Source organism: Nonomuraea sp. NPDC050383 (assembly GCF_044459125.1).
Taxonomy (GTDB): Bacteria; Actinomycetota; Actinomycetes; order Streptosporangiales; family Streptosporangiaceae; genus Nonomuraea.
In genome coordinates, this window is record NZ_JBITIP010000009.1 from 166,687 (window position 1) to 280,179 (window position 113,493).

Consider the following 113,493-nt stretch of genomic DNA (forward strand, 5'->3'; position numbering starts at 1 on the left):
GCTGCCGCGCATCCTCGGCATACTGGACGAGCTGGAAGTGCCGGCCACCTTCTTCGTGCCGGGATGGGTGGCCGAGCACCGTCCGGCGCTGGCACAGTCGATCGCCGAACGCGGGCACGAGGTGGCGCACCACTCCTACAGCCACCGGCCGCCCACCTCGATGACGCCGGAGGAGGAACGCGCCGACTTCGAACGCGGCATGGAGGTCTTCGCCGACCAGGGCATCGAGATCGCCGGGCACCGGGCCGCGCTGTGGGAGGCCACCTGGCAGACCGCCGAGCTGGTCGCCGAGTACGGCCTGCGCTACGACTCCTCGCTCATGGGCGACGACCGTCCCTACCGCGTCCCCACGATGTCGGGTGACGTGGTGGAGCTGCCCGTCCACTGGTCGCTCGACGACTGGGAGCAGTACGCATTTCTGCCCGCGCCGCACGTCGGCTCGGTCATCGAGTCGCCGCAGAAGGTGCTGGAGCTGTGGCGGGCGGAGCTCGACGGGATGCGCCACTACCGGTGCCTGTTCAACCTCTGCGTGCACCCGTTCCTGTCGGGCCGGCCGGGCCGGGCGATGGCTCTGCGCCGGCTCATCGAGTACGCGCTGGAATGCGGCGACGTGCGCTTCGCCCGATGCCGTGACGTGGCCGCCGCCGCGCTGACCGACCCGGATCTGCCGGTCCGCCGGTCACAGGCCCCCGTCGTGGACCCCGACGTCTATCCCCTCTGAGGCTGTCACGCGCCACTCATTCCATCGCGTCGATGGTCAGGGCGAGGAACAGGTCCACGAGGTCCTCGATGCGGCCGACGTCCCTGCCGGTCAGCTCGGTGACGCGGGCCAGCCGGTTGCGCAAGGTGTTGACGTGGACGTGGAGGGCGGCGGCCGTGGCCGCCCACTGCCCGTCATGGTCGAGGAACGCCCGCAGCGTCGGCTCCAGGTCGCTGCGGCGTTGCGCGTCGTACGCGCGGACCGGGGCGAGCAGGTCGTGCGCGGAGGCGCTCAGCGTGGCCGGATCCACCAGGCCGAGCAGCAGCCGGTGCGTGCCCAGCTCGCTGAATCTCCGCACGGCCGGGCCGCCGGACGTGCGGCGCAGCACCCGGCAGGCCTCGCGCGACTGGAGCAACGTCCGCCGCAGGTCGCCCGCATACGCGGCGACGCTGCCGAGACCGGCCACGGGACGCCGCCCGGGAAATCTCTGCGCCGTGCTCTCGACCAGGCGTTCTGCCAGGACGGGCAGCTCGTCTTCGGGCTGCCGCCAGGTGAGCAGGGCCACCACGTCGTTCGTGCCGCCGGCGACGACGGCGGGAACGCCCTGGGCCGCGAAGAACTCGCCGACCACTTCGGCCAGGCCGTGCTCGGTGGCGGCGTCGTCGGCGAAGGCCAGCGTGCAGACCGCCAGCGCGCCTGTGGGGTCCACCCCGAAGGCTCGCAACCGGCTCGCCACCTCCGGCGCCCGGTGCCCGCCGGACAGCACCATCTCCAGCAACTCGCCGGCGAAGCGCATCTCGATCGCCTGTACCGCCTGCTGCCTGGCCACCTCCAGACTGAGGAACCTGGCGGCCTGCTCCAGCGCGTCGCGCTCGGCGGCGGACAGCTCGGCCAGCGGCCGCAGGCAGATGAGCGCCGCATCGGCATCGCCGAGCGCGCCTACGGGGAACAGCGCGGCGTGCCCGCCGCCCAGGTCCAGCTCCAGCGCGGGCGGGCGGCGGGCGAGCCCCGCCGCCACGATCTGCAACTGCGCGGTGTCCAGGTCGGTGCCGGACGCCGCCAGCGGCCGGCCCATCCGGTCCACCACCGCCAGCGGCAGATCATGGTCGCGAGTGAGCACGCGCAGCACTCCCGACGCGCCCGCGCCGCGGGAGATGGCCGTGGCCAGCGCGTCGCCCCGGCGCACCATGCCGATCACTTCCTGCTGACGCTGGTCGGCGTACGTCGCGGAGACCGCCTGGGAGATCGCGGTGAACGGGACCGCCTGCGAGATCTCCAGCAGAGGCAGGTCCGCTGCCCGGCACGCGGCTATGAGCCCAGGCGGGGTGCGCGGCTGCTGGGCACGCAGCCCGAACACGATCCCGGCCGCCTTGGCGCGCTTGACGTTCGCCACGAATTCACCCGGGCTCACCTGTCCGTCCCACAGGCCGTTGGTCAGCACCAGCTCCTTTTCCCGGATGTACGGGGACGGGTCAGGCAGCTCGGTGTTGTGCACCCATGTCACCGGATTCTGCAGGGCACCGGGCGGGCCGGGCTCCAAGATCCGCAGCTCCAGCGCCGCATTGCCGACGAGTCCTTCGAGGGTGAGCATCCTGTGAATATAGACAGTGATCTTGGATATTGCTAGAGATTCGTCCACTACTCCTCTGTGTTGAGTGAGTGGTTGTGTGGGGCTAGTCACACAAGGAGAAGCCCATGACGACCATCGATCAATCAGAGGCGGTCCGCTTCGACGCCCACGGCATCGAGCCGATCCCCGCGGCGGCACGCGACTCGACCCCGTGGCAACAGTTCTGGATCTGGTCGGGGGCCAACATCGCCCCGATCAACTGGGTGCTCGGCGCTCTCGGGATCAGCCTGGGCCTCACCCTGCTGGAGACCGTGGCCGTGATCGCCCTCGGCAACCTCGTCGGCTGTGCCGTGTTCGGCCTGTTCAACGTGATGGGGCACCGGACCGGCGTGAACCAGATGGTGTTGGGGCGAGCGGTCTTCGGCCGGCGCGGAGCGATCATCCCGGGGCTGGTCCAGGGCCTGCTGGCGATGGGCTGGGTCGGGGTCAACACCTGGGTCGTGCTCGACCTGGTGATGGCGATCCTGGCCCAGATGGGCGTGCACGGCGGGACCACATTGAAGTACCTGGTGGCCGGTCTCATCATGGTGGTGCAGCTCGGCCTGGCGCTCTTCGGCTTCTACGCCATCCGCACCTTCGAGAAGTACACCGTCCCCGCGACCGTCCTGCTCATGGCGGTCATGACCGTGCTCGCGGTGGCACAGGTCCATCCCCAGTGGGGGGCCGGCACCGCGGCGGCGGGCGGTTCCAAGCTCACCGCCGTGACTCAACTCCTCACCGCGATCGGCATCGGCTGGGGGATCAGCTGGCTGCCCTACTCCGCCGACTACAGCAGGTTCATCCGGGTCGGTGTGTCCGACCGTAAGGTGTTCTGGTCCACGGCCCTCGGCATGTACGTGCCGACCGTGTGGCTGGCAGCGCTCGGCGCCTACCTGGCCGGCGGAGGTGGCGGCGCCGATCCGTCCAGCCTGGTGACGAGCGCCTTCGGGGTGATGGCCATCCCTGTACTTCTGCTGATCATGCATGGCCCGGTGGCCACCAACATCCTCAATCTCTACTCGTGCTCGCTGGCGGCGCTGTCGGTCGGCATCAGGATCGCCCGGTGGAAGATCACTCTCATCGCTGGCCTCGTCGCATCGGTGGTGTTGGCCGTGTTCGTCCAGGCCGACAGCTTCGCCCACGCCTTCGATCAGTGGATGGCGTCGATCCTGGTCTGGATCAGCCCGTGGGCGAGCATCGTGCTCATCGACTTCTTCGTGCTGCGCAGGGGCCGGGTGGACGTGCCCGCGCTCTACGACGGCGAGCCGTCTGAATCCTCGCTCAGCGGCTCCTCGCCGTCGTTGTACGGGTTGGTCAACCGGAACGCTCTGATCAGCCTGGGCATCGGTCTGGTCGCGGCGTGGAGCTGGCAGTACGGCCTGACCCCTGCCACGCAGGGCCCCATAGCACTGGCCACGAACGGCACGGACTTCTCATGGCTGTCGGGCAGCCTGGTGGCGGGCGGGCTCTACTGGCTCCTGAGCACCCGGACGGCCCGTGCTTCCGCCACCGGCCAGGCCACGGGGCGGGCCGCCGGGCAGGTCACCGGGCGGGCCACCGGCCAGACCACCGGGCGGGCCGCCGGGCGTACGCCGCAGAGGGCCCGAAAGCGAATCGGCTGACCCACCACGCAGGTTGGGCCGGTCATCGGCCTGGCCCTACAGGTGCCTATCTGGTTCTGCACCTTCCTCGCCCTGCCCGGCATCTGCGCTTCACGCTGACCGGGCAGCTGGCATGGGGCGGAGATGGGCGCGTGAGTTCGAGCAAGCCGAGACGGTCACCGGCCAGGGGATGGTCCTCGGCGAGTGGGAGCGGGCGGCACGGTCACGCAAGCGGGTGGCGGGGCCGGCCAGAACGGGGGCGGATGTCCTGGCTCGGGCGGGAGCGGGTGTCCTGGCTCGGTCGGGAGCAGGTGCCCTCGCCCGGGCGGGAGCAGGTGTCCTGGCCCGGACAGGAACAGGCGTTCTGGCCCGCTCGGGAACAGGTGTCCTGGCCCGGGTGGCGGTCAGATGTCTCGGTGGCGTAGGAGCCAAGTGCCCGCCAGCACGGGTAAGAGTGCGTATGCCGCGAGAACGGCGACCGCCGCGGCGGGAGAAAGACTCGCGCCGTACACGGAGCTCTTGAAGGGCACCCCGCTGATCTCCCGAGGCAGGGCGCTGATCATCACGGAGCCGAGCCAGTCCTTCCACGGGGAGGGAAGCTTGCCGACGATGATCGGGACGACGTACACGAGTCCCACGAGGACGGCCACGGCCCCGGCCGTTGACCGCGTCAACGCCCCCAGACCGAGACCGAGCAGGGCGAACACGCAGACGGTGAGGCCCGTCGCGAACAGCGTAGGAAGTCTGTCGACGAATGGTGTCAGGTAGGCGCCGGAGAAGCGGTCGCCGATCAGCCGGCGCGCCAGGAAGTACGTGGTGAATACCGTCACGCTGCCGGTCAGCAGGCCGAGGGCGCCCACGACGGCGGCCTTCGCCGCGAGCACGGGCCAGCGCTTCGGTGTGACGGTGAGACTGGTCCTGATCATGCCGGTCGCGTATTCGGAAGTGATGGCCAGCACGCCGAGGATGCCCATGCAGAGCTGCGGCACGATGATCGTGACCTCCTCAAGCTCCGCGATCGAGGCCGTCGCGCGCTTGGCGGGAGCGGCGTCGTCGTACATGCCGGCCGCCATCCAGGCGATCGCGACGCCTAGCAGGATGGAGCCGAGGCTGAGCACCAGCAGGAGTCCGGTGGAGCGGACCGAGCGGAGCTTCAGCCATTCGGAGCTGAGCACGTTCATGGGACATGTCTCCGGGAGCGTTCGCGTGGTGATGGTTGAGGGGACCGGTGCCGGCTGAGGCGTGACGGCTCGTCATGCATCCCGCCTGCCGAGCATGTGCAGGCCCGCCCCGAGCGCCACCGCGGCATAGGCGAGCAGAGCCAGCAGGGCGGCCCAGGGCGGCAGGATCCCGTCGCCCAGCCGGCTGGAGAGCCGCTCGCCGGTGAGCTGCGGCGTCAGGTTGGGCAGCATGAAGGCGGCGATCCTGGTATTCCAGGGGGCTGGTAGGTAATTGGCGATGCCTGGCAGCACGAACAGCAGCGAGACCACCGACACCAGCGCCCCGGCGGTGGAGCGGATGGCGGCGCCGAGACCGAGCCCCACGATCGCCAGCACGGTCACCGACAGCACGGAGGCCAGCAGCGTCGGCACGTCCGCGGCGAGCGAGGACTCGTTGAAGCCCAGCCGCCGGTCGCCCGCTATCACCCTGCTCGCCGCGTACGTGGTCATGATGATCGCGCTCGCCGCCGCGAACGTCACGACCGTGACCACCGCCGCCTTGGCGAACAGCAGGACACCTCGTCTGGGTACGACTGTGAGGCTCGTACGGATCATGCCGGTGGCGTGCTCCGCCGTGATGGCGAGCACCCCGATGACGGCGAGGCTGATCTGCACCAGGGGAAGGAACCCCTCCTCCGGGGCCGCCGCCCGAAGGGAGCCGCGCTCGTCCGCCAGGCCGCTCACGTAGACGCTCCACACCACGCCGAGCAGCACCATGAGGCCGGCCACCCCGAGCGCGTAGGAGGTGGAGGCGACGGAGCGGAGCTTCAGCCACTCCGAGGAGACGACGGATCTCATCGCGCGGCTCCGAACTGCACACTGCCGGCCGTGAGCGCGAGGTAGGCGTCTTCGAGCGTCGGATGACGGGTGGTGAGCTCCTGGACCGTGGCCTCGGCGATCAGCTTGCCACGGCCCACGATGACGATGCGGTCCGCCGTCAACGCCATCTCGCTCATCAGATGGCTGGACAGCAGGACGGTGCGGCCCTCCGCGGCAAGCGAGCGCATGAGATCGCGGATCCAGCGCACACCGTCGGGATCGAGGCCGTTGACCGGTTCGTCGAACATCAGGACGCGTGGGTCGCCCAGGAGCGCCGTCGCGATCCCGAGCCGCTGCTTCATGCCCAGGGAGAACCCGCGCACACGTTGGCGGGCCACACCGGCCAGGCCGACCAGGTCGAGGACCTCGGCCACCCGCTGTTCACCTATGTCGTTGGTGCGGGCCAGGCAGAGCAGATGATGGTAGGCGGTGCGGCCGCCGTGCACCGCACCGGCGTCCAGCAGCGCGCCCACCTGCGTCATCGGCCTGTGCAAGGTCGCGTAGGGCCGGCCGTTGACCAGGGCCTCGCCCGAGGTGGGGGCGTCCAGGCCGAGAATCAGACGCATCGTCGTCGACTTCCCGGCTCCGTTGGGCCCGAGGAAGCCGGTCACATGGCCGGGCTCGACGGTGAAGGACAGGTCGTCCACCGCGAGCGTGCCACCGTAGCGCTTGGTCAGGTGGTTGAGTTGGATCACGTCGTCGAGGATGGGGTACGGCGGGTCGCCGGCACATCGGACCACGGTCCGAACCTTGATGTCAGACCCTGGGTTGACGTGCGGACCCCGGCACGTTGGCTACCTTCTAGGCGTGCACGAGCCGAACCCCCTCTTCGCCAGGCGCCTCAGCCGAGGCCAGCTGGTCATGCTCGACCTGCTGGCCGGGGTCTGCTTCTCGCTCCTGTTCCTGACGGCGCCGCCGCCGGTCTTCGACGTGCCCTGGTGGGGCTGGCTCAGCGTCTCGTTCGGCCTCGGGCTGCCGCTCGCCCTGCGGCGCGTGTGGCCCGTGCCGGTCTTCTGCCTCGTGCTGGCGGTGTCCGTCGCCGCCGTGGTGCTGGGATTGGTGAGCATCGCCTACGTCGCGCCCGCTTACGCGCTGTACATCGTGGCGCTCACCGACGACCGGGGAGCGCCGGCGCCCACCATGGCGATCGCCGTGCTGACCTTGATCACGCTGGTGGGGCTGGTCGCGATGGGGGGAGCTCCACATCCCAGCGGGCCCCTCTGGGTGACGCGTCTCGACGTGCCGCTGCTCGGCATCGCGGCCCTGGGAGGCTCCTGGACGGTCGGGCGTGCCGTGCGGGAGCGCAGAATCTACGCGGCGCGCGACGCCGAGCGCCTTGCCGAACAGAAGGTGACGGAGGAACGGCTGCGGATCGCACGAGAGCTGCACGACGTGGTCACGCACAGTGTGGGACTGATCGCGGTGAAGGCGGGCGTGGCCAACCATGTCATGCGAACCAAGCCGGAAGAGGCACACGACGCCTTGCGGGTGATCGAGACGGTCAGCCGCAGCGCGATGGTCGAGATGCGGCATCTCCTGGGGATTCTCCGTTCCAACGATGATGTGGACATGGGGCCCCTCCCCGGGCTTGCCGGGATTCGGGGGCTGGCGGAACGCGCCCGCCTCGCGGGGGTGGAGGTCGAGCTGGACATGCGCATCACGCCCGCGCAGGAGTCCGATGTCGCGGCGGGGAGCGGCCCTTGGGGATCCATGAGGGAGCACCCGGCCCCGGGAGGCAGGCATCCGGCGTCAGGGGGACGAGATCCGGCGCCAGGGGAAGGGCGCCCGGCGTCTCGGCTGGTACACGTAGAAGAGGATCCGGTACGCGTGGGAGCGGAAGAGAGCCGGGCAGGCGCAGAAGAGGAGAGGCCGGACCGGGCTCGGAAGGACGCGGCTGAGGCGCCTGGCGGGTCGAGGGCCAAGGGTTCCGAGGCCAAGGGTTCCGCACCGGACGGGCGGCAGGAGCGGTGGGAGGAGGCCGGCAGCCGTGGCCGGGGTTCCGTGGAGAGGTGGCTGCCCGAAGGGGTGGAGTTGTCGGCGTATCGCATCGTGCAGGAGGCGCTCACCAATGTCGCCAAGCACTCGGGGCCGGCACGTTGCTGGGTGTCTGTGGTCGCCGACTCCAGCAAGGTACGGATCGAGGTGACGAACGACGGCGCCGCAGGACGTGGGCCCGGGAGTAGACCTGGCGGTTGGGGGCTGGTCCGCGGTGAGGTGGCGATGGAAGGTGCCGGGCACGGACTGATCGGGATGCGGGAGCGCGTGATGATGTTCGGCGGGGCCTTCGAAGCCGGGGCGCTTCCCGGTGGAGGATTCCGCGTGCTGGCGACATTGCCCTACGGGAGTGCTGCGTGATCCGGGTCGTCGTGGCCGATGATCAGGCATTGCTCAGGGGGAGTTTCCGGGTGCTGGTCGATTCGGAGCCGGATCTGACCGTGGTCGGGGAGGCCGCCACGGGGGCCGAGGCGGTGGCTGTCACGCTGGAGCAGCGTCCCGACGTGGTGCTGATGGATGTTCGCATGCCGGAGATGGACGGCATCGAGGCCACCAGGCGCATCGGTGACGCTTCCCGCATTTTGATCGTGACCATGTTCGATCTCGATGCGTACGTGTACGACGCGCTTCGGGCAGGAGCCAGCGGGTTCCTGCTCAAGGACACGCCGCCGGCGGACCTGGTGGCGGCCATCCGGGTGGTGGCCGGGGGCGAGGCGTTGCTGGCGCCGTCCGTGACGCGCCGCCTGATCGATGAGTTCACCCGGACTCCGGTCTCGGCGCGGCCCAAGGGGCTGGACGGCCTGACCGAGCGGGAGCGGGACGTCCTCGTGCTCATCGCCCGGGGGCTTTCCAATGCTGAGATCGCCGGTCATCTGCACGTGACCCTGGCGACGGTCAAGACCCACATCACGCGCCTCCTGGCCAAACTGAGGGCCCGGGACCGTGCTCAGCTCGTCATCGCGGCGTACGAGAGCGGGCTGGTGGGGTCGGTGGGCTGACAGCCAGGGGGACGATCTGACACGACATCAGGCCGGGGCAGCGAGGCCATGCGGGCATTCTCGCGTGGGTGGTGGGTGGTGGGTCGTGGGTCGTGGGTCGTGGAGGCGGGACGGCATCAGGAGGCGGCCCTGCGATCTGGCGGCCGCGCCGGCCCTGTGTACCGGTCCGGGCCGGAACGCTCGCCTACGGGCAAGGGCCTGCTGGGGAGTCAGCTGATCAGGCGGAGGGCTTGCTGTATGGCCGACAGGCGGTGGGGGGAGGCCAGGCCCGCGTGGTACAGGTGGAACTCCGATGCTCCCGCCTTGGCGTAGGCCCGGAGGAGGTCCGCCTGGGCCTCCGGGTCGGCCGGGCGTGGGGGGAGGCCGAGGACGTAGGCCCCGACGCGCTGGCCGGGGCGGCACAGTTCGACGAGACGGGCGAGGCGGGCCGTGTCCGTGGCCGGGTCGCCCCAGCAGTTGGCCACCAGCACGTCCGCTCCCGGCTCACCCTCGGGGAGGGCGGCGAAGGCGGCCGTGGCCCACGGGTCCGGGTTGGCGTGGATGGTGATCGGGACGTCCGGGGCCGTGTCCCGGGCCGCCGCGACGAGAGTGCGCCGGAGCGAGGCCGACAGGTCGACGCGCACGGCCCGCACCTCGTCCGCCAGGGTCCCGAGGGCCTCCTCCACGCAGGTGAAGGTGGGGGTGCTCGCGGTCGACGTCTGGGGGGCACGCGTTCCGGGGGCGGGGGAGTGGTCGACGGCGGCCACGTGGTCGCGTGTGTCTGCCGGGTAGCGGTCGATGGCGGCCACGTGGTCGCGTGTGCCTGCCGGGTAGCGGTCGATGGCGGCCTTCACATGGTCGCGTGTGCCGGCCGGGTAGCGGTCGGCGCAGGCGCGGCAGAAGCAGAGCGACAGCAGGTCGCTGTCCACCGGGTCCCAGTCGGCCCCCGCGGTCTTCTCGTGGATGCTCTGGTGGCCGAACCCCATCGGCCCGCACGACTCCAGGATCAGCGCGTCCGGCCGTCCCACCGTGAGGATCTCCCGGACCAGCCGCTCGCAGTAGTCCACGACGTCGTCGAAGGCCGGGCAGAGCGCGTGCGGGTACGGGTCGCCGAAGGCGTTGCGCACCACCAGGTCGGGGTGCTCACGACCGAGGACGGAGTTGTGCGTGAGGACGGTCCAGGCGTGGACCTTCAGACCCGCGGCGCGTAGGGCGTCGCCGGCCTGGAGGTAGGCGTCGGGTGTCGTCCACGACGGTGACTTCGGCACCAGGCGGCCCCACGCGGAGGGCCGTACGGGCAGGTAGAACGCGGCGTGCGGCACGTCGAGGACGCGGTGGGCCGGGTGATACGGCGTGGCGGCGCGGGTGGCGTGGTAGCTGGCGGCCAGCGCGACGGCCTCGACGCCCAGCGCGGCCAGCCGCTCCGGCGCCGCCGGGTCACCGACGATGTCCCAGGGGTAGGCGTAGGCGACGTTCATCAGGAGCTGCTCCTGGTGGCCGAGGTGGGTTTCCGGCAAGGGGAGTCTGCGGGGTGGGTGTTCGGGGGGACGTCGTCCGTGTGGCGGGGGCGGGCGTTCATGGGGCGACCCCACCGGGCGGGAGGAGCTTGCCGGCAAAGGCGTTCACCAGGATGCTTTCCTCGTGGTGAAGGCAGGCTCGAAGCGCCTCATGTACCCCTGGTCGTCGCGGAAGGTGATCCCGCACTTCAGGTACTGCTCGTGCATCACGGCCAGGGCGTCGCGGTCGAGCTCGACGCCCAGGCCGGGGCCGGAAGGCACGGGGACCGCCCCGTCGGTGAAGCGCAGGCTGCCGGGCGCGACCACGTCCTGGCCGTCCTGCCACGGCGTGTGCGTGTCGCAGGCGTAGGTGAGGTTCGGGGTGGCGGCGGCCAGGTGGGTCATGGCGGCCAGGCTGATGCCGAGGTGGGAGTTGGAGTGCATGGACAGCTCCAGCCCGAACGTGCCGCACAGCGCGGCGATCTGCGAGGAGCGCACCAGCCCGCCCCAGTAGTGGTGGTCGAGGAGGAGCACCTTGACGGCGCCCTGCGCGATGGCGGGCGGCAGGTGCTCCGGGGTGACGACGCACATGTTGGTGGCCAGCGGCATGGGCACCTCGGGAGCGACCGCCGCCATGCCGGAGATGTCCGGAGTGGGGTCCTCCAGGTACTGGAGCTTGCCCTCCAGGGCGCGGCCGACGCGGATGGAGGTCTCCACGGTCCAGGCGGTGTTCGGGTCGAGGCGGAGCGGCAGGTCGGGGAAGGCCGCATGCAGCGCCTCGATGGCCGCCACCTCCTCCTCGGGCGGCATGACGCCGCCCTTGAGCTTGATGGAGGTGAAGCCGTACTCCTTGATGAGCAGCGCCGCCTGCGCGACGATCCCGGCCGGGTCGAGCGCCTCGCCGAAGCGGTCGGGCTCGGCGCCGGGGTGGCCGGCCCACTTGTAGAACAGGTAGGCGCTGTACGGTACGGCGTCGCGCACACGCCCGCCGAGCAGGTCCACGACGGGCACCCCGGCAGCCTTGCCGCGGATGTCCAGGCAGGCCACCTCGAACGCCGCGAACACCCGGTCGACGCTCTTCTCCTTGGTGGAGACCCCGGTCAGCCCGTGCAGGTCGCTGACCACGTCGCCGACGACGGAGGCGATCCGGGCGTACATCTCGTGGGCGGCGTGCACGTCCAGCCCGACGATCGCCTCGGCGCACTCACGTACCTTGGTGAGGTGAGCGAGGTCTCCGTACGTCTCTCCCAGCCCGCTCAGGCCCTCGTCGGTGACGACCTCGACGACGGTCCGCAGGGCCCACGGCTCGTGGACGCCGGCGGCGTTGAGGAGGGGCGGGTCGCGGAACGCGACGGGCGTGACCTGGACATCCCGGATGAGCATAAATGCCGCCGTCCATATATGTGAACAACTGCCAGATTTGTGGACAGGTGCCGCAACTGTAAGAATCGACCTCAGAGAGTGTCAAGACTGCGAAGGGCCAATCCATGATTCACGGATACGATCCCAGGACCGGTGAGACCGTGGGCGCCGCGCTGCCGGAGACCGACGCCGCCGGAGTCGACATGATCGTCTCCGCTGCGGCGGCCGCCGGCCAGGCGTGGCGCGCCACTCCGGCGGAGGGGCGGGCGCTCGTGCTGGAGGCCGTCGCCGACGCGCTGGCCGCCCACGTGGACGAGCTGTGGCGGATCGCCGACCAGGAGACCGCCCTCGGCGAGGTACGGCTGCGCGGCGAGGTGGCCCGCACGGCCGGCCAGTTCCGGCTGTTCGCCCAGGTCGTCAGGGACGGCGGCCATCTCGACGCGATCATCGACCACGCCGACCCGTCGGCCGCCCCGCCCCGGCCGGACGTGCGCCGCGTCAAGCGCGCGCTGCCCGGGGTCGTCGCCGTGTTCTCGGCCAGCAACTTCCCCTTCGCCTTCTCCGTCGCGGGCGGCGACACCGCCTCGGCGCTGGCCGCCGGCTGCCCGGTCGTGGTCAAGGCCCACCCCGGCCACCCCGGCACCTCCGAGCGCGTCGCCGCCATCGTGCGCGACGCCCTGCCGGACCCCGGCCTGCTCGGCCTGGTGCAGGGCATGCAGGCCGGCAAGGACCTCGTCCAGCACCCCCTCGTCGTGGCGGCCGGGTTCACCGGCTCCGTCGCGGGCGGCAAGGCCATCCAGGCGCTCATCGACGAGCGCGAGGTCCCGATCCCGTTCTTCGGCGAGCTGGGCAGCGTCAACCCCGTCGTCGTGCTGCCGTCGGCCCCCGCCGCCGAGGTCGCGACCGGCTTCGCCGCCTCCCTCACGCTCGGCGTGGGACAGTTCTGCACCAACCCCGGCCTGATGTTCGTCCCGGACGACGACGAGCTGCGCAAGGCGCTGGCCGCCGCCGTCGAGGGCACCACCGGCGGGCCGATGCTGGCCGAGCGCATCCGTGACGGCTACCTGGGCGGCCTGGAGCGGCTCGGCGCGCTGACCCTGCTGGCCGAGGGCAAGCCGGGGGAGGGCAGCTGGGCGGTCACGCCGAAGGTGTTCACCACGGACCTGGAGTCGTTCGCCGATGGCCTGCCGCACATCGCGGACGAGTGCTTCGGCCCCGCCTCGATCGTCATCACCTACCGGGACGCCGCGGACCTGCGGCCGGTGCTGGAGCGGCTGGAGGGCTCGCTGACGGCCACCATCCACTCCACCCGCCCGGGCGAGGCCGGCGAGGTGGCCGAGGTGCTGTCGCGCAAGGCCGGCCGGCTCATCTGGAACGGCTGGCCCACCGGGGTGGCCGTGTGCTGGGCGATGCATCACGGCGGCCCCTGGCCCTCCACCACCGTGTCCGCGCACACCTCGGTCGGCGCGACGGCCATCGACCGGTGGCTCGCCCCCACCGCGTACCAGGACTGGCCGGCGGAGCTGCTGCCCGACGAGCTGAAGGACGGCAACCCGCTCGGCATCCCGCGCCGCGTCGACGGCACTCTCACCGTCTGACCTCTTCCGAAGGCGCCGTGTGACCTGTCCCGAAGGCGCCGTCTGACCTGTTCCGAACGGCTCCCGCCGTGGCCGGCCTCCTGGGGCGCGGCCACGGCGGGCGTCTGTGTCACCAGGCGTCAGGAGGCGGGTACGGCCCCGGTGGCGACGGCCTCGCGGAACCAGTGGGCGCTGTCCTTCCACGTCCGCTCCAGCGTCTCCCGGTCCACGTACACGATGCCGAACCGCTTGGCGTACCCCCGGGCCCACTCGAAGTTGTCCATCAGCGACCACACGAAGTAGCCCCGCACGTCCGCCCCGGCGTCGATGGCGTCGGCGACGGCCGTCAGGTGACGGCGCAGGTAGTCGACGCGCCGCTCGTCCCGGACACGGCCGTCGGCGTCGAGGACGTCGGCGAACGCCGCCCCGTTCTCGGTGATCATCAACGGCAGCGCCGGGTACTCGTCGCGCAGCCGTAGCAGCAGCTCGGTCAGGCCCGTCTCGTCGATGTTCCAGCCCATCTCGGTGTACGGTCCCGGCTGCTGGACGAACTCGACGTCCTCGCAGGCGATCCACGGCGAGGCGGAGCCGTCGGCGTGCCCGTCGGCCGTCTCCCTGGGCGTGGTCCCGTCCCACTGGCGTACCAGCACGGGGTTGTAGTAGTTGACCCCCAGCAGGTCCAGCGGCTGGCAGGCGGTGGCCTCGTCGCCGTCGCGGACGAACGCCCAGTCGGTGACGGAGGACGTGGCCTCGATGAGGTCGCGCGGGTAGGCGCCGTCGAGCATCGGCCCGAGGAAGGCGCCGTTGGCCAGCGCGTCGGCGCGCCGCACCGCGCCGGCGTCGCGCTCGGAGACTCCCCGTACGTGGTGCAGGTTGAGCGTGACGGCGACCTGCGCCGCCGGGTCGGCGGTGGCGCGCAGGGCCTGGACGGCGAGCCCGTGCCCGAGGTTGAGGTGGTGGACGGCGGCCAGCGCCGCCGCCGGGTCGGTACGGCCCGGCGCGTGCACGCCGGAGGCGTAGCCGAGGTAGGCCGAGCACCACGGCTCGTTGAGCGTGATCCAGGTGTGGACCCGGTCGCCGAGGGTCTCGCCCATCCGGCGGGCGTACTCGGCGAACCGCAGCGCGGTGTCGCGGTGCGGCCAGCCGCCGGCGTCCTCCAGCTCCTGCGGCAGGTCCCAGTGGTAGAGGGTGGCGACCGGGGCGATGTCGCGCGCCAGCAGCCCGTCCACGAGCCTGGAGTAGAAGTCGAGGCCGGGCTGGTTGAGCCGGTCGCCGCCGCCGGGCAGCACCCGGGGCCAGGAGATGGAGAACCGGTAGGCGCCGACGCCCAGCTCGGCGAGGATGTCGAGGTCCTCCTCCAGCCGGTGGTAGTGGTCGCAGGCCACGTCGCCGGTGTCGCCGCCGTCCACGAGGCCGGGGGTGTGGGAGAAGGTGTCCCAGATCGACGGTCCGCGGCCGTCCTCGGCGGCGGCGCCCTCCACCTGGTAGGCGGCGGTGGCCGTGCCCCACAGGAAGCTCTCGGGGAAGGCCCGGGCGGGGGTGGTCGTCATGGAGGGATTCACTCCTTGGAGTCGGGGGAGTCGAGGACGATCTGGAGCTCGCCGGCCGCGGCGTCGGCGGAGGCTCGGGCGCCCGAGGGGACGGACAGGTGCCACGGAGCTGGGGCGCCTTCCAGGCGGGCCGCGTGGAGGCGGTCACCGCTGCGCGACACCTCGAACACCGCCCCGACGCCGCCCTCCGTGGTCGGGACCGTGACCGTGCGGCGCTCGCCGTCGGCCAGCCCGTGGACGTTCAGCGTGACGCCGTCGGCGTAGTCGTAGTCGGGCCGGTCCGAGCGGGCGCCCGTCGGCACGACGGCCCCGGGACGCACCAGCAGCGGCAGGCTGTCGAACCCGTGCCGCTCGGTCCGCCAGCCGGGCCCTTCCACGGTGGTGCCGTCCAGCAGCCTGGTCCAGGTGCCGGCCGGGACGTAGTAGGATACCTCGCCCTCGGCGGAGAACACCGGGGCGACGAGCAGGTCGGGACCGAGCATGTACTGGGCGTCGAGGTAGTCGCATGCCCGGTCGTCCGGGAACTCCAGCTGCATGGCCCGCATCACCGGCATGCCCTCGCGGGAGGCCTGGACCGCCGCGCCGTACAGGTAGGGCATGAGGCGGTGCTTCAGCTCGGTGAAGGAGCGCAGCACGTCGACCGACTCCTCGTCGAACAGCCACGGCACCCGGTAGGAGCCGCTGCCGTGCAGCCGGCTGTGCGAGGACAGCAGGCCGAAGGCGATCCACCGCTTGAAGACCGCAGGGTCGGGCCGTCCCTCGAAGCCGCCGATGTCGTGGCTCCAGAAACCGAACCCGGCCATGCCCAGCGACAGGCCGCCGCGCAGGCTCTCGGCCATCGCCTCGAACGTCGACTCGCAGTCGCCGCCCCAGTGGACGGGCAGCCGCTGGCCGCCGACGGTCGCCGAGCGGGCGAACAGCACGGCCTCGGCCGCCCCGTTGCGCTCGGCCAGCACGTCGTGGACGGTCTGGTTGTAGATGAGGCTGTAGTAGTTGTGCATCCGCTCGGGGTCGGAGCCGTCGGCCCAGGCCACGTCCGTGGGCACGCGCTCGCCGAAGTCGGTCTTGAACGCGTCCGCCCCCATGTCGAGCAGCGCGCGCAGCTTGCCGGCGAACCACTCGCGGGCACCGGGGGCGGTGAAGTCCACCAGCGCCCGCCCCGCCTGCCAGTGGTCGTCCTGCCACACCCGGCCGTCGGGGCGGCGCAGCAGGTAACCGCCCTTCCTCCCCTCCTCGAACAGCGCCGACGCCTGCCCGATGTACGGGTTGAGCCACAGGCTGATCTTCAGGCCGCGCTCCTTGAGCCGGCGCAGCATGCCCTCCGGGTCGGGGAAGACGTCCGGGTCCCAGACGAAGTCGCACCAGCGGTACTGCCGCATCCAGAAGCAGTCGAAGTGGAACACGCTCAGCGGCAGGTTCCGCTCGGCCATGCCGTCGACGAACGACGAGACGGTGGTCTCGTCGTAGTCGGTGGTGAACGAGGTGGACAGCCACAGGCCGAACGACCAGGCCGGGGGGAGCGCCGGGCGGCCGGTGAGCGCGGTGTAGCGGCGCAGGATGTCGGCCGGGGTGGGGCCGTGGATGACGAGGTACTCCAGGTCGTGGCCCTCGACGCTGAACTGCACGCGCGAGACGGTCTCGGAGCCGACCTCGAAGGAGACCCGGCCGGGGTGGTTGACGAAGACGCCGTAGCCGCGGTTGCTCAGGTAGAACGGGATGTTCTTGTAGGCGATCTCGCTGCTGGTGCCGCCGTCCTCGTTCCAGACGTCGACGGCCTGCCCGTTGCGCGTGAGCGCCCCGAACCGCTCGCCGAGCCCGTAGACCAGCTCGCCGGCGCTGAGGCGGAGCTGCTCGACCATGAAGTGCCGGTCGTCCGGGTCGGTCATGACGCCGAGGCACTTGGCGCCGCTGCGCGTGAGCTCGCGCCCGCCCGCGGTGAAGGTCATGTCCCACGGGGTGTCGCGGCGCAGCCGGACCTCCAGGGAGCCGCTGGCCAGGCTCGCCTCGTCGCCGTCGACGCTGACGCGCACCGGAGGGGCGTCCGGGTCCTCGCGTACGTCGAAGGCGGGCGCGTCCGGGACCGAGCCGGCGAAGTGCACCACGCGGACGCGGATCACCTCCGCCATCGGCGACGACACGTCCACCGTCAGGACGGGGCCGTCGATGGTGTTGCCGCGGCGGGTGATGGGCCGCGTGGGGGCCAGCACCCGCAGCGCGGCGGCGTCCGCCGTCACGTCGTGGGCCGCGGTGGCGTACTCGCCACGCACCCCGGGACGCATCCGCCAGTAGCCGTCTTTGAACTTCATGCCCTTCCGTTCCGTGAGGGGGGCTTGGGTGAGGGTGGGGTCGGGCCGGCGTCAGCCCTTCAGGCCGCCGGCCACGAGGTCGAGGCGCCAGAAGCGCTGGAGGAAGAGGAACAGCGCGATGATCGGCACGATGGACAGCAGCGAGCCGGTGATCACCAGGCTGTACAGGGCGGGCTGCGAGGCGCCGCGGTTGAGCAGCGAGTAGAGCCCGACGGTGAGCGGGAACCGGTTGTCGTCGGCCAGCATGATGTACGGCAGCAGGAAGTTGTTCCAGATGCCGATGAACTGGAGCAGGAAGACGGTGACCAGCCCCGGCGTCATGATCGGCATCGCGACCGACCACAGCAGCCGGAACTCGCTGGACCCGTCGACCCGGCCCGCCTCCAGGATCTCGTCGGGCACCGCGGTGGCCGCGTAGATCCGGCACAGGTAGATGCTGTACGGGCTGATCACGCTGGGCAGGATGACCGACCAGTACGAGCCGACCATGTTGACCTCCGACAGCAGCAGGTACTGCGGGATGGCCAGGGTGATCTGGGGGACCAGCACGCCCGCCAGCAGGGCGCCGAAGATGAGCCGCTGCCCGGCGAAGCGGTACTTGGCCAGCGCGTAGCCGGCCGCGGCGGACACCACGACCGTCAGGAACGCCCCGCCGCCGGCGTAGATGAGGCTGTTGAGCATCCACAGCCAGAACCGGCCGTCGCCGTAGTCGCTGAGGGCGGACACGTTGCCGGTGAAGCCGCCGTTGAAGCTGGGCCAGCCGGAGAAGGTGGTGAACAGCTCCTCGGGACCCTTGGTGGCCGCGAACAGCACCCACAGCAGCGGCAGGACGGCGTACAGCCCGCCGAGCAGCAGCAGGAACGTGGGCAGGATCTTCGCGCGGGCGCCCCGCCCCGCGGGCGCGGTGGCGCTCCCTCGCCCGCTCATCGGCCGCTCCCCGCGCCACGGAGCCGGAAGACGGCGAGCGCGGCCAGCGACAGCAGCACGGTCGCCCCGGCCAGCAGCACCGAGCTGGCGGCTCCCAGGTAGATGTCGTTGTCGACGAACGCCTGCTGGTAGATGCGCATCAGCGGCACCCAGTCCTGTGTGATGGTGTTGGTCATGGGCCGCAGCGTGGCGGGCTCGCTGAAGACCTGGAGCATGCCGATCAGGGTGAAGACCGAGGTCATGATCAGCGAGGGGCGCAGCAGCGGCACCTTGATCCGCAGGGCGATCTGCCACTCGGCGGCGCCGTCGAGGCGGGCGGCCTCGTACAGCTCCTTGGGGATGGCCCGCAGGGTGGTGTAGAGGACCACCATGTTGAAGCCGACCGAGCCCCAGACGGCGATGTTGGCGATCGAGAAGAAGATCGACACGTCGCCGAAGAAGTCCGGGACCGGCAGGCCGGCGGCCTTCAGCGCGGCGTGGATCGGGCTGACCGCCGGAAGGTACATGAACCCCCACAGCAGGCTGGCGATCACGCCTGGCACCGCGTACGGCAGGAAGATCGTGATCCGCGAGGCGCGCTTGCCCCCGACCCTCGGGGCGTCGAGCAGCAGGGCGAACAGCAGGGCCAGGCCCATCGTGGCCGGCACCATGATCAGGCCGTAGCCGAGCATGTGCTGCAGCGCCGAGCCCAGCGCGGAGTCCCGGACCGCGTCCAGGTAGTTCTCCAGGCCGGTGAACACCTCGGTACGGATGCCGAGGCCGGCGCCCCGCACCCGCATGGCGTGCAGGCTCAGCCAGACCGCGTACCCGATCGGCACCAGGATGAAGACGACGAACAGGAGGACGGCGGGGGCCGTCATCAGGTAGGGGGCGGCGAGCGGCCCGCGCCGGCGGCCGGCGCGGGGGCGTGGGGTGGTGTCGTTGACTGTGCTCATGGGTCGTCTCAGCCGCCGACGACCTGGTAGCCCTGCTTCTTCAGGTCCGCGACGCTCTGCTGCTGCACCTGCGTGGCCACGGCCGCGAAGTCGGACTTGCCGCGCACCGCCTTGGGCATCAGGTTCTCGAACGCGCCGTAGGTGACGTTGGTGTTCGGGCCCCAGCTGCTGAACCCGCGCGCGGTCTTCGCGATCTCGGCGGCCGACTTGTAGTAGTCCGCCTGCTCGCTCATGAAGTCCGGGGCGACGTCGAGCATGCTCTGCCCGGCGAGGGCCGAGGGGTAGAGGCCGATCTCGATGAGCACCTTCAGCGCCTCGGGGTCGCTGCTGATCCACCGGGCGAACTTCGCGGCCTGCGGCTTCTGCTTGGAGGTGGCGCTGATCGCGGTGGACGACCCGCCCCAGAACCCGGTGACCTGCTCACCCGCGCTCCACTGCGGCAGCGGCGCCATCCGCCACTTGCCCTTGCTGGAGGGGGCGACGCCGGCGAGGACGCCCGCGCCCCACACCGCGCTCGGCCAGGCGATGATGGTGCCGTCGTTCATCTGGCTGTTCCACTGCGGGGTGTACATCGGGTCGCCGAGGATCGCGCCGGAGTTGACGAGCTGCCCCCAGAAGCCGAGCATCTTCTGGGTCGCGGGGTCGTTCACGGCGACCTTCCAGGAGCCGTTCTCGTTGGCCCACCAGTTGGCGCCGGCCTGCTGGGCGAAGCCGGCCAGCCAGCCGGCGTCGCCGGGCGAGAACGTGGTGAGGTAGCGCTTGGGGTCCTTCGAGCGGACCGTCTCAGCGAGCGCGCCGAACTCCTCCCACGTCGTGGGCACCTTCAGGCCCATCTTCTCGAAGATGTCGGCCCGGTAGAACAGCATCATGGGGCCGACGTCCTGGGGCACGGCGTAGGTGGCGCCGCCGAAGGAGGTCAGGTCCCAGGTGCCCTGCGGGAAGGAGGACTTGATGGGCGCGATCGCGCTGGTCAGGTCCTGCAGGGCGTTGTTGGTGATGAGCGTCGGCAGCGACTGGTACTCCGCCTGCAGGACGTCGGGGGCGTTGCCGGCCTTGACCGCGGTGAGGAACTTGGCGATCAGCTCGTCGCTGGCGGCCTGGCCGCTGAGCTTGACCTGCTGGGTGGGGTTCTTGCTGTTCCAGAGATCGACGACCTTCTGGATGTTCTCGGCCCAGCTCCAGAAGACGATCGTGGCCGGGGCGTTCTCGTCGCCGGCGATCGGGGACGGGGCGGCCTGGTCACCTTCCCCGGACGTCGAGTCGTCGGCGCCGCAGGCGGACAGGAGCAGGGCCGCGGCGGAGGCGGCGGACGCTGTGAGGAAGGTTCTTCTGCGCATGGGGTTCTCCTAGGTGGGGATTCGAGGGCCGCGAGAAAGTCGGAGGAGTCAGGCGAGGGGGCGCAGCGCGACCACGGCGCGCGGGGCGAGCGTCACCGTGCCGTCGGCGCGGGACCCGGTCAGCAGGTCCTCGGCGGGCTCGGTGACGGGCACGCGTGCCTCCCGCGTGCCGTGGTTGAGCAGGAACAGGACGGGCCCCCGGCGGACCGCCTCGACGCCGGGGGGCGGCGGCCCGGCCAGCGCGCCGGACACGCCCGCGTCGGCCAGCGCCCGGCCGGTCAGCTCGGCCAGGGCGTCGTGCTCGGGCAGGGTGGCCACGTACCAGGCGGTGCCGGCGCCGGTGCGGTGCCGCAGCACCGCGGGGCGGCCGGCGAGGTCGCCCTCGGTGAAGACGGCGACCGGCTCGGCCCCCTCGGCCCGCAGCAGCTCGGTCCAGGTGCGGGCGTCGAACGGGGTGCCGTCCGCCCACGCGCAGCGCACGGGCCGGTCCTCGGGGGCGGGCAGCCACTCCTCGCCGGAGGCGCCGAGCACGTCCCGCAGCGGCGCGGGGAACCGGCCGGTGCGGATGTGCCCGTTCGGGTCGGCGACGCCGGAGAAGGGGCCGACGACGAGCACGCCGCCGTCGCGGACGTACGCGGTCAGCGCCGCGGCGTCCTCGTCGCTCACCAGGTAGAGGTTCGGCACCACGGTGAGGGCGTAGCCGGACAGGTCGGCCGACGGCGGCACCAGGTCCACCGCCACCCCGCGCTCCCACAGCGGCCGGTAGAAGCTCAGGAGCTGGTCGGGCACGGTGAGCCGGTCGCTGGGCCGGCCGGCCTCCTCCAGCGCCCACCAGCTCGGCCAGTCGTGCACGACGGCGACCCGCGCCGGCACCGGCTGCCCCGCCACCTCGGAGAGCCGGCGCAGCTCCGCGCCGTGCGCCCGCACCTCGGCGTGCAGCCGGGTGTCGGGACCGGCGTGGGGCAGCATCGCGGCGTGGAAGCGCTCGGCGCCGAAGCGGGAGGCCCGCCACTGGAAGTAGCACGACCCGTCCGAACCGCGGGCCACGGCCTGCAGCGACTCCAGCCTGAGCTGTCCGGCGGGCTTGGGCAGGTTGTGCGGGCGCCAGTTGACCGCCGTGGTGGCCTGCTCCAGCAGCAGCCAGGGCCGGCCGCCGCCGAGCGAGCGGGTCAGGTCGTGGGTGAGCGCGGAGCGCACCGGGAACAGCGGGTCGGCCGGGTCCGGGTACCAGTCGTTGGAGACGATGTCCTCCTCGGGCGCCCACTGCCAGTAGTCCACCGGCTTGAACAGGCCCATGAAGTTCGTCGTGACCGGCACGCCGGGGGTGCGCTCGCGCAGGACGTCGCGCTCGGCGCGGTAGTGCTCCAGCAGCGCGTCGGAGCAGAACCTCGCCCAGTCGAGCTTCTGCGTGGGGTTGATCAGGTACGGCGCGCGGCGCGGCGGGATGACCTCGGCCCAGTCGCTGTAGCGCTGGCTCCAGAACGTGGTGCCCCACGCCTCGTTGAGGCCGTCGAGGTCGCCGTGGCGCTCGCGCAGCCAGCCTCGGAAGGCCGCGGCGGAGTCGTCGCAGTGGCAGATCTGGCCGTACTCGTTGCCGACGTGCCACAGGGCGAGCGCCGGGTGGCCGGCGTAGCGGTCGGCGAGGTCGGTGACGAGGGCCAGGGCCCGCTCGCGGTAGACGGGGGAGGAGGGGCAGAACTGGTTGCGGGCGCCGTACCAGAGCCGGTGCCCCGACTCGTCGACCGGCAGCGTCCCGGGCCAGCGGTGGCCCAGCCACGGCGGCGGCGAGGCGGTGGGGGTGGCCAGGTCCACGGCGATGCCGGCGCCGGCGAGCAGGCCCAGCACCCGGTCCAGCCAGCCGAAGTCCCGCGCGCCGGGCTCGGGCTCGATGCGCGCCCAGCTGAACACGCCGACGGTGACCAGGTTGACCCCGGCCGCCCGCATCAGCTCGACGTCCTCCTCCCAGACGTGCTCGGGCCACTGCTCGGGGTTGTAGTCGCCGCCGAAGAGCAGGCCGCGCCCGGCGGTGAGGGTGTGCGTGCCCAGCGGTCCCGCCATCCTCATGCTCCCTTCTCGCTGGTGGTACGGCTCGCGGACAGGGGCCGGGGCGGCCCCGAGCTGTCGCCGGCCATCAGCCGGCAGGGCACGAGGTGATGCTGGGGGGTGTCGTCGCCGCGCAGCCGGTCGATGAGCATGCGGGCGCCCAGCCGGCCCAGCTCGGAGCTGGGCGGCTCCAGCGTGGTGAGGCGGGGGTGGTACATCTCCGCGACCCGGGCCGAGGAGAGCACCAGCATCAGGGTCAGGTCGCGCGGGATCGACCAGCCGCGGGCCGCGACGGCGGCGATCACTCCGACCGCCGCGTGGTCGCTCATCACGGCCAGCGCGGTGACCTCGGGGTGCCGGTCGAGCAGCCGCTCGAACGCCTCGCGCCCTTCGTCGGCGGTGCCGGCGCGGAACGCGTCGACGTAGCCCAGGCCGGCCCGTCCGGCGGCGGCGGCGAACTCCTCGCCGGTGCGGATGGTGGGGCCGTACTGGGTGGAGTAGGCGCCGGGCGAGTGGTTGAAGAAGGCGAACGAGCGGTGCCCGAGCTCGGCCAGGTGCGCCACGGCCTCCTCGGCGGTGCGGGCGAAGTCGATGTCGGCGTAGCTGATCGCCTCGGGGTCGCGGGTGCGTCCTATCATGCTGAACGGGATACCGGCCTGCGCGAGGAAGTCGGGCCGCTCGTCGTCCAGCCGCACCTCCATGAGCAGCGCGCCGTCGATGAGGCCGAGCCCGGTGAAGTGCCGCAGCTCCTGGACGGGGTCGCTGTTCTCGGGCGAGAGCAGCAGGTGGTAGCCCTGCTCGGCGGCGGCCTCGGCGGCGCCGGTGGCGAACTGCATCTCGGTCAGGCCGAAACCGCTGTGCGGGGCGGGGAACAGCAGCGCCAGGATCTGGGTGCGCTTGCTCACCAGGCCGCGGGCCAGCAGGTTGGGCCGGTAGCCGAGCTCGGCCGCGGCCCGCTCGATCCGGCGCCTGGTCTCGGCCGCGACCGGCCGGGTGCCGTTGAGCGCGGCGGAGACGGTACTGATGGCGACCTGCGCCCGTTCCGCCACGTCACGTAGGGAAGTCATGCTGCTCCGGCCCTTGGCTGCGGGTGTCGAAACGTTTCGCGCGAAACGTTTCGCAAAACCTAGAGTCGGTTTTATGGATATGTCAATAGTGTTACGTGGGATGTCCGAAACCCGGCCGGGGACGCGAGCGAGCGCCCCCCGGTCACCGGGAGGCGCTCGACGAGGCGGGACGATCAGGGGAGGGTCAGGCTCCGGCGACCTCCAGGCCGTCCGCCAGGATCTTCTCCAGCAGCTCCACATGCTCGGGAAGCGGGTCCACCAGCGGCGCCCGCACCCCGCCCACGTCCAGCCCGCGCAGCCGCACCCCGGCCTTGACCAGCGACACGGCGTAGCCGGGCACCAGGTCGCGCAGCTCCACCAGCGGCAGGTAGAAATCGGTCAGCAGCAGCCGCGCCCGCTCCTCGTCGCCGCCCGTCACGGCGTCGTGGAAGGCCAGCGCTATCTCAGGGGCGAACGCGAACACGGCGCTGGAGTACAGCGTGACCCCGAGCCCCCGGTAGGCCGGCACGGTGAGCTCCGCCGTGGGCAGCCCGTTGAAGAAGGTGAACTCCCGGTCCGTGGTGCGGCGCACGGTCAGGATGATGCGCTGGAGCAGGTCGAAGTCGCCCAGCCCGTCCTTGAAGCCGATCACCTGCGGCAGCTCCGCCAGCTCGGCGACCGCGGCCGGGGAGAAGCGGGCGGTGCCGCGCTGGTAGACCACGGCCGGCAGCCCGGCGGCCTCCGTCACCTCGCGCACGTAGCGGACCAGGCCGCCGGGCGGCGCGGTGACGAGGTAGGGGGGCATGACCAGCAGCCCGTCGGCGCCGCTGTCGGCCGCGGCGCGGGAGATGGCCCTCGCGGTGGGCGGCACGCCGCCCGCGCCCGCGAAGACGGGCACCCGCCCGGCGGTGGCGGCGACGGCGGTGGTCACCGCGGCGGTGTACTCGGGCAGGTCCAGCGCGTTGAACTCGCCCGTGCCGCACGCGGCGAACACTCCTCCCGCCCCGGCCGCGACCCCGCCGGCGACGTGCTCGGCCAGGACGTCCTCAGCGACGCCGCCGCCGGCGCCGAAGGGGGTCACGGGGAAGAAGAGAACACCATCGAGCCGCATGGACGGTCCTTTCTAGCGGATGCCCTCCCGCCGGAGGGTGGCAGCCAGCTTGCGGGTGTGCGTGATCACCGCTTCGGTGACCTCCTCGACCCCGGCGGGCGGCAGGCCCGCCGGCATCGAGCAGCTGATCGCGTCGGTCGCGGGGATCCGGTAGTCCACCGCCACCGCCACGCAGGCCACGCCGGGCGTGCCCTGCTCGCGCTCGTAGGCGTAGCCACGGGTGCGGACCTGGTCCAGCTCGCCGGTCAGCTTTTCCAGGTCGATGATCGTGTGATGCGTCATCGACGGCAGCGGTTGCGGCAGCAGGGCCGCCACCTCGTCGTCGGTGAGCTGCGCCAGCAGCGCCTGTCCGAGCGCCGTGACGTGGGCGGGCAGCCGCCGGCCGACCCGCGGGATCACGTGGTGCGCGTCGCGCGACTCGCGGGTCGCGAGGTAGATCACGTGGGACTCGTCGCGGCGCGCGAAGTGGGCCGTCTGGCCGATCTCCGCGCGCAGGTCCTCCAGCGTCTGCTGCGCGAACGGCAGCGCCGGGTCCTTGTCGAGGTAGGCGGTCCCGGTCAGCAGGGCGTGCGGCCCGATGCCGAACGCGCCCCTGCCCGAGTCGTTCTCCACCCATTTGAGCTCCACCAGCGTGCGCATGAGCGCGTGCAGGCTGCTGCGGGGGAAGCCGGTGCGTTGCTGGAGCTCCGACAGGGTCAGGGTCTCCTGAGAGCCGGCCAGGGCCTCCAGGATGCGGACGGTCCGTTCGGCGGACTTGACCAACTGCGGCTCCATGATCATCCCATCCCTGTGACGGCTCCTCGGTGTCAGCATATTGGATGGCGTCCACGTACATGGACACCTAACCTTTGATGGCGCCGCTTGTCAGACCGCGCATGAACTGCCGCTGGAAGGCGAGGAAGGCGATGATCGACGGCAGCAGCGCCAGCAGCGAGGCCGCGAGCAGCACGCCGATGCCCACCTCCTCGTCCGAGCGGAGCGAGCGCAGCGCGATCGGCAGCGTCCACATGCCCGGCTCCGGCGCCACGATCAGCGGCAGCAGGTACTGGTCCCAGATCATGGTGAAGCCGAAGACGCCGATCACGCCGAGGGCCGGCCGGCACAGCGGCAGGATGATCGTGAAGAACGTGCGCAGCTCGCCGGCCCCGTCGATGCGCGCGGCCTCCTCCAGCTCCACCGGCACCTCCTTCATGAACTCGGTCATGACGAGGATGGAGAAGCCCCAGGCGCCGAGCGGCAGGATCATGCCCGCGTACGTGCCGATGAGGTCGGTGTGGAAGAGCGGCAGGTCGGCGAGCACCAGCGACAGCGGGATCGCGATGATCTCCTCGGGCAGCATCATCGTCGCCAGCATGATCAGCATGACGATCGCCATGCCTCTGAACTTCTTGCGCGACAGGGAGTAGGCGGCGAAGACGCTCACCAGCATCTGCAGCAGCAGGCCGAATCCGACGACCACGAACGAGTTGAGCAGGTAGTCGTAGACGTTCTTGTCGGCCGCCTGGACGAAGTTCTGGAAGGTGAACCCGTCGGGCCACAGCGAGAAGCTGGTCGGGTCGAGCGTCTTGCTGAACGCGCTGACCAGCAGGCCGATGAGCGGCCCGGTGAAGACCAGCACCATCAGGGTGTAGACGACGACCTTCAGCGCGGTCGCGACCGGCCCCCGGCGTGACTCCAGCCCGAGGGCGCTGTCGAATCTCATCATGCCGCCTGCCTCCTGCGCATGACCTGGACCAGGACGGTGAGCAGCAGCGTGGCCAGGAACAGCAGGATGCCGCCCGCCGAGGCCACGCCCAGCTCGCCCTTCTGGAAGCCGAGCTTGTACACGAGTGTCATGAGCACCTCGGAGGAGCCGTTCGGCCCGCCGTTGGTGAGGACGTACACCTCGACGAAGACCCGCAGGCCGCGGATGGCCGCCAGGGTGAACAGGATCCAGAACACCGGCCGCAGCGCCGGCAGCGTGATGTGCCGCAGCCGCTCCCAGGTGGACGCGCCGTCCACGGCGGCGGCCTCGTAGAGCGTGCGGTCCACGCCCACGAGCCCCGCCAGGAAGATCATCATGTCGTACGGCGTGCCGCGCCAGATGCTCATGCCCATGATGGACAGCAGCGAGGAGTGCTCGCTGGCCAGGAACGGCTGCACGCCCCCGCCGAACCAGCCGAGGATGCTGTTGATCATGCCGGTGTCGGCGGGGTGGTACATGATCCGCCACACCTCCGCCACGACCGCCATCGTGGTCACGACCGGCAGGAACGCCGCGGTCCTGACGAACCACAGGTAGCGGGAAGGGCCCTCGATGAGCAGGGCCAGGCCCAGGCCGAGCACCAGCGAGCCGGCCGTGGTGCCGAGGGCCAGCACCGTGCTGTGCCAGATGGCCGAGATGAACGCGTCGTCGGTCAGGATCGTCCGGTAGTTGTCGAGACCCACCCACGAGCTGTCGATGTAGCGGATCTCCTGGAAGCTCATCACCAGGCCCTTGGCCATCGGGATGAACTTGAAGTAGAGGAACAGCAGCAGTGCGGGTGACAGGAACGCCCACGCGACGAGCGTCCCCCGCCGCCGCGCCCGCTTGGGGCGGCGGCGGGGGGCCGCCACGGGCGGCGGCGCCTGCGCGACGGCGGGCGGGCTCACGCTCCGGCTCATGTCAGGAGGCCTTCTGGGACTGCAGTTCCTGGTTGAGCTTGGTGTTCAGGCCCTCCATCGCGGTCTTGACGTCGGCGGAGCAGTCGGCCCACACCGTGTTGATCGCGTCGGCCGAGGTCTGCCGGATGGGCGCCCAGTTCGGCACCGGAGGCGCGTAGACGGCGTTGGCGTAGGACTCCTGGAACACCTTCCAGCGCGGGTCCTGCCGCTCGGCGGCCATGTCGATCTGGGTGTTGACCGGCAGGCGGACGATGACGCCGTCGGCGTCCTTGTTCATGCCGATCCGCTGGCCGTCGGCGGAGGAGGCGTACTCGGCGAACTTCCGCTGCCCCTCCTCGTTGTCCGAGCCCGCCATGAGGTAGACGTTCTCGCCCTCGCCGAGGGTGCCGGGGCCGCCGGACGGGCCCTTGGGCACGGGGACGACCTCGACCTTGTCGGTGCCGATGTTCTTGACGAAGCGGGCGAGCACGTACGGGCCGACCAGGTAGATGCCGGCCTGGCCCTTCTCGAACACCTCGTGGGAGACGGTCGTGTCGTTGCTGACCGCGCCGGGGTTCACGGTCTTGGTCTTGCAGAACTGGTCCTGGAGGTACTGCACCGCCTCGACCGTCTTCGGGTCGTTGACCACGGAGGTGAACTTGCCGGGGGCCGTCGCCTTCACGAAGTCGCCGCCGTTGGCGTAGATGAGGGAGGAGGCGTACCAGGAGGCGTAGCCGCGCTTGGTGCCTCCCGGGATGACGAAGCCGGCCGTGTCCTTCTGGCCGTTGCCGTCGGGGTCCTTGTCGGTGAACGCCTGGGCGAGCTTGGTGAGGTCCTCCCACGTCCTGGGCGTGTCGAGGCCGACCTTCTCCCGCCAGTCCTTGCGGACGATGAGGGCGAACGCCTGGGCGGAGAACGGCACGCCGTAGTACTTGCCGTCGCCGCCCTGTGCGGCCTTCCACGCCAGCTCCGACAGCTTGTCGGCGCCGGCGAGCTTGGCCTTGTCCACCTCGCGCACCCAGCCCTGGGTGTGCATGTTGCCGAGTTGTGCGGTGTCGTTGATGACGATGTCGGGCAGCTTGCGCTGCGCCGCCTGCTGCTGCAGTTTCGTCTCGAAGTCGTCGAAGATCGCGACCACCTTGGTCTTGATCCCGCTGGACTTCGTGAAAGCGTCGGCCAGCTTGACGGCCGTCTTCGCGGAGAGGGACTCAGGCGCCTGCCTGATCCAGATCTCCAACGCGTCGTCGCCTGAGCCGGACCCCCCGGAGCCGCAGCCTGTCATCGTTACGGCCAGGGTCGCCGCGAGCGCGACCCCGAGCAGATGGCGTGACATCAGACCGCCTCCTGTTCACATATATGGACATGTGCCGCCCATGTGGACCTCGTCAGGTGAACGTAACGAGTGACCTACATCACGGTCAATATTCAAGAATGTGAATTTAAGTCACCGTTGTGTACAAGGGGACCATGCGCATTCTCATGACCGGCGCGGCCGGGAAGGTCGGCACGCTCCTCCGCCCCCGCCTGGCCCGCGAGGGCCGTGTCCTCCGTCTGTCCGACATCCGCCCGGTCGACACCGGCCCGGGACCGGGGGAGGAGGAGGTCACCGCCGACCTGACCGACCCCGCCGCGATGGCCGAGGCGATGAAGGGCGTCGACGCCGTGCTCCATCTCGGCGGGCAGAGCCGCGAGCACCCGTGGGCCGACATCGTGCGGGCCAACATGGACGGCACCCACGCGCTCCTGGAGGCCGCCCGCGAGGAGGGGGTGCGGCACGTGGTGATGATGGGCAGCCACCACGCCGCCGGCTTCCACACCCGGCCGCCCTCCGGCGAGGACCTGCCCGACTACGCCTTCCCGCGCCCCGACACCTTCTACGGCGTCAGCAAGGTCGTCATGGAGGCACTGGGCAGCCTGTACCACGACCGCTTCGGCATGAACGTGACCGTGATCCGGCTCGGCACCTGCAACGAGGCGTCCGGCGACACGCGCGGCCTGGCCACCTGGATCTCGCCCGACGACCTGACCCGCCTGGTGGAGGCCGCGTTCACCGCCCCCGGCTACCACGTCGTCTGGGGCGTCTCCGACAACGCCCGGCGCTGGTGGTCGCTGGAGGAGGCCCGCGCCATCGGCTACGTCTCCCAGGACGACTCGGAGGCCCACGCCGCGCCCGTCCTGGCCGAGCAGGGCGAGCCGGACCTGTCCGAGCCGCTCCACGACCGCGCCGGCGGCGTGTTCACGCTCAGGGAGCTGGGCGGCAAGTGGTGACCCGGACGGCCTGACCGGCGGGGGGCGCGCCTCCCCGCCGGACACGTTCCGTAACCGCCTCCGGCGGCCCGTCGGCGCTCCTAAACATGCAACCGGTTGTAGTCCCACGACGCCAAGGCCAAAACGTTAACTGACCTCATCTTCCCTGTTCGCCCGCGTGAGCTGGGGTTTCCGAGTTGACGATATATCGGTAACGGGTTTGTAACGTCTGCAAAGGGTTGACGAAACTTTTCGCATCCCTATAGGAAGGCGCTATCCGATCCCGCCGTGCCGGGGAGGCCCTGGAATGAGGGATGCATGAATCCATGTCTGATTCGCTGTCCGTAACCCCGGAACGTGTGCTCACGCCCGTGCCGTCACGGCCGGGCCGCCGGCAGAAACCGGCGGTGAACGCTCACCGGAAGCGTGAGGCCCTGACGGCCTACGTCTTCCTCGCCCCGTGGTTCGTGGGGCTGTTCGTCATCACCGTGGGGCCCATCCTGGCCTCGCTGTACCTGTCGCTCACCGACTACAGCCTCCTGGAGGAGGGCTCGTGGGTCGGGGCCGACAACTACGTCAAGATGTTCACCCAGGACGACCGGTTCCTCACCTCGCTGAAGGTGACCACGATCTACGTCGTCGTGTCGGTGCCCCTGCAGCTCGCCTTCGCGCTCCTCCTGGCCCTCGCCCTGGACCGGGGCCTGCGCGGGCTGCCGTTCTACCGCTCGGTCTACTACCTGCCCTCGCTGCTGGGCGGCAGCGTCGCCATCGCCATCCTGTGGCGCAAGCTGTTCGGCGTCGACGGCCTGTTCAACGCGGTGCTCGCGATCTTCGGGATCGAGGGGCCGGGCTGGGTGTCCAGTCCCGACACGGCGCTCGGCACGCTGATCCTCCTGCACGTGTGGACGTTCGGCGCGCCGATGGTCATCTTCCTGGCCGGCCTGCGGCAGATCCCGCAGAGCTACTACGAGGCCGCCTCGGTGGACGGGGCGAGCCGGCTGCGCCAGTTCCGGTCGATCACGCTGCCGCTGCTGACGCCGATCATCTTCTTCAACCTCGTGCTGGAGGTCATCAAGTCGTTCCAGTCGTTCACCCAGTCGTTCATCGTGAGCGGCGGAAACGGCGGGCCGGTCGACTCCACGCTCTTCTACACCCTCTATCTCTACCTCAAGGGCTTCAAGAGCTACGAGATGGGCTACGCGGCCGCCATGGCCTGGGTGCTCCTGCTCATCATCGCCGGCCTGACCGGCGTGAATTTCCTCGCGTCGAAGTATTGGGTCTTCTATGGCGACACGAAGTAACGCGGTCCCGTTCCTCTTCCGCCCGATGAGGGGCGGCCGCCTGCTCAAGCACCTCATGCTCGCGGGCTTCGGCCTGGTGATGCTGTACCCGCTGCTGTGGATGATCTCCAGCTCGCTCAAGCCCGAGGAGCTGATCTTCCGGGAGCCGGGGCTGCTGCCGAGCACCGTCACGCTGGACAACTACAGCGAGGGCTGGAACGCGCTCAAGCACTCGTTCGGCTACTACCTGTGGAACTCCGCCGTCATCACCGGCCTGAGCGTCCTGGCGAACCTGGTCGCCTGCTCGCTGGCCGCCTACGCGTTCGCCCGGCTGAACTTCCCCCTGAAGAAGCTGTGGTTCGCGGTCATGCTGGGCTCGATCATGCTGCCGCACCACGTCACGGTCGTGCCGCAGTACATCGTGTTCTCGAAGCTGGACTGGATCAACACGATCTGGCCGCTGATCGTGCCGAAGTTCCTGGCGACGGACGCGTTCTTCATCTTCCTGATGGTGCAGTTCATCCGGACCCTGCCACGAGAGCTCGACGAGGCCGCCGCGATCGACGGCGCGGGCTACTGGCGCGTGTTCCTGCAGGTGATCCTTCCGCTGTGCGTACCCGCGCTCGCCACGACCGGCATTTTCACCTTTATCTGGACGTGGAATGACTTCTTTAGCCAGAACCTGTATCTGACGAACAGCGATAACCTCACGGTGGCCGTCGCCCTCCGCCAGTTCCTGGACTCGAGCGGGGAGTCGTCGTGGGGACCGATGTTCGCGATGTCGATCGTGTCACTCGGGCCCATTTTCGGGTTCTTCCTGGCTGGACAGAAGTACCTGATCCGCGGTGTGGCTACCACCGGCCTCAAGTAGCCGATTCACCCCCCGCATTCTCCTAGAGGAGGTAGAGCTGTGAGTCTCGGCTCTCGTAAGAAGATGTGGACGGTTGCCGTCATGACGGCGGCCGTGATGACGGCGGCGAGCGCGTGTGGCGGTGGCAGCGGCGGCGACAGCGGCGGCTCCGGCGACAAGACGAAGATCGTCTTCTCCTACTGGGGCAGCGACGCCCGCCAGAAGCTCACCGAGCAGGCCCTGAAGAAGTTCGAGGAGAAGAACCCGACGATCGACGTCGAGGGCGACTTCTCCAACTGGGACAGCTACTACGAGAAGCTCGCGACCAAGGTGGCGGCCAACGACGCCCCCGACGTCATGAGCATCGAGATCCGCGGGCTCAGCGAGTACGCCGGTCGCGGCGCGCTGGCGGACCTGGCCGGCAAGGTGCCCTCCGCCGACCTCGACCAGCAGGTGCTCACCAGCGGCCAGGTGGACGGCAAGCAGTACGCCATCCCCACCGGCGTCAACGCCTTCTCCATGCTGGCCAACCCCTCCGTGCTGGAGAAGGCCAAGCAGAAGCTGCCCGACGACAAGAGCTGGACCTGGGACGACTGGATCAACCTGGCCAAGCAGGTGTCGGGCTCGGGCGGCAACGTGATGGGCGCCGAGTACAACCCCAACCCGGCGTGGCTGCAGATCTTCGCCGCCCAGCGCGGTGAGAAGTTCTACGACGGCAACAAGATCGGCGTCTCCGTCGACACCATCAAGGCGTGGTGGAACATCAGCCAGCAGCTCATCCAGGCCAAGGCGGCTCCCGAGCCCGCCAAGAGCGCCGAGCTGCTCACCGCCGGCCCCGAGCAGTCGCTGCTGGCCACCAACACCGGCGCGATGGGCATGTGGTGGAGCAACCAGCTCAACGCCCTGTCCAAGGCGTCCGGCCAGGAGCTCTCGCTGCTGCGCATGCCCAAGGACAAGGGCGCCACCAGCGCCGGCATGTTCCTCCAGCCGGCCATGTACTACACCGGCTCCGCCAAGTCCGAGCACCCGGCCGAGGCCGCCAAGCTGATCGACTTCCTGGTCAACGACCCGGATGCCGCCGCCATCCTGCTGAGCGACCGCGGCCTGCCCACCAACGCCAAGGTGCTGGCCGCCGTCAAGGACAAGCTGCCCCCGGTCGACCAGCGGACCCTCGCCTTCATCGACGAGATCAAGGGCGAGCTGAGCCCGATCAGCGCCCCGCCGAAGGGCGCCCTCCAGATGGAGGACATCCTCAAGCGCAACACCGACGAGGTCCTCTTCGGCAAGACCACGCCGGACGCGGGCGCCCAGAAGTTCCTGTCCGAGGCGAACGCCGCCATCGCCGGCTGACGCCGGCCTCCTGACCGTCCCACGAGGGGGCGGTCACAGCACCGCGGGCTGGGGGACGAGCGCCCCCAGCCCCTCATCTCGAATCTCGGGGAGAGCACGTTGAGCACCAGGTACGCTTTCGTCGGCCTCGGCCACCGCGCCCAGATGTACGTGGACGCGCTGCTGGGCGACTGGAGCGACGCGGGGACCATCGCCGGTCTCTGCGACACCAACCGGACCCGCATGGCCTACTACGTCGAGCGCATCGGCCGCGAGGTGCCCTGCTTCGCCCCCGACGAGTTCGGCAAGCTGCTCGACCTGGCCGACACGGTCATCGTCGCCACGGTCGACGCCACCCACGCCCGCTACGTCTGCGCTGCCCTGGACGCCGGCAAGGACGTCATCGTGGAGAAGCCGCTCACCGTCGACGCCGAGAGCGCCGCCGCGATCGCGGAGGCGGCCGGGCGGGCCACGGGCCGGCTGGTGGTCACCTTCAACTACCGCTACTCCCCGCGCAACTCCGCGGTGAAGCGCCTCATCAGCGAGGGCGCCATCGGCGAGGTCACCTCGGTCCACTTCGACTGGGCCCTCGACACCATCCACGGCGCCGACTACTTCCGCCGCTGGCATCGCGACCGCGCCAACTCGGGCGGCCTGCTCGTCCACAAGTCCACCCACCACTTCGACCTGGTCAACTGGTGGCTCGCCGCCGCGCCCCGCCTCGTGTTCGCCCAGGCCGACCTGCGCTTCTACGGCACGGCCCTGCCCCGGGGCGAGCGCCCCGAGCGCTCGCACGGCGCGCCGGGCCTCGGCACCGACCCGTTCCTGCTCGACATCTCGGCCGACCCCCGGCTCAAGCGCCTCTACCTCGACGCCGAGCACGAGGACGGCTACATCCGCGACCAGGACGTCTTCGCCGACGGCGTGACCATCGACGACACCATGTCGGTGCTGGTCCGCTACGCCAACCGCGCGATCCTCACCTACTCGCTCACCGCGCACGCCCCCTACGAGGGCTACCGCGTGGTCTTCAACGGCACCGAGGGCCGCATCGAGCTGGAGGTGTGCGAGCGGTCGTGGACCCCGCCGCAGGCCGCCATCGACCCGAGCGCCGCGAGCAAGGAGCACGCCGCGGGCTCCTGGGAGCGGCTCGTCCTGCACCGCCACTGGCAGCAGGCGGAGGAGATCCCGATCGAGCGGGGCGCGGGCGGCCACGGCGGCGGCGACCGGCTGCTGCTGAACGACGTCTTCCGCGGCCCGGGGGACGACCCGCTCGGCCGCCCGGCCGGCTACCGCGACGGCATCCGCAGCGTGCTGGTCGGCGTCGCCGCCAACCGCTCGGCCGCGACCGGCCTGCCCGTCGTCCTCAGCGAGGACGGCACCAGCCTGGCCGATGCCTGAGCGAGGATCCGGGCAGGCGCCCGCGCTGCGCCACCTCGGGGAGTTCTCCGGGCTGGCCGAGGTGGCCGCGCGCGGGCGTGGCCTGTTCCCGGAGGCCGCCCCGGGGCCCGCGCTGCGGCGCGCCGCCCGCGACGCGGTCGGCGTGCTCGACCTCGCCGCGGACGACGTGCGCGTGGAACGGTCCTGGACCGCGGGCGACCTCGACGGCGAGGAGCTGTCCTGGTCGCTCGGCTACGGCCCGCGCACCCGGGCGTACCTGCTCAGGCCGCGCGGCGTGACGGGACCGCTGCCGGGCGTCGTCGCGCTGCACTGCCACGCCGGCATGAAGTTCGCCGGCAAGGAGAAGATCGCCGACGGTCCCGAGCCGCCGTCGCCCGAGGTCGCGCGGCTGCGCGGCCGGATCTACGACGGCCGGGCCTACGCCGGTGACCTGGCCCGGCAGGGGTTCGCCGTGCTCGTCCACGACGTCCTCGGCTGGGGCAGCCGCCGCTTCCCGCTGGAAGCCATGCCCGAGCCTGTGGCGGCGCTGGCCGCCGGGGGCGGCCCTGAGGGGCTGTCCGAGGCCGACCGCTACGACCGGGCGGCGGCGCAGCACGAGCACCTGCTGGAGAAGTACTGCACGCTGCTCGGCACGTCGCTGGCGGGCGCGGTGGCGGGGGAGGACCTGGCCGCCGCGGCCTACCTGCGGGCACGCCCGGACGTCGGCCCGGTGGGGTGCGTGGGGCTGTCGGGCGGCGGCCTGCGCGCCGCGCTGCTCGGCGCGTTCGACCCCGGCGTCCGGGCGGTCGCCGTCGCGGCCATGATGGCGTCCTACCGCGACCTGCTCGACCGCCACGTCGCGTCGCACACCTGGATGCTCTACCCGCCCGGCCTGTCGCGGGTGTGCGACTGGCCGTCACTGGCGGCCGCACGCGCTCCGGAGCCGCTCCTGGTCCTGTACGGCGAGCGGGACGAGCTGTTCCCGCCCGCCGGGATGCGCCGGGCCCACGAGATCATCTCCCGCGCGTACCCGGAGGGCGGCTACGAGGGCGTCTTCTTCGACGCCCCGCACGCCTTCACCCTGCCCATGCAGGAGCACGCCTTCGCCTGGCTGTCGCGGCACCTGGCGGCCTGAGCGCGAGGCTCAGGCCGTCGCCTCGGTCACCAGATCCGGGACCTCGCCGGGCGCCAGGCGGCCGTCGGCGACGACCACGGTGACCCGGCGGGCCAGCACGTCGCCGAAGACCAGCGGCGTGTCCCAGGCCAGCGCCGTGCCCACTCCGGGGTACTCCGCGACCCGCACGAACCACGGGTCGTCCTCCTGGGCGAACACCAGTGTCCAGTCCTCCGACGACAGCGCCAGCCACGGCGCCCGCGACCCGTGCACGGCCTGCTCGCCCTCGGCCTCCCCGGTGAAGACCCGCAGCCCCGGCGAGCCGGCCGGAGCCCGCCAGAAGAACCCGCCGTACCCTGCTCCGGCCCGGCCCTTGGTGGCCGAGCTCTGGATCGTCAGCGGCGAGCCGGTGAGGTTGCGCAGCGTGAAGGAGAAGCGCAGCGCCCAGCCCCGCGACAGCGGGACCGCCCGCGCCGTCCGCTCCTCGCGCACGACCGGGTCCTCGCCCGGCCGCTCCCACAGCAGCGTCTCGGCGAACCCCGCCCGGTCGCGGCCGGTGAACTCCACGTGCCGCTGGACGCCGTGGTCGTCGAGCCAGGTCGGCCCCTGGTCGCGGACGAAGGTGCGCCCGCCCCAGAAGTTGCGTCCGCCCACGTCCGTCACGGCCACGCCGGCGCCCAGGTGGTGCGGGTGGTCCTGCGGCCGCACCTCGGTCACGACGACGCCCCCGAGCGTGCGCACCGGATGCAGGTACGGCCGGGGTGACTCGGTGAGCGGCAGGTCGGGACGCGTCACGTACTCGGCGACGACCCCGCCTCCGGCGACCAGCGGAACGGCCCAGGGCGCGCCCACCTCGGAGAACAGCGCGAGCCGGTCCGCGCATGCGTCCACCAGCCCGGCGACGCCCGGCAGCACCCGGCCCTCGCCGGAGCGGTCCTGGTGCTCGTCGGCGATCGGCAGCGGGTCGGGCGCGAGCCGGATGGCCTCCAGCACCTCCATGAACGCCCCGGTCCTGCCGACGGGCACGAGCAGCGGCTCCCCGGAGCGGAGGTGGTCCACCAGGTTGCGCAGCAGGTCCGTCCGGCCGAACCGCCGCACGGGCCCGTCGTCCACCTGGACCTCGTCCAGCGTGTACCTGAGCGTGATCCGTCCCCGCTCGCCGTGGACGACCACGTACGGCTCGTCCCGCTCGGCGGCGCACAGCGTCACGGCGGCCACGATCGGCGGCCCGCCGGCCGTGGTGACCCGGACCGCGGAGGTGTCGTCCGACTCGATGGCGTTGGCGTGGAACAGCTCCGTCTCGACCGAGGCGACGGCGCCGCGCCCCTCGGTCCCGGCCACCGCCAGCGCGGTCGCCAGCGCGTGGGCGAACGGGTTGGTCAGCGCGCCGTCCACGACGTCCACGCCGTCGAGCCGCCGCCGGCCCGCCCACGCGCTGCGCGTGAAGTAGGACGCGGGCCGCGGCCACGAGCCGGCCACGCCGATCCCGGTGACGCGGCCGATGACGCCCTCGGCGATCATGCCCCGCACCGCCGGGACCGCCGCCGACCCGAGGCTCTGGAACCCCACCTGGCAGGCGAGCCCGGCCTCGGCGGCGGCGCGCTCCATCCGGTCGAAGTCGGCCAGCGTGGCCGCCGTCGGCTTCTCCACCAGCACGTGCGCCCCCGCCGCCAGCGCGGCCAGCGTCAGCTCGGCGTGCGTCGGGATGGGCGTCGCCAGGATCGCGATCTCCGCGCCGGTCCGCTTGATCAGCTCCGGCAGGTCCGTGGAGAACTCGGGCGCGGCGTCGCCGGGGCCGAGCCCGTCGAGCGCTCCCGGCTCCGGCGGCACGGTGTCGCAGACGCCGGCCAGCTCGACCACGTCCCTCATGTGCCGCAGCCGCTCCAGGTAGTGGGCCCCGAATCCCCGGGTGCCCGCCAGGACGACGCGCATGCTCACCTCCAGCGGAGCCCGAGGCCCCGGTGCTCTCCGACGCTCAGCTTCCCACCCGCGACCCGGACGGGGTACGGCTCCTCCAGCAGCCCGAGGGCCGCGAACGAGGCGTCCTCGACCTCCTCGGCCATGCACGGCAGCGGCAGCGTGAGCGCGAGCTGCGCCGACAGGTCGGGCAGCAGGTGCGGATAGACGGGCACGTCGAACGCCCGGGCCAGCTCGGTGATCCGCAGGAACGGCGTGATGCCGCCCACCCGGACCACGTTGGGCTGGACCACGTCGCAGGCGCCCGCGGTCAGCAGGTCACGGAAGCCGTAGACGGTGTAGACGTTCTCGCCGACCGCGATCGGCACGTCCACCGACCGGCGCAGCTCCACGTGCGCGGCCACGTCGTCGGCCGGCAGCGGCTCCTCCAGCCAGTGCAGCCCGTACGGGGCCAGCGCGTCGACCGCGCGGCGGGCCCGGTGCAGGTCCCAGCGCTGGTTGGCGTCGATCATCAGCAGCGTGTCCGGCCCGACGACCTCGCGGACCGCGGCCACCCGCTCGACGTCCTCGCGCAGGTCGGGGCGGCCGACCTTCATCTTGACGGCCGGGTAGCCGGCCGCCTTCCACCGCTCGGCCTGCGCGACCAGCTCCTCCAGCGTGTAGTGCAGGTTGACGCCGCTGCCGTAGACCGGCACGGTGTCCCTGCGCCGGCCCAGCACGTCCACGATCCCGCGCCCGCCGCAGCGCAGGTCCCACAGCGCGAGGTCCACGCCCGCGAGGGCGACCGTGGTGACGCCGCCCGGTCCGGCCTCGCGCAGGTGCCGCCAGAGGCGGTCCCACACCACCTCCGGGTGCGGGTCGAGGCCGATCACCGCCTCCCGGATGTCGTGCTCCAGCAACGCCTGGACGGCCCGCGCCCCGATCTGCGGCGTCCAGGAGAAGCCCGTGCCGGTCCGCCCGTCGTCCAGGACCACCTCGACCACCAGCACGTGGTTGGCGGGCACGTCGGGCCCCCACGGCCGCGGCAGGGCGGCCGTGCGGGCGCTCACACGCAGGTCACGAATCATGGGCCGCCGCCACCTCCTTGCCCCGCCGGATGAGCTCCTCCAGCTCGGCCACGTGCTCCGGCGCGGCGTCCACCAGCGGGGGCCGCACCGGGCCGGCGTCCAGGCCGGTCAGCCGCACCCCGGCCTTGACCAGCGACACGGCGTACCCCGGGACCTTGGAGCGCAGCCGGACGAGCGGCTCGTAGAACTCGGTGAGCAGGTCGCCGGCGCCGGCGAGGAAAGCGGTGGCGATCTCCGGCGCGAACGCGAAGACCGCCGAGGAGTAGAGCTCCACGCCGATGCCCCGGTAGGCGCCCATGGTCAGCTCGGCCGTCGGCAGACCGTTGAAGAACGCGAAGTCGGGGCCGATCTCGCGGCGGACGGCCAGCACGATCCGCTGGATGAGGTCGATGTCGCCCAGGCCGTCCTTCAGGCCCACCACGCCGGGGATCCGGGCCAGCTCCACCACCTGCTCGGGGGTGAGCACCACCGACCCGCGCATGTAGATGATCACCGGCAGCACCTCGGCGACCGCGCGCACGTAGGCGGTGAAGCCCTCGCGCGGCCCCACGGCCAGGTACGGCGGCATGAGCAGCAGGCCGTCGGCGCCCGCGTCACGGGCCGCGCGGGCCTGTCGCAGCGCCGAGCCGAGCGGCCCGCCCGCGCCGGCGACCACCGGCGCCTCGCCCCGCGCCGTCTTGACGGCCACCTGCACGGCCGCCTCGTGCTCGGCCTCCGACAGGGCCGGGAACTCGCCGGTGCCGCACGCCACGAACACCCCGCCCGGCCGGTGCGCGAGCCCGCGCCTGATGTGCTCGGCCAGCACCTCCTCGGCCAGAAGCCCGGCCGCGTCGAACGGCGTTACCGGGAAGAAGAGGATCCCGCTGAGGTTCATCCGATCTCCAGTTCGGTTCGCCAGTCGCGCTTGGGGGTCCAGCCCAGCAGCCGCTCGGCCTTGGCCGAGGTGAAGGCGGGGGCGGTGCCGGTCAGCGCGGCGGCGGTGGCCGCGGTGGCGGGGTTGACGGCGGGCAGCAGCTCCGCCAGGGGCTCACGGGCGAGGGCGTCGGCGGCTCCGGCGAAGAACACCTCGCCGTTCGGGATGTCCCACATCCGGTCGATCAGGACGGAGAGCATGTCCGAGGCGTCGCGCGCGTCGATGTAGTTGAACAGCGACACCCCGGCGATCTCCGGCCGGTCCAGCCGCTCCGCGATGGTGTGGCCGGACTGGGTCGGCGCGCCGGCCCACTCCTCCGGTGCCACCACGAAGCACGGCCGCACGGCCGCGAACCTCGTCTCGGAGTCGCGCGCGAAGGCGGCCATGGTCTGCTCGGCCACCAGCTTCGACAGGCTGTAGGCGTTCCACGGCTCGGCCGGGTGCTCCTCGTCGATCGGCAGGTAGCGCGGCGCCCAGCCGCGGGGCGCGCCGTAGCCGATGACGGTCGGGCTGCTGGCGATGACCACGCGGCCGACCCCGGTGTTGCTCGCCGCCTCGCAGACGTTGAAGGCGAGCTGGGTGTTGGTCCGGTAGATGACGCCCTCGGGCCGGCTGAACGGGGTGGCGATGGCGGCCAGGTGGACCACCACGTCCGGGCGGAAGCGGGCGAGCACGTCGTAGGCCTGGCCGAGGTCGGTCAGGTCGGCGGGCAGGGTGGACGCCGCCTCCGGCGGGGTGCCCGGCACGACGTCGACGCCGATCACCTCGTGACCGGCCTGCGCCAATGTGGCGACCACGCTGCGCCCTAGCCGGCCGGCGCTCCCGGTCACCAGTGTTCGTGTCATCGGATCTTTCACCACTCCTGGGGTTCGCGTTCGGCAACCGGTTGCAAAAAGTATTGAGGTTTCGTTCCGGCAACGTCAAGCGGCGGAGGCGCGCCCTCCCCTCCCACTTGGGGGAACATAGGGGATAGGGTGGTGCGCCGGCGGTCCCTCCCGGGCGGCGACGACGCATTGACAGCGATACAAACGCTTGCACTAAAGTACAAGCTGTGGTCGGAGGAGGCCAGGCGTGGCGGTGACGATTCGCGACGTGGCACGCGCTTCCGGCGTCCACGTCTCCACGGTGTCACGTTCCTTCTCCGCGCCCCACCTGGTCAACCCGGAGACCCGCACCCGCGTGCTGGCCGTCGCCGAGGACCTGGGCTACCGGCCCAACCGCGCCGCCCGCGCGCTGACCACCGGCCGCACCCACAACCTCGGCCTCATCGTGGCCGACATCGCCAACCCCTTCTTCCCGCCGCTCATCAAGGCCGCCCAGGCCCAGGCACGGCTGCGCGACTACCACGTGTTCGTGGCCGACACCGACGAGGATCCCAAGGCGGAGGAGGATCTGATCCAGACCCTCACCAAGCAGGTGGACGGCGTCCTGCTGTGCAGCCCGCGCCTGACCAACAGGACGATAGAGCGCCTGCGGGAGGAGATCCCGTTCGTCCTGGTCAACCGGCGCGTCCGGGGCATGCCCACGGTGCTCATGGACGTGGGGCGCGGGGCCCGGCTCGCCGTCGAGCACCTGACGGAGCTGGGGCACCGCCGCCTGGCCGTCGTCACCGGCCCCAGCGGCTCCTGGACCAGCAAGGAGATGCAGGAGGCGGCCGCCGCGATGAGCGAGGTGGACGTCGTCTTCCTCGGCCCCAACCCGCCGACCGAGCTGGGTGGCCTGGCCGCCGCCGCCGACGTGCTGGCCTCGGGCGCCACCGGCGTCCTCGCCTACAACGACCTGGTCGCCATCGGCCTGATCGAGGGGCTGTCCGAGCGCGGGGCCGAGGTGCCGCGCGACATCAGCGTGATCGGCGTGGACGACATCGTGGCCGGCCGGCTCGGCCGTCCCAAGCTCACCACCATCGCCATGCCCACCGCCGCCGCCGGGCGAATCGCCGTCGACATGCTGCTGCAGTCGGTCGACTCCGAGGGGGCCACGGGTGTCACGATGCTGGAGACCACCCTGATCGTCCGAGAGTCCACGGGAGAGGCACACACATGATGTTCGGAACACTGCCGTCGGGCGAGCGCGTCGAGCGCTTCGAGCTGACCTCGGGGCGGCTGCGCGCGGCCGTGCTCAGCTACGGCGCCGTGCTCCAGTCCTTGGAGGTGTCCGGCGTCAACGTGGTGCTCGGACTCGACACGCTCGAGGACTACCTGACCCGCAGCCGCTACTTCGGCGCGGTCGTCGGCAGGTACGGCAACCGCATCGCCGGCGCCGCGTTCACCCTCGACGGGGTCGCCTACACCCTGCCCCGCAACAACGGGCCCAGCAGCCTGCACGGCGGCGTCGAAGGCTTCGACCGCAAGGTGTGGACGGTCGCCGAGGCCACCGGCTCCTCCGTGACGCTCACCCTCACCAGCCCCGACGGCGACCAGGGCTACCCGGGGACGCTCACCGCCTCCGTCACCTACACCGCCGACGGCGACGCGCTGCGCATCGACTACACCGCCGAGACCGACGCGCCCACGGTGCTCAACCTCACCAACCACTCCTACTTCAACCTGGCCGGCGCCGGCCGGGGCGACGTCCTCGGCCACGAGATCGAGATCGGCGCCGAGCACTACCTGCCGGTGGACGACGACAAGATCCCGACCGGTGACCTCGCCCCGGTCAAGGGCACGCCGTTCGACTTCACCACGCCCCACGCCATCGGCGCGCGCCTCGACGGCGCCTACGACCACTGCTTCGTGCTGGACGGATCCGGCGGCATGCGCGTCGTCGAGCCGGCCGGCGGCCTGACCATGGAGGTCACCACCACGGAGCCGGGCGTGCAGTTCTACGCCGGCGGCATGCTCGACGGCGTCGCCACCCCCTTCGGGCCGCACGCGGGCTTCTGCCTGGAGACCCAGCACTTCCCCGACTCGCCCAACCAGCCGCAGTTCCCCTCCACGGTGCTGCGGCCGGGGGAGCGCTTCACCTCCAGCACGACCTACCGCTTCCCGGCCTGACGCCCGGCTTACACCCGTTCGCGAACGGCATCGGCGAGCCTGAGTGCGTTCGCCACCGTCTCGGAAGTACCTTTGGCATCATGGCCACCCGTACGCCGAAAAGCGCATCGAAGGGGCCGGCGAAGCGGTCGACCACGCCGCGCCCGGCCCCCGCGAAGCGGGGATCCACGCCGTCGGGGCGCCCGAGGGCCAGGGGATCATCGTCGGCCCGCAAGGCGTCCCTGACCCATCAGGACCCGATCACCTGGGTCTTCACGATGATCGGCAAGCTCGTCGTCGGGCTGTGGATGCTCGTGGCCAACGGCATCGGCGGCGCGGCGCGGGCGCTCGGCAAGAACGCCCGCGAGCTCGACCCGGCGCACCGGCGCGACGGCGTGGGCCTCGCGGTCCTGGCCGGCGCCATCGTGCTGGCCGCGATGACCTGGCGCGCCTCCGAGGGCACGGTCGCCACCGTGGTCAACGTGGTCGTGCGCGCGATGTTCGGCTCGCTGGCGTGGGCGCTGCCGCTGCTGTTCGGCCTGCTGGCCTGGCGGTACCTGCGCCACCCCGACCAGAACGCCGACACCGGCCGCATGGTGATCGGCTGGAGCGCGCTGCTGATCGGTGTGCTCGGCGTCATCCACGTCGCCAACGACGTGCCCTACCCCAACCCCGCGGGCACCGCCAACGACGGCATGGACCGGGTCTCCCAGGCGGGCGGCCTCATCGGGTTCATCGTCTCGGCCCCGCCCATGAGCATCCTGCCCTCCTGGATCACGATCCCGCTGCTGCTCATGCTGTCCGGCTTCGGGGTGCTCGTGATCACGGCCACGCCGGTCCACCGCATCCCCGAGCGGCTGTCGGAGCTGCGGCACCTGCTGTTCGAGCAGCGGGGCACCGCCCCGGCCGGCGCCCCCAGGCCCGAGGTCCGGCGACAGCGGCGGGTCCGCAAGCCCGCCGAGCCCGGCGCTGAGCGTGAGGGCGAGCCGCCGTACGACACGCCCGTCCTGTCCGACCAGGACAAGCGGGCCGACCACGCGCCGGAGATCGTGCCGGGCCTGGTGGACGAGGAGCCGCCCGCGCCCGAGCCGGCCAGACGGCCCGAGCCGCCGGAGCCGACGCCCGCGCCGCGCAAGGTCGAGCAGCTCGTGCTCTCGCCGCAGGCCGGCCCGTACAGCCTGCCGGACCTGCAGTTCCTCAAGCCCGGCAGCCTGCCCAAGCCGCAGACCAAGGCCAACACCACCGTGGTCAACGCGCTGACCAGCGTGCTGGAGCAGTTCGCCATCGACGCGCAGGTGATCGGCTTCACCCGCGGCCCGACCGTCACCCGCTACGAGATCGAGCTCGGGCCCGCCGTGAAGGTGGAGAAGGTCACGGCGCTCACCAAGAACATCGCGTACGCGGTGAAGTCCGCCGACGTCCGCATCCTGTCGCCCATCCCCGGCAAGTCGGCCATCGGGGTGGAGATCCCGAACGCCGACAAGGACCTGGTGGCGCTCGGCGACGTGCTGCGCTCGCAGGTGGCCCAGGCCGACCACCACCCGATGATCGTGGGGCTGGGCAAGGACGTCGAGGGCCGCACGATCGTGGCCAACCTCGCCAAGATGCCCCATCTGCTCATCGCGGGCGCCACCGGCGCGGGCAAGTCCGTCTGCGTCAACGGCCTCATCACCTCGATCCTCATGCGCGCCACCCCCGACGAGGTGCGCATGGTGCTCGTCGACCCCAAGCGGGTGGAGCTCTCGGTGTACGAGGGCATCCCGCACCTGATCACGCCCATCATCACCAACCCCAAGAAGGCCGCCGAGGCCCTCGAATGGGTCGTGGGGGAGATGGACCGCCGCTACGACGACCTGGCGGCCTCCGGGTTCCGGCACGTGGACGAGTTCAACAAGGCGGTGCGGGCCGGCAAGCTCCAGCCGCCGCCGGGCAGCGAGCGGGTCTACCAGCCGTACCCGTACCTGCTGGTGATCGTGGACGAGCTGGCCGACCTCATGATGGTGGCCCCGCGCGACGTCGAGGACTCGATCGTGCGCATCACGCAGCTCGCCCGCGCCGCCGGGATCCACCTGGTCATCGCCACCCAGCGGCCCTCCGTGGACGTCGTCACCGGTCTCATCAAGGCCAACGTGCCCTCCCGGCTGGCCTTCGCCGTCTCCTCGCTCACCGACTCGCGGGTCATCCTCGACCAGCCCGGCGCCGACAAGCTGGTCGGCCAGGGCGACGCGCTGTTCCTGCCGATGGGCGCGAGCAAGCCCATCCGCATCCAGAACGCGTTCGTCTCGGAGAAGGAGATCGCCGAGATCGTCGCGCACTGCAAGACGCAGATGCAGGCCGAGTACCGCGACGACGTGGCCGCCGCGCCCGTCAAGCGGGAGATCGACGAGGACATCGGCGACGACCTGGAGCTGCTGATCCAGGCGGCCGAGCTGATCGTGACGACCCAGTTCGGCTCCACCTCGATGCTCCAGCGCAAGCTGCGCGTCGGGTTCGCCAAGGCCGGGCGGCTGATGGACCTGCTGGAGAGCCGCTCCGTGGTGGGCCCCAGCGAGGGCTCCAAGGCCCGTGAGGTGCTCGTCAAGCCCGACGATCTGGCGGCTCTGCTGGCCGACCTGCGCGGCGGGTGACCCCGGTGCGCCCCTGCCGGACGGTTACTGGTTGAATAGGGCTGGTTACGGTTCGTCAGGGGCTGGGAGGCGTGCGCCGTGGAGGACCAGAGCACACAGGAGCAGGAAGCGCCGGCACAGGGCGCGGACAGGCGGAGCGTCGGAGGCATGCTGTCCACCGCGAGACGGTCGGCGGGCATGACGGTCGAGCAGCTCAGCGCGGTCACCCGCGTTCGCGAGGCGATCATCAACGCCTTCGAGCGCGACGAGTTCGCGCAGTGCGGCGGCGACTTCTACGAGCGGGGGCACATCAAGGCGCTCTCCAGAGCACTCGGCCTCGATCCCGAGGCCATGGTCCAACGCTACGACGAGTTCAACGGCGGGCGCCCGCCCGCGCTGCAGATGGCCGGCGTCTTCCGCACCGACCGCGTGCTGCGGGCGGCCGAGCGGCGCGGTCCCACCTGGTCGATGGGGCTGGGCGTCGTGCTCAGCCTCGTCGTGATCTTCGGCGTGGTCCGCGTCATGGGCGGAGAGACGCACCCGGCCGCGGTGGAGGAGATCTCCGCCGGCCAGGGAGCGCCGGCCGCCGAGCTGCACCAGCGCGCCAAGCCGGCGCCGCCCAGGGCGAGCGCGACCGTCGTCTCCAACGAGGTGGTCGTCCAGGTCAAGGCCAAGCGCTCGTCCTACGTCAACGTCCTCGACGCCCAGGGGCGCAGGCTGTTCGCCGGGACGATGCAGCCCGGCATGACATCCACCTGGCGGGCGCCGAACCGGGTCGACCTTGAGGTCAGCGACGCCGGCGCGGTGTCGGTGCAGGTCAACGGCAAGAAGGTCGGCAAGCTGGGGTCGCGGGGCGAGACGGTGCGCCGCTCGTTCGGGCCGCCGGCGCCACCGGCGAGGTAGCCCGTGCATCGGGTGGTGGCCAACTCCCGATACCGTAGTGTTCACCATGTCATCCCGCCGAACCGCATCGCTGATCACCCTGGGCTGCGCGCGCAACGAGGTCGACTCCGAGGAGCTCGCCGCGCGACTTGAGGCTGCCGGCTGGCAGCTGGGCGACGACGACCCAGACGTCGTCGTCGTCAACACGTGTGGCTTCATCGACTCGGCGAAGAAGGACTCCATCGACACGCTGCTGGCCGCGGCGGACTCCGGCACCAAGGTGGTCGCCGCGGGCTGCATGGCCGAGCGTTACGGCAACGAGCTGGCCGAGGCACTGCCCGAGGCCAGCGCGGTCATCTCCTTCGACGACTACGCCGACATCGGCGGCCGCCTCGACGACGTGCTCGCCGGGCGGCCGCTCAAGCCGCACACCCCGCGTGACCGCCGCACCCTGCTGCCCATCTCGCCCGTCGACCGGGCCGCGGCCCCCAAGGCCGCCATCCCGGGCCACGGCGACCTGCCCGACGGGCTGGCGCCCGCCAGCGGCCCCCGCGTGCTGCGCAAGCGGCTCGACGAGAGCCCGGTGGCCTCGCTCAAGCTCGCCTCCGGCTGCGACCGGCGCTGCACCTTCTGCGCCATCCCGGCCTTCCGCGGCGCCTACGTCTCGCGTGACCCCGAGGAGCTGCTGGCCGAGGCCGACTGGCTCGCCCACCGCGGGGTGCGCGAGCTGGTCCTCGTCAGCGAGAACTCCACCTCCTACGGCAAGGACCTCGGCGACCTGAGGGCGCTGGAGAAGCTGCTGCCGCGCCTGGCCGCCGTCGAGGGCATCGACCGGGTGCGCGTCAGCTACCTCCAGCCGGCCGAGCTGCGACCGGGGCTGCTGGAGGTCATCGCGGGCACCGAGGGCATCGCCCCGTACTTCGACCTGTCCTTCCAGCACGCCAGCGGCACGGTGCTGCGCCGGATGCGCCGCTTCGGCGACCCGGAGCGCTTCCTGGGGCTGCTGGAGAGCATCCGCGAGCACGCCCCCGAGGCGGGTGTGCGCTCCAACTTCATCGTGGGCTTCCCCGGCGAGACCGAGGAGGAGTTCGGCGAGCTGGTCGGCTTCCTGGAGCAGGCGCGGCTCGACGTGATCGGCGTGTTCGGCTACTCCGACGAGGACGGCACCGAGGCGGCCGGCTTCGACGGCAAGCTCGACCAGGAGACCGTGGACGAGCGTGTGCGCGTGCTGACCGAGCTGGCCGAGGAGCTGACCGCGCAGCGGGCCGAGGAGCGCATCGGCACCGAGGTCGACGTGCTCATCGACGACGACCTGGGTGACGGCGGCTATGAGGGCCGGGCCGCCCACCAGGGTCCCGAGGTGGACGGGTCCGTGACCGTTCAGGGCATCGGCCTGGTGCGCGGCCAGATCGTGCGCGCGGTGGTGGTCGACGCCGAGGGGGTCGACCTGATCGCGCGCATCAAGGCCGGTCCATGACGAGGGACGAGCGCCGCGTGGTCAGCCCGTGGAACATCGCCAACGTGCTCACGGTCCTGCGGTTGGTGCTCGTCCCCTTCTTCGTCTTCTGCCTCTTCATGCCGGGCATGGGCTGGCGCCTGGGCGCGCTGGCCGTCTTCGGCGTGGCGTCCATCACCGACCATCTCGACGGCGAGCTGGCCCGCCGCTACGGGCTGATCACCGACTTCGGCAAGATCGCCGACCCGATCGCCGACAAGGCGCTGACCGGGGCGGCGCTGGTGTCCCTGTCGCTCCTCGGCGAGCTGCCGTGGTGGGTCACGCTGGTGATCCTCGGCCGTGAGCTCGGCATCACAGTGCTGCGCCTCATGCTGATCCGCCGCGCGGTCATCCCGGCCAGCTACGGCGGCAAGGTCAAGACCGTGCTGCAGATCGCCGCGATCGTCCTGTACATCCTGCCCGGCGTCTACGACCCGCTCCGCTGGACGGTCATGGGCGCCGCCCTGCTGGTCACGGTCGGCACGGGCATCGACTACGTGGTCCGAGCCGTCAAGCTCCGCAAGGTGGCGCGGCAGGTCCGGGGGGAGTGACCATGGCTGCGGCCGCCGAGGCCATCACGCTGCTGGTGGAGCGGGGGGCCACGCTCGCGGTGGCCGAGTCGCTGACCGGGGGGCTCATCGGGGCGACCCTCACCGCCGTCCCGGGGGCGTCCAAGGCGTTCCGGGGCGGGGTCGTCTCCTACGCGACGGACCTGAAGCAGGCGCTCCTGGGGGTCCCCGGCGACCTGCTGCGGCGGGAGGGGGCCGTGCACCCGGACGTCGCGGCGGCGATGGCGGCGGGCGTGGCCAGGGTGTGCGAGGCGACGTACGGGCTGGCCGTGACCGGGGTGGCGGGGCCCGAGCCCCAGGACGGCAAGCCCGTCGGCACCGTGCACGTGGCCGTCAGCGGGCCCGGCGGAGAAATATGGCTGCGGGAGTTGAGACTCCAGGGGTCGCGCGAACGTATCAGGGTAAAGACGGTGGACGAGGCGGTTGATCTACTAACAGGTGTGCTTAAGCCGAACAAGGGGGAACATTCCGGGTGATTACCGTGTTACGTCCCGAGCGAACATGACAGGCACGGTCTGACGCGGTGTCGGTCGATACAGGTACGGTGGAGCTGTGAGTGAGGTCCGAGAGCCAACGTCAAGCAGCGAGCGCCCGGCAGGCAGGCCGGGTGCGTCGCATGACGGGCCGGGAGCGACGATCCGGGGACGGCAGGGCCCCATGACGACGGCGAGGAGCATGTACCAAGCGAAGAAGAAGGATGGGCGGCACGATCCGATCGCGCGGGGCGTGGTGAAGTCTTCCACGCCGGGGAGGGAGCGACAGATGATTTTGCTGCGTCAGCTGCTCGGCGATGTGCTGAGGCGGTTGCGCGTGCGGCAGGGACGCACTCTCCGAGAGGTGTCCACGTTGGCGCGGGTCTCGCTGGGCTACTTGTCCGAAGTGGAGCGTGGCCAGAAAGAGGCGTCGTCCGAGTTGCTGGCCTCGATCTGCGGCGCCCTCGGCGTTCCGCTGTCGCAGGTTCTGCGTGAGGTGTCCGACCAGTTCGCCCTGGCTGAGCTGCAGGCTGCCCCCGTGCTCGCCGACGTCCCCGACCACGAGCGCATCCCCCTTGCCGAAACGGTGCCCGGATCGATCTCCGACTCCGTGTTCCCCGAGGTCAAGGACATGGTGGCCGCCTAGCTCGGCTGGCAGGCGCCGCACCACAGGATCAGCCGTTCCTGTGGCTGTGCCCCCATCTCCCCACGGCTGATGCGCGTACCGCATCGGCGGCACGGCCGCCCCGCCCTGCCGTAGACCCAGGTCTGCGCGCCGGGACGGCGATCGCCTGTCGTCACGGTGCCCGCGTGAGCCTTGTTCGCGTTCAGCAGCCGCTGGGCCAGCGTGACCATCCCCTCCAGGTCCGCCACGTCCCCGACCTTCCGCCACGGCCAGACTCCTCTGAGGAACAGCGTCTCGGCGCGGTAGATCGTGCCGATTCCCGCAAGGTTGCGCTGGTCGAGCAGCGCCTCCCCGATCGTCCTGTCCGGCTCCAGCAGCAGCCGCCGCACCGCCTCGGCGGGGTCCCAGTCGTCGCCGAGCAGGTCGGGCCCCAGATGCCCCACCACCCGTGACTCCTCGGCGGTCCGCAGCAGGTCCACCATCCCCAGCCGGTGCCCGACCGCCTCCCACTCCGCGTTGGCCAGCACGAGCCGGACATCGTCGCCGCCCACGCCGCGTGCTCCGGGGCTCTGGACCGCGCCGTTCCGGGTCCGCCTTCCGGCCGGAGCGATGCGCCAGCTCCCGTCCATGCGCAGGTGGGTGTGCACGGTCAGGCCGCCCTCGACGCGGGTGAGCAGGTGCTTGCCCCGCGACACCGTCGTCAGCACGGTCCGCCCGCGCAGGTCGGCGGTGGCGTGGCGGGGCACCCGGAAGTCGGATCTGGTCAGCACCCGCCCGTCGAGCGCGCCGCGCAGCCGGCCGGCGGCACGGTGGACGGCGTCTCCTTCGGGCATGCCACCAGTCTAGGAACCCGGTGCGGGGTGTCCTCTCGCCGGTCTCGGAAGGATCAGTCCCAGGCGGCGGGGTCGGCGGCGAGCTGGCGCACCCGCTCCGGCAGCACACCGCTCGCGACCTGCTCCAGCGTGACCTCTTCGAGGATGGAGCGCTCGGTGGACCGCAACGCGATCCACACCTGCTGCAGCGACTCCGCCGGGCCGCGGTAGCCGACGTGCTCGGGGCGCTCGCCGCGGACGTTGGCCAGCGGCCCGTCGACCGCCCTGATCACGTCGGCGAGCGAGATCTCGCCCGCAGGACGTGCGAGCACGTAGCCGCCCTCGGGGCCCCGCTGGCCGCGGACCAGGCCGGCGCGGCGCATCTGGAGCAGGATGTTCTCCAGGTATTTGGGCGGCATGTCCTGCTCCTTGGCGAGCTCGCCCACGGTGGTCGGTCCGGCACCGGCTGCGGCGAGTTCGGCGGCGGCACGGAGGGCGTAGTCGACCCGAGCGGAAAGGCGCATGTTGTCGATTATCCCTCCTGGTCAACAGTGGTTATGCGCAAGGCCGCCGAAAGCGTGAGGTGATCGGAGACCTCGCAACCGCCCTGCCTGGGCGGACATCCCGTAGACGCCTTTTCGGTCCTTTTCGGGCCCTTCGGCTCGTCCGCCGGCCAGGAGGAAAGAATGGGAGCGTGCCCAAAGGGCCGGTTTTGCGAGGAATCCTCGCGTTCACCTGCGGTGATCAGCGACAGGAGGAGCGCTAAACTTCCAACAACCTTTTCGATTAGACGGTGGGATACAGCGTGGAGCGACGCCCTGGTGTGCCCAGACTGCTCAGGGAGATCAACGACCGGGCCGCGCTCGAGTTGCTGCTCTCCACCGGTCCGATGACCCGGGGGCAGATCGGCGAGCTGACCGGCCTGTCCAAGGTCACCGCCTCCCAGACGCTCGCCCGGCTGGAGGAGCGCGGCCTCGTCGAGGTCGTCGGCGCCCAGGCGGGCGGCCGCGGGCCCAACGCGGCGCTCTACTCCGTCATCCCCTCCAGCGCGTACGTGGCCGGGCTGGAGGTCGGGCCGGAGCTCGTCTCGGCGGCCGTCGCCGACATCCACGGCCGCACGGTGGCGGAGGTGACGTTCGCCCCCAACGGCCACGACGACCTCGTCCCCGTCGTCCACGGCGCCATCATGAAGGCCTGCCGCAGCGCCAAGGTCAGCGCGGCCCGGCTGCGCGGCGTCGTGATCGGCACGCCCGGCGTGGTCGATCCCCGCACCGGCGACGTCCGCTACGCCTTCGACCTGCCGGGCTGGCACGACGGCAGCCACGAGGCGCTGGCCGGCGACCTCAAGCGCGCGGTCACCATCGAGAACGACGTCAACCTCGCCGCCATCGCCGAGCGCGCCGACGGCGCCGCGGCGGGCATCGACGACTTCGTGCTGCTGTGGGCGAGCCGCGGGCTCGGCCTCGCGGTGATGCTGGGCGGCAAGCTGCACCGCGGCAGGTCCGGCAGCGCGGGCGAGATCGGCTACCTGGCGGTGCCGGGCGCGGCGCTGCCCGAGGAGATCCGCACCTCGCCGGGGCGGCTGCCCTCGCTGGCGGGCGGCCTGCAGTCGCTGGTCAGCGCGGAGGCTGTGGCCGAGCTCGCCGCCGGCTACGGGTTCGTGGCGGCGAGCGCGAGGGAATGCGTGGAGGTGGCGGTCGCGGCGGGCGCCCGGGGCGAGCCGCTGCTGGACGAGCTGGCCCGCCGGCTGGCGCTGGGGGTGGCCGCGGTCTGCGTGATCCTCGACCCCGGGCTGGTCGTGCTGGGCGGCGAGGTGGGCCACGCGGGCGGCCGCGCGCTCACCTCCCGGGTGGAGGAGGCGGTCGCCCGCGTCTGCCCGGTACGGCCCCAGGTGGCGACGAGCACCGTGGAGGGCAACCCGGTCCTGCGTGGCGCCGTCCTGGCCGCCCTCCATCAGGCCCACGAGGAGATCTTCGCCTCCTGACGTGGCCCAGGGGTCCGGTCAGGCCGTCAGCAGCTCCATCGCGGCCTGGGCGTTGGCGCGGGCCGCCCCGTACGTCGCGATGTAGGCGGCGCTGCCGGGCCGCCACACCGGCAGGCCCATCTCCACCACGATCGCGTCCGGCCGGGCGGCCACCAGCGCCGAGACCAGGGCCCGGCTGTCGGCGTAGCGGTGGGCGTCCTTGACGACCACGACGAGCGACCGGCCGGCGGCGCGTTCCAGGAGCGCGCCCGCGTCCGCGTCGGCCGGCCGTACCCGGAGGACCTCCGCCTGCGGCAGCCACGGCGAGACGCCCCACGGCACGTCGCCGACCGCGATGGTCGGCGGGGTGTCCACCTCCACCACCAGCGGGTCCGTCAGCGGCCCGGCCGAGCCGTCGAGGCGGACGGCCCGCCTGGCGGCGTGCAGGCCGATCGGCGGCACGCCGCCGCCGCGCGTCTCGTCCGGCGCGTCGGCGGAGCGGACCTCGTGGGCCACGCCGGCGCGGGTGCCGAACCAGGTGCGCAGCGCCGTCGTGCGGGCCGCGGCCTCCTCCAGGCGCGCCACCGGCAGGCGGCCGTCCCGGGCCGCCGCCACGATCGTGTCGATGATCCACGCGACCTCGTCCGGGCCCGGCCTGGGCCCCAGGCAGAGCAGGTCGGCGCCGGCCGCCAGGGACTGGACGGCCCCCTCGGCCAGCCCCACGCCGTCGGTGATGGCCTGCATGTCCAGCGCGTCGGAGATCACCACCCCGCGGTAACCCAGCTCCTCGCGCAGCAGCCCGGTGAGCGCGGCGGAGGACAGCGTGGCCGGCCGGTCACCGGTCAGCGCCGGCACCGCGACGTGCGCCGTCATGATCGACTTGGTGCCCGCGCCGATGGCCGCGCGGAACGGCGCCAGCTCCCTGGCGCGCAGCACGTCCAGCGGCACGTCCACGACCGGCACGTCCAGGTGCGAGTCCACGGTGGTGGCGCCGTGACCGGGGAAGTGCTTGACGCAGGCGGCGACCCCCACGGCCTGCAGCCCCTCGACGGCCGCCACGGTGTGCCGGGCGACCAGCTCGGGGTCATCGCCGAAGGCCCGGGTGCCGATGACGGGGTTGTCCTCGGCGGTGTTGACGTCGGCGTCGGGCGCCATGTCGAGGTTCACGCCGCAGGCGACCAGCTCCGCGCCGATGGCCCGGTAGACGCGGCGGGTGAGGTCGGGGTCGTCCACCGCGCCGAGCGCGGCGTTGCCCGGGTACGGGCTGCCGACGTGGTAAGCGAGCCGGGTGACGTCACCGCCCTCCTCGTCGAGCGAGACGACGGGGTCGCCCGCGGCCCGGAGGGAGGCGGTCAGCTCGGCCAGCCCGGCCGGCTCGGCGACGTTGAAGCCGAAGAGCGTGACGCCGCCGAGGCCGCCCTCAAGCTCTCTCAGCACCCAGCCGGGCGCGGTCGTGCCCGTGAACGCGGCCAGCAGCGTGCCCGCCGCGAGGCGGCGCAGCCCCCGATCACTGTGACTCATGGCTCCTCATCGTGGGATGGGCGGCCCGCGGCACGGCCCGGCGCGTGGAGGAGCGCCGGCCGTGCCGGGGGCCGCGGGGGAAGGTCAGCCCTTGACGGCCCCGGCCACCAGACCGGAGACCATGCGGCGCTGTACCAGCAGGAAGAAGGCGATGACCGGCAGCGTCATCAGCGTGGAGGTCGCCATGATGGCGCCCCAGTCCGTGCCGCGCTGCCCGAAGAAGAACTGCAGGGCCACCGGCATGGTGTAGCCGGAGCTCTCCTTCATCAGCACCAACGCGAAGATCAGGTCGTTCCACGCGGTGATGAACGAGAAGATGCTCGTCGCCACCAGACCCGGCGCCACCAGCGGGAACAGCACCTTCCTGAACGTGGTGAACCGGCTCGCGCCGTCGATCCACGCGGCCTCCTCCAGCGACTTGGGCACCGCCGCGACGAACGTGCGCAGCATCCAGATGCCGAAGGGGAGGGTGAGGCCCACCTGGATCACGATGAGCCCGAGCAGGTTGTCGTACAGGCCCATCCGCTTGACGTTCAGGAACAGCGGGATGAGCAGCGCCTCGCACGGGATCATCTGCACGATGAGCAGCGTGATCAGGAACCCGGTGCGGCCCCTGAACCGGAAGCGCGCCACCGCCGTCGCCGCCAGCAGCGCGAACGCCGATCCGACGAGCACGGTGCCGAGCGCGACGATCGCGCTGTTGCGCATGTAGATCCAGATGGGGTTGCCCGCCACGCCCTCGGTGAGCACCCGCTCGACGTGGTCGAAGGTGAAGTGCGTGGGGAACGGGACGAAGTCCGTGGTGAAGATCTGGTCGTTCGCCTTGAACGAGGTGGAGATCATCCAGTAGACGGGGAAGACGGCGAAGAGGAAGACCAGCACTCCGGCCGTGTTCAGGGCGGCCCTGGCGAGCCGCTTGCGGGCGAGCGGGTTCATGCCAGGTCCTCCTGCTTGACCATCTGCCGGGTGTAGAAGGCGGTGACGATCAGCAGCATGATCGTCAGCACCACCGCGATCGCCGCTCCCGTGCCCATCTTCGGCGGCGCCTTGAACGCCTCGGCGTAGGAGTAGAGGGACAGGTTGAACGCCTCGCGGTTGGTGGGCCCGTTGAGCAGCACGTAGAGCTGGCTGAGCACCTTGAAGTCCCAGATGATCGACAGGATCGTCAGCACGGCGAAGACCGGCTTGAGCAGCGGGAAGGTGATCTTCCTGAACGTGCGCCACGGGGTGGAGCCGTCGACCCGGGCCGCCTCGTACAGCTCGGACGGGATGCCCTTGAGCCCGGCCAGCACCGAGACCGCCACGAACGGGAACGACGCCCACACCACGGTCAGCACCAGCACCACGTACACCGACCAGGCGTCGTTGAGCCACGGCTCGCCCGTCCAGTCGGCCCGGCCGAACACCAGCGTCGACAGCCCGTCGGGCAGCAGGTTCAGCGCCCAGTTGATGATGCCCGCCTCGGCGTCGAACAGCCATCGCCAGATCGTGCCCTGCGCCACCGGCGGCACCGCCCACGCGGACATGATGCCGATGATGACGAAGGTGGACATCCGCTTGCTCAGCCGGTGCAGCAGCACCCCGACCGCCGTGCCCAGCACCAGCGTGAGCGACACGGTGACGACGGCGAAGACGACCGTGTTGCGGAGCGAGGACCAGAAGATGTCGTTGTCGAGGATCTGGGTGTAGTTCTTCAGCCCCACCCATTTCGGCTCGGCGACGCCGCGGATCACCCGGAGGCTGATGTCCTGGAACGACATGAGGACCATCTGGACCATCGGGTAGAGCAGCAGACCCGCGATGACCACCGTGCCGGGGACGAGCAGGACGTACGGCACCGCCCACGCCGGCAGGCCGCCGGCGCGGGAGGGCTTGCGTGAGCCGCTGCCCCGCCGGGGGGCGGAGGTGTCTCCGCCCCTGGCGAGCGTTGAGGTGTCCGTCATGGTCACGACTGGTTCAGGATGTCTTCGAGCTCCTTGTTGGCCTTGGCGAGCGCGTCGTCGGCCGTGGCCTTGCCCTCGATGACCGAGCGGGCCGCGTTCTGCAGGACGGCCTTGGTCTCGTTCGCCTCGGTCCACTGCGGGTCCGCGGGGAACGCCTTGGCCTTGGCGAAGGCGGCGGCGAACGGCGCCTGCGCCGGGTCCTTGGCCAGCTCGGCCAGCGTGTCCGGGTAGACGGGCAGCAGGCCGCCGTCCTTGGCGTAGCGGTCGGCCCACTTCTTGCCGGAGGCCAGCTTCACGAACTCGGTCGCGAGCTCCTTGTTCTTGGCGTCGTTCCAGACGGCGATGTCGTTGCCGCCGAAGAACGCCGGGGTCTCACCGCCGGCCTTGGAGGGCAGGGGGAAGAACGCCATCTGGTCGTCCTTGATCTTGCCCTTGCTCTCCTCCTTGATGGTGGCGATGTCCCACGAGGCCGTGAGGTACATGCCGACCTTGCCGTTGGAGAAGCGGGTGCGGATGTCGGTGGTGTTCTGCGTCAGGCGCGACTTGCTCGACACGCCGGAGGTGACGATCCCCGTGTACGTCTCGAAGCCGGCCTTGAAGGCGGGGTCGGTGAGCTTGGCCACCCACTTGTCGCCCTCCTTGACCGCGTACTCGCCGCCCTGCGACCAGGCGAGCGCGCCAAGCAGGTGGTTGGCGTCGGAGCCGCCGTTGAAGGCGAACCCGTCGACGTCCTTGCCCTTCTTGTCCTGGATCTTCTTGGCGGCGGCCACGAGCTCGTCCCACGTCTTGGGGACCTCGATCTTGAGCTCCTTGAACCAGTCCGTGCGGTACATGACCGCGCGGGTCCCGGCGCCCCACGGCATGGCGTAGACCTCGCCGTCGATGGTCTCCAGGCCGAAGAGGTTCTTCGGGATCTGGGCCTGCTCACCGGCGGTGGTGATCGACGTGACGGGGGCCAGGGCGTCCTGGCTCTGCCACAGCGGCACCTGGTCGTTGCCGATCTCCGTCACGTCAGGACCCTCGCCGCCCGCGGCCGCGGCCGTGAACTTGTCGTTGACCTGCGGCCACGGGATCCACTCGACCTTCGTCTCGGCGCCGGTCTGAGTCTTGAAATCGGCGACGAGGTCGTCCATGTACTTCTGCGACGGCTCGTTGGGGTCGCCGAGGCGCCAGACGGTGAGGCTCTGGCCCGCGAACTTGGGCCCGGCCGCCGAGGCGGACTGCGCCGGCTCGCTCTTGGACGGCTCCGTGGAGCCGCCGCACGCCGCCAGGCCCAGGGCCAAGGCGGCCGTGGTGACCGTAGTGGCCGTGGTCTTCGCGATCCTCACTAGGGTTCTCCCTTCCCGGCGAAAACGCGTCGGGTCTGCGCTCATACGGGTGCCGAGCCCGGGGGTCCGCACCTGGCTGATCGTCAGTGTTGAATGGTGGTAAACTAACAAGAAACTTTCTTAAAAGAAACCGGCGTTAGCGTTTCGTGACGAGAGGGGAGGGAGCCCGTGACCCGCAACCCGGGCGTCCCCCGGCTGCTGCGCCGGCTCAACGACCGCAGCGCGCTCGACCTGCTCATCTCCGAGGGCCCGCTCACCCGGGCCGAGCTGGGCGAGCGCACCGGCCTGTCCAAGGTGACGGCCGGCCAGCTCCTCGCCCGCCTGGAGGAGCGCGGGCTCGTCCACGTCGCGGGGGAGCGGGCCAGCGGCCGCGGCCCCAGCGCCGCCCTGTACGGGGTGGTTCCCTCCAGTGCGCACGTCGCCGGGCTGGAGGTGCTGCCCGACGCCATCACCGTCGGCGTGGCCGACATCACCGGCCGCGTCGTCGTCGAGATCGTCGTGGACCCGGCCGGGGGAGAGGACCCGGTCGCCGCCGTTCACGACGCCGTCCAGCGGGCCTGCGCCTCGGCCCGCATCACCCTCGGCCGGCTCCGCTCGTTCGTCATCGGCACGCGCGGCGTGGTGGACCCCGGCACCGGCGACGTCCGCTTCTCGTACGACCTGCCCGCCTGGCACACCGGCGTCCTCGCCAGCCTCCGCCGCACCCTCGGCGCGTCCGTGACCATCGAGAACGACGTCAACCTGGTCGCCCTCGCCGAGCACCGCCACGGCGCCGCCGCGGGGCACGACGACTTCGCCGTCGTCTGGGCGGGCGTCGGCCAGGGACTCGGCGTCATGCTGAACGGGCGGCTGCACCGGGGGATCACGGGCGGGGCGGGGGAGATCGGCTGGCTCCCGGTGCCGGGGGAGCCGTTGCCGGACGACGTGTCCCAGCCGCAGAGCGGGTCCTACCAGCGGCTGGTGGGGCATCAGGCGCTGGTGGCGTTGGCTCGGGAGTACGGGGTCCTCCGGAGGCCGGAGGGTGCGGGTGTCCTCGTCTCTCCCGACGGGACCGACGGGGGCCTCGCCGGCAGCGGTGACACCGGCGCCCGCGCCCTCGCAGGCCATCGCGGCCTTTCCGGCCCTTCCGCGGGCCGCTCAGATGCTCCCACCGACCATCACGGCGCGGTGCCGGTCGCCGAGCTGGTCCGTGCCGCGACCACGTCCGGCAACGACGGATTCCTGGACGCGGTCGCCGCCCGTCTGGCCGTGGCCGTCGCAGCCGTCAGCGTCGTCCTCGACCCCGGGCTCATCGTGCTCGCCGGCGACATCGGCAAGGCGGGCGGCGCGGAGCTCGCCGCCCGCGTCGAGGAGGCCGTGGCCGCGATCAGCCCCAGCCGGCCCAGCGTCGTCGCCACCGGCGTGACCGGGAACCCCGTGCTGCGCGGGGCTCTGGTGGCCGCCCTGGAGCAGGCCCGCGAACAGGTCTTCTCCGACACTGTGTGAGAATTGCTGCACATGTGGCACCCAACTGGCGGCATCGTGCTGATCTCCGACCCGCGTGTCGCCGCGACCCTCCTCCACGACAACGGGGAGCCGCTGGCCGACGTCCGCGGCCGGCTCCGGGTCGATCACCGGATGGCCGACCCGGAGGGCGCCTACGCCCACCTGCGCCAGGGCCTTCTCGACAGGCTGGAACGTGCCGAGCGATCCCTGCCGGACGGGTACCACCTGCTGATCGTCGAGGGACACCGGTCCATCGCGTCGCAGCGCCAGATCTTCGACGGCTACCGGGCCGAGCTGGCCGAGCGCTTCCCCGGCCTGACGCCGGACGAGCTGCACGCCGCCACCAGCCGCTACGTCTCGCCCATCGAGGTGGCCCCGCACACCGCCGGCGCCGCCGTCGACCTCACGCTGTGCGACCCGGACGGGATCGAGTACGACATGGGCACGGCGGTCAACGACACCCCCGAGCGGAGCGGCGGCCTGTGCTACACGGGCGCGCTGGACCTGCCGGGGGCCGCGCGGCAGCACCGCAAGATCCTGGCGGCGGCGCTGGAACCGGTCGGGCTGGTCAACTACCCCACGGAGTGGTGGCACTGGTCCTACGGCGACCGCTACTGGGCCTTCACCACGGCCGCCCCCCACGCCCTCTACGGCCCCACCTCACTCTGACGCCCGGCTTCGCCCTCCACGGGACGGCGTCCAGGCGGCCCACGGTGCGCACGTCACGGTGGCCGGCCGGGGAGCCGGAGGAGCGTTCCCCTGGACAGAGCCCGGCCCCGCACGGCGGGTGGGCCTTTCCGTGCCTGCCGTAAAGGGGGGCTTGAACGGGAAGATCCGTGGCCGGTACGCCGTCCTCGGCGTCTACGTCTCGAACTGGGCCGGCGCGGCGAAGATGTAGGAGGACCAGGCGTGCAGTGCCGGTCCCGCACGCCCGGCCGTCAACCCTCCCCGCGCTCCCAGCGGCTCACCACCACCAGCGCCCTGGCGAACTGCGCGGCGACGATCGACGCGATCGCCGGGTCGCCGGACAGGCCGAGCTTCTTCAGCACCGCGCGCAAGTCGCTGTGCCACCCAGCGATAGGCTGTGAACAAACATCTGATCTGTTCATATGGAGATAGCATGCCGCCGGCGTTTTCGGAGGAAGAGCGGGCGCGGATCATCGAGCAGTTGCTCGACACCGCCGTCCGACTCTTCTCCACCCAGGGCCTGCGCAAGACGTCCCTGGAAGAGCTGACCGCTCCCGCGGGCATCGCCAAGTCCTCGCTCTACGCCTTCTTCGCCTCCAAGGAGGACCTCTACTTCGAGGCCATGCTGCGCCAGAGCGAGCAGGTGCGGCGGCGGGTGATCGACGAAGGCCTCAACCGCGGCGCCGACACCCGCGACGCGCTGCGACGCTTCCTGCGCGCCACGGTCGCAGAACTCGACACCAACCCGCTCTACCGGCGCCTGGTGTCCCACCCCCAGGAGATGGCCGCGGTCGCCGCCAAGCTCACCCCGGAGAGGATGGCCGCCGCGGCGGACGGCCCGATGGCCGCCCTGCTCCAGTTCCTCAGCACCCATGTGAATGGCGACCCCCAGGTTCTGCTCGGCGTGCTGCGCGCGGTCCTGCTGACTCCGCTGCACGCCGAACACCTGGGCGCCGAGATCTACCCGGCCGTGATGGACCGCCTGATCGACGCGGTCACCGAGGGGATCACCTCATGATGAACGGCCTGCCGTACCTGTCAGCCGGTACAGGACCACCTCTGGTCGTCCTGCTCCACACCCCGCAGGCGGTCAACCCGACGGGCCTGGCGCGCTGGTCCACGATGCGGATGGTACGACCGTTCAGCGAGCACTTCACCGTCTACGTCGTCAACCGACCACCCGGGCTGCCACCGACCACGACGATGGCCGACCTCGCCGCGGTCTACGCGCAAGCGATCACAACCACCTTCGAGGGTCCGGTGAGAATGCTGGCCATCTCCACCGGCGGCTCCATCGCCCTCCAACTCGCCGCCGACCATCCCGACCTGGTCGACCGCCTGGTCCTGGCCGGCACGGCCGCCACCCTCGGCCCTGTCGGCAGGCGGGCCCAGCGCACCTACATCGAACGCGCACACCAAGGCAGGCGACCGAGTCCCGCGCTGGCCGAGATCGTCACCGAATCGGAAATCGGCCGGCGACTGCTCAAAGGCCTGCTGTGGCTGTCGGACAGCGGGCAGAAGGACCACACCGACGCCGTCACCGTGCTCAACGCCGAGGACGGCTTCGACCTGCGCGGACGGCTGCACGACATCAAGGCCGCCACGCTGCTGATCCAGGGAGGCAAGGACCTCGTCTACCCCCTGGAACTGGCTCGGCAGACGGTAGAAGGGATCCCCGACGCCCAGCTCATCGTCTATCCGGGCCAAAGCCACAGCGCCACATTCACCGACAAGCGCTTCGCTCCCGACGCACTCGCCTTCCTGACAGACAGTTGATCAACGCTGATCACCGGGCTGCCGCCGGATCTCGTTCCGGGTACCGAGATGTTCGAGGCTTGAAGTGCTCTGGAGTCCGCCGGCCCTGCCAGATCGCTCCGGCGAACTCGGCCGGCCTCAGCCCTGGCGGGCCTCGGGTGCAGCGGGCTTCGGTACACGCGGACTCGGGACTCGCGACTCGGCGGGCTTCAGGTGCAGTGACGTGCAGGTGCCGTGGGATGCGCGGCACCCTCGAACCTCACTCAACCTCAGCCCAGCACCGCCCCTTACGGATAGTCCTCCTCCACCTCCACGCCCTCCTGCTCCAACGCCTCCTTGATGACCCGGAACGCGAGGCCGGACGGGTAGCCCTTCCTGGCCAGCATGCCGGCGAGGCGGCGGGTGCGGGTCTGGGGGTCGAGGTTGCGGGTGGAGGAGAGCTTGCGGTCCACGAGGCGGCGGGCCGTCTCGGCTTCCTGGTCGGGGTCGAGCCGCTCCACGGCCTCGTTCACCGTCTCCGAGTCGACTCCGCGGTGGCGCAGCTCGGCCGCCAGAGCCCGTTTGGCGAGGCCGCGGCCATGGTGGCGCGAGTCGACCCACGCTTCGGCGAACGCCTCGTCGTTGATCAGGCCCAGCTCGGAGAACCGGTCGAGCACTGCCTCGGCCGCCTCATCCGGTACGTCACGCTTGCGCAGGGCCTCGGCGAGCTGGGCGCGCGTCTTGGGCGCCATCGTGAGCAGCCGCAGGCAGATGGCCCGCGCCACCGACTCGGGATCGGCCGGAGGCGCGGATGCCGCGGGCGACTCCTCGTCGGGCCCGTCAGACAACCAACCCCGGCCCGCGCCACCGGACCGCCTCCCTCGCCCGCCACGCCCAGACCCGAAACGTCCTCCTCCGGAACGTCCTCGCCCGGACCGACGCCCACGACCTGCGGGCCCCTCCTCGGCCGCGCCGTCACCCATGCCGTCACCCACGCCGTCATCGGCCCCGCCGCCCCACAGCGACCCTGCGTTGGCGTTGGCGTTGGCGTTGGCGTTGGCATTGGCGTCGGTGTTGGTGCTGGTGTCGGTCGTGCCGGTGGTGCCGAAGGTGACAGCGCTGGTCTCGGTCGTGCCAGCGGTGGTGCCAGTGGTGACGCCCATGGTGCCATTCGTGTCGTTGGGGCCGACGCCTGTGGTGTCCGCGGGACCAGCAGCGCCTGTCATGGTGCCGGTCCCAGTGATGTCAGTCCCCATGGTGCCGGTCCCAGGGGTGCTGGTCCCAGTGGTGCCGGTCCCAGTGGTGCCGGTCCCCATGGTGCCGGTCCCCATGGTGCCGGTCCCAGGGGTGCTGGTGTCGTCCCCGGCTCTGTCGCTCCACGGTGACTCGGCGCCAATGCCGTCGCCAGCCGCAGCGCTCCCTGGCGCCACTAGGCGCGTGTCGTCACCAGTCCTGTCACTCCACAGCGACCTGCTACCAGCGTCGTCATCAGTTGTGTCGGTCCACGGCGACTTGGCACCAGCGCTGTCACCACCCGCGTCACTCCATGGTGCTGCGACGTTCGGGCTGTCACCGGCCGTGCTGCTCCATGGTGCTGCGACGTTCGGGCTGTCACCGGCTGTGCCGCTCCACGGTGCTGCGACGCTCGCGAGGTCGTCGGCTCCGCCTGTCCACGGCGACTCCGTACTCGCACCCGCATGATCGTCCGGCTCCGGCTCCTCCAGCGGTGACCAGGTGCCCGAAGGTGCCCTGGCCATGAATGGATCGTCCGCGTCGGCGGACTGCCCGGTGGTCGCAGGTGCGTCGGCGTTCCCGGACGGGGTGGTTGGTCCGGCGGCCCAGAAGGGGTGCGTGCGGTCCAATGACTGTGTCGGCCAGGTGGGGGCGCCATCCTCGACGCCATCCGGGTGGCCGGCTTCCGTTGCCTCAGTGAGGGCTGGGGGCTGGGGGTCCTGGTCGTTGAGCTCCTGGGGGCGCTGACCTGTGAGGTCGGATGAGGGGAGGTCAGGCTCCGGGGCGGCGGAGGTGGCGCGTTGTCTGCGTTGTTCGTGCCATTCGGTCAGTGAGGGCCAGCCGTCCACCGACGGCGAGGTGTCCCCTCCCTGACCGCGTGAGCCACTCCACCCCTGGCTCCTCGACGTGTCCGAAGCGTCGTCCGGTGAGAACCCGCGCCTCCGGCGGCCGCTCGCCGCGCCCTGGCTCTGGCCGGAAGCCGCGTCCGAACGACGGCCGGACCGGGATGTGCCGGACCGGAACGTCGAGGACGAGCCGGACCGGGACGTGGAACCGGAGCCGGACGTGGAACCGGAACCGGACGTGGAGGCGGAGCCGGGCTGGCCGCGTCTGCTCGTACGGCCGGCGGATGAAGGCGGGACGTCTGGCCAGGCGCCCCAGTCGTGGTCGTGGGGCGCCTGGTCGTCGCCGCTCATGCCGAGGCCGATGGCCGGTGTTCACTCATGGGAGGCCGATCAGACGTCACCGGGCTTCGGCGCGGCGGCGGCCTTCGAGCCGCGGCCCGTGGGAGCAGCGGCGGCCGCCGGGGCGGCAGGGGCGGCCGGGGCGGCTTCGGCCGGGGCGTCGACGCGCGGACCCACGCCCAGCTTGTCCTTGATCTTCTTCTCGATCTCGTTGGCCATGTCGGGGTGGTTCTTCAGGAAGTTGCGGGCGTTCTCCTTGCCCTGGCCGAGCTGGTCGCCTTCGTACGTGTACCAGGCGCCGGACTTGCGGACGAAGCCATGCTCGACACCCATGTCGATCAGGCCGCCCTCGCGGGAGATGCCCACGCCGTAGAGGATGTCGAAATCGGCGACCCGGAAGGGCGGGGCCATCTTGTTCTTGACGACCTTCACGCGGGTGCGGTTGCCGACCGCCTCCGTGCCGTCCTTGAGGGTCTCGATGCGGCGGATGTCCATGCGGACCGAGGCGTAGAACTTGAGCGCCTTACCGCCGGTCGTGGTCTCGGGCGAGCCGAACATGACGCCGATCTTCTCGCGAAGCTGGTTGATGAAGATCGCGGTGGTGCCGGTGCTGTTGAGGGCGCCGGCGACCTTGCGCAGCGCCTGCGACATGAGGCGGGCCTGGAGGCCGACGTGGCTGTCGCCCATCTCGCCCTCGATCTCGGCCTTGGGCACCAGCGCGGCGACCGAGTCGATGACGATGATGTCGACGGCGCCGGACCGGATCAGCATGTCGGCGATCTCCAGCGCCTGCTCACCGGTGTCGGGCTGGGAGACGAGCAGCGCGTCGGTGTCGACGCCGAGCTTCTTGGCGTACTCGGGGTCGAGGGCGTGCTCGGCGTCGATGAACGCCGCGATGCCGCCCGCCCGCTGCGCGTTGGCCACCGCGTGCAGGGCCACCGTGGTCTTGCCGGAGGACTCCGGTCCGTAGATCTCGACGATCCGGCCGCGCGGCAGGCCGCCGATGCCCAGCGCCACGTCGAGAGAGATGGAGCCGGTGGGGATCACCTCGATGGGAGCCCTGGCGTCATCGCCGAGGCGCATGACGGAGCCCTTGCCGAACTGCCGCTCGATCTGGGCGAGGGCGGTCTCGAGGGCCTTCTCGCGGTCGTTGATAGCCATGGGAGCTCCCCCTGAAGGGTCGTGGTCCGATTCAGTCGAGTGAAAGCTACGGCCTGCCACCGACATTTTTCTGTGGGTCGTCGGGGAGGGCGGAGTCCCCGGCGTCTCTCATGGTAGCCGAACGGCTGTTCGATCACACCGGTAACACGCTGCCCGGGAGTCGCCGATCGCCGTGCCGCCCCGCTGCGCCCTGCCGGCGCCCGATCGCCCGCTCTGCGTGGTACCGGCCGCCCGCTCTGCGTGGTCCCGGTCGCCCGCCCTGCCCCGCGTCCGGCTGCTCGCCCTGGTCGGCCGCTCGCGTCGCTGGACGCCGCCGTTGCGCGGCGTGACGGCTGCGCGTGCGTGTTCTCCGGCGTGGCACCGGCTCCTCGCCCCGCGTGCACTCGGCCGTTTCCCCGCGGGCGATCCTGAGTGGTCCGGGGTCGGCGGCGGGGCGGTCGTTCAGGGCGGGGACGTGACCGTGGTGGTGTCGTCGGTGTCCGTGGTGCTGGGCGAGCCGTGCAGTCGCACGGCGGCTCCAGGGCGGCGCTCCGGTCGCCGAGCGATCGGCTGCCGTCGGCTCTCTCTGTGAGTGCGCCGCGACGGTACGTCCAGATCGACCGTATATGCGGTGGTTTGCGGCATACGTGTTGCCAGCCGATATGAGCCGGGGAGACTCATGGGTGGAGGGTTGGAGGCGACGACGTGGCGAACACGTACACCGGGGAACGGCGCGCCCATCTGGAGGCTCTCGCCGAGCTGCTGCCCGAGCAAGGACTGGTGAGCCGCATGATAGGCGGCGACGATCCGATGCTCTGGGTCTGGCATCCGGACACCGGGCGGCAGACGATCATCTTCGCCACCCCCTCGCGCGGGGGATGGATCTTTCTGTGGGCGCCCGGCGGTCAGGGACGGGTGGAGGAGCTCGCGCGCACGGCCGGGGCGCTGAGGCGGACGCTCGACGCGTCCCCCCGGTGACGTCCTGAGGTCACCGGAGCGACGACGCCACGTTCTCCACCTGGCAGACCGCTCGCCAGACGCTCTTCGCGCTCTCGCCCTCGGCCAGCGCCTGCGTGACCGTGCGACCGCCCAGGGGCGCCAGCACGTAGTCGCGGGCCCACGAGTCGGCGTAGGTGTCGCCGAAGTGGGCGCGCATCCGCCTCCAGAACTCGGTCAACCGCATCACTCAAGTATGGGACCACCGGCGGCATGGGTAGGACACCCGCATGGCCAAGACTCACAAACCCTCACCCCCGAAGACCAACAAGACCAAGGCGAACCGTGCCAGGCGCCGCGAGTTACGCCTGGCGCAACGTCTCGCCGTGCAGAAGGACAAGGCGGAAAGGTCCGAACGGCACGCCGGCATCAGGCAGGCACCCCGCGCGGGCGAGCCGAGGACGCGCCGGGCATCGCGGCGGTAGGCCGTCCCGCATCCAAGGAGCGGCGACAGGCCGTACCGCATGGAGAGAGCGGCGGCAGGTCGCAGGGCATCGAGACAGCGGCGACAGGTCGCGCCCCGTCCGAACACAGGGCGGACATCGGCACGGCGGCTCGAAGCGCGGGTTCCGAAGTGGGTTCAGAGCACGCGTGAGCCGTACATCTCGCCGAGGTGGTCGGCGAGCAGCTCCAGGCGGGCGCCGTCGGGATCCCGGAAGTAGATGGAGGCGCCGCTCTCGATCTGGTGCGGCACGCCGGCCACCTCCAGCTTCCCGCGCAGACGCTCCCACGTGGCCGTGTCGACGGAGATGGCTATGTGGTGCAGCCCGCCGAGCACTTCCTGGTACGGGCCGAGGTCGAGCCCCGGGAAGTCGAAGAAGGCCAGCAGGTTGCCGTTGCCGATGTCGAAGAAGAAGTGGCTGGAACCCTTGTAGTCGCGGTTCTCGATGATCTCCGTGAGCGGGAACTCCAGAAGCTCCTGGTAGAACCGGATCGTCCGCTCCAGGTCCGAGGACACCAGCGCGAAGTGGTGCAGCCCGCGAGCGCTGCTGGGTGGCCGGTGCGGTAAGAGGTAGCGCTCCCTGATCTCCTCGCGGCGCGCGTCGATGGCTGCTTGGTCGATGCTCACGGTCGCTCTATGTCCGCCTGTGTGCCCGCTCAATCACCAGGGGCCGCCACAATGCGTTTTCTGTCGGTACGGCGAGGCACTATGGGCAGGTGAGCTCGCTCGACCATTTCAGCCAGGTGACCAGGCAGTGGTTCGCCGGAGCCTTCGTCGCGCCCACGGCGGCGCAGGAGGGGGCCTGGGAGTCCATCGCCCGGGGTGACAACACGTTGGTCGTGGCGCCGACGGGCTCCGGCAAGACGCTGGCCGCGTTCCTGTGGTCCCTCGACCGGCTGGCCGCCGAGCAGTCGGAGCACCTTGAGCAGGCCGAGCGCCCCGAGCCGTCCGCGCCGGCCGAGCCGGCCGGGCGCTCCAGGACGGCCGGGAGTGAGAGGGGCGTGTCCCGGAGGACCAAGGGCGCCGGGGGAGCCAGGGCCGCCTCCGGGGGGACGAAGGGCGCCGGAGGGGCGAAGGGCGCGTCCGGGGGGACGAAGGTGCTGTACGTCTCCCCGCTCAAGGCGCTGGCCGTCGACGTCGAGCGCAACCTGCGCGCACCCCTGACCGGGCTCAAGCAGACGGCCCGGCGGCTGGGCCTGCCCGTGCCGGAGATCTCGGTGGCCATCCGGTCCGGCGACACCCCGGCCCAGGACCGCAGGCGGTTCGCGGCCAAGCCGTCCGACATTCTCATCACGACGCCCGAGTCGCTGTTCCTGCTGCTGACGAGCCAGGCGCGCGAGGCGCTGCGCGACGTGCGCACGGTGATCATCGACGAGGTGCACGCCGTCGCGGCGACCAAGCGCGGCGCGCACCTGGCGCTCAGCCTCGAACGGCTCGACGCGCTGCTCGACCGGCCGGCCCAGCGGATCGGCCTGTCGGCGACGGTCCGGCCGGTCAGCGAGGTGGCGGCGTTCCTGGGCGGCTCCCGGCCGGCGACCGTGGTGCAGCCGCCCTCCGACAAGCGCATCGAGGTGGAGGTCGTCGTCCCGGTCGAGGACATGACGGAGCTGGAGGGCGGGCCGCGCCGGGGCGACGGCGACGACCTGGTGCCCGATCCGGCCAGCCGCTCGATCTGGCCGCATGTCGAGGACCGGCTGTTCGACCTCATCGGGGCGCACAGCTCGACGATCGTGTTCGCCAACTCCCGGCGGCTGGCCGAGCGCCTCTGCACACGCCTCAACGAGCTGGCGTACGAGCGAGCCCATGGACCCGGGACGGCCGACGCGATCGACCTGTCGATCTGGGAGACCGACCCCCACCGCGAAGGTGACAGCGGCGGCGACGGCCACGGTGACGGCGATACACCCGGCCCCCGCGCGTCCGGCCCCGGCGCGTCCGACCCTGGCACGCCGCAGTCCCGCACGCCGGACGGCCCCGACGTGGGACGGCTGGTGCGGCGGAGTCCCGCGGAGATGATGGCGCAGGCCGGCGCGAGCAAGGGGGTGGTGACCGAGATCGTCCGTGCCCACCACGGGTCCGTCTCCAAGGAGGAGCGGGCGCAGATCGAGGAGGCGCTCAAGTCGGGCCGGCTCCCCGCCGTGGTCGCCACCTCCAGCCTGGAGCTGGGCATCGACATGGGCGCCGTGGACCTGGTCGCCTGCGTCGAGGCGCCGCCCAGCGTGGCGAGCGGCCTGCAGCGCATCGGCCGGGCCGGCCACCAGGTGGGCGCCGTGTCCAAGGGCGTGATCTTCCCCAAGTACCGCGGCGACCTCGTGCAGACCGCGGTCGTGGCCGAGCGCATGAAGAACGGCGAGATCGAGGAGCTGCGCTACCCCCGCAACCCCCTCGACGTCCTCGCCCAGCAGATCGTGGCGATGACCTCGCTCGACGAGTGGACGGTGGACGAGCTGGAGGCCGTGGTGAAGCGGGCCGCCTCCTACGCCACCCTGCCCCGCTCCGCGCTGGAGGCCACGCTCGACATGCTGGCCGGCCGCTACCCGAGCGAGGAGTTCGCCGAGCTGCGCCCCCGTGTCGTGTGGGACCGGGTGACGGGGACCCTGCGCGGTCGGCCGGGCGCCCAGCGGCTGGCCGTCACCAACGGCGGCACCATCCCCGACCGCGGGCTGTTCGGCGTGTTCCTGGTGGGCGAGAAGGCGTCGCGGGTCGGCGAGCTGGACGAGGAGATGGTGTACGAGTCGCGGGTCGGCGACGTGTTCGTGCTCGGTGCGACGTCGTGGCGCATCGAGGACATCACGGCCGACCGGGTCCTCGTCTCCCCGGCCCCCGGCCAGCCGGGCAAGCTGCCGTTCTGGCACGGCGACGCCCCGGGCCGCCCGGCCGAGCTGGGCAGGGCTATCGGCGCGTTCCTGCGCGAGCAGGCCGCGAACGGCTCGACCGAGCGGGCGCGGGCCGCCGGGCTGGACGAGTACGCCGCCGCCAACCTCCAGTCCTACCTGGCCGAACAGCGCGAGGCGACCGGTTACGTGCCCGACGACCGCACGCTCCTGGTCGAGCGGTTCCACGACGAGCTGGGCGACTGGCGGGTGGTCATCCACTCCCCGTACGGCGCGCGGGTCCACGCGCCCTGGGCGCTGGCGATCAACCGGCGGCTCCAGGAGCGCTACGGCGTCGACGTGCAGGCGGTCCACTCCGACGACGGCATCGTGCTGCGCATCCCCGACACGCTGACCGAGCCGCCGTCCGACGTGGCCGCGTTCGACGCGGAGGAGATCGAGCAGATCGTCACCGAGGAGCTGGGCGGGTCGGCCATGTTCGCCTCGCGGTTCAGGGAGTGCGCGGGCCGGGCGCTGCTGCTGCCGCGCCGCACCCCCGGCCGCCGCAGCCCGCTGTGGCAGCAGCGCCAGCGGGCGGCCAACCTGCTGGGCGTGGCCTCGCGGTACGCGTCGTTCCCGATCGTGCTGGAGACGATGCGCGAGTGCCTCCAGGACGTGTTCGACGTGCCGGGGCTCGTCCGGCTGATGCGCGACATCGCCGCCCGCCGGGTGCGGGTGGTCGAGGTGGAGACGTCGCAGGCGTCGCCGTTCGCGGCGTCGCTGCTGTTCCACTACGTGGGCGCGTTCATGTACGAGGGCGACGCGCCGCTGGCCGAGCGCCGGGCCCAGGCGCTGGCCCTCGACACCTCGCTGCTGGCGGAGCTGCTGGGCCAGGCCGACCTGCGCGAGCTGCTCGACCCGGACGTGATCTCCGACGCCGAGCGGGAGCTGGCCCGGCTCGACCGGCCGCTGCGCGACGCCGAGGACCTGGCCGACCTGCTGCGCTCGCACGGACCGCTGCTCGCGCCCGACGTGAGCGTGCGGGGCGGCGACCCGGCCTGGCTGGAGGACCTCGAACGGGCACGGCGGGCGATCCGGGTGCGCGTCGCGGGCGAGGAGCAGTGGGCGGCCATCGAGGACGCGGCGCGGATGCGCGACGCGCTGGGCGTGCCGCCGCCGGTGGGCGTGCCGCACGCGTTCCTGGAGCCGGTCGCCGATCCGCTGGCCGACCTGGTGGCGCGCCATGCCCGCACGCGGGGGCCGTTCCACGCGGGCACGGCGGCGGCCAGGTTCGGGTTGGGCGTGGCCGTGGTGCGCGACGCGCTGCACCGGCTGGCGGCGTCCGGGCGGGTGGTCAACGGCGAGTTCCGGCCGGGGGGCCGGGGCGAGGAGTGGTGTGACGCGGGCGTGCTGCGCATGCTGCGGCGCCGCTCGCTGGCCCGGCTGCGCAAGGAGGTCGAGCCGGTCGCGCCGGAGACGCTGGCCCTGTTCCTGCCGGCCTGGCACGGCATCACCGGCTCCTCCGGGACCGCGGGGCCGGCAAGGCAGGCGGGGGCGGCGCGGGCGATGGACGCGCTCGTCCACGCCGTCGAGCAGCTCCAGGGCGCCGCCGTGCCCGCCTCCGCGCTGGAGACCCTGGTCCTCCCTTCGCGGGTGCCCGGCTACCATCCGTCGCTGCTCGACGAGCTGACCTCCTCCGGCGAGGTGATCTGGTCCGGACAGGGGTCGCTGCCGGGCGGCGACGGATGGGTCTCGCTCTACTTCGCCGACACCGCGCCGGTGCTGCTGCCGGAGCCGGGCGAGATCACGATGACGCCGGTCCACGAGCAGGTGCTGGAGGCGCTCGGCGGGGGAGGGGCGCTGTTCTTCCGCGGGCTGTCCGAGCGGCTCGGCTCCCTGGACGACGCGGCGCTCGCCACGGCCTTGTGGGACCTCGTGTGGGCGGGCCGGGTGTCGGGCGACACGCTGGCGCCGCTGCGGGCCACGCTCGGCTCCGGGCGTCCCGCCCACCGGCCGGCCACGACGCGCCGCCGCCGGGCCGTGCTGCCCACCCGGAGCGGGCCGCCGACCGTGGGCGGGCGATGGTGGCTGCTGCCGTCACCGGCCGGCGACGCGACCCAGCGGGCGCAGGCGCAGGCCGAGGCGCTGCTCGAACGCCACGGGGTGCTGACCCGCGGCGCGGTGACGTCCGAGCGGCTGCCCGGCGGGTTCTCGCCGGTCTACCAGGTGCTGCGCGCCTACGAGGAGAGCGGCCGATGCCGGCGCGGCTACTTCGTGGAAGGGCTGGGAGGCGCCCAGTTCGCGCTGCCCGGGGCCGTCGACCGGATGCGGGCCATGGCGCCCTCGAGCGCCCCGGCCGTTCCCCCCGCCGAGCTGTCCACCGGTGCGGCCGGTGGTGCGGGGACGCGGCGGGCGGTGGTGCTCGCGGCGGCCGATCCGGCGAACCCCTACGGAGGCGCCCTGTCGTGGCCGGCGCACCCCGGCGACGTCGCCCACAAACCCGGACGCAAGGCCGGCGCGCTGGTGGTGCTCGTCGACGGGTTCCTCGTGCTGTACGTCGAGCGGGGCGGCAAGACGCTGCTGTCGTTCACCGACGACGAGCGGCTGCGGCCCGCGGTGGACGCGCTGGCGCTGGCCGTGCGCGACGGCGCCCTCGGCAAGCTGACCGTCGAGCGTGCCGACGGGGCCTCCATCACCGAGTCGCCGTTGGCGGAGGCGCTGGAGGCCGCGGGCTTCCACCCGACTCCCCGGGGGCTGCGCCTGCGTGCCTGAGGGACGAAATGGGTTTCCGGCTTTCAGTGAGGTGAGCCCCATTGGGCCCCCGCCGGAGGCGAATGCGGGACACATGTGACTTGTGGGGTTTATGGCATTGACCGGAGGGGAAAGAACGCGCCCGTGCCCCCCGCCGGCACGGCCGGGACGTGCGCGCACGGGCCCAGGGCGCGGCTTGTCGTACGCGTGCCATTTCCGGGATCGCACCATATCCGGGCGAATCACGAGAAGCCATCCCGTAAGACACGCTTGATAACCCGTTTGCTTGCTCGTGACTTCTCCGACGCATAACCTCGACGGCAGTGAGGAGTTACTCCGCGCTGCGCGGATTGTCATACCGGTGAAGTACGGACGAACGAGCTTGTTCCATCGAGGCGGGCGAGGCCCCGGCTGTCCCAGTCGGTGCCCGGCCGAGCTCGGCCTGGCTTTCGTCTCGGCGAGACAGCCTCGGCGAGACCTCCGTCGTCGTGACGACGCCGATCGGCGTTCCGCGCCGCGCATGTGACCCCTCGCGTTCTGTGGCCACGTTTACGGGTGTTGACGACGCGAGGAGGGCGGGGAGCACATGGGGCCGCTTGTCGTGGTGCTGTCGGTGGCGGTGCTCCTGCTCACGTTCGGGATGATCGCCGCGCTGCTCATAGTGGTCCGCCGCACCTCGGGGCTCCTGCCGCAGGCCGCCAAGCCGTCCCCCGAGCAGGTCGAGGCCGTCCACGAGGAGCTGGAGCAGGCCCGCCAGGAGGCGGGGGAGATCCGCGGCAGGGCCGAGTCCGACGCCGAGGAGATCCTGCGCCGGTCCGAAGACGCGGCCGAGAGCGCCGCGCGCATGCGGCGCGAGGTCGAGGAGGAAGGCCGGATCCTCAAGTCCGAGCTCAAGGAGCTGCGGGCCGACCTCGAACGCCGCGAGACCCGCCTGGCCGAGCGCGAGGAGCGCCTGGACGAGGAGGCCAGACGGCAGTCCGAGCTCCAGCGCAAGCTGGGCGAGGCCGAGGCGCGCCTGTCGGAGCGGCGGGCCGAGCTGCTCCAGGTCGAGGAGGAGCGGCGGGCCATCCTGGAGCGGGTCGCCGGGCTGACCGCCGACCAGGCCAAGGCCGAGCTGGTCAGGCAGATCGAGAACCAGGCCAAGCGCGAGGCCGCGCTGATCATCCGGGAGATCGAGGGACAGGCCCGCAAGGAGGGCGAGAAGCGCGCCACCAAGATCGTCACCCTGGCGGTGCAGCGGGTTGCGGCCGAGCAGACGGCCGAGTCCGTGGTCAGCGTGCTGCACCTGCCGGGCGACGAGATGAAGGGCCGCATTATCGGCCGCGAGGGCCGCAACATCCGGGCGTTCGAGTCCACGACCGGCGTCAACCTCATCATCGACGACACCCCCGAAGCGGTGCTGCTGTCGTGTTTCGACCCGGTGCGGCGGGAGACCGCCAGGCTGACGCTGGAGAAGCTCGTCCTCGACGGCCGCATCCATCCCCAGCGCATCGAGGAGGCGCACGAGCGCAGCCGCGCCGAGGTCCAGGACCTGTGCGCCAGAGCCGGCGAGGACGCGCTGGTCGAGCTGGGCATCACCGACATGCATCCGGAGCTGACGCTGCTGCTCGGCCAGCTCCGCTACCGCACCTCCTACGGCCAGAACGTGCTGAAGCACCTCATCGAGTCGGCGCACATCGCCGGCATCATGGCCGCCGAGCTCAAGCTCGACCAGCGGCTGATGAAGCGCTGCGCCCTGCTGCACGACATCGGCAAGGCACTCACGCACGAGGTGGAGGGCAGCCACGCGCTGATCGGCGCGGAGATCGCCCGCCGGTACGGCGAGTCGGAGGACGTGGTCCACGCCATCGAGGCGCACCACAACGAGGTCGAGGTCCGCACGGTCGAGGCGGTCCTCACCCAGGCGGCCGACGCGATCAGCGGCAGCCGTCCCGGCGCGCGCCGCGAGTCCCTGGAGGCGTACGTCAAGCGGCTGGAGCGGCTGGAGGAGATCGCGCAGTCGTACGAGGGTGTGGAGAAGGTGTTCGCCATGCAGGCGGGCCGGGAGATCCGGGTGATGGTCAAGCCGGACGCGATCGACGACATCCAGGCGCAGGTGATCGCCAGGGACGTGGCCAAGCAGGTCGAGGAGGAGCTGACCTACCCGGGCCAGATCCGCATCACGGTGGTCCGCGAGTCCCGCGCCACCGAGTTCGCCCGCTGAACCACCGCCCCGTGGGTGGTGGGCGGCATGTCCTCAACGGTGTCCGGGTCCGCGGGCATCCACGCTGGCAGCGACCTGGCGTCCGCCTGGCAGGAGGGTGGAGGGGGCTGAGGGGTGGAGGGGCTCGTCGCGGGCAGGGGCCGGAGGGCCGCCGCCCGGTGCGCGAGCCGCGCCACAGGGGCGGGGGCCCGGCACGAGCCCGCAACCGACCAGGGGAGAGTCATGACCGAGGGGTACGACCGGGTCGCGATCATCACGGGAGCCGACTCCGGCATCGGCAAGGCCACCGCTGTGATGCTGGCCGAGCAGGGGTTCGACGTCGGGATCACGTTCCACTCCGACAGCGACGGCGCCGAGGACACCGCCGGGCAGGTGCGCGAGCTGGGCAAGGCCGCCGCGGTGCGCCGCCACGACCTGACCGACCCCGAACGCGCCGCGGCCGTCGTCGACGACCTCGCCGAGGAGCTGGGCGGTCTCGGCGTGCTGGTGAACAACGCCGGCACCGGCAGCTCCGAGCCGCTCATCGACATGGACTACGAGCGCTGGCGGTCGGTCGTGGCGGTGGATCTCGACGGCCCGTTCCTGTGCTCGCAGCGGGCCGCGCGGCGGATGGCCAGGACGGGGCGGGGCGGGCGCATCGTCAGCGTGACGAGCGTCCACGAGGAGTACCCGCGCGTGGGCTCAGGCCCGTACTGCGCGGCCAAGGGCGGCCTGCGGATGCTCAGCCGCGTCCTGGCCCTGGAGCTGTCGGAGTACGGCATCACGGTCAACACCGTGGCGCCCGGCGAGATCGCCACGCCCATGACCGGCCAGGACGATCTGCCGCCGCAGATCGGCACCAGGCCCGGCTACCCGATCAACCGGCCGGGTGACGCGCACGAGGTGGCCGCCGTGGTGGCCTTCCTGGCGAGCCCGGCCGCGTCGTACGTGACCGGCTCGACGGTCTTCGTCGACGGCGGGCTCGGCCTCATGGGGCCGCAGGCGGCGGGCGCGCTCGGGTCGGGGGAGTGGCGCAAGGGCTGACGGCGCTTCGCGTCAGCTGAAGATCTGCTGGTAGAAGGCCAGCTCGGCGGCGAGGGCGGTCGCGACGGTCTCGGTGCGGCGGAACCCGTGCGACTCGCCCTCGAACGCCAGGTACGTGCACGGCACCCCGCGCTCGGCCAGGGCGTCGGCGAACGCCTCCGACTGCTCGGGCGGCACGGCCGGATCGTCGAGCCCCTGGAGGAGCAGCATGGGGCAGGTCACCCCGCCGACCAGGGCGAGCGGCTCCCGTTGGGCGTACAGCTCCGGGTCCTCCGGCCCGACCAGCCACTCCACGTACCGCGACTCGAAGTCATGGGTGTGGGCGTTGAGCGGGGCGAGCGCGCTGACGCCGTAGTAGGACACCCCGCCCGCGAACACGCCGGATCGGCAGCAGGCCGCCATCACGGTCCAGCCGCCCGCGCTGCGGCCCCGCACCGCGACCCGGCCGGGGTCGGCCAGGCCCTCGCTCGCCAGCCACTCGGCCGCCGCGACGACGTCCTCCACGTCCACCACGCCCCACCGGCCTCGCAGCAGCTCGCGGTAGGCCCGGCTGTAGCCGGTGGAGCCGCCGTAGTCCACGTCGAGGACGCCGATGCCGCGCGAGGTGAGCAGGGCCTTCTCCAGGTCGAGCGCGGTGCCGGCGTGCGCGGTGGGCCCGCCGTGCACGAAGACCACGTACGGCGGGAGCGTGCCGGGCTCGCCCGCGGTGGGCGGGTAGAGGTGGGCGTGGACGCGGCGGCCGGCGCGGCCGGGCAGCTCCACCGCCCGCGGCGACGGCAGCAAGGCGCGCTCCGGCAGCCACCCGGCGTCGCGGGCCAGCGTCTCGGCCTTCCCCGTCGCCGTGTCCACCCGCAGGACGGTCCGCGGCGCCGTGGGACCGTACCCGACCCCTACCAGATCCCCGCCGTCCACGGCCAGCGCCGGGTCCCACCCCTCGCAGGGGACGTCCAGGTCGCGCAGCAGCCCGGACCCCGGGTCCAGCACACCCAGCCGCAGGTCGCCGCGCCCGTGCAGCACCGCGAGCCGCCCGTCGCCCAGCACGCCGTACGGCAGGCCGCCCAGCCGCCACAGCGGCCCGGCGAACTCCTCCTCGGCCGGGTACAGCGCCCGGCAGGGACCGCCGGCCACGGGGACCTCGTGCAGGTTCCACCAGCCGGAGCGGTCGGAGACCAGGTAGAGGTGGCCGTCGTCCTTCCACTGGGGCGCCAGGACCGACTCGGACGGCCCGCCCGCGACCGTCCACGAGACGCCGTCGGCCAGGCGGGTGACGCGCAGCTCGGTGCCGTGCCACGGCATGCGGGGATGGCTCCAGCAGACGCAGGCCAGGTGCCGCCCGTCGGGGGAGAGGGTGGGGAAGGCGTAGAAGTCGGCGCCGGTGACGTGCTCGCGCAGATCGCCGGGCCGGTCGAGGGCGAATGAGACGACGGAGCGCGTCACCTTGCCGTCGTGGTGGCGCTCGCGCACGCACCACACGCGGCCGTCGCGGACCAGCAGGTCGGCGTAGCGGGAGCCGTCGTCCGCCGGGGTGAGCGGCACGGGGTCGTCATGGCCGAGGTAGAGGCGCTGGTCGGCGAGGTTGCAGAAGACCACCTCGCCGGCGGGCGTCACCGCGTAGGGCCGGCCGCCGTACTCGTGGACCCTGGTGCGCGCGCACCACGGCGCGGCCAGCAGCTCGCGGCGCGTGCCGTCGGCGGCGCGGCGCACGATGGTCGTCCGGCCGCCCTCGTCCGGCCGGTCCTCCGTCCACCACACCTGCCCGTCCCGCGCGGTGGGCCAGGCCGGCCGGAGCCCGGACCGGGCGACGTCGGTCGTGGAGATGGGGGAGCGCCAGAAGGGCATAGGGGCATCCTGCCGGAAGATCAGAGACAGTGAAGGGCGGTCACCCGACCAGGTGACCGCCCTTACCCGTGTTCCGGTGTTCCCGAAGGGATCAGTCGATGACGACCCCGCCAACGCCACCGGCGGCCGCGCCGATCATCGCGTCGGGCGGCTCGACCGGGCCGGTCGTCAGCTTGCGGCTGCGCCGCGTGTGCCGCTCCAGCAAGTTCGCCAGGTAGCTCAGCGACATGTTGAGCGCCACGTAGATGATCCCGATGACGATGGCGGCCGGGATCAGCGACCCGAAGAACACCGCGGGCAGGATCTTGAAGCCGGTGTTGAGCAGGTCGACGTAGGCGATGATGTAGCCGAGCGCGGTGTCCTTGAGGAGGACCACGAGCTGGCTGACGATCGCCGGCATCATCGCCGTGACGGCCTGCGGCAGCAGTACCATCCGCATCACCTGGTTCTTGCGCATGCCGATCGCGTAAGCAGCCTCCGACTGCCCTCGGGCCACCGACAGCACGCCGGCCCGGACCACCTCGGCCAGCACCGAGCCGTTGTAGAGGGTCAGGCCGAGTACCACCGCGAAGAAGGCGTAGTCGCCGCCGCCCATCACGCTGGGCGCCAGGTAGAAGATGAAGAAGATCAGCAGCAGCAGCGGGATGGCGCGGAAGACCTCCACGACCAGGCCCGCCGGGACGCGGATCCAGGCGTGGTCGGACAGCCGGGCCAGACCGAACACCGCGCCGAACAGCAGCGCCAGCACCGCGGCCGCCGCCGCGGCCTTCAGCGTGCCGATCAGGCCCGGGATGATGAACTCCTGCCAGGTCGAGGCCTGGAGGAACGGCTCCCAGATCTTGCCCGCCCACTGGCCCTTGGCGTCGAAGCCGCGGTAGACGCCGTACAGGACGGCGGCCACCAGCACGACGCTGACGACCGTGAGCAGGTGGTTGCGCACCCTGGCACGCGGGCCGGGGGTGTCGAACAGAACGTTCGTGCTCATCGGACCACCGCCAGCCTCCGCGACAGCCACCCGGTGAAGTAGCCGATCGGCAGGATCAGGACCATGAAGGCCGCGATGACGCCGAGGAAGATCGGGATGGAGGCGCCGGTCGTATCAAAGACGATCTTCATTGTGGCCGCGGAGTCGGTGAGGAGGCCGCCGGCGGTCGCGACCGTCGTGTTCTTGATCATGGCGATGACCACGCTGCCCAGCGGCGCGATGACCGCCCGGAATGCCTGCGGCAGAATGATCATAGTGAGGGTCTGGAAGAAGGTCAGCCCGATCGCCCGGGACGCCTCGGCCTGCCCCATCGGCACCGTGTTCATGCCGGCGCGCAGCGCCTCGCCGACGAAGGCCGCGGTGTAGACACCCAGGCCCATCGCCACGAGCCAGAAGGAGTTGGTCTGAGGCTGGCTTGAGAAGACCAGGCCGAGCTGGTCGCTCAAACCCAGCGCGGAGAAGGCCAGCACCAGTGTCAGCGGGGTGTTGCGCACCACGTTGACGTAGACCGTGCCGGCGGCGCGCAGCACCGGCGTCGGCGAGACGCGCATCCCCACCAGGACCGTGCCGAGGATGAAGGAGACGACCAGCGCCACGAGGGCGAGCTTGACGTTCTCCAGGAAGCCCTGAGCGAGCTCGGGCGCGTAGGTAATCAGTTCGTCCATCGTGCTCCACCGCATAGGACGGCGGCGACCGGGTCGCCGGCCGCCGCCTCGGACGTGTTACTAGGAGCAGCCCTCGGCCGGCGGCGCGGTCTCGGACAGCTTCAGACCCTGGATGCCGCCGAACCACTTCTGCAGCAGCTGCTTCATGGTCCCGTCGTCCCACAGCGCCTTCACCGCGGTGTTGACGGCCTCGCAGGTCTTGGTGTCGCCCTTCTTCAGGCCGATGCCGTACTTCTCGTCCGTGAAGCCCTGGCCCAGCACCTTGAAGTTGCCGCCCGCCTGCTTGGCGAAGCCCGCCAGGATCAGGTCGTCGGTGGTGAGCGCGTCGAGGTTGTTGCCGCCCAGCTTCTGCACGCACTCGGAGTAGCTGGCGGCGTCGACCGTCGTCGCGTCGAGGTCGAGCTGGCCGTCCGGCGGCGGGTCGGTGATCCGCTTGTAGGAGTTGGAGCCCGCGGCCTTGCAGATCTTCTTGCCCTTGAGGTCCTGGGGCGTGTTGATCGAGGTGTCGTCCTTGCGCACCATCACGTCCTGGTGGGCGATGACGTACGGCCCGCCGAAGGTGACCTTCTTCTTGCGCTCCTCCGTGATGGAGTACGTGGCGAAGACGATGTCAACGGTGCCGTTGGCCAGGAACGGCTCGCGGTTGGACGACGCCGACTCCTTCCACGTGACCTTGACATCCTTGCCGCCGGCCATCTTGTTCAGCACGGCCTTGGCCACGTCGACGTCGAAGCCCTCGGGCTCGGCGCCCTTCTTCAGACCCAGGCTCGGCTGGTCCCACTTGGTGCCGACGACGACAGTCCCACCGTCCTTGACCTTGTCCGCAAGGCTGGCGTAGGTCTTGTCACCGCCTCCGCAGGCGGCCAGACCGCCCACCATGGCTGCAAGCGAGAGCACCGCTCCGGTTCGACGCATGTGCATGTGTACCCACCTCAATAGTCAGTGCGTGAGAATCTTCGACAGGAAGTCACGCGCGCGGTCGGTCTGCGCGTTGGTGAAGAACTCGTCCGGGGTGTTCTCCTCCACGATCTGCCCGTCGGCCATGAACACCACCCGGTTGGCGGCCTTGCGGGCGAACCCCATCTCATGCGTGACGACCACCATCGTCATCCCGTCACGTGCCAGCCCGACCATGACGTCGAGCACCTCCTGGACCATCTCCGGGTCCAGAGCGGAGGTCGGCTCGTCGAACAGGATCATCTTCGGGTCCATCGCCAGCGCCCTGGCGATCGCCACCCGTTGCTGCTGCCCGCCGGACAGCTGCGCGGGGTACTTGTCCGCCTGGGCCGCGATCCCGACGCGCTCCAGCAGCTCCATCGCGCGCTTGTCCGCCACGTCCTTGGCCACCTTGCGGACCTTGAGCGGCCCCAGGGTGACGTTCTCGCGGATGGTCTTGTGCGCGAAGAGATTGAACGACTGGAACACCATGCCGACCTCGGAGCGAAGGCGGGCCAGCGCCTTGCCCTCGGCCGGCAGGGGGTGACCGTCGAAGATGATCTGTCCGCTGTCTATCGTCTCCAGCCGGTTCATCGCCCGGCAGAGCGTTGACTTACCGCTACCCGACGGGCCGATCACCACGAGGACCTCGCCACGGGAGACGGTCAGGTTGATGTCCCTCAGGACGTGCAACGTCCCGAAGTGCTTGTCGACGTTCTCCAACTTGACCAGTGGAGTGACGTCCCCGTTCTCCGTCATGGGTCAAAACCTAGGGTGCGTTAGGACGCTGCGCACTAACCAGGTGGTACCGATCCGATCACATCATGCCGTCGAGCTGGACTTTTGGCCCCGTTCGGTCTCTGGTGGCCCCACAACGACTACCCTAGAACCCGCCATGACTGTGACCCACGAGAGCCCCCGCACGTACGAGGTCCGCACGTACGGGTGCCAGATGAACGTGCACGACTCCGAGCGGCTCTCGGGCCTGCTGGAAGACGCGGGCTACGTGCGCGCGGCCGACGGCGACAGCGCCGACGTGGTCGTGTTCAACACGTGCGCCGTCCGCGAGAACGCCGACAACCGCCTGTACGGCAACCTCGGCCATCTCCGCCCCGCCAAGGTCGCCAACCCGCGCATGCAGATCGCCGTGGGCGGCTGCCTGGCGCAGAAGGACCAGGGCGAGATCGTCCGCAAGGCGCCCTGGGTGGACGTGGTGTTCGGCACCCACAACATCGGCTCGCTGCCGGTGCTGCTGGAGCGCGCCCGCGTCGCCGGCGAGGCGCAGGTGGAGCTGAAGGAGTCGCTGGAGGTCTTCCCCTCGACGCTGCCCACCAAGCGCGAGTCGGCCTACGCCGCCTGGGTGGCCATCTCCGTCGGCTGCAACAACACGTGCACGTTCTGCATCGTGCCGTCGCTGCGCGGCAAGGAGAAGGACCGGCGCCCCGGCGACGTCCTCGCGGAGGTCGAGACCCTGGTCGGGCAGGGGGTGCTGGAGGTCACGCTGCTCGGCCAGAACGTCAACACCTACGGCGTCGAGTTCGGCGACCGGCTGGCGTTCGGCAAGCTGCTGCGGGCCTGCGGCACGATCGACGGGCTGGAGCGGGTCCGCTTCACCTCCCCGCACCCGGCCGCGTTCACCGACGACGTCATCGCCGCCATGGCCGAGACGCCCAACGTCATGCACCAGCTCCACATGCCGCTCCAGTCCGGCTCCGACCGGGTCCTGAAGGCGATGCGCCGCTCCTACCGCGCCGAGCGCTACCTCGGCATCATCGAGCGGGTCCGCGCCGCCATGCCGGACGCGGCCATCTCCACCGACATCATCGTCGGCTTCCCCGGCGAGACGGAGGAGGACTTCCAGGCCACCCTCGACGTCGTACGGCAGAGCCGCTTCGCCAACGCCTTCACCTTCCAGTACTCCATCCGCCCCGGCACCCCGGCGGCGACCATGGACGACCAGATCCCGAAGGAGGTCGTCCAGGAGCGCTACGAGCGGCTCGTCGCGCTGCAGGAGGAGATCTCCTGGGAGGAGAACAAGAAGCAGGTCGGCCGGACGCTGGTGGTGCTGGTCGCCGAGGGCGAGGGCCGCAAGGACGACGCCACCCGGCGGCTGTCCGGCCGCGCTCCCGACAACCGGCTGGTCCACTTCGCGGCCGGCGAGGAGACGCCGCGGCCGGGCGACATGGTGACGGTCGAGGTCACCTACGCCGCGCCGCACCACCTGGTGGCCGACGGCGCGGTCCTCGGCCTGCGCCGCACCCGGGCCGGCGACGCCTGGGAGGCACGCCAGGGCGCCGCGGCCGAGGCCGCCAAGGGCGTCATGCTGGGCATGCCGTCCATCGGGCGCCCGGCCGTCGCGCCGGCCGCCTCCGTGGGGGGCTGCCCGGCCTGAGCCGGGTCACCGGCCGCCGAGGAGGCGGTAGCAGTAGTCCCGGCGGAAGTCGGGGAAGGTGGCGCACGGGTCCGGCGCGGGAAGCGGGTCGCCGGTGACGGCGCTCGCCGTTTCCGGCTCCTGCCGGCGGCGCTCGGCGGGTCCGGCCGGGACGTCCGGCTCGGCAGCGGGCGCGGGAAGCGTACGGGGGTGTGGGGGCGCGGGCGGAGCGGGCGACGCGGCCACCCGCGCGGCGGGCGTCGAGGTCTCGCCTTGCGAGTCGTCCGTCTGCGGAGACGGGGACGGCACCGGCCCGGATGGGGCGGTCTCCTGACGGCTGTCCAGGGCCTCGGGGAAGGCGGTCCCCGGGCGGGAGCCGGGAGCGGGCTGCCGGGGGGACTGCGCCGGCGTGACCCAGGGGGACATCACCGGGGGGAGCCCCAGCACGGGCGGCTGCGGCTGCGGTGCGCGGTCCCGGTGTCGGCGGGCCGGCGGACGGACGGGTTCGAGCCAGCTGTCCGGGTCCAGAGGGCCCGGGGCCCGGGCGAGCGCCGGGGTGGGGCCGGGCGCCTGTCCCGGCCGGCCGTTCGCCCAGCCGTTCGCCCAGTCCGTCGGCCAGCCGCCGGGCCTCGGCGCGCGGGCCCGGGGAGGCGCCGGAATGCTGGAGACAGCGGTAAGCCGGCTTTTCTGATCATTTGACGATGCGCTTTTCTGGGCGGGCCGTGGCGTGCCGATGAATGCCAGCAGGACCCCCATTCCGGCGATCATGAGCACTCCGGCCACACTCGCCGCCGGCGCCATCCGGTCCTGACTACCTGCGCGAATGCACTCAAGGCGGGACAAGTCGTGATTCCTTTGTGATTGATGCTGTGAATGGTGCGCGAGCATTCCACTGATGCCGCTAGTGTGGTCCATCACCCGCGGAAGCCGGCGAGCTTTCCCGATACGACCGCAGGGAGTTGTGGCACCATGCAAGATCCGAACGAGCCGGATCGCCAGGAGATCCTCGCAGGACCGGGCGACGACCCCAGACCGCCCAGGTCTGCTCGTTCCACCCGTAAGAGCCGCAAGACCATCCTCATCGCCGCGTCCGCACTCGTGGCGGTGCTCGGGGCGGGCGGCGTCGGGTTCGCCCTCGCGGGCGGCGGCTCAGCGGCCACGCAGCAGAGCGGGCCCGCCCAGAAGGGCTCCCCGGAGGCCGACGCCGGCCTGGCGGGCGACGAGGAAGCCTCCATGGGCGACGCGGTCACGGACGACCCCGGCGACGGGGGCACGGCCGCGGACGAGGACTCGGGCACCGCCACCACCGGCACCGAATCGGCCGCGGACCCCGGCGCCGACTCCGGTACGACGGACACGGGCGCGGCCGGCAAGGACAGCAAGGACAGCAAGGACAGCAAGACGGCCACGGGTTCGGTGAAGAAGCCCACGGACTCGCCGGCCAAGCCGGTGCAGAACCAGCCGGCCGACCCCTCCGACGGCGCCGCGGACGGCCCGGCCGGTCAGGTCGCGGGCCAGTGCGCCACGAGCGGCTGCTGACGCTTCCCCTCCCCGAACTGGCTCGGCCCTTCGCGCTCCCAGTGGACCTGTGACCCGGTCCGCCGCCGCCCTAGGGTCGGCCCTATGACGAGCGACGAAGAGGCCGTCGGCGACGACCGGCCGCCTGCCCCGGTGGAGGCCGCGACCCTGCTGCGGAGCCTGCATGTGCCGGGCGACCCGCTGGTCCTGCCGAACGCCTGGGACGCGGCCTCGGCGCGGGCCGTGGTCGAGGCCGGGTTCCCCGTGGTGGCCACGGGCAGCGCCGCAGTCGCGCCGGTCCTCGGGTACGAGGACGGCGAGGGGACGCCCGCCGCCGAGATGATGGCCGCGATCGGCCGCATCGCCAGGGCCGTCCCGGTCCCGGTCACCGCCGACGTCGAGCGCGGCTACGGCCTGCCGCCGGCCGAGCTGGTGGAGCGGCTGCTGGCCGCCGGGGCCGTGGGCTGCAACCTGGAGGACTCCGACCCGCGTACCGGCGAGCTGGTCGATCCGGGCCGGCAGGCGGAGTTCCTGGCCGGGGTGCGGGCCGCCGCCGGGCCGCGACTGGTGATCAACGCGCGGGTGGACACGTACCTCGCCGGCGACGGCACCCGTCAGGAGGCCGTGCGGCGCGCGCGGCGCTACCTCGACGCGGGCGCCGACTGCGTCTACCCGATCGGGGCGAACGACGAGAAGGAGATCGAGCGCCTGGTCGCGGAGGTCGGTGCGCCGGTCAACGTCCTGTTCCGGCCGGGCACCCCACCTCTGTCCCGGCTCGCGGAGCTGGGCGTGGCCCGGGTCAGCTTCGGCCACGGGCTGCACGGGGCGGCGCACGCCTGCACGAAGCGCCTCATCCAGGCCATCGCCGAGGGCCGCGACCCGTACGCGTGACCGCCCCCTGCGCTCTGTCCCGTGCCCATGGGGGCGTACGGGTGGGCATACGCTGGGCGTGTGCTTGTCGCCGCGGCGGTCTGCCCGCATCCGCCCTTGATCGTCCCCGAGCTGGCCGGCGCGGCCGCCCACGAGCTGGACGGCCTGCGCGCGGCGTGCCGGGAGGCGCTCGCCGAGCTCGACGCCGCCGCCCCCGACCGGCTCGTCGTGGTGGGCGGAGCCGAGTCGGCCTGTTCGTACGGCAGCCGGTCGGCGGGCACTCTCCGGCCCTGGGGCGTGGACGTCACCGTGGGCGAGGGCGAGCCGGTGCTGCCGCTGTCGCTGACCATCGGCCGCCGGCTGCTGGGCGAGCGGCGGGCGGACGGGTTCGAGGCCGTGGCGTTCGACGCGGAGCCGGCCGGCTGCCTGACGCTGGGGGAGGCGCTGGCGCGGGAGGGCAGGGTGGCGCTGCTGGTCATGGCCGACGGCTCCGCCCGGCTGACCCCGAAGTCGCCGGGCTACCACGACCCGGCCGCCCAGCCGTACAACGACCTCGTCGTCCGGGCGGTGGCCGACGCCGACGCGGCGGCGCTCGCCCGGCTCGACCCGGGGGAGGCCGCGGAGCTGTGGGTGGCGGGGCGCGCCGCCCTCCAGGTCCTCGCGGGCGCGGCGGGCCGGAAAGGCTCCGGAGGGCTCAAGGGGCGGCTGCTGGCCGATGCGGCCCCCTACGGCGTCGGCTACTTCGTGGCCACCTGGACCTGACCACGGCTGCCCCGGGCCTGGCCCTGGTCGCGGCGCCGCGCTCGCGCGCGCAGCGCTAGGTTGATGCGATGCCGCTCGTCGCGATCACCTACGCCCCGCACGTCGCCGAATCCACGCTGCGTCAGCTGGCGTCGGCGCTGCCGCACCTGGTGTCGAAGGCCGTGGAGTGCCCCGAGGAGCCCTATGACGGAGACCTGCGGCCCGGGGACGTGGACCTGAGGTTCCGGCCGTACGGCCCGCTGGACCGCGGCGGCCTGGACGTCGTGATCGAGGTGCGGTCGAAGTGGTTCGAGAGCAGGGCCGCGAACCGTCAGGAACGCGTGGACCTGCTGCACGAGGGCATCGCCGCCGCGACCGGGCTGGACGACTTCGGCGTCTACCTCTCGCTCCCCGTGGCCGCCTGGTCGCAGGGCGGCTGACCGGCGCACCGGTGAGCGCCCGCCGTCACCGGACCGTCAGGTGGCGGGGGCGGCGGGGGACGGGGACGGTCGTCAGGTCACGGGCGAGGACGACGTCGCCGTCGTAGTGGCGGCGCGCCTCGGCGAGGAAGACCGGCTCGTCGGCGAAGCCGTACCGCTCCGAGAAGTGGGTGAGGACCAGGCAGCGGGCGCCCGCGCGGGCGGCGACGAGCCCGGCCTGCTCGGCGGTGAGGTGGCCGTACTCCCGCGCGAGCGGCTCCTCGGCCGACAGGAACGTGGACTCGACGACGAGCAGGTCGGTGCGGTCGGCCAGCTCGAAGACGGCGTCGCACAGGCGGGTGTCCATGATGAAGGCGAAGCTCTGGCCCGGCCGGACGACGCTGCACTCGTCGAGGGTGACGCCGCGGACCGACCCGGTGCGCTGCAGCTCGCCGATCTCCGCCCCGCGGATGCCGTGGGCGGCCAGCCGGTCGGGCAGCATGCGCCGGCCGGTGGGCTCCTGGAGGCGGTAGCCGTAGGACTCGACGGGGTGCGACAGGCGGCGGGCGGTGAGCTGCCCCAGGACGGCGTGGTCGCCGTCGAGGGGGTGCTCGGCGATGACGTCGGTGTCGGCGAAGGCGGCGGCGTGCCGCAGTCGCTGCCAGTAGGCACGTCCGGAGGCCGGGAACAGGGCCCGTACCGGGTGGCGCACCTTGTCGCGGGCGATGCGCTGGATGACGCCGGGCACACCGAGGCAGTGGTCGCCGTGGAAGTGGGTCAGGCACAGCCAGTGCACGTCGCTCGCGCTCAGCCCGGCGTACGCCATCTGCCGCTGCGTGCCCTCGCCCGGGTCGAACAGGTAGCCCTGACCGTCCCATCGCAGAAAGTACCCATTGTGGTTACGGTGGCGGGTAGGCACGGCGCTGGAGGTGCCGAGCACCACGAGCTCACGCGAGGACATGATGACCACAGTGGCGTTCGCCGAGGTGTCGACCCCGGTGGGGACGCTGGTGCCCGCCGTCACCGAGGAGGGGCTCGTCGCCCTCGGTTGGGGCAGGGCCATGGCGGCGCACGAGCGCCTGGGGCCCGGCCTGGCTGAGGTTCATGACCCGGATCGTACGGCCTTGGTGGTCTCCGAGCTGAACGCTTATTTCGCCGGAGAGCTCCGGGTCTTCGAGACCCCGATCGACTGGCGGCTGACCTCGGGCGCGCGGCGGGTGGTGCTCCAGGCGCTCCACCGGGTGCCCTACGGCACGGCGGTGACGTACGGGGAGCTGGCCGCGCGCAGCGGTTCGGCCGTGCTGGCCCGCGGGATCGGCTCCATCATGGGCTCCAACCCGATCCCGATCGTGGTGCCCTGCCACCGCGTGATCGCGGGCAACGGGCTGGGCGGGTTCAGCGGCGGCGAGGGCGTGGAGACGAAGCGCCGGCTGCTGACCCACGAGGGCTACCTGCAGCCGATGCTGCTGGACCTCTAGCCCGCTCCGCCGGCTCGGCCGTCCCGGGGCCGAGGGTCAGCCCTCGGTGCCCTCGGCGGGGCCGTCCTCGTCGCCCAGGTCCTGGCCGGGGCCCGCGGTGGTGCCCCTGGGGCCGCCCGTGGTGCCGCCGGTGGGGCCGCTCGTGGTGCCGCCCGTCGCGTCGGCCGGGCGGTCGCGCAGGCCCTCCATCGGATCGCCCTGCTGGGGTACCTGGTGGTGCTTGCCGTGCGCCCCGAACATGTCCTTGATCTTCTCGATGATGGACATCTGATCCCCCGATCAGTGATCCCCCGGACGGTGCCGGGGGCCGTCGGTCATCCCATACCCCGACAGTTGACACACTTATCGGTGTGCGCCAGCAGCCAGTCATCGCCGTCGTCGGTCCTACGGCCGCCGGGAAGTCCGACCTCGCCGTGGACATCGCCCTGCGGTTGGGGGGCGAATGCGTCAACGCCGACTCCATGCAGCTCTACCGCGGCATGGACATCGGCACGGCCAAGCTGACCCCGGAGGAGTGGCGCGGCGTCCCCCACCATCTGCTGGACATCTGGGACGTCACGGTCACGGCGAGTGTCGCCGAGTACCAGAAGCTGGCCAGGGCGCTGCTCGACGCGCTGGCGGTGCCTGTGCTGGTCGGCGGCAGCGGCCTCTACGTGCGGGCGGCCGTCGACGACCTGGAGTTCCCCGGCACCGACCCGGCGATCAGGGCCCGCCTGGAGGCGGAGCTGGCCGAGACGGGTCCCGCGCCGCTGTACGAGCGGCTGACGCGCGAGGACCCGGTCGCCGCCGCGGCGATCCTGCCCAGCAACGGCCGTCGCATCGTGCGCGCGCTGGAGGTGATCGAGCACTCCGGCCGGCCGTTCTCGGCGACCATGCCGTCCTACGAGGGGGTCTACCCCTGCGTGCAGATCGGGCTGGAGGTGCCGAGGCCCGAGCTGGACGAGCGGATCGCCCTGCGGGTGGAGCGCATGTGGGCGGCCGGCCTGGTGGAGGAGGTGCGGGGCCTGCTCGACCGGGGGCTCGCGCGGGGCCGCACGGCGAGCCGCGCCCTCGGGTACGCCCAGGTGCTGCGCTTCCTGGAGGGGGAGTGGACGGAGGAGCAGGCGTTCGCCGAGACGGTCCGGGCCACCAGGCGCTTCGCCCGCCGGCAGGAGTCGTGGTTCCGCCGTGACCCGCGGGTCCGCTGGCTGCCGTACGACGCACCCGACCTGCTCGACCGCTCCCTGTCGCTCATCGCCGGCGGCGCCACGGCCTGAGAGCCCGCACCCACGGAATCTCGTCCGGGACACCTGTCATCCGAACGCGCCTCCCAGGCGGTAGTCATCGCCGGAGACGACGATACGGAGAAGGTGGATGGACGAAGAGTTCGCCGCATACGTGGCACAGCGGCACTTACGGCTGTGCCGTATGGCCTACCTCCTCGCCCGGGACTGGGGCACGGCCGAGGACCTGGTGCAGACGGCACTGGCGAAGGCGTGGGTCGCCTGGCGGCGGATCGAGGGCAACCCCGATCCGTACGTCTATCGCATCATCGTGAACACCCACGCCTCGTGGTGGCGCCGGCGCTGGCGTCGCGAGGTCCCGGCCGAGAGCTTCCCCGAGACGGCCGACGCCCGTGACCGGGCCGCCGAGGTGGACGACCGGACGGCGCTGTGGAGCGCGATCGGCACCCTCTCCCCACGCCAGCGCGCGGTGATCGTCCTGCACTACTTCGAGGGACGGACGCTCACCCAGGTCGCCGACATCGTCGGCTGCTCACCCGGAGCGGTGAAGAGCCAGCTGAGCCGCGCCCTCACCCGTCTCCGCGTCGATCCGGACATTCAGACCATGAACCTGGAGAGGGCCCAGCGATGAGGCACACCGAGAGCGACCTGCGCGACTTCCTGGCCGAGCACGCCCGGCACCGGACCGGCGGCGAGCCGTCCCCCCAACTCGACGCGATCGTACGGCGGGGCCGCCGCATGCGGCGTACCCGGCGGGCGGCGACGGCCCTGACGGCGACGGCGCTGGCCGTCACCGCCGCGGGACTGGTGAACGGCCTGGTGGCGGGGCCACCCCGGGCGCAGCATGCGGCGGTCGCGCAGCGTCCGGTGGACATGGCCCAGGTCAAGACGGGCCCGGAGCTGCCCGGGGAGTTCCACGTGGTGCTGGGGGCCGAGAAGTACGACCTCCCCCTCCTCCACTCCGAGCGGTTCGCGACGACGGGCGTCGGCCGGACGGTGACCTTCACTCCGACCAGCTTCTCCACCGGGGTCCAGGTCGTCTGCGACGATCCCCGGGCCTGGGTGGTCACGGTGCTTCCGCTCAAGGGCGGTGAGACGGGCGGTACGGCCGGGCGGTGCACGGGAAGAGGGGGCGGGCACCACGACGAGCTCTCGGCGCCCTCCGGCTGGCTGAAGGGTCCGCAGTCCCTGCAGGTCTGGGTCTTCCCGGCTGACGCTCCGGTGCGGGAGGCGGCGAAGGCTCTCACCGACTGCCGGCTGGCCCCCAAGTCCGGGTCGAAGGGCTGTGACGACGAGTCGGCCCAGGCCCGGGCGCTGATGCGCCCCGGCGTGCGCGAACGGCTGTCCGCCCTGGTCGGCGAGCGGCCGGGCAGGTGGGCCGTCGGCGTCTACGACCGGCCGGCCGGAGGCACGCCCTGACCGGGCGGCGAACCGTCGGCGGAAGCCAGGGGCGCGCGGGTCCCGCCGCGCCGCCGGGCCTCCCGCTGAACAGCTGGTCCCCGGGCTGGGCATAAAATTGCTCAATGCGCTTTCTCAAGGGGCACGGCACCGAGAACGACTTCGTCATCCTGCCCGATCACGACGGCGAGCTGGAGCTGCCGGCCTCGCTCGTGGCGACCATCTGCGACAGGCGCGCCGGCATCGGCGCCGACGGCGTGCTCCGCGTGGTCCGGACCAAGCTCAGCCCGGAGGTGTCCGACCTGGCGGGCGAGGCCGAGTGGTTCATGGACTACCGCAACGCCGACGGCCACGCGGCCGAGATGTGCGGCAACGGCACGCGCGTCTTCGCCCGCTACCTCGTCGACGCCGGCCTGGCCGAGCCGGGCGAGTTCGCCGTCGCGACCAGGGGCGGGGTCCGGAGGGTGACCCTCGACGTCTCCGGGGACGTGACGGTCGACATGGGCCTGCCCGTCGTGCACGGCCGCAGCGTCGCCACCGTGGCGGGCCAGGAGTTCGAGGGCCTGCACATCGACATGGGCAACCCGCACCTGGCCTGCGCCACCGGCGAGCCGGTGGTCCAGCTCGACCTCAGCCACCCGCCGGCCTTCGACACGTCGATCTTCCCCGGCGGCGTCAACATCGAGCTGTTCAACCCGGTGGGCCCGGCGCGCGCGGTCATGCGCGTGTACGAGCGCGGCTCGGCCGAGACCCGCTCGTGCGGCACCGGCGCGGTCGCGACGGCCGTGGCGGCGGCGGCGCTGAGCGGCGACATCACCGGCACCTGGACCGTCGAGGTGCCGGGCGGCACGCTGACCGTCACGCTGGGCGTCGAGACGAGCTACCTGGCGGGCCCGGCGGTCATCGTCGCGGCGGGGGAGCTGATGCTTGCAGAATGATGTTCTCCTGAGGGATGCTCGGTTCACTTTTCGAACCGAGAGGGGTGGACCATGGCGGATCCACGTACCACCGCGCGGCTGGTGAAGGGACCCATCGGTCAGTACGGCGGCGGCTTCATGGTCTCGCGCGAGGCCAAGGCGCTGTGCGAGAAGCTCGGCCTGGGCGCCCGCGAGCTGTACTTCCGGGGCCGCTGCGGGGTGCTCGGCGAGTGCGCTGCCGACGTCGTCGCCTCGGTCGCCGTGTTCTTCCCGCGCGCCCACGTCGAGGAGAGCTGGAACGGCGGGCGCCGGCTGCCCGTCGGCGAGGCCGTCGCGCTCTACGCCGGGGCGTGCCACGCCTGGGGGCGGCGCCGGCTCGGCGACCACGACGGCTGCGGCCGGATCGCCGAGCTGCTCGAACGGGTCGTCGAGCACGCCCCCGCGCCCGGGGCGCCGCTGTTCGCCGGATGGCGGGCCGTACCCCTGCCCGACGATCCGCCCGCGCGGGCGGCGCACCTCATGCACGTCGTCCGCGAACTGCGCGGCGGCCTGCACGCCAACGCGGTGATCGCGGCGGGCATGGACCCCCTCGACGCGATGCTCGCCGCCCGGCACGACGGATCGCCGTTCGGCCAGGTGACCGGTGAGGCGATGGCCGCGTTCTTCCAGTGGCCGGAGCCGTATCCGCAGCCGGGGCCGGAGCTCGTCGCGCGCCGAGCGGCCGTGGAGGATACGACGGACGATCTCCTGGCACCGGTTTTTTCCGTGCTGAACAGTGACGAATCGGACGAGCTCATCGAGCTTCTGCGTTTTGGGCAGGCTCGTTGACCTGGCAGACTGGCTTGCCATGGACGTGGACATCTGGGCCTGGGTCGGCGATACCCAGCAGCAGCTTTCTGAGGCGGGCAACGTGGGCCTCGCCATGGCGCTGGGAGACCTCCCCGCACAGGCCTACGAGGGCCGGTACCCGCAGCTCGACGTCATGGCTCCGGCCATCGCGCAGCAGGCGGAGACCCTGGAGTTGCCCTGGCTGGAGTTCTACGCCCGCTACTGGCACCTGATCGGCCGCGTGGGCGACCGCGCCCAGGGCGCGGTCGCGGTCGGCGACGCCGAGCAGCTTCTCGCGTTCGCCGAGCGCGAAGACGTCCGCGACTGTCCGGCGGCCCCGGCGGCCGTCGAGGCGCTCGCGCTCGCCTGGGCCAACGCCGACGGCCCCGGCTACGCGCCGCAGCGCCTGGAGAAGCTCGGCGCGGCCATCGAGGCCGCCGACCCGGCCGGCCCGGTCTACACCGGGCGGGTCACGCAGTACGTCTCGGCCCTCACCGACGCGGGCCGGGCGGGCGAGGCCGTCTCCTACGCCGAGGCCGCCGTCGAGCGGCTGAGCGCCGCCGGCCGCCAGGCGACCTGGGAGCTGGGCGCGGAGAGCGCCCGCGCGCTGCTCGCCGCCGGCCGCGGCGAGGACGCGCTGAACGCGCTCCAGGCCGCCGCCGACTTCCAGGCCGACGACCCGGTGGCCAAGCCCCACCGTGACGGTGTGCGCCGCGCGCTCATCCTGGCCACGCTGGGTCGCGTCGCCGAGGCCGTCGACGCGCTGCCCGACCTCGACGTGGTGGGCGAGCACCCGGGCGACTGGGTCGAGTGGACCCGCGCCGTCAGCCTGCTGGCCGGCTCCTCCCAGATCACCAACACCTGGCAGCTCGGCCGGGTGATCCGCCAGTGGATCGACTACTTCGGCATGATGGGCGGCTACCGCTCCCGCGTCGAGCTGGCCCTGATCGCCGGCGACCTGGCCATCGCCCGGCAGGGCGTGTGGCAGGCCCGGCTGCTGGCCGGCCTCGCCGAGTCCGGCACGGTCGAGCTGCGCGACAGCACCGGCCTGGCCGAGCGGATCGCGGCCCTGCGCGCCGCCGCCGACGCGACCCCCGAGCCGCCCGCGCCGGGCCCGGTCGCCGAGCGCGTCGCCTACTTCGACGCCGCCGACGGCCACAACGCCGACCCCGAGCGCTGGGCCGGCTGGCTCTCGCCGCTGTCCGGCCAGGACCTCGAGACCACCCGCCGGCACGCCACCACGCTCGGCTACCTCGGCTACCCCGCCACGGGCGCCGACATCTACTGGAAGCTGCTCGTCGACGAGGGCGACGTCGCGACCGCCAACGCCGACGACATCGCCTACCTGACCACGCTGCTCGTCGAGGCCCGCCAGGACGAGCGGCTGGAGCAGATGGCCGCGATGCTCCCGCACGACCAGCAGCAGCTCACGCTGGCCCGCCTGCACATGGCCCGCGAGCGCTGGCCGGAGGCGCTGGAGGCCGCCGAGCACGCCGTCGCGGCCGGCTCGGGCATCGAGGGCCGCCGGATCGTCGCCGCCGCCGCCCAGCAGCTCGACGACAACGCCAAGGGCGCCCAGGCGCTGCTCGCCATCCTCGACGAGCTCACCGAGGAGGACACCTGGCGCATGGTCGTCATGGCCACCTCCGCCGAGGACTGGGACACCGTCCGCAAGGGCGCGGCCAAGATCGGCATGCCGATCAAGACGACCACGGGGCCGATCGAGGAGGAGATGGGCCTCATCCGGGTCATCCTCCCCGCGCCCGACGGCGGCCAGCGCCAGGTGCTGTCCATCCGCACCGGCCCGGCCACCGCCCGGCTCGCCCTGCCGCAGCCGCGCGGCATGGACTACAACGCGGGCGACCTCGTGGTGTTCGACCCGCAGCTGCTGGAGCCGGTCCCGGACGACCCCCAGGAGGCGCAGAACTTCGTGCCCCCGTTCGCGGCGGTGCGCATCCTGCGGCCCGGCGGCTACACCAGCTACTTCTTCGACGGCGCCGCGCCGAGCGAGGAGGACTGGGCGGAGTTCACCGAGGTCATGGCCGAGCGTGGCTGGCCGATGTGGGTCTACAGCGACGACAACTACACGATCACCCACCCCACCAGCGGCGAGCCGCTGCCCGGTGTCTTCGGCTGGGTGGCGGTCCCGCCCGGTGTGTCGGCGGTCGAGGTCGACGCCCTGCTCGACGACGCCACCGAGCGCTGGTCGCACCCGCTGGCCTGGCTCGACCTGGCGCGCGAGGTCGACGTCGAGGTGGAGCGGCACGAGCGCATCGTGAAGGAGTACGGCCTCTAGCCGGGGTCACGCGGTCACGGGCGCCCGCGTATGGGCGCCCGGGTCGTGGTCGCGGGGTCGGGTGGTCCGGTGAGGGTGATCCGCCGGGGCGTGCGAATGGATCACCTGGTAACTTGCGCTCCGGATCGGAGAACGGCCCGCGACGCGCCCCGGGCCCTCTCCGATGCCGTGAGACCTCGCGCGGGGGGCACTGCCCGCGCGACAGACGTGGAGGGGACGATGCAGGACATCGACAGGCTGGCCGCGGTCATCCGGGACGAGCGCCCGTGGGGCGGCTTCGAGCGGTTCACGCTCAACGAGCCGTCCACCGTGAAGATCATCGAAGTCCTGCCCGGGGAGCGGCTCAGCCTCCAGCGGCACGAGCACCGCGACGAGCTGTGGGTGGCGCTCGACCCGGGCAGCGTGTTCGAGGTCGACGGCAAGCGCCTGGAGCCCGAGGTGGGCGAGCGCATCCTGATCCGGCGTGGCCAGACCCACCGGCTGAGCTCGTCCGGCCCGGCCACGCGCATTCTGGAGATCGCGTTCGGCCACTTCGACGAGGACGACATCGAGCGACTCGAGGACTCCTACGGCCGCTCCTGACGGCCCGCAGCGGCCGGCTGCCTTTGTTCGGCGAGCCATCGTCGCCGGCTGATCCGGCGCTTGCTGCGTAATAAGAACCCAGAGGACGCATGGTGGGCCGGCCGCGTCCGGTGATCCACGGAGCCGGCATCGTCGGCTGTGCCCTGGCCGACGAGGTCACCGAACGCGGCCGGGCCGACGTCACCGTCGTCGAGCAGGGCCCGCTCCACGCCACCGGGGGCTCCCACGCCCCCGGCCCGGTCTTCCGGATCGACCCGTCGAAGGCCATGACGGAGTTCGCCGCGTACACGGTCCGCGAGTACGGCGGGCTGACCCTCGGCGGGCGGCCCCGCTTCGACCGGGTCGGCGGACTTGACGTGGCCACCAGTCGCCGGGCCGAGGCGTGAGGGGTCCAGGCCGAGCTGGTCGACCCGGCGCGGTCCGCGCGGCTGTGGCCGTCGCTCGGCGCGGGCCGGGTCCTGAGCGGTCCCCACGTGCCGGGCGACGAGCCGGCGGCGGTGGCGGGCGCTGAGGCGCGGGCACGGCGCGCGGCCGACCGGGGCGCGGGGTTCGTGGCAGCCCCCGACGGCTTCCGGCCGGCGGCCGAGGCTCCGGGCCCGGACGGGTCCTGGGTGGCGGAGGCGGTGCGGGTGACGCGTTCGGCAGGCGTGGCCGAGGCCGTGGCGGAGCCGCTCGCGACGGGTCGTCCCGGTGTCGACCCGCACGAGTGTGAGCTCGATCGCTTCGAGAAGGTCCAGCTCGCCCCGGTCTTCGGCGAAGAGCGCGGCCGGCGGAACTTCGTCGAGGTCTACGACGTCCTCCACCCTGTCCAGGGTATGGATTCGCCCCGGCCATGGCGAACCGCCCCCTGCCTCTCCCGCCGGCGCGAGCTCGGGGTTCTTCCTGCAGCCGTCCGGGTGGGAGCGGCCCGCGCCCGCCCGCACGGCCGACGGGCACGGGGCGGACGTGCCGGTCCGCGCCTCGTACGCCGCACATCTGGCGGAACGGCTCCTTGACGCCATGGCGGGATACTTGGGCAATTGGGGGTAATTGCTATACCTAGGCTTTACACATTTCTGAAGTCTGGGGTGGGCACGTGCGGGTGCGGGCGGGTTTGGCCGGAATGGCCGCAGTGGTGGCACTTGCCGGGTGTGGTGGGTTATCGGCCCGGACGGGGGCGGACACCTCGTCGTCCACGTCCTCGAAGTCCGACAAGGCGGACGTCGGCGAGGCGCGGAAGAAGCTCGGCAAGCTGGAGGTCAAGGGGCGGGCCCCGCGGACCGGGTTCGAGCGGGAGAAGTTCGGCCCCGCGTGGTCGGACGTCGACCACAACGGCTGCGACACCCGCAACGACATCCTGAAGCGGGACCTGCGCGAGGAGAAGTTCAAGGCCGGAACGCACGACTGCATCGTGCTCAGCGGCGTCCTGGACGACCCGTACAGCGGGAAGACCATCACCTTCAAGCGCGGCCAGGACACCAGCACGGCGGTGCAGATCGACCACCTGGTGCCGCTCTCCGACGCCTGGCAGAAGGGCGCCCAGCAGTGGACGGCCGCCAAGCGCAAGGAGTTCGCCAACGACCCGCTCAACCTGCTCGCGGTCGACGGCCCGCTGAACAACCAGAAGAGCGACTCCGACGCCGCCACCTGGCTGCCCCCGCGCAAGGCGTACCGGTGCGCCTACATCGCCCGTCAGATCGACGTGAAGGCGAAGTACGGCGTGTGGGTGACCTCGGGCGAGAAGGACGCCATGCAGGGCATCCTGTCGTCCTGCTGAGGGTCCCCGGCAGGGACGCCCTCCGGCCGGTCGGCCGGAGGGCGATCGTGTCACGTGGCGGGGCTCCGGTGCCGGAGCGGGAGCGTCCGTCAGTTGTCGTGGTCGTCGTGGTCGTCGTTCCGGCCGTGCCGGTCGTCCCGGCCGTCGTTGTCGTCCCGGTGGCCGTCGTCGGCCTTGTTGGACAGGACCTTGCCGGTGGTGGCGTCGATGTCCAGGTCGCTGCGCGTGTCGCCCTTGACCACGTCGACTTCCCAGACGTCCTTGCCGTCGTCGTCCCGGTCGAGCGACACCTCCTCGACCCAGCCGCCCGGCACCTCCTTGGCCGCGATCTTGAGCGCCTGCTCGGCGGGCACCTTGGGCGCGGAGGGGGCCGCGACGGAGACGGCCCGGTCCCGGGGCCCGTCCTCGGAGGTGGCGGCCGCCGCCAGCGCGTAGCTCCCGCCCGCGAGCGACAGGACGACCCCGGTACCAACGATCATGAATCTCTTCGTGAGCTGCATGTCCTCAGGTAAGCGCGGCGGGCGGTAAGCCGGCGCTAAGCCACGGTTATGTACTGGTTGGCGCCGTACGCGGTCGGGTCCCGGGCGAGCTCTCAGGCCGTTTCCTCCCCGGCGTCCGCCGGGGCGTGCAGCTCGGCCAGGTCCACGATCTCCTGGAGCTGGTCGAGCTGGTAGTAGCCGGTGCCGAGGGCGTGGCCGTGCCGGGTGACCCGGTACCACACCTCCCCCGGCCGGGCCGCGGGCTCGATCATGCGCGCGAACAGCCAGTGGACCGTGTCCACGCGCAGCTCGACGGGCTCCACCCGGAGCCCGTCCGGCCCGACGAGGTACGGCGTCATCTCCTCGGTGTACCGCGCGAGCACCCGATGACGCCAGCCGCGCTCGCCGGCCCGCCCGCCAGGGCCACGGTCGCGCCCCGGGACGCCCGCCAGGGCCCGCTCGCCGCTCGCCGCTCGACGGCGCCGGCCTCAACCGGTGCCGAGGACCACCTCGACCACCGCGCCGCCATCCGGGCCGCGCGAGACCCCGAGGGAGCCGCCCGACGACTCCGCCGTACGGCGGGCGATGTCGAGCCCGAGCCCGGTCGAGCCGCCTCCGCTGTCGCCCCGCCTGAGCAGCGCCGGTTCGAACCCCGGCCCGTGGTCGGCCACCACCAGCACGACCCCCTCCGGGCGCGGCCCGAGCCGCACGGACAGCGCCGCGCCATCGGGCGTGTGGGCGAAGACGTTGCCCAGCAGCGCGTCCACGCACGCCGCCAGGTCCTGCGCGCCCACCGCCACCGGCAGGGCCGTCCCGGGCACGGAGACCTCGACCTCACGCCCCTGGTCCTCGGCCAGCACCGACCAGAACCGCACCCGCTCGCGCACCACCGCCGCCGCGTCGCACGTCTCCCGCCCGGCTGAGCGGCGGTGCGCCCCGGTGATGATCGCGCTCACCGCCCGCTCCAGCGCGTCCACGCGTGCCCCCAGCCGGGCCGCCTCCTCGGGGTCGCGCAGCGACTCGGCGTCCAGCCGCAGCGCAGTCAGCGGTGTGCGCAGCCGGTGTGACAGGTCCGCCACCGACTCGCGCTCGGCCGTGAGCAGGTCGCCGATCCGCCCGGCCAGGTGGTTGAGCGCGAGCGCCACCGACCGTACCTCCGGCGGCCCGCCGGGCTCGGCCCGCGCCTCCAGGTCGCCGCCCGCCAGCCGGTGCGAGACCCGGGCCAGCCCGTCGACCGGCCGCGTCACCGCGAGCGCGAGCCGGTCGGCCAGCAGGATGCCGAGCACCACCAGCGCCAGCCCGAGGCCCGCCAGCGCGCCCCACGCCTCACGCACCCCGCGCGTCAGCTCGTCCTCGCTCACGAACACCCGGGTCACGACCGTGCCCTGCGGCGACTGGGCCGCGGCCAGCACCTCCCTGCCGCCCGGCGCCTCGGCCGTCACGCTGCGGCCCGTCGCCGCCAGCCGTACCGCCTCGGAGCGCGGGGCGGGGGCGCCTAGGGTGCGCCCGCCCGGCAGGAAGACCGTGACCGGCAGCTCCACGCGCTCCACCGCCAGCGGCAGGTCGTCGGTGCCGGCCGCGACGCCGACCGAGGCCGCCGCGCCCGTGGCGCGGCTCATCGCGCCGTTCTCGGCCACGGCGCGGATGAGCAGCGCCATCGGCACCAGCAGTGCGATGAGCACCACCGACGTGGTGGCCGCCACCAGCAGCGCGAGCCAGCGCCTCACGACGGACCGACCAGCTTCACCCCGACCCCGCGCACCGTGTGCAGGTAGCGGGGCTCGGAGGCGGTCTCGCCGAGCTTCCTGCGCAGCCACGACAGGTGGACGTCCACGGTCTTGTCGGCGCCGCCGTACGGGAGCTGCCACACCTCCGTCAGGAGCTGCCGCTTGGTCACCACCTCGCCCGCCCGGGCGGCGAGGTGGTGCAGCACGTCGAACTCGCGCGGCGTCAGGTCCAGCGGCGCGCCGTCGAGTGTGGCGGTGCGCCCCCGCGGGTCCACGCTGAGACCGCCGACGCGCAGCGCGGCGGGCGCGGGCTCGCCGGCGCGCCGCAGCACGGCCCTGACCCGCGCGTCGAGCTGCGCCGCGCTGAACGGCTTGACCACATAGTCGTCGGCGCCCGCGTCGAGCACCGGCACCATCTCGGCGTCGCCGTCGCGGGCGGTCGCCACGATGACCGGCACCCGGCTCACCGCGCGCAGCATGCGCAGCAGCTCCACGCCGTCGAGGTCGGGCAGCCCGAGGTCGAGGACCACCAGGTCGGGCCGGTCATCGACGGCGAGCCGCAGGCCCTCGAACGCGGTGGGGGAGGAGGAGACGGCGTGGCCCAGGTCGCGCAGCCCGCGGCTGAGCGCGGTCCGGATCGCCCCGTCGTCCTCGATGAGCAGGATGTCAGCCATATGAGGAAACCGTAGACGGTGTGGGCGGGTGGTCCGGGTCTCTTATCCTCGCGTTAACGGCGGCTTAGCGATGGATGGGGGAAGCTGGGGCGGTGAAGAGGTACGTCGTGGCGTGGGCCGCCACCGCGGCCGCCGCGACCGGCGCCGCCGTGGCGGTGCTCGGCCTGCTGGGCGGCTCCCTGACGGCCGGTTCCGGGCGGGTGCTCGACCGGGACGACGTACGCGCCGCGCTGGCCTCTGCGGCGGCGCGCCCCCGCCCCACGGGCACCCCCGCGACCCCGACCGGCGCCCCCGCGCCCTCGCCGGGCACCGCCGCTCCGGCGGGGGGCGGCCGGCTCCTCCAGACGGCCGGCGGCACAGTCATCGCCTCCTGCGAGGGCGACCGGGTACGGCTGCGCTCCTGGAGCCCGGCGCAGGGCTTCTCCGTGGACGGCGTCGAGCCCGGCCCCGCGCTCCGCGCCAAGGTCGAGTTCGAACCGGAGGAGGGCGAGGAGGTCGAGGTGGTGATCGTCTGCTCCGGCGGCCGGCCCGTGGGCCTGCCGAAGCGGTAGTGACCGCGGATCGGCCGCCCGCCCTGGGAGCGGGCGGCCGTCGGAGATCAGCCGCAGTGTTCGAAGGGGCTGTTGTAGGTGGCCGTTCCGGCCTTGCCGCCCCACTTGACGCACTTGCCGGCCGCGCTGGCGCGCACCGGGCCCGCGTAGTAGGTGAAGCTGCCGCTGTCGGTGGCGCGGGTCTTGCCCTGCACCTCCAGGTAGGCGCTGGCGGCGGTCTTCGTGCCGAGCGAGGTCTTCTTGATCGTCGCCACGCAGTTCGACTTGCTGCTGCTGTTGTACGTCAGGTAGACGGTTCCGGCCGTGCCGAGCGCGGCCGAGTCGATCACCTTGTAGCCGCTGCCGCACACGGACGCCGCGGTGTGCGGGTTGCCGGGGGTGCTGCCGCCTCCGCCGCAGTTCTTGGAGGTCAGCGTCTGGTTCGGGTAGCCGAAGGTGACCCCGTTGAAGACGGCCTTGCGGATGTTGGAGGGGTAGGACGTGCCGTTGCGGATCTCGAAGTGCAGGTGCGGGCTGATGTTGTTGCCCGGCTTGCTGGTCTTGCCGAGGGTCCCGATCTTCTGGCCCTGGGAGACCCGGGCGCCCGCGGAGACGGCACGCGAGTTCAGGTGCGCGTAGAAGGACGTGTATCCGCCCCCGTGGTCGATCTTGACGAGGTTGCCGTAGCCGTTGGTCGAGCCCTGGTGGGCCGAGATGACCACGGTGCCCGCCGCCGCGGCCACGACGGTGTCACCGAGGTCGGCGTCCGCCGTGCTGCCCCGGTTCCAGTCGATCTCATACGACCTGTGGGCGCTGCTGTTGCTGGAGTTGCCGGTCCACGACTGGCCGCAGGGGAAGGGCATCTGGAAGTTCGGCGCCGCCAGGGTCGAGGCGAGCGGGACGTTCACCTCGTTCGCCGGGTCGCCGCCCTCGCCCTCGTCCTCCGCGGGGGACGTCGTCGTGGGAGTGGCGCTGGGAGTGGGCGTGGCGACCGCCGTCTTCGGCGCGAAGGTCGTGCTGGCCGACGCGGCCTGGCCCGATGCAAGGCCGACTAACAGGGCGAAGCCCAGCGTGAGCATCCCTCTAGATCTCATGCGAATTCCTTCCACGGGTGCCGGGGACGAGTCCCAGGTGGCACCCGAGCTCTGTTGGCTCTGTCGAAACGCGCTTGCTGAAGATCTAGATTGCGAGTCGCGTGTACAGAGAACATCCAGAAATCCGCATAAGGCCCGGCGCGGCGAGGTCAGGACTCCACGCCGAGCGCCGCCTTCGTCAGCTCGGCCTGCCGCCTGATCCGGCCTAACACGACCGGGTTGACGCCCTTCTCCTCGAAGATCGTCACCATCCGGTCCATCACGGCGCCGGCCCGGTCCAGGTCACCTTGCCGCGCCTCGGCCCTGGCCAGCCGCCGCATCACCATGTTGAGCGTGATGTTGTCGATGAGCCCGCCGGACGCGGCCGCGCGGGCCACCGCCGACAGCTGCCGCACGCCCTGCTCCGGGTCCGGGGGCCGCACCCGCAGCCGCTTGCCCGCCGTGATCGTCTTGAACTCCCGCTCGGCGTTGAGCCCCTTGACCATCCGGGCGTACACGGTCAGGGGGTGCGTGCCGTACCGGTCGATCAGCTCGTCCAGCGCCTCGTTGCCGGCGCGCAGCGCCGGCGAGTCGGAGCCGAGCAGCGAGAACAGCTTGCCCTGCTCCTCGCCGAGCATCAGCTCGGCGACCCGGTGGTCGTCGGCGCCGGCCGGGTAGCGCACCCGCACCAGGCAGGGGCCGGAGACGATGCGCGAGCCGTCGGCGCCGATGTACTGTCCGCGCACCCGGTACTCACCCGGCTGCTGGAAGTAGTGCCCGTCACGGCCGTGCCCGATGTAGGCGCTGCGGTACAGGGCCGGGCTGCCCGCGTCGAGCCGTACCTCGGTGGAGTGGTCCACGCAGTGGCGCATCATCGGCCGGTACAGGAGGGTGCGGCCGCTCGGCTGCGTGACGCAGATCTGCGTGAACTCCGTGTCGGGATGCAGGTGGCCGTGGGTGGTGCGCGGCTCGCCCGTGACGGACAGCTTCAGCTCCACCACCACCGGCTCGCCGAAGCCGAACCCCTCCTTGGCCCGCAGCTCCAGCCGCAGCCCGGACAGGTCCTCCACCGGCTGCTCGAACGGCGCGATCTCGGCCGCTCCGGTGCCGAAGGCGTTGGCGCCCATGGCCACGTCCCGGTAGAAGCCGTGGCGCAGGTGCACCAGCTCGGCGTCGGTGAACTGGAACGGGAAGGCCGCCCAGTAGCCGGCCTCGCCGCCGGGGCGGTAGTTCTGGACGTAGTTCATCCAGGACAGGTCGCCGAAGCCGCCGTCGGGGCCGAGCGGCTGCGGCGGGTTGCCCAGGTTCTTCTGCCAGGAGTGCAGCAGGTTGAACGCGTGCCCGAGCTCGTGGACGTACGTGCGCAGCTGCGCCCGCTGGGCCTGCGGCGTGTCGCCCCTGATCGCGTCGTAGAAGACGGCGGAGCCCTGCCGCTGGTGGGCGTCGTTGTAGTCGAACATGATGCCCCGGTAGCCGCCCACGTGCCGGCCGGCCACCAGCAGCCACACCCGCCAGGCCACCGTGTCGGCGAACTGGCTGAACTGCTGCGTCATCGCGTGGTGCAGCTCGGCGTCGTCCCAGGCCAGGTCGGCGCCGGCGCCGTCGGCGGGGATGACGCCCGGCTCGGCCACGGTCAGCCCGATGCCGGCCTCGGCGTAGGCGGCGGCCACGCTCAGCTCGCGCGGCGCGCAGCCGGCCGGGGCGGGCAGGGCCGCGGTGTGGTAGCCGGCGAACGGCACCGTCCCGGCGACCGAGTCCACCTCCAGCAGCACCTGCCGGAAGTGCGCGGAGGCGAACGCCACGGGGTAGACCCGGCCGGCGACCTCGGCCGTGCCGGAGCCGCCGGTGAGCGTGACCGTCACGTCCCTGGCGGGCGTGTCGAACGTGAACGCGCCCCGCCCGGCGATGCGCGCCTCGTCGCCCTCCGCGCGCACCGTGGGGGAGTGCACCACGAACGAGCCGGCGTACGTGGTGGTCGAGCCGGCCACGGAGAACAGGTCCCCGCTCACCCGGCCGGTGGGCCGCGCCCCGTCCACGTCGATCCGGAGCTCCAGTCGCGATCCGCCGTCCTGACCCTGGTACAGCCCGCTGATCATGGCAGCTCCCTGGCGCGCGATGGGGGTACACCGGGGACACTTCTCCCGGCGGGGGCCGCTGTCAACGACCTCCGCGCGACTCGCCGGGACGGGTCAGCGGGTCCCGCGGACCGTCAGCGCGCCCAGCAGCTCCTCCGAGGCCCGGGTGATCTCCTCCACGGCACGCTCGAACGCCTCCGCGTTGTGCGGGGCGGGCGACCGGAACCCGGAGATCTTGCGGACGTACTGGAGCGCCGCGGCCCGCACGTCGTCCTCGGTGACGTCATCGGTGTACGGCGGGCGCAGCGTCTTGATGCTTCGGCACATGCCTCAACCGTATTGAAGCGATACCCCGGAGGAAACCCGGAGAGCGCGACCGGCGCAGCACGACAGCCGGTGCGCTGTCACCTGCCCGTCGTGACCGGGGCCAGTTCGGTCCCGAAGGCGCGCGCGATGGTCCGCAGGCCCTCGGCCAGCTCCTCCCGGTCCACCGCGTCGATCCGCTCGGCCGGCCCGGACACCGACATCGCGGCCACCACGCGCTCGCCGTCGCTCACGGGCACGGCCAGGCAGTGCACGCCCAGCTCCTCCTCGCCCAGGTCCATCGCGTAGCCGGCCGCCCGGACCCGCTCCAGCTCGGCCAGCATGGCGGCGGCCTCGGTGATGGTGTTCGGCGTGCGGCGCGGCATGCCGGTGCGCTCCAGCAGCGTCACCGCCTCCTCCGCGCCGCGTCCCGCCAGCAGCACCTTGCCCACGGCCGTGCTGTGCGGCAGCACCCTCCTGCCCACCTCGGCGAACATCCGCAGCCGCCGCGGCGACGGCACCTGCGCCACGTACACGACGAAGTCGCCCTCCAGCACGGCCAGGTTCGCCGTCTCGCCGGACAGCTCCACCATCCGCGCGAGGTGGGGCCGCGCCCACTCGCCCACCATGCCCTCGGCCACCCCGCCGAGCCGTACCAGCCCCGCGCCGAGCGCGTAGCGGCGGTCGGACTCCTGGCGCACGTAGCCGCGCGCCAGCAGCGTGCGCAGCAGCCGGTGGATGGTCCCGTACGGCAGCCCGGTCTTCGCGGCGATCTCCGACAGACCGGCCGCGCCGCCGTGCTCGGCCAGCGTCTCCAGCACGTCCAGCGCCCGATCGATCGACTGCACGCTCACGCGCCCGCCCCCTCGTTCCCCGTCTCGTCCCGGATCACAGGGACACCCCGCGCAGCGAGGCGTCCAGCACCTCGGCCGTGTGCGCCACCCGGATCGTGGCACCGGCCCGGCGCATGGCCGCGGCGATCTGCATCGTGCAGCCGGGGTTGGCCGACACCAGCAGCTCCGCGCCGGTCGAGGCGACCCCCTTGGCCTTGCGGTCGCCGAGGTCGCGGGCGGCCTCGGGCTGGAAGATGTTGTACGTGCCGGCCGAGCCGCAGCAGATGGCAGACTCGGGCACCTCACGCAGCTCCAGCCCCGGGATGCCGGCCAGCAGAGCCCGCGGCTGGACCCGTACGCCCTGCGCGTGGGCCAGGTGGCAGGCGTCGTGGTAGGCCGCGACGACCGGCAGCGGATGCCGGGGCGCCACCGGCCCCAGCTCGGCCAGGAACTCCGACAGGTCGCGCACCCGGAAGGGCGGCTCCGTGCCGAGCAGCTCGCCGTACTCCTTCATCGACGAGCCGCATCCGGCCGCGTTGACCACCACCGTGTCCACGCCGGCCCGTTCGAAAACGCGGACCGTGCGGCGGGCCAGCCGCCTGGCCTGGTCGTCGCGGCCGGAGTGGACGCTGAGCGCGCCGCAGCAGCCCTGGCCCGCCGGGACGACCACGTCGCAGCCCTCCAGCGCCAGCACCCGCGCGGTGGCCGCGTTCACCTGCGGGAAGAACTCCCGCTGCACACAGCCGGTGAGCATGCCCACGACGGCCCGGCGCGGCCCCCTGGCGCGGACCAGGCGCGGCAGGCGCTGCCGCCGCTCCACGTGGGGCGTGAGCGCGGCCATCGCCCCCAGGCCGGGATGCACCCGCTCCAGGAACGGCGCCAGCCGCCGCGTCAGCCCCGTCAGCGGCCTGGTCAGCCCGAGCCGCCGCGGGTAGGGGAACAGACTGAACACCAGGCCGCGCACGGCCCGCTCACGCGGCTCCCGGACGTGGACGCGCTCCACCTCGGCGCGCGTCTGCTCGATCAGCCGGTCGTAGCGCACCCCGGACGGGCAGGCGGTGACGCAGGCCATGCAGCCCAGGCACGCGTCGAAGTGCCCGGCCATCTCGGGCGTCACAGGGGTGCCCTCGACGTGCTGGCTCATCAGGTGGATGCGGCCGCGCGGGGAGTCCATCTCCTCGCCCCACAGCACGTACGTGGGGCACGTGGGCAGGCAGAACCCGCAGTGCACGCAGTCGTCGATCAGCTCCGGGTCCATGTCAGATCCCTCCCGCGAACCGTCCCGGAGACAGCCTCCGCCCGGGGTCGAACTGGTCCTTGACCCGCCGCATCAGCGGCAGCGCGGCGACCGGGCCCCACCGGTCCACGCCCTCGTACGGCGAGGCGAGCACGACGACGGCGTGCGCCCGCTCCCGCAGCGCGGCCACGGCGGCGGCCATCCGCTCCCCGGTGACGTCTCCGGCCGGGGCCAGACGCAGGCGCCCGGACACCGGCGAGCCGCGCAGCCACAGCCCGTGCTCGCCCGCCGCCTCCAGCACCCCGTCGAGCGCGGCCGGCACGAAGCGGGCCTCCAGCAGCACGTCGTCGTGCGGCGGCGGCGCGCCCCACCACGAAGGCGATCGCTCCGTCACCTCGCCGGCCCCCACCGCCTCGCGCAGCGCCCTGGTCCGCGGCTCGGCCGCCGTGCCCTCCACCAGCGCGGCCAGCGTCACCGGGGCCGCCCCGCCGGGCCGGTCGAGCTCCACCGCGACCGGCTCCGCCTGGGAGGCCGCCAGCAGCGCGGCCGTCTCGCGCGGGCGCTCCACCCCGTCCACCACCAGCCAGCGCCGGTCGGGGGGCAGCGGGTGCAGCCGGAACGTGGCCTCGGCGATCACGCCCAGCGTGCCGTACGAGCCGGTGAACAGCTTGCCCAGGTCGTAGCCCGCGACGTTCTTGACGACCTTGCCGCCCGAGCGGGCCACGGTGCCGTCGGCCAGCACGACCGTGACGCCGATGAGCAGGTCGCGCGGCGTCCCGTACCGGAAGGCCCGCGGCCCGTACGCCGCGGTGGCCAGCGTGCCGCCCACGGTGGCGTCCGGAGGCGCGTCCAGCGCCAGCTCCTGCCCCTCGGCCGCGAGCACGCCGGCCAGGGCGCCCATCGTCACCCCGGCCTGGGCGCGCACGACCAGGTCGCCCGCCGCGTGCTCCAGCACCTCGTTCAGGCAGCACAGGTCGAGCAGCACGTCGCAGCGCTCGGGCGGCGCACCCCAGTGCAGCTTCGTGCCGCCGCCCACCGGCGTGAGCGCGAGATCCTCCTCGGCGCAGGCCCGCAGCACGGCCGAGACCTCCCCGACCGTCTCCGGCAGCACCACCCAGCGCGGCCTCACCCCGGCCACCGCGTCGCCGGCCACGGCGTCCCTGACCGTCACGCCGGTCTTCTCCAGCAGCTCGCGCGACATCAGAATTGCTCCGCCTCCCCGGACTCGACCAGCGGATGGACGCCCTTGCGCACGCCCGGCACCTCGCCGCACAGCCGCGGCGTCGGGAACACCTTGCCCGGGTTGGACAGGCCCCTCGGGTCGAAGGCGCACCGAACGAGCTGCATGGTGTCGAGGTCGTCGCCGGAGAACATCTTCGGCATGTAGCGGGCCTTGTCCACCCCCACGCCGTGCTCGCCGGTGATCGACCCGCCGTGCTCGATGCACAGGTCGAGGATCGCCCCGGACACCACCTCGGCCCGCTCGCCCGCGCCCGGCTCGGCGTCGTCGAACAGCACGAGCGGATGCAGATTGCCGTCGCCGGCGTGGAAGACGTTGGCCACCCTGATGCGGTGCTCCGCCGACAGCCGGTCGATGGCGGCCAGCACGCGCGGCAGCGAGGTGCGCGGCACCACGCCGTCCTGCACGATGTAGGCGGGGCTGATGCGCCCCACCGCCGCGAACGCCGACCTGCGGCCCTTCCAGATCGCCGCCCGCTCGGCCGGATCGGCCGCCACGCGCGTCTCGAACGCGCCCGAGCACAGCTCCCGCAGCCGGGCGAACTGCGCCGCCACCTCGTCCTCGGGCCCGTCGAGCTCCACGATCAGCACCGCTCCGGCGCCGCGCGGGTAGGAGCAGGCCACGGCCGCCTCGGCGGCCTCGATGGACAGCGCGTCCATCATCTCGATCGCCGCCGGCACGATGCCCGCGCCGATGATCGCGGACACGGCCCGGCCGCCCTCCTCGATGGTCCGGAACGCCGCCAGCACCGTGGTCACCGCCTCGGGGGCGCGGCTCAGCCGTACCGTGACCTTGGTGGCGACGCCCAGCGTGCCCTCCGAGCCGACGAACGCGCCCAGCAGGTCGTAGCCGGGGTCCATGCGGTCGAGCCGGACCAGGTCGCCGTCGGGGGTGACGATCTCGCACGCCTCGACGTGGTTGACGGTGAAGCCGTACTTCAGGCAGTGGGCGCCGCCGGAGTTCTCCGCCACGTTGCCGCCGATGGAGCAGACCTGCTGGCTGGACGGGTCGGGGGCGTAGTAGTAGCCCCGGTCGCGCACGGCCTCGGTGATGGCGAGGTTCGTGACGCCCGGCTCCACCACGGCCCGCCGGTTCGGCAGGTCGATCTCCAGGACGCGGCGCATCTTCGAGGTGACGATGAGCACGCCGTCCTCGCGCGGCAGCGCGCCGCCCGACAGCCCGGTGCCGGAGCCCCGGGCCACGAACGGCACGCCGTGCTCGTCGCACAGCCGCACCACCAGCGCCACCTGCTCGGCGGTCTCCGGCAGCGCGACCACGCCCGGGACGGCCCGGTGGTAGGTCAGGCCGTCGCACTCGTACGTGCGTAGCCGTACCGGATCGGTGATCACCGAGTCGGCGGGCAGGGCCGAGCGCAGGGCGACCGTCAGGGGAGCGATGGCGGGGGACGGGCTCGGTGTCATACGGCTCCTTCTACGGCATGCGCGCGTACGCGGGAAGCGTGAGGAACTCGGCGAACTCGTCGTCCAGGGCGACCTCCTTGAACAGCGCCGTGGCCTGAGCGTACAGCTCCTCGTCGTGGCCGGGCTCGGCGGAGATGCGCTCCAGCTCCTCGCCGATGATGCGCTCGACCAGCTCCTTGGTCACCTGCGCACCCGTGTCGGCGAGCGTGATGTCGTTGTGGATCCACTGCCAGATCTGCGAGCGGGAGATCTCGGCGGTGGCCGCGTCCTCCATGAGGTTGTGGATCGCCACCGCGCCCAGCCCGCCCATCCAGGCGGCCAGGTAGCGCAGCGCCACGTCCACGTTGTTGCGCAGGCCCGCCTCGGTGATGTCGCCGGGCGTCTTCGCCACCGACAGCAGGTCGGCGGCCGAGACACTGACGTCCTCACGCTTCCTGTCGATCTGGTGGGGCCGCTCGCCGAGGACCCCGTCGAACACCTCGCGGCAGACCGGCACCAGGTCCGGGTGCGCCACCCACGAGCCGTCGAAGCCGTCGCCCGACTCGCGCGTCTTGTCGGCGCGGACCTTCTCCAGCGCCACCGCGTTGACCTCGGGGTCGCGGCGCGACGGGATGAACGCCGCCATGCCGCCGATCGCGTGCGCCCCCCGCTTGTGGCAGGTGCGCACCAGCAGCTCGGTGTACGCGCGCATGAACGGCGCCGTCATCGTGACCGCGTTGCGCTCGGGCAGCAGAAACTCCCGGCCCCGGGTGCGGAACTTCTTGATGACGCTGAACAGGTAGTCCCAGCGGCCCGCGTTCAGTCCCGCCGAGTGCTCGCGCAGCTCGTACAGGATCTCCTCCATCTCGAACGCCGCCGGGTACGTCTCGATGAGCACGGTCGCCCGGATCGTCCCCTGGGGGATGCCGAGCAGCTCCTGCGCGTGGACGAACACGTCGTTCCAGAGCCGCGCCTCCAGGTGCGACTCCATCTTGGGCAGGTAGAAGTACGGGCCCTTGCCCTTGTCGAGCTGCCGCTGCGCGCAGTGGAAGAAGTAGAGGCCGAAGTCGAACAGCGACGCCGAGACGGGCCGGCCGTCCACCTTGGCGTGCTTCTCGTCCAGGTGCCAGCCGCGCGGGCGCACGACGATGGTGGCCAGCTCGGCGTCCGGCCCGAGCGCGTACGTCTTGCCGCCGGACTCGAAGTCGATGGTCCGGTCGAGCGCGTCGCGCAGGTTGAGCTGGCCGCCGACGCAGTTGGCCCAGAGCGGGGAATTGGCGTCCTCGAAGTCGGCCAGCCAGACCTTGGCTCCGGAGTTGAGCGCGTTGATGGTCATCTTGCGGTCGACCGGGCCGGTGATCTCGACCCTGCGGTCCTCCAGGCCCGGAGCCGGCGGGGCGACGCTCCACTCCTCCTCCCTGACCGTCCTCGTCCCGGGCAGGAAGTCGAGGGTGCCGCCGGCCGACAGCTCCTCCTGCTTGGCCTGCCGGGCCTCCAGCAGCTCCAGCCGCCGGGGGCCGAACTCCTTCTGGAGCGCCGCCACGAAGCCGAGCGCCTCCGGCGTGAGGATCTCGTCGAACCGGTCGAGGATCGGGCCGTTGATCTCCATATCGCTCCTTTTCCATATTGCGGAAATCGTGTTCTGGATTATGGAAGCGAAGCTACTTCATGCCCGCTCCAGGGTCAAAGGTGGGGGTACCCCCGGGGGCGCTTAGGGGGCATCCCCGATGCCGCGAGCCCCGCCGCGGGGGAGGATCCAGGCATGAAGAAGATCGTGATCGCGGGCGGACTGCTCGCCTCGGTGGCGCTGCTGACGGGCTGCGGGCTCCAGAGCCTGGCCGGCCCCACCAATCAGGACACCGTCGACTACCAGGTCACGGACAAGGTGGCCCGCCTCCAGGTGAAGAGCGGGGCGGGCGACGTCGCGGTCACCGAGTACGACGGGGCCGCCGTACGCGTCACCGAGACCATCCAGTGGCGCGACAACAGGCCCAAGACGGAGCACAAGGTCGAGGGCGACACGCTGATGCTCAGCTACACCTGCGACAACGCGCTCAAGAGCTGGGGCGACTGCGACGTCAACTACAAGGTCGAAGTCCCGAAGGGCCTCGCCGTCACCGTGAAGAACGGCTCCGGCGACATCACGCTCCGCTCGCTCACCGGGCCGATGGAGGTCTCGACCGGCTCGGGTGACGTGGACGGCACCGGTCTCGGCGTCAAGTCCACCATCGCCGAGGCGGGCTCGGGCAACATCGAGCTCAAGTACGTGACGGCGCCCGACAGCCTGCAGGCCGACGCCGGCTCGGGTGACATCGGGCTGCGCATCCCCGACGGCTCGTACGCCGTGACCACCAAGGTCGGCTCGGGAGACGAGAACATCACCGTCAAGGACGACGACGCCTCGCCGCACAAGCTCACGCTGCAGGCCGGGTCGGGCGACATCACGGTGTCCCCCTCGTAGCGCAGGTCACCCCTGTTGCCCCGATAACAAGGTGCTCGCGACGGGGATGTCGTGCCACCATCGGGGAAGACACCACGGTGTCCAGACGTTGCCTATTAGAGATGACACGAATGCACGAATACTCCGCGCTCGACGAGTTCGAGACCGGCGAGATGGACCTAGAGGAGCGCCAGGCGCTGCGCCGCGTGGCCGGCCTCTCCACCGAGCTCCAGGATGTCTCCGAGGTCGAATACCGGCAGCTGCGGCTCGAGCGGGTCGTCCTCGTCGGCGTCTGGACCTCAGGCACGGCGGAGGACGCCGACAACTCCCTGCTGGAGCTCAAGCTCCTGGCCGAGACGGCCGGATCGGAGGTCCTGGAGGGCCTCGTCCAGCGCCGCCAGAAGCCCGACCCCGCCACCTACATCGGCTCCGGCAAGGCGCTGGAGCTGCGTGACGTCGTCGAGGCGACCGGCGCCGACACCGTGATCTGCGACGGCGAGCTGACCCCCGGCCAGCTCCGCCAGCTCGAGGAGACGGTCAAGGTGAAGGTCATCGACCGCACCGCGCTGATCCTCGACATCTTCGCCCAGCACGCCAAGAGCCGCGAGGGCAAGGCCCAGGTCGAGCTGGCCCAGCTGCAGTACCTGCTGCCACGCCTGCGCGGCTGGGGCGGCAACCTGTCGCGCCAGGTCGGCGGTCGCGCCGCGGGCGGCGTCGGCATCGGCGGCCGCGGCCCCGGTGAGACGAAGATCGAGCTGGACCGCCGACGCATCCGCGAGCGGATGTCCAAGCTGCGCCGCCAGATCAGCGGCATGTCCACCTCGCGCGAGACCATGCGCCAGCGGCGCGCCAAGCGCGAGGTCCCGGCGGTCGCGATCGCCGGCTACACCAACGCCGGAAAGTCCTCCCTGCTCAACCGCATCACCGGCGCGGGCGTGCTGGTGGAGGACGCGCTGTTCGCCACGCTCGACCCGACCGTGCGCCGGGCGCGCACGCCGGAAGGCAGGCTGTTCACGATCGCCGACACCGTCGGCTTCGTGCGGCACCTGCCGCACCAGCTCGTCGAGGCGTTCCGCTCCACGCTGGAGGAGGTCGCCGACGCCGACCTGATCCTGCACGTGGTCGACGGCTCGCACCCCGACCCCGAGGGCCAGCTCGCGGCCGTCCGCGAGGTCTTCGCCGACATCGAGGGCGCCTCCGACGTGCCCGAGATCGTGGTGATCAACAAGGCCGACGCCGCGGACCCCGACGTGCTCGACCGGATCATCCGGCGCGAGCGCGACAACATCGTGGTCTCCGCGCGCACCGGCGCCGGGATCCCCGAGCTGATGGAGCTGGTCGAGCGCCGGCTGCCCCGGCTCGACCACGAGGTCACCCTCCTCGTCCCGTACGAGCGGGGAGACCTGATCTCGCGGGCCCACAAGGAGGGCGAGGTGCTCTCGCTGGACCACGTCGAGGACGGCACCGTGCTCCACGCGCGCGTGCTGGCCGGCCTTTACCAGGAGCTGGAGCGGGTGGGCAAGCCCATCGAGCGCGTCTCCTAGTCTGACGGGCAGGGCAGCTCTGTCGAAATAGCGCGCAGAGCTGCCCAAAAGCGGCAGTGGCCGTGGAACCCTCGGATTGCTAGGATATGCCGAGCCTTACCACACTAATGTCGCGGGTTTCAGATGACGGCTGATGCGATTCATGGTGCCTGCGGGGGTCCGAGGGAACGATCGGGGCTGGGTGAACGCTGGGATGATTGGGCTTTCTTCCGAATAACCCTGTACAGCGAGCCAGCCTGTGAAATAACGTAACTGAACTGAAATCGCCGGATCATGAGTCCGGCGATCCGGTCACCGCCCAGCCAAGCGGATGAGAAGCAGGAGACCCCCCATGTCGTCCCTACCCGGAGCCGACTCAGTGGGCTCGGCCCGAGCCGTGCGCTGGGTGACGCGCTCGTGCGGGGTGGTGATGCGGTGACCGTTCGGCTGCTGACCAACATCGGCCGCCTGTGGACCGGCAACGAGGTCCTCAGCAACGCGGCCATTCTCGTGCACAACGACCGGATCGCCTGGGTGGGGCGGGCTCCCGACCTGCCGCAGAGCGTCCCCGGAGTCGTCGACGACATCGTCGACGTCGACCATGTCGAGAACCTCGGCGGCGCCCTGGTCACGCCCGGCCTCATCGACGCGCACACGCATCCCGTCTACGCCGGCAACCGCTACGCCGAGCTCGCCATCCGCACCAGCGGCTCGACCTCCTCCGCCATCACCGCCGCGGGCGGCGGCGTGGGCTCCACCGTCACCGTGACCCGCGGCACCGACCCGTGGACCCTGTGCAACGGCGTGCGCGAGCGTCTTCGCGGCTGGCTGCTCAGCGGCACCACGACCGTCGAGGCCAAGACCGGCTACCACCTCACGCGCGACGGCGAGCTGGCCGACGTGCGGCTCCTGCGCGAGCTGGAGAAGGAGCCGATGATGCCGCGGGTGCACGTCACGTTCCTCGCGGGTCATGTCGTGCCGCCCGAGTACTTCGGCCGCCAGCGCGAGTACGTCGAGGCCGTGGGCGCCTGGTGCGCCGACGCCGCGGCTGCGGGCGCCGACAGCGTCGACGTCTACTGCGACGAGGGCCACTTCACCACCGAGGAGTCCCGCTGGGTGCTCGCCTCGGGCCGCAACGTCGGCCTGCTGCCGCGCGTCCACGCCGGTCTGTTCAGCCGCCGCGGCGCCGTTCAGCTCGCCGCCGAGCTCGGCTGCGCCTCCGCCGACGGACTCCACCACATGTCCGATGAGGACATCGCGATCATGTCCCGGTACGGCGTGCCGGCCGTGGTCTGCCCGGCCACGGCGCTCCAGCGGGGCAAGCTCCCGCCGGTGCGCCAGATGATCAAGCACGGTGTGCAGATCGCGCTCGGCAGCGACCACAACCCCGGCTACTGCGGCATCACCTCGATGTCCCTGGTCATCGCGATGGCGGTCTCGGCGTTCGGGATGAGCGTCAACGACGCGCTGCGGGCGGCCACGCTGGGCGGCGCCACCGTCCTCGGCGCTCCCGACCGCGGCGTGCTCGCGCCGGGCCGGCTGGCCGACATCGTGCAGTGGGACGCCGACCACGAGGGCGCCTTCGCCTGGTCCTTCGGCCTCAAGCCGCGCCGGGTGTGGCGCGGCGGCACCCCCGTCCAGTAACCCGTCCAGGGCAGGGTTGAAATCCGCCCTAACTGGCTAGTCTCCTGATATGTCACCCTCCGTCGCGGTCGTCACCGACTCCACCGCCTACCTTCCCGCGCTGCCGGGAGTCTCGGTGGTACCCGTACAGGTGCTGTCGGGCGGCGTCTCGTGCGACGAGGACGCGTTCACCGGAGACCTGCACGCGGCGACCACCTCCCGTCCGGCTCCCGCCCGGTTCGCGGAGTGCTACGCCTCCCTGGCCGCCGCAGGCGCCACCGGAGCGGTGTCGATCCACCTGTCCGGTGACCTGTCCGGCACGGTGGAGTCGGCCCGGCTCGCCGCCAAGGAGGCGCCTGTCCCGGTCGAGGTGATCGACAGCGGCTCCATCGCCATGGGCCTCGGCTTCCCGGTCATGGCCGCGGCCGACGCCGCCGCCCGCGGGGCGGGGCTGGAGGAGGTGGCCCAGGTGGCGCTGCGGTGCGCCTCCCGTACCCGTACGTTCTTCTACGCCGACACGCTCGACTCCCTGCGCCGCGGCGGGCGCGTGGGCACGGCGGCGTCGCTGGTCGGCTCGGCGCTGGCCATCAAGCCGCTGCTGCACCTGGTGGACGGGCGGGTGCTGCTGCTGGAGAAGGTCCGCACCGCCACGCGCGCCATCGCCCGCCTGGAGGACCTGGCGGTCGCGGCGGCCGGCCAGGGACCGGCGCGGGTGGCGGTCCAGCACCTCGCCGCCGGCGACCGGGCCAGGGCCCTGGTGGAACGCCTGCCCAAACGGTTGCCGGGGCTGACGGACTTACGGCTGGTCGAGGTGGGGGCGGTCGTCGGGGTCCACGTGGGGCCGGGGATGCTGGGGCTCACGGTCAGCCCGGACACCGCCTGACGCCTGCCGTTCTGAAGCCTGCGGTTCTGACGGCCGCCGTCCTGACGCCTGACTTGCCCGAACGCTCATCGTCCTGACGCCTGACGCCTGACGCCCATCGTCCTGACGCCCGTCGTCCACAGCCTCGGCGCGCGCCGCCCCTCCATCCCCAGAACGCCGTTCGCCCCCTTCCGGCGCCCGGCGGGGCCGTACGTTCTGGGACGTGCGTTCCCAGGACCCGATCACCGAGCGGACCGTGGCCGAGGCCCGGCTGCGCTCCCTCACGCCTCCTGCCCGCCGCCACCCCCGCCCGATCACCGCCCTGCAGAACACCCCCGACCACCAGCCCCCAGCGTTTCCCCGAGTCACCGCCACCCTGCCTGCCGGGGACGCGCATCCCGTTTCCCCCAGGCCCCGTGACCCCGCCCCATCCAGCCCCGGA

The 113,493-nt window shown here is 72.0% G+C and carries 100 protein-coding genes and 1 pseudogene (1 of these 101 only partly in view); 49 read left to right on the forward strand and 52 right to left on the reverse strand.

Annotation, left to right across the window (positions count from 1 at the left end):
- Positions 1-721, forward strand: partial view of a polysaccharide deacetylase gene (locus ACIBG4_RS23425; RefSeq protein ID WP_397203591.1) — the 3' portion only. Its footprint begins 146 nt before the window's first position; 721 of the gene's 867 nt are visible here — the last part of the coding sequence; its start codon lies beyond the left edge, outside the window; the stop codon is at positions 719-721.
- A gap of 16 nt (positions 722-737) precedes the next feature.
- Here the strand turns inward: ACIBG4_RS23425 and ACIBG4_RS23430 are convergent, their stop codons facing one another.
- Positions 738-2,291, reverse strand: a complete 1,554-nt coding sequence (locus ACIBG4_RS23430) for a PucR family transcriptional regulator (protein WP_397203592.1) — start codon at positions 2,289-2,291, stop codon at positions 738-740.
- 104 nt (positions 2,292-2,395) lie between these two features.
- On the opposite strand from ACIBG4_RS23430, the gene ACIBG4_RS23435 reads away from it, so the two are divergent.
- A complete protein-coding gene (locus tag ACIBG4_RS23435) occupies positions 2,396-3,931 on the forward strand; it encodes a purine-cytosine permease family protein (RefSeq protein WP_397203593.1) in 1,536 nt (511 codons plus the stop codon).
- A 383-nt stretch (positions 3,932-4,314) separates the two neighbouring features.
- Here ACIBG4_RS23435 and ACIBG4_RS23440 read toward each other — a convergent pair whose 3' ends face one another.
- The 3 genes and pseudogenes from ACIBG4_RS23440 to ACIBG4_RS23450 all read right to left on the reverse strand — a co-directional run.
- Positions 4,315-5,091, reverse strand: a complete 777-nt coding sequence (locus tag ACIBG4_RS23440; protein WP_397203594.1) for an ABC transporter permease subunit — start codon at positions 5,089-5,091, stop codon at positions 4,315-4,317.
- Positions 5,092-5,163: 72 nt separating this feature from the next.
- Complete coding sequence (locus ACIBG4_RS23445; RefSeq protein ID WP_397203595.1) at positions 5,164-5,928, reverse strand: ABC transporter permease subunit; 765 nt, start codon at positions 5,926-5,928, stop codon at positions 5,164-5,166.
- Positions 5,929-5,954: 26 nt separating this feature from the next.
- A pseudogene (locus ACIBG4_RS23450) lies at positions 5,955-6,644 on the reverse strand (ABC transporter ATP-binding protein); the annotation flags it as partial.
- Between the two features lie 112 nt (positions 6,645-6,756).
- Between ACIBG4_RS23450 and ACIBG4_RS23455 the strand changes: the two are divergent.
- Together ACIBG4_RS23455 and ACIBG4_RS23460 are read left to right on the forward strand one after the other, a co-directional pair.
- Positions 6,757-8,304 carry a histidine kinase gene (locus tag ACIBG4_RS23455; RefSeq protein WP_397203596.1) on the forward strand — a complete coding sequence of 516 codons (1,548 nt, stop codon included), beginning with the start codon at positions 6,757-6,759 and terminating at the stop codon, positions 8,302-8,304.
- A complete protein-coding gene (locus ACIBG4_RS23460) occupies positions 8,301-8,942 on the forward strand; it encodes a response regulator (RefSeq protein ID WP_397203597.1) in 642 nt (213 codons plus the stop codon). The genes ACIBG4_RS23455 and ACIBG4_RS23460 overlap by 4 nt, the downstream gene beginning before the upstream one ends.
- A gap of 209 nt (positions 8,943-9,151) precedes the next feature.
- On the opposite strand, the gene ACIBG4_RS23465 is transcribed toward ACIBG4_RS23460, so the two are convergent.
- Together ACIBG4_RS23465 and ACIBG4_RS23470 are read right to left on the reverse strand one after the other, a co-directional pair.
- The gene (locus tag ACIBG4_RS23465) at positions 9,152-10,438 is read right to left on the reverse strand and encodes a hypothetical protein (RefSeq protein ID WP_397203598.1); all 1,287 of its coding nucleotides are present in this window, start codon (positions 10,436-10,438) and stop codon (positions 9,152-9,154) included.
- A 105-nt stretch (positions 10,439-10,543) separates the two neighbouring features.
- Positions 10,544-11,800: a glucarate dehydratase family protein gene (locus tag ACIBG4_RS23470; RefSeq protein ID WP_310710508.1), complete on the reverse strand. Its 1,257-nt coding sequence runs from the start codon at positions 11,798-11,800 to the stop codon at positions 10,544-10,546.
- A gap of 104 nt (positions 11,801-11,904) precedes the next feature.
- On the opposite strand from ACIBG4_RS23470, the gene ACIBG4_RS23475 reads away from it, so the two are divergent.
- The gene (locus tag ACIBG4_RS23475; RefSeq protein WP_397203599.1) at positions 11,905-13,377 is read left to right on the forward strand and encodes an aldehyde dehydrogenase (NADP(+)); all 1,473 of its coding nucleotides are present in this window, start codon (positions 11,905-11,907) and stop codon (positions 13,375-13,377) included.
- 119 nt (positions 13,378-13,496) lie between these two features.
- On the opposite strand, the gene ACIBG4_RS23480 is transcribed toward ACIBG4_RS23475, so the two are convergent.
- The 12 genes from ACIBG4_RS23480 to ACIBG4_RS23535 all read right to left on the reverse strand — a co-directional run bounded on the left by ACIBG4_RS23480 (position 13,497) and on the right by ACIBG4_RS23535 (position 28,566).
- Positions 13,497-14,906, reverse strand: a complete 1,410-nt coding sequence (locus ACIBG4_RS23480; protein WP_397203600.1) for a GH1 family beta-glucosidase — start codon at positions 14,904-14,906, stop codon at positions 13,497-13,499.
- 8 nt (positions 14,907-14,914) lie between these two features.
- A complete protein-coding gene (gene yicI, locus ACIBG4_RS23485; protein WP_397203601.1) occupies positions 14,915-17,212 on the reverse strand; it encodes an alpha-xylosidase in 2,298 nt (765 codons plus the stop codon).
- Between the two features lie 51 nt (positions 17,213-17,263).
- Positions 17,264-18,139: a carbohydrate ABC transporter permease gene (locus tag ACIBG4_RS23490; RefSeq protein ID WP_397203602.1), complete on the reverse strand. Its 876-nt coding sequence runs from the start codon at positions 18,137-18,139 to the stop codon at positions 17,264-17,266.
- Complete coding sequence (locus ACIBG4_RS23495) at positions 18,136-19,074, reverse strand: carbohydrate ABC transporter permease (protein ID WP_397203603.1); 939 nt, start codon at positions 19,072-19,074, stop codon at positions 18,136-18,138. The genes ACIBG4_RS23490 and ACIBG4_RS23495 overlap by 4 nt, the downstream gene beginning before the upstream one ends.
- Positions 19,075-19,082: 8 nt before the next feature.
- Positions 19,083-20,411, reverse strand: coding sequence for a sugar ABC transporter substrate-binding protein (locus ACIBG4_RS23500; protein WP_355446751.1), 1,329 nt, complete (start codon positions 20,409-20,411; stop codon positions 19,083-19,085).
- Between the two features lie 48 nt (positions 20,412-20,459).
- Positions 20,460-22,469 carry a beta-galactosidase gene (locus ACIBG4_RS23505; RefSeq protein ID WP_397203604.1) on the reverse strand — a complete coding sequence of 670 codons (2,010 nt, stop codon included), beginning with the start codon at positions 22,467-22,469 and terminating at the stop codon, positions 20,460-20,462.
- Between the two features lie 2 nt (positions 22,470-22,471).
- Positions 22,472-23,521 (reverse strand): LacI family DNA-binding transcriptional regulator, encoded by a 1,050-nt coding sequence (locus ACIBG4_RS23510; protein WP_310710500.1) that lies wholly within the window; start codon positions 23,519-23,521, stop codon positions 22,472-22,474.
- A gap of 184 nt (positions 23,522-23,705) precedes the next feature.
- Positions 23,706-24,611 carry a 5-dehydro-4-deoxyglucarate dehydratase gene (locus tag ACIBG4_RS23515; RefSeq protein WP_397203605.1) on the reverse strand — a complete coding sequence of 302 codons (906 nt, stop codon included), beginning with the start codon at positions 24,609-24,611 and terminating at the stop codon, positions 23,706-23,708.
- A 12-nt stretch (positions 24,612-24,623) separates the two neighbouring features.
- A complete protein-coding gene (locus ACIBG4_RS23520) occupies positions 24,624-25,385 on the reverse strand; it encodes an IclR family transcriptional regulator (protein WP_310710498.1) in 762 nt (253 codons plus the stop codon).
- Positions 25,386-25,452: 67 nt separating this feature from the next.
- Entirely contained in the window at positions 25,453-26,316 is an 864-nt protein-coding gene (locus tag ACIBG4_RS23525) for a carbohydrate ABC transporter permease (protein ID WP_310710497.1), read from the reverse strand.
- On the reverse strand, positions 26,313-27,254 hold the full coding sequence (locus ACIBG4_RS23530; RefSeq protein WP_310710496.1) for a sugar ABC transporter permease: 942 nt from the start codon (positions 27,252-27,254) through the stop codon (positions 26,313-26,315). The genes ACIBG4_RS23525 and ACIBG4_RS23530 overlap by 4 nt, the downstream gene beginning before the upstream one ends.
- 1 nt (position 27,255) lies before the next feature.
- Positions 27,256-28,566: a sugar ABC transporter substrate-binding protein gene (locus tag ACIBG4_RS23535; RefSeq protein WP_310710495.1), complete on the reverse strand. Its 1,311-nt coding sequence runs from the start codon at positions 28,564-28,566 to the stop codon at positions 27,256-27,258.
- Positions 28,567-28,700: 134 nt separating this feature from the next.
- Between ACIBG4_RS23535 and ACIBG4_RS23540 the strand changes: the two genes are divergently transcribed.
- The 6 genes from ACIBG4_RS23540 to ACIBG4_RS23565 all read left to right on the forward strand — a co-directional run bounded on the left by ACIBG4_RS23540 (position 28,701) and on the right by ACIBG4_RS23565 (position 35,454).
- The gene (locus tag ACIBG4_RS23540) at positions 28,701-29,501 is read left to right on the forward strand and encodes an NAD(P)-dependent oxidoreductase (protein ID WP_355453106.1); all 801 of its coding nucleotides are present in this window, start codon (positions 28,701-28,703) and stop codon (positions 29,499-29,501) included.
- Between the two features lie 305 nt (positions 29,502-29,806).
- On the forward strand, positions 29,807-30,781 hold the full coding sequence (locus ACIBG4_RS23545) for a carbohydrate ABC transporter permease (RefSeq protein WP_397203606.1): 975 nt from the start codon (positions 29,807-29,809) through the stop codon (positions 30,779-30,781).
- On the forward strand, positions 30,765-31,631 hold the full coding sequence (locus tag ACIBG4_RS23550; RefSeq protein ID WP_310710492.1) for a carbohydrate ABC transporter permease: 867 nt from the start codon (positions 30,765-30,767) through the stop codon (positions 31,629-31,631). The genes ACIBG4_RS23545 and ACIBG4_RS23550 overlap by 17 nt, the downstream gene beginning before the upstream one ends.
- An 81-nt stretch (positions 31,632-31,712) precedes the next feature.
- Positions 31,713-32,960, forward strand: a complete 1,248-nt coding sequence (locus ACIBG4_RS23555; RefSeq protein ID WP_397203607.1) for an ABC transporter substrate-binding protein — start codon at positions 31,713-31,715, stop codon at positions 32,958-32,960.
- A 99-nt stretch (positions 32,961-33,059) separates the two neighbouring features.
- Positions 33,060-34,340, forward strand: coding sequence for a Gfo/Idh/MocA family protein (locus tag ACIBG4_RS23560; RefSeq protein WP_397203608.1), 1,281 nt, complete (start codon positions 33,060-33,062; stop codon positions 34,338-34,340).
- The gene (locus ACIBG4_RS23565) at positions 34,333-35,454 is read left to right on the forward strand and encodes a hypothetical protein (RefSeq protein ID WP_397203610.1); all 1,122 of its coding nucleotides are present in this window, start codon (positions 34,333-34,335) and stop codon (positions 35,452-35,454) included. Before ACIBG4_RS23560 ends, ACIBG4_RS23565 begins: the two co-directional genes overlap by 8 nt.
- Before the next feature lie 9 nt (positions 35,455-35,463).
- On the opposite strand, the gene ACIBG4_RS23570 is transcribed toward ACIBG4_RS23565, so the two are convergent.
- Genes ACIBG4_RS23570 through ACIBG4_RS23585 form a run of 4 tightly spaced genes read right to left on the reverse strand, consistent with a single transcriptional unit; the run spans position 35,464 to position 40,175 of the window.
- A complete protein-coding gene (locus ACIBG4_RS23570; protein ID WP_397203611.1) occupies positions 35,464-37,365 on the reverse strand; it encodes a DUF6807 family protein in 1,902 nt (633 codons plus the stop codon).
- Between the two features lie 2 nt (positions 37,366-37,367).
- On the reverse strand, positions 37,368-38,417 hold the full coding sequence (locus ACIBG4_RS23575; protein WP_397203612.1) for a mandelate racemase/muconate lactonizing enzyme family protein: 1,050 nt from the start codon (positions 38,415-38,417) through the stop codon (positions 37,368-37,370).
- Entirely contained in the window at positions 38,407-39,291 is an 885-nt protein-coding gene (locus ACIBG4_RS23580; protein WP_397203613.1) for a 5-dehydro-4-deoxyglucarate dehydratase, read from the reverse strand. The genes ACIBG4_RS23575 and ACIBG4_RS23580 overlap by 11 nt, the downstream gene beginning before the upstream one ends.
- Positions 39,288-40,175, reverse strand: coding sequence for an NAD(P)-dependent oxidoreductase (locus ACIBG4_RS23585; protein WP_310710485.1), 888 nt, complete (start codon positions 40,173-40,175; stop codon positions 39,288-39,290). The genes ACIBG4_RS23580 and ACIBG4_RS23585 overlap by 4 nt, the downstream gene beginning before the upstream one ends.
- 226 nt (positions 40,176-40,401) lie before the next feature.
- Here ACIBG4_RS23585 and ACIBG4_RS23590 point away from each other — a divergent pair, with 226 nt between their 5' ends.
- The 8 genes from ACIBG4_RS23590 to ACIBG4_RS23625 all read left to right on the forward strand — a co-directional run bounded on the left by ACIBG4_RS23590 (position 40,402) and on the right by ACIBG4_RS23625 (position 48,973).
- The gene (locus ACIBG4_RS23590; RefSeq protein ID WP_310710484.1) at positions 40,402-41,373 is read left to right on the forward strand and encodes a LacI family DNA-binding transcriptional regulator; all 972 of its coding nucleotides are present in this window, start codon (positions 40,402-40,404) and stop codon (positions 41,371-41,373) included.
- Positions 41,370-42,323: an aldose epimerase family protein gene (locus ACIBG4_RS23595; protein ID WP_355446876.1), complete on the forward strand. Its 954-nt coding sequence runs from the start codon at positions 41,370-41,372 to the stop codon at positions 42,321-42,323. The genes ACIBG4_RS23590 and ACIBG4_RS23595 overlap by 4 nt, the downstream gene beginning before the upstream one ends.
- Positions 42,324-42,580: 257 nt before the next feature.
- On the forward strand, positions 42,581-44,929 hold the full coding sequence (locus ACIBG4_RS23600; RefSeq protein ID WP_397203614.1) for a DNA translocase FtsK 4TM domain-containing protein: 2,349 nt from the start codon (positions 42,581-42,583) through the stop codon (positions 44,927-44,929).
- 147 nt (positions 44,930-45,076) lie between these two features.
- Positions 45,077-45,811, forward strand: coding sequence for a helix-turn-helix domain-containing protein (locus ACIBG4_RS23605; protein ID WP_397203615.1), 735 nt, complete (start codon positions 45,077-45,079; stop codon positions 45,809-45,811).
- 46 nt (positions 45,812-45,857) lie between these two features.
- A complete protein-coding gene (gene rimO / locus ACIBG4_RS23610; protein ID WP_310710480.1) occupies positions 45,858-47,267 on the forward strand; it encodes a 30S ribosomal protein S12 methylthiotransferase RimO in 1,410 nt (469 codons plus the stop codon).
- A complete protein-coding gene (gene pgsA, locus ACIBG4_RS23615; protein WP_310710479.1) occupies positions 47,264-47,836 on the forward strand; it encodes a CDP-diacylglycerol--glycerol-3-phosphate 3-phosphatidyltransferase in 573 nt (190 codons plus the stop codon). Before rimO ends, pgsA begins: the two co-directional genes overlap by 4 nt.
- 2 nt (positions 47,837-47,838) lie before the next feature.
- Positions 47,839-48,330, forward strand: coding sequence for a nicotinamide-nucleotide amidohydrolase family protein (locus ACIBG4_RS23620; RefSeq protein ID WP_310710478.1), 492 nt, complete (start codon positions 47,839-47,841; stop codon positions 48,328-48,330).
- 286 nt (positions 48,331-48,616) lie between these two features.
- Positions 48,617-48,973 carry a helix-turn-helix transcriptional regulator gene (locus ACIBG4_RS23625; protein ID WP_355446995.1) on the forward strand — a complete coding sequence of 119 codons (357 nt, stop codon included), beginning with the start codon at positions 48,617-48,619 and terminating at the stop codon, positions 48,971-48,973.
- Here ACIBG4_RS23625 and ACIBG4_RS23630 read toward each other — a convergent pair.
- Together ACIBG4_RS23630 and ACIBG4_RS23635 are read right to left on the reverse strand one after the other, a co-directional pair.
- The gene (locus ACIBG4_RS23630) at positions 48,970-49,785 is read right to left on the reverse strand and encodes a DNA-formamidopyrimidine glycosylase family protein (protein ID WP_397203616.1); all 816 of its coding nucleotides are present in this window, start codon (positions 49,783-49,785) and stop codon (positions 48,970-48,972) included. The genes ACIBG4_RS23625 and ACIBG4_RS23630 overlap by 4 nt on opposite strands.
- A gap of 53 nt (positions 49,786-49,838) precedes the next feature.
- On the reverse strand, positions 49,839-50,288 hold the full coding sequence (locus tag ACIBG4_RS23635; protein ID WP_310710476.1) for an Rrf2 family transcriptional regulator: 450 nt from the start codon (positions 50,286-50,288) through the stop codon (positions 49,839-49,841).
- 281 nt (positions 50,289-50,569) lie between these two features.
- On the opposite strand from ACIBG4_RS23635, the gene ACIBG4_RS23640 reads away from it, so the two are divergent.
- Complete coding sequence (locus ACIBG4_RS23640; RefSeq protein WP_397203617.1) at positions 50,570-51,748, forward strand: ROK family protein; 1,179 nt, start codon at positions 50,570-50,572, stop codon at positions 51,746-51,748.
- Between the two features lie 18 nt (positions 51,749-51,766).
- Here ACIBG4_RS23640 and ACIBG4_RS23645 read toward each other — a convergent pair whose 3' ends face one another.
- The 4 genes from ACIBG4_RS23645 to ACIBG4_RS23660 form a co-directional block, all read right to left on the reverse strand.
- Positions 51,767-53,248 (reverse strand): glycoside hydrolase family 3 protein, encoded by a 1,482-nt coding sequence (locus ACIBG4_RS23645; RefSeq protein ID WP_397203618.1) that lies wholly within the window; start codon positions 53,246-53,248, stop codon positions 51,767-51,769.
- Between the two features lie 84 nt (positions 53,249-53,332).
- Positions 53,333-54,184 carry a carbohydrate ABC transporter permease gene (locus tag ACIBG4_RS23650; RefSeq protein WP_397203619.1) on the reverse strand — a complete coding sequence of 284 codons (852 nt, stop codon included), beginning with the start codon at positions 54,182-54,184 and terminating at the stop codon, positions 53,333-53,335.
- Positions 54,181-55,191, reverse strand: coding sequence for a carbohydrate ABC transporter permease (locus ACIBG4_RS23655; protein ID WP_397203620.1), 1,011 nt, complete (start codon positions 55,189-55,191; stop codon positions 54,181-54,183). The genes ACIBG4_RS23650 and ACIBG4_RS23655 overlap by 4 nt, the downstream gene beginning before the upstream one ends.
- Positions 55,192-55,193: 2 nt before the next feature.
- Positions 55,194-56,519, reverse strand: a complete 1,326-nt coding sequence (locus ACIBG4_RS23660; protein WP_397203621.1) for an extracellular solute-binding protein — start codon at positions 56,517-56,519, stop codon at positions 55,194-55,196.
- A gap of 168 nt (positions 56,520-56,687) precedes the next feature.
- Here ACIBG4_RS23660 and ACIBG4_RS23665 point away from each other — a divergent pair, with 168 nt between their 5' ends.
- The 4 genes from ACIBG4_RS23665 to ACIBG4_RS23680 all read left to right on the forward strand — a co-directional run bounded on the left by ACIBG4_RS23665 (position 56,688) and on the right by ACIBG4_RS23680 (position 60,467).
- Positions 56,688-58,004: an ROK family protein gene (locus tag ACIBG4_RS23665; RefSeq protein ID WP_397203622.1), complete on the forward strand. Its 1,317-nt coding sequence runs from the start codon at positions 56,688-56,690 to the stop codon at positions 58,002-58,004.
- A gap of 12 nt (positions 58,005-58,016) precedes the next feature.
- A complete protein-coding gene (locus ACIBG4_RS23670; protein ID WP_310710469.1) occupies positions 58,017-58,673 on the forward strand; it encodes a M15 family metallopeptidase in 657 nt (218 codons plus the stop codon).
- Positions 58,674-59,124: 451 nt separating this feature from the next.
- On the forward strand, positions 59,125-59,709 hold the full coding sequence (locus ACIBG4_RS23675; RefSeq protein ID WP_397203623.1) for a TetR/AcrR family transcriptional regulator: 585 nt from the start codon (positions 59,125-59,127) through the stop codon (positions 59,707-59,709).
- The gene (locus ACIBG4_RS23680) at positions 59,706-60,467 is read left to right on the forward strand and encodes an alpha/beta fold hydrolase (RefSeq protein ID WP_397203624.1); all 762 of its coding nucleotides are present in this window, start codon (positions 59,706-59,708) and stop codon (positions 60,465-60,467) included. The genes ACIBG4_RS23675 and ACIBG4_RS23680 overlap by 4 nt, the downstream gene beginning before the upstream one ends.
- Positions 60,468-60,733: 266 nt before the next feature.
- On the opposite strand, the gene recX is transcribed toward ACIBG4_RS23680, so the two are convergent.
- Positions 60,734-61,273 (reverse strand): recombination regulator RecX, encoded by a 540-nt coding sequence (gene recX, locus ACIBG4_RS23685; protein WP_397203625.1) that lies wholly within the window; start codon positions 61,271-61,273, stop codon positions 60,734-60,736.
- 1,620 nt (positions 61,274-62,893) lie between these two features.
- Positions 62,894-64,003, reverse strand: a complete 1,110-nt coding sequence (recA, locus tag ACIBG4_RS23690) for a recombinase RecA (protein WP_397203626.1) — start codon at positions 64,001-64,003, stop codon at positions 62,894-62,896.
- Between the two features lie 684 nt (positions 64,004-64,687).
- Between recA and ACIBG4_RS23695 the strand changes: the two genes are divergently transcribed.
- Positions 64,688-64,960: a hypothetical protein gene (locus ACIBG4_RS23695; RefSeq protein WP_357632954.1), complete on the forward strand. Its 273-nt coding sequence runs from the start codon at positions 64,688-64,690 to the stop codon at positions 64,958-64,960.
- A gap of 10 nt (positions 64,961-64,970) precedes the next feature.
- Here ACIBG4_RS23695 and ACIBG4_RS23700 read toward each other — a convergent pair whose 3' ends face one another.
- Complete coding sequence (locus ACIBG4_RS23700) at positions 64,971-65,165, reverse strand: DUF3046 domain-containing protein (RefSeq protein ID WP_310710463.1); 195 nt, start codon at positions 65,163-65,165, stop codon at positions 64,971-64,973.
- Positions 65,166-65,558: 393 nt separating this feature from the next.
- Complete coding sequence (locus ACIBG4_RS23705) at positions 65,559-66,047, reverse strand: VOC family protein (RefSeq protein ID WP_310710462.1); 489 nt, start codon at positions 66,045-66,047, stop codon at positions 65,559-65,561.
- An 89-nt stretch (positions 66,048-66,136) separates the two neighbouring features.
- On the opposite strand from ACIBG4_RS23705, the gene ACIBG4_RS23710 reads away from it, so the two are divergent.
- The 3 genes from ACIBG4_RS23710 (at position 66,137) to ACIBG4_RS23720 (ending at position 74,210) form a co-directional block, all read left to right on the forward strand.
- A complete protein-coding gene (locus tag ACIBG4_RS23710; protein ID WP_397203627.1) occupies positions 66,137-71,005 on the forward strand; it encodes a DEAD/DEAH box helicase in 4,869 nt (1,622 codons plus the stop codon).
- A gap of 565 nt (positions 71,006-71,570) precedes the next feature.
- On the forward strand, positions 71,571-73,187 hold the full coding sequence (rny, locus tag ACIBG4_RS23715; protein ID WP_397203628.1) for a ribonuclease Y: 1,617 nt from the start codon (positions 71,571-71,573) through the stop codon (positions 73,185-73,187).
- A gap of 222 nt (positions 73,188-73,409) precedes the next feature.
- On the forward strand, positions 73,410-74,210 hold the full coding sequence (locus ACIBG4_RS23720; protein WP_355446929.1) for an SDR family oxidoreductase: 801 nt from the start codon (positions 73,410-73,412) through the stop codon (positions 74,208-74,210).
- Between the two features lie 12 nt (positions 74,211-74,222).
- On the opposite strand, the gene ACIBG4_RS23725 is transcribed toward ACIBG4_RS23720, so the two are convergent.
- From ACIBG4_RS23725 to ACIBG4_RS23745, 5 genes are all read right to left on the reverse strand, one after another.
- Positions 74,223-76,049, reverse strand: a complete 1,827-nt coding sequence (locus ACIBG4_RS23725) for a prolyl oligopeptidase family serine peptidase (protein WP_397203629.1) — start codon at positions 76,047-76,049, stop codon at positions 74,223-74,225.
- A 91-nt stretch (positions 76,050-76,140) separates the two neighbouring features.
- Positions 76,141-77,034: an amino acid ABC transporter permease gene (locus ACIBG4_RS23730; protein WP_397203631.1), complete on the reverse strand. Its 894-nt coding sequence runs from the start codon at positions 77,032-77,034 to the stop codon at positions 76,141-76,143.
- Positions 77,031-77,699, reverse strand: coding sequence for an amino acid ABC transporter permease (locus ACIBG4_RS23735; RefSeq protein WP_397203632.1), 669 nt, complete (start codon positions 77,697-77,699; stop codon positions 77,031-77,033). The genes ACIBG4_RS23730 and ACIBG4_RS23735 overlap by 4 nt, the downstream gene beginning before the upstream one ends.
- Positions 77,700-77,759: 60 nt before the next feature.
- Entirely contained in the window at positions 77,760-78,620 is an 861-nt protein-coding gene (locus ACIBG4_RS23740; protein ID WP_397203633.1) for a glutamate ABC transporter substrate-binding protein, read from the reverse strand.
- Positions 78,621-78,638: 18 nt separating this feature from the next.
- Entirely contained in the window at positions 78,639-79,394 is a 756-nt protein-coding gene (locus tag ACIBG4_RS23745; RefSeq protein ID WP_397203634.1) for an amino acid ABC transporter ATP-binding protein, read from the reverse strand.
- A 136-nt stretch (positions 79,395-79,530) separates the two neighbouring features.
- Here ACIBG4_RS23745 and miaB point away from each other — a divergent pair, with 136 nt between their 5' ends.
- Complete coding sequence (miaB, locus tag ACIBG4_RS23750) at positions 79,531-81,027, forward strand: tRNA (N6-isopentenyl adenosine(37)-C2)-methylthiotransferase MiaB (RefSeq protein ID WP_397203635.1); 1,497 nt, start codon at positions 79,531-79,533, stop codon at positions 81,025-81,027.
- A 6-nt stretch (positions 81,028-81,033) separates the two neighbouring features.
- Here miaB and ACIBG4_RS23755 read toward each other — a convergent pair whose 3' ends face one another.
- The gene (locus ACIBG4_RS23755; protein ID WP_397203636.1) at positions 81,034-81,435 is read right to left on the reverse strand and encodes a hypothetical protein; all 402 of its coding nucleotides are present in this window, start codon (positions 81,433-81,435) and stop codon (positions 81,034-81,036) included.
- 540 nt (positions 81,436-81,975) lie between these two features.
- Between ACIBG4_RS23755 and ACIBG4_RS23760 the strand changes: the two genes are divergently transcribed.
- From ACIBG4_RS23760 to ACIBG4_RS23775, 4 genes are all read left to right on the forward strand, one after another.
- Complete coding sequence (locus tag ACIBG4_RS23760; protein ID WP_397203637.1) at positions 81,976-82,545, forward strand: hypothetical protein; 570 nt, start codon at positions 81,976-81,978, stop codon at positions 82,543-82,545.
- A gap of 84 nt (positions 82,546-82,629) precedes the next feature.
- Positions 82,630-83,415, forward strand: a complete 786-nt coding sequence (locus ACIBG4_RS23765; RefSeq protein WP_397203638.1) for an isocitrate lyase/phosphoenolpyruvate mutase family protein — start codon at positions 82,630-82,632, stop codon at positions 83,413-83,415.
- Positions 83,416-83,475: 60 nt separating this feature from the next.
- Positions 83,476-84,156, forward strand: a complete 681-nt coding sequence (locus tag ACIBG4_RS23770; protein ID WP_397203639.1) for a hypothetical protein — start codon at positions 83,476-83,478, stop codon at positions 84,154-84,156.
- A 68-nt stretch (positions 84,157-84,224) separates the two neighbouring features.
- Positions 84,225-84,575, forward strand: coding sequence for a hypothetical protein (locus tag ACIBG4_RS23775; protein ID WP_397203641.1), 351 nt, complete (start codon positions 84,225-84,227; stop codon positions 84,573-84,575).
- 25 nt (positions 84,576-84,600) lie between these two features.
- Here ACIBG4_RS23775 and ACIBG4_RS23780 read toward each other — a convergent pair whose 3' ends face one another.
- On the reverse strand, positions 84,601-85,515 hold the full coding sequence (locus ACIBG4_RS23780) for a ribonuclease Z (RefSeq protein WP_397203642.1): 915 nt from the start codon (positions 85,513-85,515) through the stop codon (positions 84,601-84,603).
- On the opposite strand from ACIBG4_RS23780, the gene ACIBG4_RS23785 reads away from it, so the two are divergent.
- On the forward strand, positions 85,514-86,032 hold the full coding sequence (locus ACIBG4_RS23785; RefSeq protein WP_397203643.1) for a methylated-DNA--[protein]-cysteine S-methyltransferase: 519 nt from the start codon (positions 85,514-85,516) through the stop codon (positions 86,030-86,032). The two genes, ACIBG4_RS23780 and ACIBG4_RS23785, sit on opposite strands and share 2 nt — an antisense overlap.
- A 36-nt stretch (positions 86,033-86,068) precedes the next feature.
- Here the strand turns inward: ACIBG4_RS23785 and ACIBG4_RS23790 are convergent, their stop codons facing one another.
- A complete protein-coding gene (locus tag ACIBG4_RS23790; protein ID WP_310710439.1) occupies positions 86,069-86,299 on the reverse strand; it encodes a hypothetical protein in 231 nt (76 codons plus the stop codon).
- An 83-nt stretch (positions 86,300-86,382) separates the two neighbouring features.
- Between ACIBG4_RS23790 and miaA the strand changes: the two genes are divergently transcribed.
- The 10 genes from miaA (at position 86,383) to ACIBG4_RS23840 (ending at position 95,032) form a co-directional block, all read left to right on the forward strand.
- Positions 86,383-87,288, forward strand: a complete 906-nt coding sequence (gene miaA, locus ACIBG4_RS23795; RefSeq protein ID WP_397203645.1) for a tRNA (adenosine(37)-N6)-dimethylallyltransferase MiaA — start codon at positions 86,383-86,385, stop codon at positions 87,286-87,288.
- A gap of 97 nt (positions 87,289-87,385) precedes the next feature.
- Complete coding sequence (locus ACIBG4_RS23800; protein WP_397203646.1) at positions 87,386-87,886, forward strand: SigE family RNA polymerase sigma factor; 501 nt, start codon at positions 87,386-87,388, stop codon at positions 87,884-87,886.
- Positions 87,883-88,674, forward strand: coding sequence for a hypothetical protein (locus tag ACIBG4_RS23805; protein ID WP_397203647.1), 792 nt, complete (start codon positions 87,883-87,885; stop codon positions 88,672-88,674). Before ACIBG4_RS23800 ends, ACIBG4_RS23805 begins: the two co-directional genes overlap by 4 nt.
- 104 nt (positions 88,675-88,778) lie before the next feature.
- Complete coding sequence (gene dapF / locus ACIBG4_RS23810; RefSeq protein ID WP_397203648.1) at positions 88,779-89,591, forward strand: diaminopimelate epimerase; 813 nt, start codon at positions 88,779-88,781, stop codon at positions 89,589-89,591.
- Between the two features lie 51 nt (positions 89,592-89,642).
- Positions 89,643-90,398: a hypothetical protein gene (locus ACIBG4_RS23815; protein ID WP_397203649.1), complete on the forward strand. Its 756-nt coding sequence runs from the start codon at positions 89,643-89,645 to the stop codon at positions 90,396-90,398.
- A gap of 19 nt (positions 90,399-90,417) precedes the next feature.
- Complete coding sequence (locus tag ACIBG4_RS23820) at positions 90,418-92,694, forward strand: tetratricopeptide repeat protein (protein WP_397203650.1); 2,277 nt, start codon at positions 90,418-90,420, stop codon at positions 92,692-92,694.
- 219 nt (positions 92,695-92,913) lie between these two features.
- A complete protein-coding gene (locus ACIBG4_RS23825) occupies positions 92,914-93,276 on the forward strand; it encodes a phosphomannose isomerase type II C-terminal cupin domain (RefSeq protein WP_310710431.1) in 363 nt (120 codons plus the stop codon).
- Positions 93,277-93,365: 89 nt separating this feature from the next.
- A complete protein-coding gene (locus ACIBG4_RS23830) occupies positions 93,366-93,662 on the forward strand; it encodes an FAD-dependent oxidoreductase (protein WP_397203651.1) in 297 nt (98 codons plus the stop codon).
- Between the two features lie 273 nt (positions 93,663-93,935).
- Positions 93,936-94,271, forward strand: coding sequence for a hypothetical protein (locus tag ACIBG4_RS23835; protein WP_397203720.1), 336 nt, complete (start codon positions 93,936-93,938; stop codon positions 94,269-94,271).
- Positions 94,272-94,378: 107 nt separating this feature from the next.
- Positions 94,379-95,032 (forward strand): HNH endonuclease family protein, encoded by a 654-nt coding sequence (locus tag ACIBG4_RS23840; RefSeq protein ID WP_310710427.1) that lies wholly within the window; start codon positions 94,379-94,381, stop codon positions 95,030-95,032.
- 89 nt (positions 95,033-95,121) lie between these two features.
- Here ACIBG4_RS23840 and ACIBG4_RS23845 read toward each other — a convergent pair whose 3' ends face one another.
- The 4 genes from ACIBG4_RS23845 to ACIBG4_RS23860 form a co-directional block, all read right to left on the reverse strand.
- A complete protein-coding gene (locus tag ACIBG4_RS23845) occupies positions 95,122-95,511 on the reverse strand; it encodes a PepSY domain-containing protein (RefSeq protein WP_397203652.1) in 390 nt (129 codons plus the stop codon).
- Between the two features lie 113 nt (positions 95,512-95,624).
- Positions 95,625-95,894: a hypothetical protein gene (locus ACIBG4_RS23850; RefSeq protein ID WP_397203653.1), complete on the reverse strand. Its 270-nt coding sequence runs from the start codon at positions 95,892-95,894 to the stop codon at positions 95,625-95,627.
- 105 nt (positions 95,895-95,999) lie between these two features.
- Complete coding sequence (locus tag ACIBG4_RS23855; protein ID WP_397203654.1) at positions 96,000-97,238, reverse strand: sensor histidine kinase; 1,239 nt, start codon at positions 97,236-97,238, stop codon at positions 96,000-96,002.
- Positions 97,235-97,912, reverse strand: a complete 678-nt coding sequence (locus ACIBG4_RS23860; protein ID WP_397203655.1) for a response regulator transcription factor — start codon at positions 97,910-97,912, stop codon at positions 97,235-97,237. The genes ACIBG4_RS23855 and ACIBG4_RS23860 overlap by 4 nt, the downstream gene beginning before the upstream one ends.
- Before the next feature lie 92 nt (positions 97,913-98,004).
- On the opposite strand from ACIBG4_RS23860, the gene ACIBG4_RS23865 reads away from it, so the two are divergent.
- Positions 98,005-98,463 carry a hypothetical protein gene (locus ACIBG4_RS23865; protein WP_397203656.1) on the forward strand — a complete coding sequence of 153 codons (459 nt, stop codon included), beginning with the start codon at positions 98,005-98,007 and terminating at the stop codon, positions 98,461-98,463.
- Positions 98,464-98,510: 47 nt separating this feature from the next.
- On the opposite strand, the gene ACIBG4_RS23870 is transcribed toward ACIBG4_RS23865, so the two are convergent.
- From ACIBG4_RS23870 to aceB, 8 genes are all read right to left on the reverse strand, one after another.
- A complete protein-coding gene (locus ACIBG4_RS23870; protein WP_310710425.1) occupies positions 98,511-99,536 on the reverse strand; it encodes a M23 family metallopeptidase in 1,026 nt (341 codons plus the stop codon).
- 149 nt (positions 99,537-99,685) lie between these two features.
- The gene (locus ACIBG4_RS23875) at positions 99,686-101,611 is read right to left on the reverse strand and encodes a hypothetical protein (RefSeq protein ID WP_397203657.1); all 1,926 of its coding nucleotides are present in this window, start codon (positions 101,609-101,611) and stop codon (positions 99,686-99,688) included.
- A gap of 93 nt (positions 101,612-101,704) precedes the next feature.
- Positions 101,705-101,917 carry a DUF2277 domain-containing protein gene (locus tag ACIBG4_RS23880; RefSeq protein WP_397203658.1) on the reverse strand — a complete coding sequence of 71 codons (213 nt, stop codon included), beginning with the start codon at positions 101,915-101,917 and terminating at the stop codon, positions 101,705-101,707.
- 77 nt (positions 101,918-101,994) lie between these two features.
- Entirely contained in the window at positions 101,995-102,741 is a 747-nt protein-coding gene (locus tag ACIBG4_RS23885) for an IclR family transcriptional regulator (protein ID WP_310710543.1), read from the reverse strand.
- Between the two features lie 40 nt (positions 102,742-102,781).
- The gene (locus tag ACIBG4_RS23890) at positions 102,782-103,984 is read right to left on the reverse strand and encodes a (Fe-S)-binding protein (RefSeq protein WP_397203659.1); all 1,203 of its coding nucleotides are present in this window, start codon (positions 103,982-103,984) and stop codon (positions 102,782-102,784) included.
- Between the two features lies 1 nt (position 103,985).
- The gene (locus ACIBG4_RS23895; protein WP_397203660.1) at positions 103,986-105,164 is read right to left on the reverse strand and encodes an FAD-binding oxidoreductase; all 1,179 of its coding nucleotides are present in this window, start codon (positions 105,162-105,164) and stop codon (positions 103,986-103,988) included.
- A complete protein-coding gene (locus ACIBG4_RS23900; RefSeq protein WP_397203661.1) occupies positions 105,164-106,624 on the reverse strand; it encodes an FAD-linked oxidase C-terminal domain-containing protein in 1,461 nt (486 codons plus the stop codon). Before ACIBG4_RS23900 ends, ACIBG4_RS23895 begins: the two co-directional genes overlap by 1 nt.
- A 10-nt stretch (positions 106,625-106,634) precedes the next feature.
- A complete protein-coding gene (aceB, locus tag ACIBG4_RS23905; protein WP_310710419.1) occupies positions 106,635-108,212 on the reverse strand; it encodes a malate synthase A in 1,578 nt (525 codons plus the stop codon).
- Between the two features lie 153 nt (positions 108,213-108,365).
- Between aceB and ACIBG4_RS23910 the strand changes: the two genes are divergently transcribed.
- The 4 genes from ACIBG4_RS23910 to ACIBG4_RS23925 all read left to right on the forward strand — a co-directional run bounded on the left by ACIBG4_RS23910 (position 108,366) and on the right by ACIBG4_RS23925 (position 113,072).
- Complete coding sequence (locus ACIBG4_RS23910; protein ID WP_355451088.1) at positions 108,366-109,064, forward strand: DUF4097 family beta strand repeat-containing protein; 699 nt, start codon at positions 108,366-108,368, stop codon at positions 109,062-109,064.
- 110 nt (positions 109,065-109,174) lie between these two features.
- Entirely contained in the window at positions 109,175-110,587 is a 1,413-nt protein-coding gene (hflX, locus tag ACIBG4_RS23915) for a GTPase HflX (RefSeq protein WP_397203662.1), read from the forward strand.
- Between the two features lie 414 nt (positions 110,588-111,001).
- Positions 111,002-112,210 carry an imidazolonepropionase gene (gene hutI, locus ACIBG4_RS23920; protein WP_310710416.1) on the forward strand — a complete coding sequence of 403 codons (1,209 nt, stop codon included), beginning with the start codon at positions 111,002-111,004 and terminating at the stop codon, positions 112,208-112,210.
- Between the two features lie 49 nt (positions 112,211-112,259).
- Complete coding sequence (locus ACIBG4_RS23925; protein WP_397203663.1) at positions 112,260-113,072, forward strand: DegV family protein; 813 nt, start codon at positions 112,260-112,262, stop codon at positions 113,070-113,072.
- Positions 113,073-113,493: the final 421 nt, after the last annotated feature.

Bases quoted from the DNA above. Each gene is read 5' to 3' on its own strand.
- ACIBG4_RS23445 (WP_397203595.1), bottom strand. From the start codon at position 5,928: ATGAGATCCGTCGTCTCCTCGGAGTGGCTGAAGCTCCGCTCCGTCGCC.
- aceB (WP_310710419.1), bottom strand. From the start codon at position 108,212: ATGGAGATCAACGGCCCGATCCTCGACCGGTTCGACGAGATCCTCACG.
- ACIBG4_RS23430 (WP_397203592.1), bottom strand. From the start codon at position 2,291: ATGCTCACCCTCGAAGGACTCGTCGGCAATGCGGCGCTGGAGCTGCGG.
- ACIBG4_RS23435 (WP_397203593.1), top strand. From the start codon at position 2,396: ATGACGACCATCGATCAATCAGAGGCGGTCCGCTTCGACGCCCACGGC.
- ACIBG4_RS23825 (WP_310710431.1), top strand. From the start codon at position 92,914: ATGCAGGACATCGACAGGCTGGCCGCGGTCATCCGGGACGAGCGCCCG.
- miaB (WP_397203635.1), top strand. From the start codon at position 79,531: ATGACTGTGACCCACGAGAGCCCCCGCACGTACGAGGTCCGCACGTAC.
- ACIBG4_RS23515 (WP_397203605.1), bottom strand. From the start codon at position 24,611: ATGCGGCTCGATGGTGTTCTCTTCTTCCCCGTGACCCCCTTCGGCGCC.
- ACIBG4_RS23570 (WP_397203611.1), bottom strand. From the start codon at position 37,365: ATGCGCGTCGTCCTGGCGGGCACCCGGGGATTCGGGGCCCACTACCTG.
- ACIBG4_RS23730 (WP_397203631.1), bottom strand. From the start codon at position 77,034: ATGAGCACGAACGTTCTGTTCGACACCCCCGGCCCGCGTGCCAGGGTG.
- ACIBG4_RS23600 (WP_397203614.1), top strand. From the start codon at position 42,581: ATGATCGGCAAGCTCGTCGTCGGGCTGTGGATGCTCGTGGCCAACGGC.
- ACIBG4_RS23845 (WP_397203652.1), bottom strand. From the start codon at position 95,511: ATGATCGTTGGTACCGGGGTCGTCCTGTCGCTCGCGGGCGGGAGCTAC.
- ACIBG4_RS23900 (WP_397203661.1), bottom strand. From the start codon at position 106,624: ATGACACCGAGCCCGTCCCCCGCCATCGCTCCCCTGACGGTCGCCCTG.
- ACIBG4_RS23635 (WP_310710476.1), bottom strand. From the start codon at position 50,288: ATGCGCCTTTCCGCTCGGGTCGACTACGCCCTCCGTGCCGCCGCCGAA.
- ACIBG4_RS23625 (WP_355446995.1), top strand. From the start codon at position 48,617: ATGATTTTGCTGCGTCAGCTGCTCGGCGATGTGCTGAGGCGGTTGCGC.
- ACIBG4_RS23880 (WP_397203658.1), bottom strand. From the start codon at position 101,917: ATGTGCCGAAGCATCAAGACGCTGCGCCCGCCGTACACCGATGACGTC.
- ACIBG4_RS23670 (WP_310710469.1), top strand. From the start codon at position 58,017: ATGTGGCACCCAACTGGCGGCATCGTGCTGATCTCCGACCCGCGTGTC.
- ACIBG4_RS23745 (WP_397203634.1), bottom strand. From the start codon at position 79,394: ATGACGGAGAACGGGGACGTCACTCCACTGGTCAAGTTGGAGAACGTC.
- ACIBG4_RS23720 (WP_355446929.1), top strand. From the start codon at position 73,410: ATGACCGAGGGGTACGACCGGGTCGCGATCATCACGGGAGCCGACTCC.
- ACIBG4_RS23545 (WP_397203606.1), top strand. From the start codon at position 29,807: ATGTCTGATTCGCTGTCCGTAACCCCGGAACGTGTGCTCACGCCCGTG.
- ACIBG4_RS23520 (WP_310710498.1), bottom strand. From the start codon at position 25,385: ATGGAGCCGCAGTTGGTCAAGTCCGCCGAACGGACCGTCCGCATCCTG.
- ACIBG4_RS23725 (WP_397203629.1), bottom strand. From the start codon at position 76,049: ATGCCCTTCTGGCGCTCCCCCATCTCCACGACCGACGTCGCCCGGTCC.
- ACIBG4_RS23470 (WP_310710508.1), bottom strand. From the start codon at position 11,800: ATGCTCATCCGGGATGTCCAGGTCACGCCCGTCGCGTTCCGCGACCCG.
- ACIBG4_RS23680 (WP_397203624.1), top strand. From the start codon at position 59,706: ATGATGAACGGCCTGCCGTACCTGTCAGCCGGTACAGGACCACCTCTG.
- ACIBG4_RS23480 (WP_397203600.1), bottom strand. From the start codon at position 14,906: ATGACGACCACCCCCGCCCGGGCCTTCCCCGAGAGCTTCCTGTGGGGC.
- ACIBG4_RS23650 (WP_397203619.1), bottom strand. From the start codon at position 54,184: ATGAACCCGCTCGCCCGCAAGCGGCTCGCCAGGGCCGCCCTGAACACG.
- ACIBG4_RS23800 (WP_397203646.1), top strand. From the start codon at position 87,386: ATGGACGAAGAGTTCGCCGCATACGTGGCACAGCGGCACTTACGGCTG.
- ACIBG4_RS23875 (WP_397203657.1), bottom strand. From the start codon at position 101,611: ATGATCAGCGGGCTGTACCAGGGTCAGGACGGCGGATCGCGACTGGAG.
- ACIBG4_RS23500 (WP_355446751.1), bottom strand. From the start codon at position 20,411: ATGCGCAGAAGAACCTTCCTCACAGCGTCCGCCGCCTCCGCCGCGGCC.
- ACIBG4_RS23765 (WP_397203638.1), top strand. From the start codon at position 82,630: ATGACGAGCGACGAAGAGGCCGTCGGCGACGACCGGCCGCCTGCCCCG.
- ACIBG4_RS23775 (WP_397203641.1), top strand. From the start codon at position 84,225: ATGCCGCTCGTCGCGATCACCTACGCCCCGCACGTCGCCGAATCCACG.
- ACIBG4_RS23565 (WP_397203610.1), top strand. From the start codon at position 34,333: ATGCCTGAGCGAGGATCCGGGCAGGCGCCCGCGCTGCGCCACCTCGGG.
- ACIBG4_RS23585 (WP_310710485.1), bottom strand. From the start codon at position 40,175: ATGACACGAACACTGGTGACCGGGAGCGCCGGCCGGCTAGGGCGCAGC.
- ACIBG4_RS23555 (WP_397203607.1), top strand. From the start codon at position 31,713: ATGACGGCGGCCGTGATGACGGCGGCGAGCGCGTGTGGCGGTGGCAGC.
- ACIBG4_RS23525 (WP_310710497.1), bottom strand. From the start codon at position 26,316: ATGATGAGATTCGACAGCGCCCTCGGGCTGGAGTCACGCCGGGGGCCG.
- ACIBG4_RS23550 (WP_310710492.1), top strand. From the start codon at position 30,765: ATGGCGACACGAAGTAACGCGGTCCCGTTCCTCTTCCGCCCGATGAGG.
- hflX (WP_397203662.1), top strand. From the start codon at position 109,175: ATGCACGAATACTCCGCGCTCGACGAGTTCGAGACCGGCGAGATGGAC.
- ACIBG4_RS23620 (WP_310710478.1), top strand. From the start codon at position 47,839: ATGGCTGCGGCCGCCGAGGCCATCACGCTGCTGGTGGAGCGGGGGGCC.
- ACIBG4_RS23740 (WP_397203633.1), bottom strand. From the start codon at position 78,620: ATGCACATGCGTCGAACCGGAGCGGTGCTCTCGCTTGCAGCCATGGTG.
- ACIBG4_RS23895 (WP_397203660.1), bottom strand. From the start codon at position 105,164: ATGTCGCGCGAGCTGCTGGAGAAGACCGGCGTGACGGTCAGGGACGCC.
- ACIBG4_RS23490 (WP_397203602.1), bottom strand. From the start codon at position 18,139: ATGAGCGGGCGAGGGAGCGCCACCGCGCCCGCGGGGCGGGGCGCCCGC.
- ACIBG4_RS23735 (WP_397203632.1), bottom strand. From the start codon at position 77,699: ATGGACGAACTGATTACCTACGCGCCCGAGCTCGCTCAGGGCTTCCTG.
- ACIBG4_RS23495 (WP_397203603.1), bottom strand. From the start codon at position 19,074: ATGAGCACAGTCAACGACACCACCCCACGCCCCCGCGCCGGCCGCCGG.
- ACIBG4_RS23860 (WP_397203655.1), bottom strand. From the start codon at position 97,912: ATGGCTGACATCCTGCTCATCGAGGACGACGGGGCGATCCGGACCGCG.
- ACIBG4_RS23440 (WP_397203594.1), bottom strand. From the start codon at position 5,091: ATGAACGTGCTCAGCTCCGAATGGCTGAAGCTCCGCTCGGTCCGCTCC.
- ACIBG4_RS23890 (WP_397203659.1), bottom strand. From the start codon at position 103,984: ATGGACCCGGAGCTGATCGACGACTGCGTGCACTGCGGGTTCTGCCTG.
- ACIBG4_RS23830 (WP_397203651.1), top strand. From the start codon at position 93,366: ATGGTGGGCCGGCCGCGTCCGGTGATCCACGGAGCCGGCATCGTCGGC.
- ACIBG4_RS23925 (WP_397203663.1), top strand. From the start codon at position 112,260: ATGTCACCCTCCGTCGCGGTCGTCACCGACTCCACCGCCTACCTTCCC.
- ACIBG4_RS23805 (WP_397203647.1), top strand. From the start codon at position 87,883: ATGAGGCACACCGAGAGCGACCTGCGCGACTTCCTGGCCGAGCACGCC.
- ACIBG4_RS23505 (WP_397203604.1), bottom strand. From the start codon at position 22,469: ATGGCGGGACCGCTGGGCACGCACACCCTCACCGCCGGGCGCGGCCTG.
- ACIBG4_RS23675 (WP_397203623.1), top strand. From the start codon at position 59,125: ATGCCGCCGGCGTTTTCGGAGGAAGAGCGGGCGCGGATCATCGAGCAG.
- ACIBG4_RS23655 (WP_397203620.1), bottom strand. From the start codon at position 55,191: ATGACGGACACCTCAACGCTCGCCAGGGGCGGAGACACCTCCGCCCCC.
- ACIBG4_RS23580 (WP_397203613.1), bottom strand. From the start codon at position 39,291: ATGAACCTCAGCGGGATCCTCTTCTTCCCGGTAACGCCGTTCGACGCG.
- ACIBG4_RS23840 (WP_310710427.1), top strand. From the start codon at position 94,379: ATGGCCGCAGTGGTGGCACTTGCCGGGTGTGGTGGGTTATCGGCCCGG.
- ACIBG4_RS23700 (WP_310710463.1), bottom strand. From the start codon at position 65,165: ATGCGGTTGACCGAGTTCTGGAGGCGGATGCGCGCCCACTTCGGCGAC.
- recA (WP_397203626.1), bottom strand. From the start codon at position 64,003: ATGGCTATCAACGACCGCGAGAAGGCCCTCGAGACCGCCCTCGCCCAG.
- ACIBG4_RS23780 (WP_397203642.1), bottom strand. From the start codon at position 85,515: ATGTCCTCGCGTGAGCTCGTGGTGCTCGGCACCTCCAGCGCCGTGCCT.
- yicI (WP_397203601.1), bottom strand. From the start codon at position 17,212: ATGAAGTTCAAAGACGGCTACTGGCGGATGCGTCCCGGGGTGCGTGGC.
- rny (WP_397203628.1), top strand. From the start codon at position 71,571: ATGGGGCCGCTTGTCGTGGTGCTGTCGGTGGCGGTGCTCCTGCTCACG.
- pgsA (WP_310710479.1), top strand. From the start codon at position 47,264: ATGACGAGGGACGAGCGCCGCGTGGTCAGCCCGTGGAACATCGCCAAC.
- ACIBG4_RS23910 (WP_355451088.1), top strand. From the start codon at position 108,366: ATGAAGAAGATCGTGATCGCGGGCGGACTGCTCGCCTCGGTGGCGCTG.
- ACIBG4_RS23605 (WP_397203615.1), top strand. From the start codon at position 45,077: ATGCTGTCCACCGCGAGACGGTCGGCGGGCATGACGGTCGAGCAGCTC.
- ACIBG4_RS23790 (WP_310710439.1), bottom strand. From the start codon at position 86,299: ATGTCCATCATCGAGAAGATCAAGGACATGTTCGGGGCGCACGGCAAG.
- ACIBG4_RS23630 (WP_397203616.1), bottom strand. From the start codon at position 49,785: ATGCCCGAAGGAGACGCCGTCCACCGTGCCGCCGGCCGGCTGCGCGGC.
- ACIBG4_RS23475 (WP_397203599.1), top strand. From the start codon at position 11,905: ATGATTCACGGATACGATCCCAGGACCGGTGAGACCGTGGGCGCCGCG.
- ACIBG4_RS23815 (WP_397203649.1), top strand. From the start codon at position 89,643: ATGGCGGATCCACGTACCACCGCGCGGCTGGTGAAGGGACCCATCGGT.
- ACIBG4_RS23760 (WP_397203637.1), top strand. From the start codon at position 81,976: ATGCAAGATCCGAACGAGCCGGATCGCCAGGAGATCCTCGCAGGACCG.
- ACIBG4_RS23595 (WP_355446876.1), top strand. From the start codon at position 41,370: ATGATGTTCGGAACACTGCCGTCGGGCGAGCGCGTCGAGCGCTTCGAG.
- ACIBG4_RS23645 (WP_397203618.1), bottom strand. From the start codon at position 53,248: ATGAGTCACAGTGATCGGGGGCTGCGCCGCCTCGCGGCGGGCACGCTG.
- ACIBG4_RS23535 (WP_310710495.1), bottom strand. From the start codon at position 28,566: ATGTCACGCCATCTGCTCGGGGTCGCGCTCGCGGCGACCCTGGCCGTA.
- ACIBG4_RS23510 (WP_310710500.1), bottom strand. From the start codon at position 23,521: ATGACTTCCCTACGTGACGTGGCGGAACGGGCGCAGGTCGCCATCAGT.
- ACIBG4_RS23820 (WP_397203650.1), top strand. From the start codon at position 90,418: ATGGACGTGGACATCTGGGCCTGGGTCGGCGATACCCAGCAGCAGCTT.
- ACIBG4_RS23870 (WP_310710425.1), bottom strand. From the start codon at position 99,536: ATGAGATCTAGAGGGATGCTCACGCTGGGCTTCGCCCTGTTAGTCGGC.
- ACIBG4_RS23540 (WP_355453106.1), top strand. From the start codon at position 28,701: ATGCGCATTCTCATGACCGGCGCGGCCGGGAAGGTCGGCACGCTCCTC.
- ACIBG4_RS23575 (WP_397203612.1), bottom strand. From the start codon at position 38,417: ATGATTCGTGACCTGCGTGTGAGCGCCCGCACGGCCGCCCTGCCGCGG.
- ACIBG4_RS23530 (WP_310710496.1), bottom strand. From the start codon at position 27,254: ATGAGCCGGAGCGTGAGCCCGCCCGCCGTCGCGCAGGCGCCGCCGCCC.
- rimO (WP_310710480.1), top strand. From the start codon at position 45,858: ATGTCATCCCGCCGAACCGCATCGCTGATCACCCTGGGCTGCGCGCGC.
- ACIBG4_RS23785 (WP_397203643.1), top strand. From the start codon at position 85,514: ATGATGACCACAGTGGCGTTCGCCGAGGTGTCGACCCCGGTGGGGACG.
- dapF (WP_397203648.1), top strand. From the start codon at position 88,779: ATGCGCTTTCTCAAGGGGCACGGCACCGAGAACGACTTCGTCATCCTG.